Genomic DNA, 115,343 nt, shown 5'->3' with positions numbered 1-115,343 from the left:
ACAACAAAGGCGATTACCGGCACCGCGATATAGCGACTGATCCCAAATATCTCGAAGCTTGTGGCAATACCGGAAAACTCCGACACAGTCGTGCCGATGTTGGCCACCATCAACACCGACATGGCGAAAAAAGTCCATTTTACTCCGTACCGCTCGCGAATGAGGTCGGAAAGGCCGCGACCGGTCACCGCCCCGGTGCGGGCGGAAATCTCCTGGACGACGGTCAGGGCGAGAATGCTGATGAACAGCACGAACAGCAGGCTGTAGCCGTACTTGGCCCCGGCCGCGGAGTAGGTGGCTATGCCGCCGGCGTCGTTGTCGGCAAAGGCGGTGATGATCCCCGGGCCCATTACAGCAAGGAAAAGCACCAGCCGCTCCTTCATTCTCTTCACATCCACGCCAGCCACCTCCTTCCTTAGTAAAAAAGAAAAGACCTTCCCTGCGGAAGGTCTTTCATGTCGCTAAAAGTACGACCTTCCCTACTCGTCGAGTTTTAGCACTGCATAACGTAGAGCACACTCCTCAGCCACATTAGGTAGAACCTTACGCCGGTAATACCTGTTATACCCATTGGCGTCTCTCGACGTTTCCGGGCAGTGGCCTCTGTTTATGCAGGAGCCTCACCTAACAGAGAAATGATCGGTTTTCTTCTTCATTATATGCCTCACCGTACGAAAGGTCAATCATTAGCGCAAAAACATGAGTTAAAGTATCGCAAAACAGCCGTCATTCCCAAAATCGACCTCAGAACGGAATCTTTCGGCTTCCAAAGGCAAAAATGACCAGACGGGGGCTTTCCCCGTCTGGTCATGATCTTTTCAGCCTATTCCGGCTGGTCGGCAGGTTCCATTCCCCGGCGCCCTCTTATCTTCAGCCAGTAGCCCGCGGCTACAACGCCCGCGGTGAGAGCCACCTCGATAGGCAGAGCATATGCAGTCAGCATCACGCCGATAGCGGCGTCGCCGATAACCATCTTGGCAGCCGTCCAGCCCAGGATGGCCGCTCCCGCGTAGATGATGATCGGGAAGCGGTCCATAAGGCTGAGGATTAGCTGGCTGCCGAAGACGACCAGCGGGATGCTCATCGCCAGGCCGAGACCCAGCAGTATCCAATTGCCGTTAGCCACACCGGCGATAGCGAGAACATTATCGAGACTCATAATGACATCGGCGAACAGGATGACCTTGATGGCTTCGCTGAGGCAGGCGGCCTCATGGCATTTGACATCGCCCTTATCATCGGCGATCAGTTTCACGGCGATCCATATGAGCGCCAGACCGCCGGCGAATTGCAGATACGGGATTTGCAGCAGGTATGCTGCCGCCAGGGTCAGCACGATCCTCAGTACGACCGCGCCCATACTACCCCAAAATACGGCCTTCTTGCGCTGCTCGTGAGGCAGGTTTCTACTTGCCAGAGCTATGACCACTGCGTTATCGCCACTCAGTATCAGGTTGATGAGCATGATACTCCCTAACGCGGCTAATAGTTCCATCGAAACGACCTCCATTCTTTTTTTGTTTGTACGACCCCGGCGCTTTTACCCCTACTCCCCTCCCCAACAGGTCTCTTTATTATTCGCGTTGCAAAAATAAAAGAGACCTTTAGTATGACAATCGCCATACTAAAGGTCTCGCCCATTGGCCGGTGATAAACCTCCAACGACAGAGCCAGGTATTGCTACCGTAATGGTGACTCCGCCTTAACGGCTACTCCCCTTCAGTGATATTTATACTATCTTATTGCCTGCCGCGTGTCAACAGGAAATATTCTCGATTACCAGGCGTTCTTAACACAATAAAACCAATCGCTCTTCCGCCGTAACCAATTCGCGCTCGTAATCATATTATGTCAATAGGGATATCCCTAATAATCTCCCGGGAGGTGAAAATTGATGATTGACTATGACGATTATGACGACTACGCTTGCAGTTGCAAGACGATGAAGTGCATGGATAGCTGCCAGTCCATGAAATGCATGGACAGCTGCCAAAAGATGAAGTGCATGGATAGCTGCCAGTCCATGAAATGCATGGACAGTTGCCAAAAGATGAAGTGCATGGATAGCTGCCAGTCCATGAAATGTATGGACAGTTGCCAAAAGATGAAGTGCATGGATAGCTGCCAGTCCATGAAATGCATGTCGTGCACCTACGCCATGAAGTGCGCCAAGTGCATGCAAAGCTGTTATCCGATGTCCAGTTGCCACTATATGAAAAGCTGTCACTATATGAAATAACTGAGCAGTTAATATGCAGTGCCGGCCTCAAGCCGGCCTTCTCTTTGCCCGTTCGTCACGGCCGAAGCCCCCGGAGGCGGCGTTGCCCTGCATCCGGGGGTTTGGTCGCGGTCGCGCGTTCGGGATAAAGCAGGTGCACTACACCAGCGCCGCCAACCGTCGCTGGTCGATAGGGCAGGCTGCCTGGCGGTCTTTGAGCTGCAAATACACCTGCTCGGTTTGCGGGTGGAGGCAGGCGGGCCGCTGGGGACACCGTTGACAGTCAAAGCAGCGCGGGTTATCAGGGCGGCAGACAAGCATCGTCGGGTCGCCAAATTCGCGTGCGACGCCTGCTACCACCTCAGACGGGTAGAAAACACCAAGCGTGTCGACGATATCCGCTTCGCTCCGTCCCGCCACGCGCGCGCCGAGGTAATCGGCCACGCATCTGTAATACGTCACTGTCCCTGCAGCATGGGAGGCGGTACGGCTGAATGCCACAAACCGCTCGAAAACTTCGGCGGCGCCCGCCAAATCGCCGTTTCGAAAAAGCAGGGCGGTCAGAAGCAGATCCAGGCTGCCGAAATACCAGGGAAAAAGCGCCGGATCGCCGACCGGTTGGTTGAGGAATTCAAAAACATTCGCATCCGGGCTGTACGGCAATTGACGCAGAAAGTTTATAATCCGCCCCCTTTCCTCCGGATCGAGCTCGTCGAGTCTCCTGACAAGCCTGCGGACATCGTTGTAGGCGGCGTATTCCTCAATCGCCCCGACGTCGCTGAATGTTTCGATTTCACTGAAATGGGGGATGGTCACATGGAAGGCGGGAAACCCGAGGAAGGATACGTCGCGGGCATAAGCCTGAAACCCGTCGGCTGCCAGCACCGCTAGCAGGTGCCGCAGCAGGTCCCGGTTGCTGTCAGCCTTTATTTCGTCCCACTCCCGGAATGTATAGCTCGCCTGCGGTCCAAAAAACTCGCTCGGGTACACCCCCGAGCCGTTGACCAGGATGCCGATCAGATTATTGCCGTCGTCCGCCCCGGCACGGTAGGAAAACTCCCGCATCCCCATCATGCTGCCGATGTCCTGGCCTTGCAGCAGTTCGGTCAACGTTCTCTCGGCGGCGATCTCGAACAGGGGATGGGAGCCGAATTTAACGAAATAGCTCTGGTCGGCAAGGTTGATATATACTATCCCGACCACCGGGTACCCTTTGCCGAGCGAGCAGTCCTTGACGATTACCCGACAGGCGCCGCGGGCCTCGATAGCGGCGATCATGGCGGCTATGCGGGGGAAACGGGCGATATATTCGCCTGGTATCGTAGGCGGCACTATTTTCTCCCTGATGATCCGCTGGTTTACGTGGCGCTCGAACAACTCGGCGATCCCCTGGACCAGCGCCTCCTGCGGCGTATTCCCGGCGCACATGCCGTTTGACATATACATTTTTGCGGTCATCTTGACCGGCAGGTAGGAAATATTGCCTGTATGCAAGTTGCCGTAAGGAACGGCGGCAAAATCGGCTGGCAGGTCCTCGTACGTCACCCCCTGCCACAGTTTGAGAAGCGCCTCCTTATCCGTTGCCGGGTCCAGTCCCGCCAGTTGGGCGGTCAGCCACTCTCCGCCAGCGGTGAGGAGATCGGCCGTGCTCAGAAGTATTTCGTCCGGCGCGTAATAGAATCCCTGGCGGGCCAACGCCTCGGGGCTGAGATCGAAGCTCAACCGGAAAGTGCAGAGGTTCTGCAGCCTCTCCATCAGTTCGCCGTAGGCGCTTGCCAGCGCGTACTCGTGAGATGTGCCCTTGCCGTTGACGGACAGATCGGTGCCGGCGATATTCACCGATACCGAATAAAACCCCTGCAGGGAGTTGCGCCACGCCTTCTCTATCGGCAACAGGCCCATCCCTGTCAAAATATCCTTGATCTTGCCGATCGTCCTGAGCGGCACCTCATCCTTATACTTCATTCCGGAAAAACTCATTTACGGCACCTCACACCAATTACTCGGGCAGACACGTCAAAACATTATGTCAAGACCCTGTTTTAATATATGCCGTAAGTTCCGGGCGAGTGACCGTTCGCAATTTGCCTGTCCGGCGCCGCTAAAACAAAAATGCCGCCGGCAAGCGGCGGCAGCATTAAGGCCGATGACAGACAAACTCAACGCGAGTGTGTGCGGACGATCAATACTTCGACCCGACGGTTCTGGGCCCGTCCTTCGGGAGTCGTATTGGCGGCCGTCGGGCGATACTCCCCATGACCGATGGCGCTGAACCGCGCGGGCTGGAGGTTTTGTTCCTGGGACATGAGGTATTTCATGAAGTTCAGGGCCCGCTTCGAGCTAAGATCCCAGTTGGTAGGGAACTCGGCGGTGTTGATGGGGATGTTGTCGGTGTGACCCGATATTACCACCTTTTGCGGCAATGATGCCAACATCTTGGCAATAGCGGTTCCGTATTCGCGCGAAGCCGGCACCATATCGGCCCGGCCCGATTCGAACAGCGCGGAATCCTTTATCCTGACGAGCAGGCCGTCGTCGGTGAGCATGGTGCCGAAACCACCGGTCAGGTTGTTATCCTCGATGTACTTGTCGATTTTTCGCTTGGCTTCCAGCAGTTGAGCGGTTTCCTGCTGAAAGTTACTGGCCCGTTCGTTGCCTATGGTGGATAATACCGACGGTACTTTATCAATTGTCTGCGGCTGGCTTTCCGCCTGCTGGGGCACCGTGCGCACGCTCTCGAAGATAGACGGGTTGCCCTGAAAAGCGCTGTTGAAAGCCTGGGCCATCTGCTCGAACTTCTTCTGGTCGACCTGGGAAGAAGCAAACAAAACGATGAACAGGGCCAGCAGCAGGGTTAAAATATCGGAGTATGGAACCAGCCAGGTCTCGTCGACATGCTCCTCGTGTTCCTCGCTGCTATGCCTCTTCCGTCGCATCGCCCTTTTCCTCGCCTTTGTTGAGAAGTTGCCGTTTGTTCTGCGGGACGAACACCCTCAGTTTGGCCTCCAGGGTGGCCGGGTTGTCTCCGGCCTGGAGGGAGAGTATTCCTTCCAGCATCATCTTCTTGAGCTCCGTTTCTTCTTTGGACATGAGTTTCAGCTTGTTGGCGAAGGGGTGCCAGATTACGTAGCCGGTAAATATACCGAACAGTGTGGCGATAAAAGCGGCGGCGATAGAGTGCCCCAACTGCTCGATATCGTCGAGATTACCGAGCGCGGCCACCAGGCCGACGACCGCCCCCAGCACACCCAATGTGGGGGCGTACATGCCCGCTTGCGAAAAGATGAGCGCTCCGACCCGGTGGCGCTCCTCCATTTGCTGGATGTCCAGGCCGAGAACGTCCACAACCAGATCGGGATCCATACCGTCGATGACCATTGTCAGGCCTTCCTTAAGAAAAGGGTCCTTTATCTCATCAAGTCCCGGTTCGAGAGCCAGCAGGCCTTCCCGGCGGGCGAGCTGCGACAGTCCGATGAACAGGCGCAATATCTCGCCGTGAGGCATCAGAACCGGTTTTACAAACAACATTTTTACCAGTTTGGGAAACTTTTTTACCTGCTCCATCGGAAATCCGTTGAGGAGGCATGCCGCCGTACCGGCGAAGATGATCAACATAGCCGCCGGGTTGAGCAGCGCCGATAGGCTGGCCCCCTTGAGGACCATCCCCACACTTATGGCGGAGCAGCCCAGAATCAATCCGATAATAGTCGACTTCTCCAATTGCATTCCCCTCTAACTATCATAATTGCTGCGAAGACCCTTTCCGGCCGCGCCGGCAATCATCCCGGCGAAATACCAACCAGGCGCCAGCTTTATGCCCTACGTGTTCGGTACTAAGATAGATTAGCTAAATTAGCAGGAAATCCTCTGTAAATAATAGGTATTTGCTGTGAAAAGTTATTTTCCACAAAGGGTATGCATCCCAACCCGGCCGGAGGCGCTGGAAGACGTATTCATCTGCGGCTTTGCTAAAATGGCAAAAGAGGAAGCCCTGCCTATGCAGGGCTTCCTCTTTCAGCGGACAGGCGCCGCGAATTTTATCCTTATGTCGACGATCTCCGGGCGGTTGCCCACCCTTATCGGCGGTCCCCATGTCCCGAATCCCGATGATACGATAATCTGGTAAGCCCCCTTGCGGAGATACCCCCAGTCGACTTCAAACATGCGACCGGTAACGAAGTTATTCGGAAACATTTGGCCTACATGGGTGTGTCCCGACACCTGCAGATCGACCCCCTGTCCCGCCGCCTCATCGAGGCTGTAAGGCTGGTGGTCCATGAGCAGAATGGGCAGCCGCCGGTCGACCCCTGCCATGACCGCCGCCAGCTCCTGGCGTGCCCGGCCGCCGAATTGTGCCCGGCGCCGGTCGTCGCGGCCGACGATGTAGAAACTTTCGCCCACCTTGACGTATTCATCCCTCAGCACCATGATGCCCGCTTCGCGCAGCCGGTCCGTGACCTCTTCAGCCTTGCCGCTGATGTACTCGTGGTTGCCGAACACCGCCCAGACCCCAAAACGCGGCTTCAGGTCGCGGAAAGGTTCGGCCATCTTCATTTCGACAAAATAGCTGACATTCTCGTCGATGACATCTCCCGGCAACAGCACCAGGTCGGGGTGCCGGCCGTTGATCGCCGCTACCAGTCCCTCCAGGCGCTCATTGCCGATGATCGGGCCGAGATGAATGTCCGACACCATCACCACCCGCAGCTCGGCGAGGTCGCCGGCCGGTTTGGCGATCGTCACCTCATACGGCGTCACCTGCGGGTTGCGGGCGTTCCACGAACCATAAGCCAACAAAACCACGACCAGCACGACCGCCGCTATCCCTACCGTCAGCGGTCGGTGAGCCGCCACGGTCAGCAGGCCTAGCCGCCGGACCAGGAATATGCCAAGATCGGCCACCAGCCACAACAGCAGGAAATAATAGAGCGCCGCCAGCCAGTAATCGCCGCTAAAGGCAAGGAAATCCTTGATCTGCGTCGGTACAGGCAGCGCCTTGACCCGCGAAGCGAGCGGCGTCACGGCGATTAACCAGAAAAGCGGCCAGAAAACCTTGCCCCACCCGGGCGTCAGGTGGGAAAAAATATACTGCCACAGGCGACTGCCCACATAGAAATTCAGCAATAAGTACGGCACTAAAACAATCAGGATAAATCCCGGCAACCACGTACCCCCGTTCGCCATCAGGCCGATATAGTGTACCTTTCCTAATTCGGTCCGTGCGGCGATAATCCTTCGCCGTGCGGCGTAATCGTCTGGCCTGTCAAATCCTTATGGCCGCCCGGGACATTTTATGCTAATATCAAACCATACGACCACCGAGGAGGCTGTAAATGCGCGTAAAACCCGGCCCGACTGCGCTCCTGCTTATCCTGCTTATTCTCCTTTGCAGCCTTCCCGCCGCCGCGCAGCCGGGGTCGCTTACCGGCAAAACCGTCGTCCTCGACCCCGGCCATGGCGGCAACCAGGCCGGCGCGTTCCATCACGGTGTGCGCGAAGCCGACGTAAACCTCGCCATCGGGCTAGAGCTCAAGGCCAGGCTCACCGCTGCCGGCGCCACCGTCGTCATGACCCGCGCTACCGACGATCTGTCAGCCTCTCCCGGCATTACGCCCGTGGCCGAGCTCCAGGCCCGGGTCGATATCGCGAGGAACGCCGCCGCCGACATCTTCGTCAGCCTTCACGCCAACGCGCACCCCACAAAGCCGGAGACCGCCGGCGCCATAACATTTTACGCCCCGGGGCGGCCTAATGATCTCGCGGCTACCGTCCTCGAAGCGCTTGTCCTGGAAACCGGCGCCGTCAACAAAGGCGTGCGCCCCGCGAACTTCTACGTGCTGCGCACCAGCGATATCCCGGCGGTACTGGTCGAGGTGGGCTTTCTCACCAACCGCGACGAAGCCGCCCGTCTCGCCGACAGTGTCTACCAGCAGGAAATCGCCGCCGGCATCTGCAAAGGTATTATGCGGTATTTCCTCGCCCGCTAATCTAGTAAGGCTCCCGATAACCTCATTCGACGTATTATACCTAAAGCCCCGGCACAGCCGGGGCTTTAGGTATCCCATTCAGCGGTTCAGCCGCTCCTCCAGGATATCAACCGCCTGCTCGGGCGTCATTCCCGCAACATTGAGCATCGGAATCGTCGCGCTGTCCAGTTCGGACGCCATTCCGCTCAGCGCCACGTTGTCCGCCTGGGTCATGCTGTTGAAAGAACTCACAATATCACTATGATAGCTCGTGTACAAGAATGCGTCGACATTCGCCCCCGGCCGGCTAGCCTCCAGCATATCCACCACTTTGTAGCCCCTCTTCGCCAGCAGTCTCGCGACATCGTTCATCCGCGACTGGACCGCGACCACTTTAGCCATGCTGCTTCTTCCTCTCAGGTTTTATGCCTAGTATTCTTCCCGGCGTCCCTCTCTTATGCGGTGCGAGCGAAATAACCGCGGCGACTATTCACGGGAAAAAACAGCCATACTACGTGGAGGGGGTGGTAAGATTGACGTTCAGGATACTGTCGGACTCCGAAACAGGGCGCGCCACCTACAGCAAGGAAATTGACTACTTTCTGGAAAATGGCGTCCCGGTAGCCCGTATTCCCGAAGGCTGGCCCAACCAAATCCCGTCCAGGCAGCCGGAAGGCGAAGGCGACTAATAACCCCGCTCCCGCGACAGAAAGGCCAGGTGGCTAACCACCTGGCCTTTCTCTTAACCTATTACGACTGACCGCTGTGGCTTTGCAACAGCTTGTTCACCCTGTCCTGGATGCCGCCTTCGGGCGCCGCGGCCGGCTTCTTCTCAGAAGCCTTGACTTCGGCGTTAACTGGTTTGGCGGCGCTTTCCGGAACGGCCGGCGCAGGCTTGTCCGCCTGTACGCTGCTCCCTTGCAGCAGCCTGTTCACGCGGTCCTGGATGCCGCCTTCGGTGGCGGTGGCCTTTCCGGGCGCGTTGCTGACATGGATCGTGTTGTCGGTAGGCTCCTTCTTCGTGGATCTGCCGCCGGTCCAGGTGACACCCACCCGGCCGGCTTTCTCCCAGCCGTCGGAGCTCCAGCCAAAGGCCGCGTTCAGCATGACCGATTCCCTGGTGTAGTGGAAGAGCCCCACCGCGATGGCCTGTCTGCCGCTGTAGGTGCCGATGGCCGCCGAATACTGGGTCGGCTCTTTGGGGTTGTAGGCCATCGGCGCCAAGCCGGTCATCGCCATCGCCGTCGCTCCGAGGCGGTTCATCTTGTCGTGGGTATCCCGCAACTGGCTCATATTGACCGCGTCGGTGCCGTAGACGCCGGGAGCGACATTGGTGATACGCCGCTCGTTGCCGGGCGAGCCGACCGATACGGTGTTAGGCTGGTCGGCGACAGACCCTGCGCCGAGAGCGACGCTATTGCCGCCGTACGCCCATGCCTCTGCGCCGATGGCGGTGTCGAAATGACCGTCAGCCCTTGCATATGCGCCGATTGCGGTCGCTCCCACCGTGGGCTCGTAGTACCCGGCGGTCGCGCCCATGCCGTAAGCCGAGTTGCCTAGCCCGACGGCGGTTGCGCCCAGACCGTATGCAGCATTGCCCTGGCCGACAGCCGCGCTGTAGGCGCCTACCGCCGTGTTGCCCTCGCCCAAGGCTACCGCACCGTAGCCTGTCCCGATATTGGGCAAAGTGGCGGAGCTGGCGACTGTCGAGGACGAATCCTCATCGGCGCCGCCATTGACGACTACGCCGGTACCGATGGCGGTGTTGAAATTGCCGATGGCGACGGCACCGATACCGGCAACCTGCACGCCGGAGGCCTCGGATACCAGGGCGCCGACGCCGGCGGCCTGGTTGAAACTGCCGCCGCTGATGAAGGCGCCGATGCCGGTGGCGTAGTTATTCTCGCCGCCGTTCACCTGGCTGCCGACCCCTTGGGCGGTGTTGAAAGCCACCGCGCCTTCCTCGGCCACGAGGACGGTGTATTCCTCCGCCCAGACCGGCGTCACCGCCGTCGCGGCCAGAAAGGCCAAGGTCACCAACAGCGACAACGCTGTTTTACCTTTCATACGTTTTCCCCCTTTGCTAGGGACGCTGTGCTGCCGGCGGCGCTTAGCTCAGGAGGGCGGACTGGCCGCCCTCTTCGCCGCCGGCATTCCAGGCATTATTCCAGTAATCTGTTAGGGTTGATAGACATAAGCGCCAACGTTGCCGTCGGCATAGTTGCCGTTACCGTTCACAATGACGCTGCCGGCGCCGATGGCGGTGTTGTGGCTGCCGCCGTTGACGGAGGCGCCGACGCTGTCGGTTACGATGTTGCCGCTGCCGTTCACGACGAGCGCGCCCACGCCGGCGGCGTTGTTGTCATGGCCGAAGAAGGAGCTATTGACGATCGCGCCGTTGTTGCCGGTTACGTAGTTGAAGCTGCCGTCGACAACGACCGCGCCGACGCCGAGAGCGGCGTTATCATAACCGCCGATTACCTGGGCGCCCCGGTTGTTGTTGACAGTGTTGGCGAAGCCGTCGACGACGACCGCGCCGGCGCCGATAGCCGACAGGGACATGCCGTTCTGGACCACCGCGCCATAGTTGCTATTGACGCTGTTGCCGCCGCCGTTGACGATGACCGCGCCGACGCCGTAGGCTTCGCTGCCCGCCGCGTGGTTCGACCAGGCGCCGACGTTGTTGTTCACCGAGAAGTTGCCGAAGCTGTTGTAGACGACCGCGCCGGCGCCGATGGCCGTGTTGCCGCCGCCCCAATTGTTGTCGATCTGGGCGCCGATGTTGCTGTTCACGCTGTTAAAGCCGCCGCCCCAGATTACTGCCCCGGCCCCGAGCGCAGTATTGCCGAAGCCGCCGGAGATGTAGGCGCCGTTGTTGCCGTTGGCGTTGTTCCAGTTGCTGTTGACGATGCCGGCGCCGAGACCGGCCGCGGTGTTGAAGCTGCCGCCGCTTATGCCTGCGCCGATGTTGCTTGTCGCGATATTGGCGTTGGCGTTATAAGCCACCAGACCCGCGCCGTAAGAGTGGTTGCCAGCCGCGAACACCGGGGTGCAGAACGCCGCCGCGATCAGTAGGGCTGTACACAGGATTGCCAGTTTTTTCATTCTCTTTTCCCTCCAATTTTTTAGTTTCCGCCTGTTAACAACGACTTTTAATCTACTTGAAGACCGCCACCTCCCGAATAATCCCCTTCCTATATGGCTCAGTTCGGTCATCCGTAACCATCTGTACCCGCATGACCGCCTGTTCGACCCCTGGCAATTACTGCCGCGGAAAAACTACCGATAGGATTTCCTCTGCTTCAACAAATATACATATTTGGAAAGTGTTATAATTCCGCATGGATTTATATGGAAATATTTGTAATCTATTACAGTTTATGGCAAAAATTCCCATTTGTAAATAGTTTCCATCAATTTTGTTTCCTAAAAAAACAGACTGACACCCACTACAAAAGGTGCCAGCCCAGATTTAGACTGCTATTTCGTTCAAAAAATAATTTACATTTATTGTATTTTATGGGAGGTTTTTGCTGTTGAACTGCGAATATTAACAAAGAAAAAAGGAGGCGACACTATGAATATACGAAAAATTATCATTTTCACGCTGATGGCCTTGCTTGGCGGCAATCTTCTCCTGTCGGCGCCTGCTTCCGCCGCCCTGCCTGGCATGCTGCCCACCAACCACTACATGGCCAAAAACATCTCCCTCGCTCTCGGCGATTCGTCCGTCGCCGAGGGTACGCTGCCCGGCATCGTGGTCAAACCAAGCATGCCGGTGGCGATAAAAACGTTCGACCAATTCACCTGCTTCGCCGGCAACCATGAGCTTGTCCTCCGCATCGTCAAACACGACAACGGCTATGTCGTCGCCTCGACCGCCCCAATACCCGTCAAAGTCCCGCATGACGGCTTCGTGTTTACTCAGCCGACCGCCTGGAATATACAGTTCCCGGACATCGGCTGGTACCGCCACGAGGTCATCGTCGATGGCACCCCGATCGCTTACTACCATTTCGTCGTTTCCTACGCCCTGTAGGTGCACCGTGCGATAGAAAACCCCGGCCTGCAAACGCAAACCGGGGTTTTGTCGTTTTTCTTACCGCGATGGCGTTATCGCCAGCTGGGCGGTCATATTCCAGCGCAGGCGGTCGTCCCAGCGGTCGGGGGCTACCGTCACCGTATAGGTGATGTCGCCGCGCTTCTTCTCGCCGAACGGGCGGATGAATCTCACCCGGCCGGGTATCTCCAAACCTGGCACGCCGTCGAAGGTCAGGACGACTGGGTCACCCACCCGGACTTTGGCGACCGTCAATTCGGTAAGGTCGTCGCTGCGAACCTCCCAGGCCGACTCGTCGGCTATTCGCACAAGCACCGCGCCTACCGACGAGTGCTCGCCGACCTTCACGTCCAGATAAGCCACAGTGCCCGCCATTGGCGCCCTGAGCTCCGTCTTGTCCAACAGTCCTTCGGCTTCCGTCTGCCTGCTCCGCTGGGTGGCCAGGTCGGCCTCGACCTGGGCCAGCGCCGCCCGGCTCCTGTCGGCCGTTGTCCGCGCTTGGTCAAGCTGCTGCCGCGAAGTCGCTCCGGCCGCCGACAGCCGCTGATGGCGTTCCAGTTCCCGCTCGGCGTCCGCGAGGTTGACTCTGGCCTGCTCCACCGCCGCACCCGCCCGGGCCACGTCGGCGCGGGCGCTGCCCACACGGGCCGTGTAGTCCTGGCGCACCAGCCGGATAAGCGGCTGCCCGCTCTGGACAATGTCGCCTTCTTTGGCCAGCACCTCGCCTACCGTGCCGTCCACCGGCATCACCATCTGGGCGTAGCGCACCGGAAAAACGATGCCTTCGGCCAGTACGCGGCTGTCGGCCTTCACCGGCGGGATATCCTGCTTGTCGCCCTGGCGGCCGAAAAGCCACCAGCCGGACGCCGCGAGCACGGCCGCCAGAACCAGAGTGATCAGCCAATGACGCTTTAGCCAGCCGCCGCCTGCGATCAGTTTTTCCTTAACTGCCATATCCTTTTCTCCCCTATCACTCGTAACTCAAAACATCCCGGACGCTCAGCCGCGCCGCGTTGTAAGCCGGCAGCAGGCTGGCGATCACCGAAAGGCCGGCTGATAGGGCCAGCCAGATGCCGACCCCGAGAAAACTGAACGAGAACGCCAGCGGACTTTGCAAAAACAGCACCCCTACTTGATATGAGAGCAGCGCCGCCACCGGCAGGGCCAGAAGCGCCCCCGCCAGCCAGCTCAGAAGACCTATGCAGAGAGCCTCGACGACGAATACCCGGCCGATTTCCAGGCTGGACGCGCCGATGGCCCGCATAACCCCGATTTCGCGCGTCCTCTCCAGCACGTTTATCCCCATCGTCCCCGTCAGACCCAGAGCGCCGACTACTGCAAGCAGCACCGCCATAATCAACAAAAATGTGGTGATGATGTCGAACTGGGCCCGGATGCGCTGTTTCGCCTCCCAGGTTATGTCGACCTGTTGAACGCGGAGGCTGTTATTCTTCAGATGCTCTTCGAGGGCTCTGCCGAGCGCGGACTGGTCTTCCGGCTTGCTTGATACCGCCACCACCTGGACGGAACGGGACCGCCCGGATTCCTGGATCGCCCCCGACAGCCAGTCGTAAGGCGCGTACGCGAGCGGCCCGGTCATCGTGCTCTGCACGATGCCCACAACCGTAAACTTCAGCCGGCGGTTGCCGGTCTTGATAACCGCCGGGCCGCCCACCACGATGCCGGGGGCGTCCTTGATGACCTCGGTGTTGACCACCAGGGCGCTTTCATCTCCGGCCACCAGCCAGCGTCCCTGGACGACCTTCGGCTGAACCATTTTTGTATCGATCGGCGGGGCGAGAATGAAGACATTCTTGCTGGCCTCGTCCTCCGCCTGCCGGGTATCTTCTTTGAGAATCCGCCCGGAGGTGAAGCCCCACGGCTCCACCGCCTTCACCCCCGGTACCCGCGCCACTTCCTGCTCGATGCGGCTGGAGCGGTAGTTTTGGGTGAAGGTTATCGAAACATCATAGCGAAAGTACTCGAGCGCCCGGTCGAGGGTCGAATAAAGCGACGACCGCACCGCAAAGACGGCCATGAAGACGGTGCCGGCCACCGTCAGCGTCAGCAGCGTCAGCGCCAGGCGGCCCTTGCGGCGGAAGGTGTTTCGCAGTGACAGCACCACCGGCCGCTTTAGCCTGCCTAGTTTCCGCAGGCCGGCGTCCACCCAGCGGTCCACGCGGCCCCTGGCCTCCACGCCGCCGATGCCGTAATCGCTCACCGCCTCGCGCACCGTAACCCCTGTGCCGCGCCAGACGGGGTACAGGGCGGCCGCCAGCGGCACCAGGATTGCTACCGCCGCTTCCAGCAGCAGCACCAGCGGCGGCAGTTCGAGGCCGCCGGAGTCGAAGTTGAAAATCCCGGCCATGAAACGGGTAACGGCGTCCGCCGCCAGCGCACCAAGCGGGGCGGCAACCACAAGCGACAGCACGCCAAACGCCCCCACCAAGGCGAGATACAGGGCAAGAATCTGGTCCCGGCGGGCACCGATCGACTTCATTATACCGATCTGCCGCGTCTGCTGGGTAAGAATGGCCGACACGGTGTTGATAAGCAGGAAGGTGCCCAGGCAAAGAGACAACGCCCCCAATACTGCCAGCAGCAGGAGCATGGCGTTGATCGCCCCCTGCAGCTGATGCTCGCCCGGTTTATTCACCTGCAGCCAGAAGACTGTTGTGTTGCCCTGTTCGAGCTTCGTCCACGCCCGGCGGCCGATCGCCTCGATGGGCGCTGTTTCCTTGCCCTTCAGCACCCACGGCTCAACGACGAAATTCACCTGATCGAGCATGCGCGGCTCGTCTAGTTTCTCGAGGGTGTCCATATTGATATAACCGTAGTAGCGGCCGATGAACATGCTGGGTATCTGGCTGGGGTCGTACACCACCCCGGTCACTTTCAGCGTCCGCGAGCGGCCTGCGGGCGTCTCCACCGTGATGCTGCCGCCCTCTTTCACTCCCAGGGCGTCCAGCGACGAACGCTCGATAAGCACGTCCCCGTCGCCGGGCGGCCAGACGCCGGATTGCGGACGGACGACGTTGACCTTTTGCTTCTGGTAATCGGGGATGGCGGTCAGAAACATCTGCTTCCACTCGCCGCCGGCGCCGCGCACCCGCAGATCGACGTTGCGGCGACCGTCAGCCTCCTTGACCCCCCGCAGGCTGCGGATGCTTGCCACAAGCTCTTCGTCGAAGGGGTCGGCGTAAAGAGTGGCGCTGGCCGGCAGCGCCTTCCGCCAGCTGCGGTCCAGATCCCGTTCGAACATCAGGTACGAACTGTATATCATCCCGACTGCAAACACCCCAACCGAGATCGACAGCACCACCAGCAGGGTACGCAGCTTGTTGTCCGCCAGATCGGCCCAGACCTTGCGCCAGCGGGGTGAAAGTAACGACCGGTTAACCATCGCAGGTCTCCCCGACCGCCGCCGAACAGGCAATCCGGCCTTCGGCCACCGTCAGAATGCGGCTGGCCCGGTTGGCCAGATCGTCGTCATGAGTCACCATCAGAATCGTCTTGCCGCCCGCCGCCAGCTCGGCGAACAGATCGATAACCGCCGACGCCGTACGGTTGTCCAGGTTGCCGGTCGGCTCATCCGCCACCAGTAGCGGCGGGTCGTTTGCCAGCGACCTGGCGATAGCCACCCGCTGTTGTTGGCCGCCGGACAGGTTGGCCGGCAGTTTGTCGGCCTGGTCGGCCACCCCAACCAGTTCCAGCAGGCTCAGAGCCCTTTCCGGGCGCGCGGCCGGGTCGTGGACAGCGCAAAAATCCATCGGCAGCATGACATTTTCCAGCGCCGTCAGCGTCGGCAGCAGTTGGAAGAACTGAAATACCACTCCGACCGTGCGGCCCCGCCAAACGGCGATCTGATTCTCGGTCAAGCCGTGCACCGGCGTCCCGGCGACCCATACCGTGCCGGCGGTGGGCCGGTCGATCCCGGTGATCATATTGATGAGCGTCGACTTTCCGCTGCCCGATTTACCGACAACAGCCACAAACTCGCCGGCTTTCACTGTCAGGTCGACGCCGCGCAGGGCTTCGAATTCTCCCGCACCTGTCACATATACTTTTCCGACCCCGGACAATTCCACGGCCGCCATATCACGCCTGGGCTCGGGCAGATCCGCCGCGCCCAGCCAGGCCAGCCATTTGCCGTTCATCGTTTGGCCCCCCACAAAAAAAGAAAGTGTGCGTGGCTGCGCAGTTGGGTAGCCGCTGCGCAGCAAGCGACGAAATAATATATTAATATTCTCCATATAATTGGCAAATACCTCCAGCTATATCCGCAACGAAAAAATACCCCCTCCGCCTTCAGCTTCCCTGGCGCCATAATTACATTCTTACCAGCCTATCACAATTGATTATTCGCCGTCGCGCGCCGATTGCGCTATACTAAAAATACGATTAACCGGAGGTGCTGACCATGTGCAAAGATTGCGGCTGCCCCGCTCACGGCAGCTCACAGGTTAAATTCTTCGTCAAAGGCGTCAGTGAGAATCCCAGGGAAGCCGAAAAATCGCTCCGCGGCCTGCCGGGCGTTTATTTCATCAGCATCAACAACATCGAAAGCCTGACGACCGTCTACTACGACCCCAGCCGCACAACCTTCAGCGAGATAACCGCCAAGCTTGCCGAACACGGCATTCAAGCTATTGCGTGATCGTATCTAACTTTATGTGCGCAGATACAAAAACCACGGACTTAGGTCCGTGGTTTTTACTTTGGCGCAGTTCTTCCTATGCTGCTATTCGGTGAAATTCCCTGCCGCATCGAAGCGCATCTCAACAGGTTCGCCGACCACCGTAAGCCGCGGGTTGGCCTTCGCCTCCTCCAGCAGGGCCTCGGAAATACGAATCTCCTCAAGGTGCAGCGTATCCTGAATCCTCACCAGGCGGGCTTTCGTCAGGTCGCGGGCGTTGCATGTCTTTACGGCCGCCCGAACCGCGTCGCGGTCGCACTCGAACACCGCCGGGACCTTTGTGGGGATGAGAACCGTCGAAGTCAGGCCGTTGCAGTATGTCATCGGGAAATTTGTCTTGTTGACAAGCCGGCGGGTGGTGATATCGGCCGTTCCCATGCCGTTGGCGTTGCCATGGGTGGCATCAGTCAGGTCGAGCACCGCCAGCTTGGCGATGTCCGGCCCGCCGGAAGCGTAGGGGGTTGGATAGCGGCCGGTTATATTCGGGTCCATGCCATCACCCGAGATATCCTTGCCGATCCTGTCAACAACCAGCACATCGATCTGCGCGAACGGCAGGCTGGCCATGTTGGCTTTGGCTTCGACCAACAGCCTTTTGTCGGTTTCGATCAGTTCTTCCGGCGTCACCGCGACAACCTTGGCCACCTGATCATAGGCGTTCTCGACGCTGCCCACGCCGAACAGCACCGGCATCTTGGCCAGCACGATCCTGGCCATGGCGGGGATATGTTCGGCCATATATTTGAAGCTGAAGGCGTGGCAAGACTCGGCTCCCTTCTGCTTGCCGAGGCCGATGGTAATCATCTTCACCAGCCCGCTCTCGTTGGCGCCGCGGAACGCAGTATGAGGCTTGATGCGGTTGATGACCACGATGCCGTCGGCGCCGTGGGCATATTCGTCGATATAAACCGGCAAGCCGTTGTCCAGGCGGCCGATCTCCACCACCGCCATCGACGACATAATCGGGCATCCGGCGCTCTCCTCGGTCACTCCCAGGTTGGCCAGCACGTCCCGCTGCCCTTCGGCGGTCGCGCCGCCATGGCTGCCCATGGCCGGCACGATAAAAGGCTCCGCTCCCAATCGTTTCAATTCTTCGACCGTAACCCTGGCCAGGGTGGGAATATCGGCCACACCGCGGCTGCCCACGGCCACCGCCACCTTCATCCCCGGACGGACCCGCCGGCTTATCTCTTCCCTGGCAAGCTCCCGGCGCAGCGTACCGGCCACATCCGTCAGACGGGGCGCGGGAAAAGCCTGCCGGACCTTTACCATCCGGGGCAGCGGAATACCTCTGAGCAATTCCTGAATAACATCCACGATTTTAACCTCCCGTATAAGTGCGGTTTTTGCTCCATCCACTAATTCAGATCGCTGTCTTTATAGTATCTCGTGCCCTTGGCAGTAAGCTCAAGCGCCAGCCCTTTGTCGGTCATCTGGTACATCCAGATGCCCGGTCCCACCACCACAGCTCCCTGGAACGAATCGCCGCTAACGCCGTCTGTAGCCGCGGCAGTTGTCTGGCCGCCGAACTTCCAACCGTCGTTGACGAAACTGTTGAAAGCCTTATCGGTCTCGAAGACAAAAATCACGCTGAACTTCTTGATTCCGAGACCAAAGCCGATATCGACCTCCGCCATCTTCATGAAGACCTCTTCGCCGCTGCCGTTGTTCACCGCCATGCCTTTGCCGCCGCCGCCGCCGAAAAGAAAGAGCTTGAACCCGTGGTTGCTGAACACGGCGTACCCGGCCGCGCTCTCGATGGCTCCCTGAGCGCTCGGCTTCTCCTTGTAAAGCCGCCCGAGCGTACTGTCCGCCATCTTGCGCACCTCGCCGCGCCGCTCCTCGACGCTCGCCGCCGCCGCCACCGGGGCGACAAGCACCGTTGCCAGCATCAAAACCGCCAACACCCTAGCCACCAGCGTCATCCTCATGGATACCCCCCCTTAATTCCTCTTACGGCAAAGCGAGCAAACCCGCTTTATTAATACAAACTATATTTTCGGTGCGTGACATTATATTCCTGCCAGGCGCCTCATAAGAAGCCTTTCCTTCCGCCGGCCTCCCGCCGCATCCCACATCCCGGTTTTTTTTCTAAAACGAGAGGATTTTTCTTCCACAGATATAATTAATCAAAATATATTGAATAGTGACTCTGTGGAATTGTTATTTCACATCGTGGAAAAGGAGGGATAACCCTACCATTAATTTTGCCATTTCCGTACTTATTTAAGAGGAGGACTTACCCATGAAAAAAATTTTTGCGTTGCTTTTGGTATGCTTGTTCGTCGTAGTCGTCGCCGGGTGTGGCGGCCAAGCCGAAAAGTTCCCGACTAAAGCGGTCACCCTCATAGTTCCCTGGGCGGCCGGCGGCGGCACTGACGCCATTGCCCGCGGCCTCGCCAAAAACACCGAAAAAGCGCTCGGCCAAACGATCACCGTCAATAACGTCACTGGTGGCGGCGGCGCTGTCGGCCACGGCGCCGGCCTTAACGCCAAGAACGACGGCTACACCGTGACAATGATAACCTTCGAGCTCCTGTCCCTGCCCCCGCAAAAACTTGTTCCCTTCACTTATAAAGATTACGACCTCCTTATGCGGCTCAACACCGACCCCGCCGCTCTGACGGTAAAAGCCGACTCCCCTTTCAAGACAGTTAAAGACTTCGTAGACTACGCCAAAGCTAACCCCGGCAAAGTCAACGTGGGCAACTCCGGTCCCGCCTCCGTGTGGCACATCGCCGCCGGCCTTCTGGAAGAAAAAGCCGGCATCAAGCTCAACCACGTTCCCTTCAATGGCGCGGCTCCGGCCGTAACCGACCTCGTCGGCGGCCACATCCAGGCCGTAACCGTCAGTCCCGCCGAAGTGCAGAGCCAGGTTAAAGCCGGCAAGCTCAAGATGCTGGCCGTCATGAGCGACAAGCGCGACCCCAACTTCCCCGACGTGCCCACATTCAAAGAAGCCGGCTTCGATATCACCTTCGCCACCTGGCGCGGCCTGGCCGTTCCCAAGAATACCCCCGACAACGTGAAAAAGGCATTGGCCGACGCCTTCAAGAAGGGCTTCGACACGCCTGAGTTCCAGGATTTCGCCAAGAAGGCCGGCCTGGGACTCGCGTATGCGCCCGCAGCCGAGTTCAAGACCTTCCTTGACCAGACATCCGCCAACACCGAAGCCGTCATGAAAAAACTCAACCTGACGAAATAACCGCTGGCACGGGGCAAATGCCGGGCAACCGGCATTTGCCCTCCTGTATTGACCGCAGCATTGTTGCCCACCGGCAGAAAGGATGTAGTCTCTTGAAAATTCCCGACATAATTGCCGGCATAATCGGTCTGCTCATTTCCGTATATGTAATTATTACCGCTCACTCCTTCCCCGAAGACAAGGTGCTTCTCCTCGGCCCGAGCTTCTTTCCTACCGTCCTGGCCGCCGGCCTGGGTATCTTCAGCCTGCTGCTCCTTACCGCGGCCCTCAGGGGCAAATCGCGCCCCTCCACCGACCCCTTCAGCATCAAAGACCCCGGCGTTCACCGGGCCGGCATATCGCTGCTGGCCGTAATCGTCTACTGCCTGGTGCTGGGAGTGCTCGGCTTCATCCTCACCAGCACGGTCTATCTCTTTGGCCTCATGTATCTTCTTAAGCGGCGGGACTATCTCAAGATGGCCGCCGTTTCCCTCGGCATCACTCTTCTCATTTACGGCATCTTCAACAGACTGCTGGACATCTCACTGCCCGCAGGGTTTCTGGGCTAAGACACGATAAAGGTGGTTTACCATGGAACTAGAGTTACTGCTCAAGGGCTTTTCGATCGTCCTTCAGCCCAGCTGCTTCGGCCTTATCCTCCTCGGCACGGTGTCCGGCGTACTGATCGGGTCACTGCCAGGGCTTACGGCCACCATGGGCGTGGCGCTGCTCATACCCTTCACCTTCGGCCTGCCCGTCCACCAGGGCGTGGGCATGCTTCTCGGCATCTTCTGCGGCGCCATATACGGCGGCTCGATTTCCGCCATTCTGATAAGGACCCCCGGCACCCCCGCCGCCGCGGCCACCGTTCTTGACGGCTACCCCCTCAACCAGAAAGGCGAGGCCGGACGGGCCCTGTCCATGTCCATCTTCGCCTCTTTCGTCGGCGGTTTTTCCGGCGCACTGATCATGACCTTTGCTTCGCCGCAGATCTCCAAGGTCGCCCTAGAGTTCAGCGCTCCGGAATACTTCGGCCTGGCCATCTTTGGCCTCAGCATCATCATCTCCATCTCCGGCAACTCGATCGTCAAGGGCATCATTTCCGGCTTCTTCGGTATGCTCATTTCCACCATCGGCCTCGATCCGATGGCCGGCTACCCCCGCTTCACCTTCGGCTATATGGATCTCTTCGAAGGCCCGGCCTTCATCCCCACCCTCATCGGCCTGTTTGCCCTCTCGGAAGTCTTCAAGGGCGTAGAGGTGCTCTATAAGCAAGAAGCGGTCAAGATGGTCAAACAACAGCTCTTCCCATCACTGGCCGACATCAGGCGGGTCTGGGTGACCATCCTCAAATCGACTTTAATCGGCACCTTTATCGGCTCAGTGCCGGGAGCAGGCAGCGATATCTCCGCCTTCGTCGCCTACGGCGAAGCCAAGCGTTCCTCCAAGAACCCCGAGAACTTCGGCAAAGGCGAGATCAACGGCGTGGCCGCGGCCGAGGCGGCCAACAACGCCTGCACCGGCGGAGCCATGATCCCCATGCTTTCCCTAGGCGTTCCCGGCGACGCCGTCACCGCCGTCCTCCTGGGCGCACTTGTTATCCAGGGCCTCCAGCCGGGTCCGCTCCTCTTCAAGGATCATATCGACATTGTCTACAGCATCTTCGCCGGTATGATGATGGCCAACTTCTTCATGTTCCTCGTCGGCATCTTCGGCATCCGCTTCTTTGTCAAAATAATCTCGGTCGAGCGCAGCTTCCTCATCCCGATCATCTTCCTGCTCTCGATCGTCGGCGCCTACTCCATGCGCAACAGCCTGTTCGATGTCGGCCTGGCCGTCGTGTTCGGCATCATCGGCTACTTTATGCAGCGCTACGACTTCCCGGCCTCGCCCATCCTCCTCTCCCTCATCCTCGGTCCTTTGGCCGAAAGCAGCCTGCGGCGGGCCCTGATCGTCTCCCAGGGCGACTTTACCATCCTCTTTACCCGCCCGATCAGCATCACGCTCATCATCCTCGCCGTCGCCTCCCTGATCGCCTCGGCGTTAATGCAGATGCGGCTGGAGAAAAAGATGCTGGCGGAGCAAGCCCCACAGCCCAAGTCCGACTGATCTCGGGCCTTTTCCGGAAAACAGACAAAAAAAGCCTGACCCCTTTTCCAAGGGAACAGGCTTTTTTAATTTTTTTGCCATTTCGGGTCTTTCATACACTCCGGGCCAACCTCACCGCCGCGACCATCGCGGCTGCCTTGGTCCGCACCGCTTCCCAATCGCCGCTGATCACCGCCGCCTGGTCCACCAGCTGGCTGCCGGCTCCGAGAGCGGACGCGCCTGCTCTGATGAAGTCGCCGGCGTTGCCGGCGTTAACACCGCCGACGGCCATCGTCCTGATGTGCGGCAACGGTCCTCTAAGTTCGCGGAAGTAATTGGCCCCCAGCGTCCCGGCCGGAAAAACCTTCACCATTTCCGCCCCCAGACTATAAGCGCGCACGGCTTCAGTAGGCGTCATCGTTCCCACCACCGCCGGGACACCCAGAGCGATCGCCGCCGCCAGCGTATCCTCCGCCAGATGCGGCGCCAGAAGAAATTCCGCTCCGGCCGCCACCGCTATGCGGGCGGCCTCGCTGTCCATAACCGTGCCGGCGCCGATAGGAATAACTCCACCCAGTTCGGCGCGCAACGCTTTTATCCCATCCAGCGCGCCGTCGCTGTTCATCGTAACCTCAATCGCTCCCACGCCGGCCGCCAGCAGCGCCTTGCCCAGCGGCACCATCCTCGCCGACTCGACTCCACGCAGAATCGCCACAACTCCATTGGCCGCAATCTGTTCTAAGACATCGTGCATAGCATCACACCTCTTTTGTGCCGGCATAATCGAGTAGCTATTTTACTATACCGCGTTCCCTGGCGACCGTCATCGCCCCGAACCCGGCTATATCCTCGAGCGCTTCGTCGTCGACCGCCTGCAACTGACCCCGGAAAAAATTATCCTGCCGCAGTACGGCATGAAACGCCGTGCGCATTTCCCGTTTGCCGGCTATAAAGACAGGCATCTCTGGCTGGACAGCGAACGTCCTGCTGAAGCGCAGCGCCGTCAGATCGGTCTGAATCATCGCCCCCAGAAGAAAATTCGCTTTTTCTTCGACGACACAAGCGGTGAACTGATCGAGAATCCTTACTGTGAAACAGGCCCGGCTGAGACCCACCTGACGCGCGCATTCGGCGCCTTTCAGCACCATCTGTTCGTCGACGCTGCTTGCGAAAGAGTTCTGCAGCGCGTTCGCAAGGATGGTGTTGTGCGTGATAACGCTGAGCAGTTCGCCCGCCAAAGTCGTCAGGCAGCCGGCTATGCGCTGCCGGTCGTCCATGACGATAAACTTGGTATGCGAACCAGGCAGGATGAAAACCGCCGGTTCGCGCAGGCCAAGCCTGCGGATGAGGCCGAAGGCCTCGACCTCCTCGCCCCGCATGATATCCATTTTCTCGCAGTTGTCGATGTCGACCGTCCCGATACTGTTCTTGACGCCGGGGATAAACCAGATCGGCTTGTCGGCAACGTCGGGAATGACGGCATCCACCATCCCGGCCGCCAGATCATCGATGCCGACCGGCGCAGGCAAATGCGGCACCTCGTGCAGGCCGACGTTGGAAGTAATCATTCCCGAAGCCACGATCGCACCGGCATCGGCGACGGTAATGCCGGCTTCGGCGCACGCGGCGGCCAGCGCTTCCCGCACTCCCTGCTGCAGTCTTGTCCTGCTGCCCGTCACAGCCGTATCCCGTACCCCGACCGCCGCGAATGCCCCGGCCACAACCCGGTCGTCGCGCCAAACCTTTACCCGCGTATTCGTCGTCCCTGTGTCAACGGTAAGATAAAACACCTCATCATCACCCTCGGAAGTAATAGCGCCCGGACAGATTCAACTGACAGAAACGGCGACCACATTTTTTTCATTATAGTTCCCAGCGGGAAAAACTGTCAATCCGCCTGACCTCAGGGTCGGCGGCGCAAAATCTGCGGCCGTATGACGATAGCCGCCTCCTCCACCGGGCAGCCGTTCTCGCATGCCCCGCACCCGACGCACAGTTCCGGGGACACGCTTGGCCGGTGGAGCGCATCGGAGGTGATAGCGTGCCGCGGGCACTGTTCCTTGCACAACAGGCAAAGCTTGCCCTCTGTCCAACCGAGGCAACGGGTGCGGTCGACCTCCGCCAGGCCGATGACCGTCTTCTCGAGCGGTAGATGGCCGATCGCTCCCGTCGGACAGACCTTCTGGCAGTCCTGGGTCAACTCGCAGCGCGCCTCGCGGGGGATGATAACCGGGGTAAGGAATACAGCCGCGCCTTTATTCAGCGGCGCCGCCTTCAGACACTTGCTCGGGCATGCCTTGATACAACGCCCGCAACGGCTGCAGCGGGCCAGGAATTCGGCTTCCGCAAGCGCCCCCGGCGGCCGGAGCGGCGGAGAGCCGTCGGCCGCGGCCAGGCCGGGCGCCGCAGCAGCCGCCACCGTGAGCGCCACCCCGGCGCGGATAATCTCCCGCCTTGTGAACAGGCCGCCCGCGCGGGCCGGCAACGATCCGCCGTCCGCCCGCATCCCCAGTGAGATACCCTCGCTGACAGGACACCGCTCGGCGCACCTGCCGCACAGCAGGCAATCGGCTCCAGCCGAACCCGGGCCGGGAACGAAAGCGCCTGTCGGGCACGCCTGTGCACAAACCCCGCACTTGACGCAACCGGGCGGCTGTTTAACCGCCCATACCCGCCAGCGGGCGCCGAGCGACATGAGCAAGCCGGACGGACACAGGTAAACGCACCAGAAGCGGGGGAAAGTGACCAAACCAAGGACGACCAAGGCGACAGCCACCCAGGGAACCTGCCCCAGCCACAGTCTTGACAATTCGGACGTGAGCAGGTGGAAGGGGCTAAGATATATCGTCCAGCCACTGCCGAGCACTAGCAGCGCCAACAGCATCAACAGCCAGTAATAACGCCAGGGATGCAGGCGGCGCGTCCAGGCCGAAGAGCCGAAACCATGGCCCTTTAAGCTTTGCAGAAGAGCCAGCAAGCCTCCGAGGGGACACAACCAGCCACAAAACACCCTGCCGGCCGCAAAGGTGAACAGCACCGTGATCAGCGGCAGCCACCCCCACGACGGGAACGACCCCTCCCAGCGCAGATGTCCCAAGAGCAGAAGCGGATCAAGCCGCGACAACCACAGCAGCAGCCCGGTATCCGGCGGCAGCGGGTACTCATGCCTGGCGACCAGCGCCACAACCACCGCCAGCATCGCAGCCGGCAGCAAAGTCCGCCAATAACGCAACCCGGTGAGCTTCATCAAATGCACCTTCCACAGCGATATCTTGCCGGGCTCCAGCCGGCACCGTATCTAATTGCGCTTCTTACCCGGCCACGATCGGGATTACGATCGTGAATGTCGTCCCCTGTCCAGGTTCGCTGGTCACACGGATTTCCCCGCCGTGTTTCTTGATAATGTCATAGGTAACGCTTAACCCTAGGCCCGTTCCTTTACCCACCTCCTTGGTGGTGAAAAACGGCTCGAATATCCTGTTAAGCAATTGGGGAGGAATGCCGCAGCCCGTATCAGAAATACTGACGTAAATATTGCCGCCCTCTGCCCATGTTTTGACCTTGATTTCCCCCCACTTGTCGATCGCCTGGGTCGCGTTCACGAATACATTCATAAACACCTGGTTCAATTGGCCGATGTTGCATTTGGTCAGTGGCAGTTCGCCGTAGTCTTTGTCCAGCGACGCTTTGTACTTCATCTCATTCCACACGATATTGATCGCGCTCTCGACGCCCTCGTTGATATTCGCCGGCCTGCTTTCGCTCTCCACTCGCGCGAAGCCCTTCAGGTCCTGAACGATATCCTTGACCCGGCCCGCTCCTTCCAACGTCTCGTGTATAAGGCTCTCAACGTCGTGGATCACATAGTCCACTTTGAGCGCCTGTCTGGCGTGCTCCAGCTTGCCAACGGCAGCCAGGGCGTCTTTCCGATCGCCCTTCCCGGCGTGGAGGTTAGCCACTTCAGCCACCGTCTCCTCCTGAATCGTTATAAAGCGGGTCAGGCGTCCCAGATAATCGTGCAGCGACTCCAGATTGCTGATGATGAAGGACATCGGATTATTTATCTCATGAGCCACCCCGGCGGCAAGTTGGCCGATCGAGGCCATCTTGTCCTGCTGATAGGCCTGCAACTGGATGGTATTCAATTCGGCGTAAGCCTCGGCAAGTTCATCGTTCCTGTGTTTCAGCTCACCTTCGGTCCGGCGGCGCATCGCCACCTCGTCCCACAGCTCACGGTTGGTGCTCTGGAGTTCCTCGTTCATGGCCAAGTGTTCTTCGTTCATAGCCTTTAGTTCCTCGTTCAGGGCTGACAATTCCTGCGTCCGTTCCTCAACCCTCGCCTCAAGTAAGCCACGGGCCACCCGCATATCCTCCTCAAAAGCCTTCTGGCGAGCAACAAACCTTAGCAACATCAGGACACAGACGATTATCACCAAACAGATCAGCCCAGCCACCGGGTAATAGTTGGCGACACTGTCGCTGGCCCGCTGCATGATCTCCTGCTGGTCGACCCCCACCACCACCGCCAGCGGATAGGCCAGCAGCGCGCGGAAACTGTGGATGCGCGTTACCCCTTCATCCTTTCGCGTCGCTACGTACTGCCCGGCATCGCTGACTGTCAGTTTAGCCATCAATTCCGTACCGGTCATGTCCTGGCCGGCCACCGTGGATGCGCCGGCCTGGCGCGCCCGCACGATGCCGTCGCGGCCCACCAAGACGACCGCCGAGTTTTTCCCCAGATCGACCTGCCTATAGAAATCGCTGAAATAGTAAGGATCGACCGCGACCACCGCCACGCCGCCGAAAGAGCCGTCCGGCTTGTTTATGCGGCGTGTCATCTGTATCGCCCACTTGCCTGCCAACCGGCCCAAAACCGGCTTGCCGACATACAGCCGCTCGCTGTCGTAATCGATGTGTACCTGAAAATACTCGCGGTCGCTGAAATTGGCGGACGCGAACGGCACCTGGCTGCTGACAACAAGCTCGCCGTTCTCGTCTATCACGCCCATAATTATGAACGGATCGCCGGGCAGCCTGCCCTCGCGGACATAGGCGGGAATATCTATCGCCCGGCCTTCACGTTCGTAAAGATATTTCAGGGAGAGGGTCGTCTGATCGGCGCTCCTCAGTGTCCGCAGGGTATGTTCCTCGAAAGCGCGGGCCAAGTTGGCCGTCTCCTTCACGGCAGACTGAAATTCTTTCTGTTTCTCGCCTTCAATGGCATGATAAAAAGTCAGCAGAACCGCAAAAATTAGGAAGATGCCAAAAAACACTATCCCGAAGCTGAGATTGCGCAACGACGGCGAATCGCCGCCGAAAGCCTCGCCGATGCTTACTTTTCGCAAATTTTTGCCCCCCCCTCTGACCGCAAACCATGCTTTATCCGCCCGGTAGATCGAGCCGGGAATTGCCTTGATCCTAGGCTTTGTCCGCCTTCCAGGTAACGCTGATCCGGCTCACTCCGCCTTCCTCGCCCTCGGGCACAACGCGGACATCGTAGAGCCGTCCCATTTTATTCAAAAGGGCGCAGGAAATCTTCAGCCGGTTGATTGCCGCCGCGTCGAGCGCGAGCGGCAGCAGATCGACAGCGAAACCGATTACAACCTTTTGTTCATCCCGGCAAGCAACCGTCACTGCACAGTCGATTTTATTATCGCCGGGCAGATTGTGAGCCAGGATACGGAAAATCATCAGCAAGAATTTGTGATTTCCCTGCGCCTTGAATTCTTCGTCCCCGTCGCGGACGACCTCAAAGCGGCCGTTGCAGCTCTTGACAATATCATTGATCAACTGGCCGGAGTCTTTTGACTCTACCTCCGTAGGTAACTGACTGATATACGTCAGATAAACCGCCTCTATCTCATCGACGAACTGGTCCAGGCCTGCCGACCTTGCCCCGGAATCGTTATTGCCCGAAGAGAGATACCGCCGCCAGGTGGAAAATATCCAACCGCTGATTTCCTTGAGGCGTCTGAACTCTTCCCTTTCCTCGGCCAGCCGCTGCTCCATCTGATTGAGGATTTTCTGGTAGGCGAGGTTACGCTTGGCAAGATTGATCTGCAGGGAATCCCGTTCCACCTGGAGATTGAAGTACTCGACCGCCTGCCTCACCGCCGGCAGAAGCGCCTGATCGCTCGCCCATGGCTTGGCGATAAATTTAAAAATTTCTCCCTGGTTTATTGTTACAAGCATCTGCGACAACTGCGTATACCCCGACAGCACCACCCTGACCGTCCGGGGATATTTCTCCTTCGCTGCCTTCAACAGCGTCAGCCCGTCCATTTCCGGCATCCGCATATCGGTCACCAGGACGCTTATCTCCTGCTCTTCCATTATTTTAAGGGCTTCGCGGGCATTGCCGGTGAAAAAGGACTGGTAAGGCTCCTCCATCACCGCCCGCCTGATCGCGCTGATCACGTTTATCTCGTCATCGACGAACAAAACCTTGTTCTTGTGCATGCCAAGCCCCCGCGCTTTCGTTTCACGTTTCCGTTGATAATCCCTTCAGAAGCGGTCTCAAATCTTCTTCGCAGATGCCCAGCACCGCGAAAGCGCCCGGCTCCAACCCCTGGGCAAATTCCGGGCTGACAACCTTCCACGCGTAATAACCGGCGATGTGAACCACTGCCACCAGTTCCTTGTTCATGATCGCGTCCCGCAAAGGTTCGTGGTGATAGAGCGCAGTCTCGACGATCGGATACGGCAGGCCCCACCAGTTGAGCAAATAGCCCCCGAATTCCTGGTGACTGATCCCGATGATCTCCTTTTCGAGCTTGACGAAATTCTTTTCCTGCCCCTGCATATACTCCCGCACAATGCGCTCGTACTGATCGGGGAAGTAATGCAGGCACATCAGCAGGCCAATATCGTTGAGCAGCGCCCCGGTCTGAAAAGCTTCAGGCACCTGCTTACCGAGCAACTTTGAATAAATCAGTGTCATCAGCCTATTTGCCACACTCGCTTTGCGGGTCAGTTTTTTTACGCTTAGTTGCGGTATCTTGACGTTGGCGAACTTGAACAGACTGCACGACAACACGATCGTCTTGATTACCGTAAGCCCCAGGAAGGTGATTGCCCTGGAAATAGAACCCGTCCTCACGTTGTGAAAAGCGCTGTTCGCCACCCGGAGCACTGCGGCGGCCACAGCCGGATCGCTTTCGATCACCGCGGCAATCTGACTTATGTCCGCTCCCTGCTCCGTCAGCCTGCCCACCGCGTCGTAAATGCCTGGAGCAACCGACAGATTCTCCAACCTGTTAGCAAAATCAAGCAACAACTTGTTGTTAAACAATTCTCGGGCCGCGAATATCTGGGCGATCTTTTCCTTCAGATCCTGGCCTTCCCAAGGTTTAAGCATATACATATTGCTCGAACCGTCGACGATACTGTTGAGAATCGCGCTCTCCTCGGCGTACCCGCTGAGAATAAGGCGCGTCGTCCGCGGATAATGGGCCTTTACCTTGCGGAGAAACTGGTGCCCATCCATCCCCGGCATGCGGATATCCGAAACAACTATGTCAACAGGTGTGGCTGCCAGAATGGCCAGCCCGGCCTCGCCGCTTTCGGCGGTCAATACTTCGTAGCCACTATCGAACAATAGCCTGTCTATCGCCCTCAGGATCGCCTTTTCGTCATCGATAAATAGAATCCGGTTGCCCACATCAGGCGCCTCCCATAAAATATTGCCTTCGGCATCATCAGTCAGAGTGCCTGATGGGAAGTTTTATCGTAAACAGCGCTCCCTCACCGGCCTTGCTGGCCACGGATATCTGTCCGCCGTGCTTGTTAACCACGATATCATAAGAGATGCTCAGCCCCAGGCCGGTGCCCTCTCCCACAGGCTTAGTGGTAAAAAACGGGTTGAAAATATCCTGGATAATCTCCTCCGGGATACCTACACCGTTATCTTCAATCGAACAGCAGACATAATCGCCGTCACGGAAACTGCGGATTATCATCACGCCCTCTTCGCCGGTATCCTTGACGGCAATGGCCTGCGTCGCGTTGAGAATCAGATTCAGCAACACCTGGTTTATCAGCCCCCCAAGCGCTTCGATATGAGGAATGTCGCCAAGATTCTGCTCCGCCCGGGCCACATACTTGATCTCGTTGCGGGCAACAGTCAACGTATTTCTTATCCCGGCGTTCAGGTCGTACTCTGCATACTCATCTTTCTGGTCTACCCTGGAAAACATCCGCAGCGCTTTCACGATTTCTCCCACCCGGTTAATGCCGTCACGGGTCTCGTCGAAAAGCGGGTTCAGGTCGCCAACGACATGGTCGAGCCTTATTCGGTCTGCCAGAACGTCGATACGCTCCGCCGCCTCCCGAAGCGGCCTGTCGTCAGTTTCGGCCATCCGCCGGTGCAGTTCGCCATAGGCGCCGATCATCTCCACAAGCCTGGCCAGATATTTCTGCAGTACTTCGAAATTACTCAGCACGAATCCCAGCGGGTTGTTGATCTCGTGCGCTATCCCCGCCGCCAACTGGCCGATACCGGCCAGCTTCTCCTGCTGGACCATCTGCAGTTGGGCGGCCTGCAGCCTGCTCAGCGTCTCCGCCAAGTCGGCATTCTTCGCCGTCAGCTCCGCCTCAAGCGCCCGGCTCGTCTCCAGCTCCGCCTGCAGCCTGCTGTACAGCGACGCGTTGTGGAGCGCCAGCGACGCCAGATTGGCAAAGCCTTCCGTAAGCCGGACTTCGTCGTCGCCGAATTTTATTCCTTTCTCCAAGCCTATGAAGCCTATGATGCCGGTAACCTGCGTCCCGTTCTTAAGCGGCACGCCCAAAATAGTCTCGATTACGCCCAGTCGCGAATCATCGAGGCGCAGCGGCCACTCCCGATAGCAATCGATTACCGCCGATCTGCCGGTGGCGAAAATCTGAGCGCTCATGCCCGCCCCGGCCGGAAACCGCTGCCCGATGTATTTCGCGCATACGCCGGCGCCGGCCGTCACCGTAACCGTCCTGCCGTCGGCATCGAACAGGAGAATAAACGCGTTCTCCGTCCCCGCCAGCTTCGCCGAACGGGTAACTATCTGCGCAAGCAGGTCGTCGGTATCGAGCCGGTTGATAAGCGACAGCGCCGTTTCGTGGAGCATCGACAGATACTCGTTCCGCCGCTTCATCTCCTCGCGGGTCCTAACTGTATCGCTTATGTCCCTCACGATGCTGATAACTATTTCCCTCTCGCCGAGCCTGGTACCCGAAGCGTTGATCTGGACGGGAAAAACGTTGCCGTCCCGACGCCGGTGAAGCGCCTCGAACAGCACCCCACCCTGCCGCGCCGCCGCTATCTGGGCGTCGACAACCCCCTTCTCGCTGGGAGCCCGCAAATCAAAGATGGTCAGCCGCCTGAACTCCTCGCGCGAGTAACCGTAAGCCTGACAAGCCGCAAGATTGACCTCGATGATCCTGCCGTCGGTCGGATCGATCATCCAGATAAAATCGCGGGAATACCTGAGCAGCATCTCATAGCGCTGTAAAATATCGTCGAGCGTGCTGCGCTGAGAGGCGTCGCTCACAATCCCCATCACGCCGGCGCTCTCGCCTTCACGGCTGTAGATCACCGTCTTGAGCACATCCGCCACGACCGTTTTGCCGTCAATACGCTTGAAGGGAACCTGGAAACGGCCGCTTCCTTGCCGCTCGAGCAGTTCCTCGTCCAGTTCGTGATAACCCTGGGCGAACTGGCGCGGATTTAAATCGAAGGTTGTTTTGCCCACGATCGCGTCCCGGGGCAGGTTAACGAACAGCGCGTATGTCTTGTTGCAGTGCAGGAAAACGCCGTTAGCGTCCTTGATATATGCAGCGTTTGGAATTATGTCAATCAACTCAAAGTAATACTGGGGCACAGCGGGGGAATACTCCTCATTCCGCGCTGTTCTGTCATCATTCATCGTCTTCGCCCCTTCACCCGGTAGGCACCGCAGAAATCGCAGACCGCAAACTCTGTCTCGGCCGAGGACGGACACTATTAAGCTGATGATATAGGGAAAAATTTCGACATCTGTCTCCACTGTCCTGTCTGGCCGGTCCCTTTTTCTTGCCCAACAGCCATTATTGCTCCTGCGGTATCTTCATTCCCTGGATATAATATCAGCGTAAGGGGGAAAGCTGCATGACCCGATACGTTCTTTTCTTCGCCGAAGTAAATCGCTCCAGCTTGCCCAGCGTAGGGGGCAAAGGGGCCAACCTCGCCGAACTGTGGCACATACCCGGGATCGCGGTACCGGAGGGGTTCTGCGTAACCACGGACGCATATGCCGCCTTCGTCGACACCAGCACGGAATTCGGCGAACTTATAAAAACCCTGGGCACGATCGATGCCGAATCGCTGGCGGAACTCAGGCCGGCCGGCGAGCGGATCCGCACCCACCTGGAAGCCCTCGCCATCCCCGCCCCGATTGAGCAGGCTATCGTGCATGCCTGGCATAAAACCGGTTCAGGCCATCACTACGCCATCCGCTCCAGCGCTACTGCCGAAGACTTGCCCGGAGCCTCCTTCGCCGGTCAACAGGATACCTTCCTCAACATCGTCGGCGAGACGAACCTTCTCGAATGCGTTCGCAAATGCTGGGCATCCCTGTTCACCGACCGGGCCATCGCTTACCGCCGGCGGAACGGCTTTGACCACGCCAAGGTGCAGTTGGCCGTCGTCGTGCAACGGATGGTTTTCCCCGAAGTATCAGGTATAATGTTCACCGCCGATCCCGTCACCGGAAACCGCGCCGTCGTCTCCATCGACGCGAGCTTCGGCCTGGGGGAAGCGCTGGTATCCGGCATAGTGTCCGCCGATCTGTATAAAGTGAGAGACGACAAAATTATCGCCAAAAAAATCGCCCGCAAGGAAGTCTCCATCCGTGCCGTCCCCGGAGGTGGTACGGAAAAAACGCCCATCGCCGGCGACCGACAGACTGAGCCAGCCCTCTCGAACGAAGACGCAGTCAGATTGGCCCGCATGGGGCGCAATATCGAAGAACACTTCGGCAGGCCGCAGGATATCGAATGGTGTCTCGCCGACGGCGAAATACGCATTGTTCAGAGCAGACCGATTACAACCCTCTTCCCCGTCCCCCCCACCGACGACGGCAACCTGCATCTCTTCCTGTCGATCGGTCATCCCCAGATGATGACCGCTGCCATGAAACCTCTGGGAATCTCCACCCTGCGAACCTTGGTACCGTTCCGCAAACCATTGCCTCATGCCGAAAGCGAACTGCTTCTTGAAGCAGGCAGCCGGCTATACCTAGACATCACTCCTGTGCTCGCTTATCGGGAAGTAAGGAAGAGGCTGCCCGCCCTGCTGCTAAATGTCGATGAAGCGATCGGCCGGGCGGTAGAAGAATTCGTCGGTCGGGAAGATTTCCTCCTAAACGCCCCGCCGGAAAAAAAGCTGCCCGTCAGCCTCGCCCGAACCGCTTTCCCGACCGTTTTCGCCATCCTGGAAAATATCCTGTACCGCGACAACGATCACGTAATAGCCGATCTCAACCGGTTTATCGCCGACCGGATCAACGAAAACAGAACCAAGTTGCAAACCGTGACCGGCCCGGAGCGAATCGCCCTGATCCAGGAAATATTATCTTCCCTCCTGCCGTCGGTCTTCACCCGTCTTGCCCCTTACATGGTGCCGGCCCTCGCCACCTACAAGCTCATCGGGCACCTCTCCCGCAAATGGCTGGGCGACACCGCCGAGCTAGGAAGCATCAGCAAATCTCCTCCCGGCAACGTGACCAGCGAAATGGGGCTGGCGCTCGGCGACGTGGCCGACGCGGCGCGCGACCATCCGGCGGCTGTCGAATACTTGGGGCAGGCGAACGACGAGACCTTTCTCGACGGATTGCGGGCAGTTCCAGGTGGTGAGCATGTCCTGCCCGCTCTCGTTAACTTCTTCGCCCGCTACGGGATGCGCTGCACCGGCGAGATCGACCTCACCCGGCCGCGTTGGCGCGAATCTCCTACCCAACTGGTGCCTGCCCTTCTCAGCCATGTCGACGGCCTATCGCCTGGTCAACATCGCCGGGATTTTATCGCCGGCAAAGAGGAGGCCGAGGCCGCCGCCGCTCGCCTGCTCGGCCGCCTCAGACAGACCCCCGGGGGGCTGTTCAAGGCGAAGCGCATGCAGCGACTCATCCAGGTTCACCGCGCGCTTATCGGGATAAGGGAGCATCCCAAATACTTTCTCGTCCAGCACCTCGACATCGCGAAACAGGCGCTCATGCTGGAAGCCGCCAGTCTGGCCGCCGACGGGGTACTGGAAGCCCCGGAGGACATTTTCTGGCTGTCGCTACCGGAAATCGCCCGCACCGTCGAAACCCGGCGGGTGGATAAGGCGCTCCTCGCCGAACGCCGGGAGCAATACGATCGCGATACAAAACTGACACCGCCCCGCGCCATGACCAGCGAAGGCGAAATTATCGCCGCCAAGCCTCGCGCCGACGCCCCGCCGGGTGCGCTGGCGGGCAGCGCAGTATCCGCAGGTGTCGTAGAAGGTCGGGCCAGAGTTATTCTCAGGCTCGAAGACGCGCAAATGACCAAAGGCGATATCCTGGTAGCCCCATATACCGACCCCGGCTGGACCCCGCTATTCCCGCTCGCAGCCGGTCTTGTCACCGAAGTAGGCGGCCTGATGACCCACGGAGCCGTCGTCGCCCGCGAATACGGCATCCCCGCGGTAGTCGGCATCGACGGGGCTACCGTCAAAATCAAGGACGGACAGCAGATCAGGGTCGACGGCACCCGTGGCTTCGTAGAAATACTGCACTAACGAAGAGGCTGCCGACAGCGGAGAAAAAGAAAAACCGCGCAAACGCGGTTTTTCTTTTTCCATCGGACTTTGCCTGAAGCCACTCGCGACCTCCGGCAAAGCCGACAATTATAGGGACCGGCCAATACAATTTCAGAGGTGATGGAGGCGGCCACCCTGAAGGATAGCCATCCTCATGAGCAAAGCCAGACATGCAATAATTGCTGCAGCCATTGCGCTAATTAGCATACTGAGTGTTATCTGCCTCATCTTCATCTCTTCTCCCGGCTATTAGACCACTACAGCGACTAATGCTTCAGCCCGCCAGCGCCGGTCCCGACATCACCTGCTCGATATCGAGCAGGATGATGGTTCGATCATGGAACTTGTAAGCCTTCCTGATGTTCTGATTATCTGTATCGGACGTCTCCATGCTGGCAAAATTATCCGGCACGGTCTGGATGACTTCCGTAACCGTATCCACCGTCAGGCCGACTTCTTTGTTCCCGGTCTCCACAATAACGATCTGCTTGTTCATATCTTCGACCGCCGACAACCCCATCTTGGCGGCAAAATCAATCACCGGCACGATTTTGCCCCTGACGTTGATAACCCCCTCAAAATAGGCGGGGGTCCCAGGCAGCCTGGTCACCGGCAGATAATTGATAATCTCCCGAACCTTATCGATCAAAATGGCGTACTCTTCACGGCAGAGCCGGAATACCACCAGTTGCATACTCATCGAATCTGCCCCCTTCGCTACTGCACCAGCCGTGAAACCCTTCTGCCGCCGCGGGCGCGTCGCAGCCCCTCATTGAGGAAACAATAATCATTAATCATCTTCTCCAGTTTTTCCAGCTTATCGACGTTTTCGGGCGCGGAAAGATTCGCCATATTCAAAGACCCTTTTACCTTTTCGCGCTCGCGCTCGATGGCTTTCAACATCTTCGTCAGCTTCGACCTTCTTGCCGACAGAACCGTTATCAAACTGCCGAACGGCGTGCTCAAACCCTGCATCAGCTCGGAAAGCTCCTCGCTGCCGATGGTATTGGTAAACAAGCCCTCCCTGATTGCCTCACGAACCCTGACGATATCGCCCATCTCCTGGGTGGTCAGACCCTCGCGAATCATTTTCATCCGGACACCTCCTGTGAAATCCCGTGCCAATAAATACATTCCCTCTTTCTACAGTGTAGAATAGTCGTATGTCAAGGAACTTCAGCAATTAGATGTATATCCGGCATTTATTTCCAAGGCGGGACAAACCGTTATTTCCGACAACAAACAGCCTTTTTAAAAAAATAATGGCAAATCTGTCGAAAGTTGGAGGAAACTTACATAATGTCGTCTAATTACTAGTTAATGTCATTTTGGTTGTCGAGGGTGAACAAATGAACGGTGAAGAAAATGCCCCCCGCATACTGATAGTCGATGACGACGAGAACTACCTATCCTCGGTTCGACGCGTGCTCCACGGCCAATGCGAAATACTGACGACCAAGGATCCCCTTCAGGCGCTGAAAATTGTCGAACACCAAGGGCCTTTCGCCGTGATTATCTCCGATTACCGCATGCCGGTCATGAACGGCATCGAACTTTTTTCGCGTATCCTCACAATCGACAAACGGGTTCAGCGCATCCTGCTGACCGGCTATCCCGAACTCCAGATGGCTATCGACGCCGTCAACCACGGCAAAATAACCGCCTTCCTGACCAAACCCACCCCATCGGTTTCCTTGCGCTCGGTTGTCCTGGAAGCGGCTCAGACCTATCGGGAAAGTCAGTATGCCAACGGGCAGGGACAGGAAAACCCGGAAACGCCGGACAAGGAGCCGGCGGGCGGACAAAGCGACGCCAAACTGTTCGCCCCCCTGACCGTAAAGGAAAAAGAGGTCCTCACATTGGTGGCCAAAGGTTTCTCAAACGCCGAGATCTCCATAAACATGACCATCACCGTCGGCACGGTTAAAACCCACATCAACAACCTGTTCTGGAAAATGGACGTAAACAGCCGCACGAAGATGATCGCCAAAGCGATCGACCTCGGCCTGATAAAGACTTGAACGATAAAGGCACCTGCTTGGCAGGTGCCTTTATCGTTGCATGTATTAAGCCGTCTGTCGACATATCAGGGCGGGCCGCTAGCTTATAATGTCGCGATACCCTACCGTCGCCGGAGCCAGTAGGCTGACGTTGGCGAAAATATCGTCGAGGTGTCGCTCAACCAGCAGCCTGTCCACGCCCGGAGGCACGTATACCACGAACAGCGCCCGGGTGGTGGCGGCCGTTATCCTTGTGCGGTTATCAGGCCCGCACAACACGCTGGAGACGATACCGGCCCTGTCCCTCATCAGCATATCGCCTGCTTTGGTATCCTGCTCCCTGCCGCCGATACCGGTGAAGCGTTCCCCGTCAGCGGCCACATCCAGTATCAGCGGCGCTGCGACCGACTCCCGGTCGTGGCCGGCTGTCAGCAGACCATTCTTGACCTCGGCCATGAACATAGCCTCGACAAGCGCCGCCGTGCGCGGAAATGGTTTGCCCTTCACCGCAACTGACTCCATCTGCAGCAGGACCGGATAAGTCTTGCCAAACCGCTTGTAATACTCCCGGTAAGCGGCCACAGCCTCGCAGGCCAACAGGTCCTCGCGCGTCCGATACTGCGTCCGCAGCTGCTCTTCGAGCTCGCCTTTTCCCGCTTCCAACCGTTCGTCGAATCCGGGGTTGACGACGCCATCCACCGCCAGCAAACCGACACACGCCCCTGGATAGGCCTTCCGCCACTCTGTCGTAACTTGAAGCATATCCTCACACTCCGTTCCCTTCGCTAGATCGCCTTCACGGGTCCGCCGGCCAGTTTACGGCCGAGTTCCGTCGCCGCCTGCAGAGCGTCCTCCCGCTCCATCACCTGGCCCTTACGCGCCATCCCGCCTACGACCACCGTCCCGGCTAATTCCATTTCCAGATAGCGGAGCGAGCGGGCGAAAAAATCCACTACCGGCGCGGCTGTAGCCGGATCGTCCTCCTCATACGGCACGACGACTACCGCTCGCTTGCCGCTCACGCCTCCGCGGTTACGATCGCAGTTATAATAGACGAACCGGTCCACGACCCCTTTCATCAGCGCCGTAGGACCGTACCAGTACACGGGTGTGCCCAGCACAAAGGCATCGGCGGCGTTAATCGCCCGATATAATTCGTTCATATCGTCGCGTTTGGAGCACTCGTATCCCTGCCAGCAGGCATGGCAGCCGTCGCACTCCTTCACCGTCAGGCTGCCGAGATAAACCGTTTCCGCGCTGGCGCCGGCCGACCGGGCTCCGTCCAGAACGCGGGCGACCAGGAGGTCGGTGTTCCCGCCGCGTCGCGGGCTACCCACAATACCCAAAATCCTTTTCATGACAAAGCTTCCCCTTTACCGATTATCGCCTCTTATAATAAAATAACACCAGTAATTGGATATGTGTAGTGCCAATCTTTTCTTAAATTAATAGTGCCAATTTTGCGAGGTGACGGCGATGTACACCCTGGCGCTCGACCGTATGGCCAAACTGCCCCTCATCAGGCAGCTCTACAACGAAATTCGGCAAAGGATCCTCGACGGCCGGCTGCCGGAATACGAAAACCTGCCCGCAACCAGAAAACTCGCCGCCCATTACCGCATCTCCCGTAACGTCGTCATGGAAGCCTACGACCTGCTCCGCACCGAAGGATTCGTCGCCAGCCGGCAGGGCGGCTACACCTTCGTCGCTCCGGGCGCCCGCCTCACCAGCCTGCCACCGTCGCAGTCCCCCGCTCTGCCCAGCCTCCTGCCTACCGTCGGCGTTATCGATTTCCGCCACGGCCTGCCAGCCCTCGACCTCTTCCCCCGCGCCGCCTGGCAAAAAACCGTCGCCCGGACGATGGCGTCCGTTCCCGACCACACGCTGGGCTACGGCGACGCGGCCGGCTGCCCGGAACTGCGCACGGCGCTGGCCGCCTACCTTGCCAAAACCAGAGGCGTCAGCTGCTCGCCAGACCAAGTTGTCGTCACCGCAGGGGCCACCCCTGCCCTCGCCCTGATAGCCCGGCTGCTGCTGACCGCCAACCGGAAAGTGATCATCGGCGACCCTGTCAACCAGGATGTTTTCAGATACCTTGGCACCCTCGGCTGCGAGCTGGCACCCGTCCCCCTCGACGCCCACGGCCTGCAGACTGAGCTTCTCTCCGGCCATGCCGCCAACCCGCCCGCCTTTACCCTCGTCACGCCGTCGCACCAGTTCCCAGTCGGCGGCCTACTGCCTGTCCAGCGCCGCATCCAGCTAATAAACTTCGCCCGATCGACCGGCTCCTATATCGTCGAGGACGACTACGAGAACGAGTACGCCTACGAAGGGAACCCTGTCAGCTCCCTGCAGGGGCTCGCCCCCGAGAAGGTTGCCTATGTCGGCACCTTCAGCAAGACACTCGCCCCCTTCCTGCGGCTGGGCTACATCGTACTGCCCCCTGGGCTGCTCGCCGCCTTCCATGAGGAGGCCTGGTTCGCCACCCATCAACCCTCCGCCGTCTGTCAGCTCGCCCTGGCCGCCTTCATCGGCACCGGCCAGCTCAGACGCCATATCGCCAAGATGGTTAAAGCCTACCAGGCTAGACGAGCAGTCGTCGTCCGCGAACTCGGCCGCCGCTTCGGCGACACCTGCCGGATACTGAGCGGACCCGCAGGGCTGCACCTCACCGTCGCCTTCGACGGCGTAAACTTCTCACCCGCCGTTCTCGACCACCTCGAGCGCCACGGTGTACGCGTTTACGCCGTCCGTCAGCATGTCGTCGCCCGAGACGGCGACGCCTTCGCCGATCAGCTCATCCTCGGATACGGCAGCCTGAGCGCCGAGGAAATCGCCGTAGGTATCGACAGGCTCAGCCAAGCCATCGCCGCTCTCCCCTGAGTCCTGGAGCCTCAAAAACGGCAGACCGCCGAAGCGGTCTGCCGTCATATATTATGTCATTGTCTCCTGTGGCAGCCTATCCGCTCGCGCTCTTCGTCTTAACCCGGCGCGCCAGCGAAAAAAGCGGCGGCAGAACGATCAGCAGCGCGACAAGCCCGAGGAGGGTGGCCGAAATCGGCCGGGTGAGAAAGACGGAAAACTTGCCGTTGGAAATCAGCAACGCCTGGCTGAGCGATTTTTCCAGGATGCCGCCGAGCACAAACGCCAGCAGCAGCGGGCCAAGCTCGAAATCGAGCTTGCGCAGGATATAGCCCATAATGCCGAATACCAGCATCATCACGACGTCGGTGACGTTATTCTTGATACTGTAGACCCCCACGGAGCAGATCAGCACAACCGTCGGCGCCAGAATTGCATACGGTATCTTCAGCATCTGAACCCACAGGCCGACCATCGGCAGATTGAGCACCAGCAGAATTACATTGCCGATATACATCGAGGCAATAACGCCCCAGAAAACGTCGGGATGATCCTGAATCAGGAACGGCCCCGGCTGGACGCCCTGGATGAGCAGGGCGGCATAAATCATCGCAATCGCCGGGTTGCCCGGTATGCCGAGGGTCAGCATCGGTATAAAGGAGGCGCTGGCCGCCGCGTTGTTCGCCGACTCCGGCCCCGCCACCCCTTCTATAGCTCCCTGGCCAAACTTCTCCGGTTCGCTCGAAGCCTTCTTCTCCACCGCGTACGCCACCAGTGACGCGATAACCGCACCGCCGCCCGGCAGCAACCCTACGAAAAATCCCACCAGCGAACCGCGCAGCACGGACCATTTCGAACGGGCCCAATCGGCTAACGTCGGCCAGATGTTGGTGATCTTCGTCGTCACCAGCTCGTTCTTGATCTTTTCCTCGAGGTTGATGAGAATCTCGCCGATGCCGAACACGCCCATCGCCAGTGTGAGGAAATCCAGCCCGTCCATCAGGATCATCGTGCCAAAGGTGTAGCGCTCCTTACCGCTGATTGGGTCGAGACCCACGGTCGCAAGCAGCAGGCCAAAGACGACCATCAGCACCCCTTTGATGATTGAACGGCCGGATAAATAAGCCGCCAGCATCAGCCCGAGGACGGTGAGGGAAAAATACTCGGCAGGTCCGAAGTTCAAAGCGAACCGCGCCAATGGCGGGGCGATAAACGACAGACCGAGAATACCGACCGTACCGGCGACGAACGAGCCGACGGCCGCCATGCCGAGAGCCGCACCGGCCCGCCCCTTCTTTGCCATCTGGTAGCCATCGATGCACGTGACCACCGACGCCGCCTCACCGGGCATGTTCAAGAGGATCGAGGTCGTCGAGCCTCCATACATCGCACCGTAGTAAATACCCGCCATCATGATGATCGAAGTGAGCGGCGATCCCAGTGCATAACTGAGCGGCAGCAGCAGCGAAATCGTGGCTGCCGGCCCCAGGCCGGGCAGCACGCCCACGGCTGTGCCCAGCACCGCACCCAGGAAACCGAACATCAGATTCGCCGGCGTCACCGCGAGAGCGAAGCCTTGCATTAGAGACTGTATCTCGTTCATCGTCCGCCCTCCTCAGATCAGCAGTCCGTGCGGCAGCGACAGATGCAGCAGGACGGCGAAAACAACGTAAACCGCTACCGTGCCGATTGCCGCCACCAGCCCCACCTTTTTCCACCGCTCCTGGTCGACGCCTCTGAGCCAGGCGGTGAACAGGAAGAAGGTGGCGGTTGCGAAGCCCAGGAAATCGAGCGCCTGCGTATAAAGCAGAATGATAACCACCGCGACGGCGGGACGCCGGAAACGGCCGGCCGCCATCGACGGCTGGGGCCCAGCGTCCGCCTCGCGGTTGGCTGCGTAATAAACGACGGCTACAATGGCCAGCAGCACCGCCAGCCAAAAAGGAAAGAAACCCGCCCCCGGAGCGTCGAAACTGCCGAAGCCGATATCGACCGCCTTAGCGGCTGCGCCCGCAGCAATAACAAAGAAGGCCAGGGCCGCTCTTCGCTGCCACTTTTTCATATTGCCTCCCGATGATCCTTATGTCAGCGTTATTTTCCGCCCCTCGCGGGACGACTCGTATATACCCAGCACGATCTGCAGCGACTTGATGCCCTCTTCGCCCGTCACCAGCGGGTCGCGGCCCTGTCCGACGGCTGTGACGATATCCTCCATCTGGGCGCGGTGATTGACGTCGGATATGGCCGGCGAATTAGTCGCCCCGTAGGACACCTTTTCGGCGTCCAGGTAGTCCTCCGCCCGGCAGTCCTCGACCTGCCACTCGGTAACGAGGCCGCCTGTCATCGTTAAAGAACCTTTCGTGCCGTGAATCTCGATCCGCTCCTTGTAGCCGGGGGTGACGGCTGTCGTCCCTTCGATCACCCCGAGAGCGCCGCCGAGGAATTCCACCGCCGCGACCCCCAGGTCCTCGGTCTCGATCTTGTGAATGGACGTCCGGGTCATCCCGCTGACGCTTTTTACTCCGCCCATGAACCACTGCAACAGATCGATAGTATGGATGGCCTGGTTTATCAGCGCCCCGCCGCCCTCCACGCTCCACGTACCGCGCCAGGCGTTGCTGGCGTAGTACTGGGGCGAACGGTACCACTTCACATACGCGTCGCCGAGGATTAGGTCGCCCAGCAGCCCGGCGTCGAGCGCCGCTTTCACCCGCTGGGCCGCCGGCGTGAAACGGTTCTGGAAAATCACCGCCAGCGTGAGCTTCGCCGCCCGGTATGTCTCGATAAGCTTGCGGGCCTTGGCCACGCTGATATCCATCGGTTTTTCGAGTATCAGGTGTTTGCCGGCGGCGGCGGCCTGGAGGCCAAAATCCACATGCATGCCCGGCGGCAGGCAGATGCTGACGATGTCCGTCTCCTTATCGGCCAGCGCCTCCTCATACGAGTTGAACACCCGCAGGCCGTACTTGGCGGCGAACTCGGCCGTCGCCGCGGGGTTACGGCCGTATACGCCGGAAATGCGGGCCGCCGGTATCGCCTGCAGAGCGGTGACATGCGTGTTGGCCACCATGCCGGGGCCGACTATTGCCACACCTAAACGCGCCATCGTCTCTCCTCCTAATCAATGACAAGCATGCCTGGCCGGACAAAATCCACCCCGTCCACGGTCGACTTTATGCGCGGATAGATCACCGGCCTGGTGATCATCAGCGGGCCGCCGTTTGTCGCGATGAACCCGTCCTCGGTCTTCGTGCCGGTGATCGACGGGTTCCAGCAGAACGCCTGGTTCTCGGCTACGGTCTCCGTCGTCTGGGCGGTCACCTTGTAGTCGCGGCCGTAGTAGCCCATCGAACCGCCCTGGTGATGCAAACGCCACTCGTCCGCGACGCCGAACTCCCGGTAGCCGGCCAGGGCGGCGTTAAACGCGTCAACCGCTGGGGCGCCCGGTTTCGTCGCCGCAATCATACGGCACTCCACCTCGTTGTTGTCGAGGAACTGCTGCACCAGCTTGGCGTCCGGCCTGCCGAAATGGAGCATGCGGGTGACCGTCGTTATCAGCCCTTTGTAGCGGGCGTTGATGCACACCATCACATAGCGTTTGACCATTTTGTCCGTCGCGAGCGGGTGGCGATACTGGAAAATACGCTCATCCGAGGCCACCATTATCGCCGTCGGGTCAATAAGTTCCTTCCAAAGATCTGCTCCCACCCGGCCGGCAACCTCGCACTCCTTGTCGCCCGGACGGATGCCGAGCATAACCTTCTCGATCACCGTCGACAGCTTCTCGCCCAGGAACATGTAACGTTCGATCTCGTTTTCCGTCAACGAATAACGGAGTTTCTTGATCTCGCCGTCGGCGTTTTTGCAGGACGCAAAACCCGTATCGGCAGCCACGGAGCCCAGATCGCCCACGACCTTGCCGACGAGTTCGGCTTCCTTGTCCTCGTCCCACCCGTGTTCAAGCAGTTTGAAGCCCAGGTCTGCCAGTCCCTCCTCGTCCATCATCCGGGCCGCTTCGATCTTGTTGGCGATGCAGTAACGGTCCTCCCTGGTAACAAGCAGGGAGGTAACCCCCATCTCGGTGGCTATCCCGACCATGTTGCGGCCGCCGCCCGTGAACCAGGAAAAATTCGGTTGTTTCTTCAGCAGGACGGCGCTATAGCCTTTCGCCGCCATCAGGGCGGCCAACCGCTGATGTTTGATGTTTACTTCGTCGATTCTGTTCATTTTCGCCCGTCCCTTCAAAAAATTAGGGACCCGAAGGCCCCTCAATCGCAACCCACAAACGGAACGACTATTTGTAACGGTCGCCCAGTTTTGCCTTCTTGATGAGATTCATATATTGCTGATCCTCTGCCTTGAGGAACTTGCCGAAATCCTCGACCCCCAGATACTTCAGATCGACGCTCAGTTCTTCGGCCTTGGCCTTGAATGTGGCGTCTTCCATAGTCTTCTTGAAGATATCGTGCATTTGTTTCACGATTTCCGGGGGGGTATCCTTGGGCGCCAGCACGCCGCGCCACATGGTGAACTTGAAGTCTACGCCCTGCTCCTTGGCGGTGGCCACATTCGGGAATTTTGGCAGGCGTTTTTCGCCGAAGACACCGAGAATGCGTAACTGACCGGCATGGGCCTGGGGAACGCCTTCAGGCGCCGACACCATAACCGCGTCGACATGTTTGCCAAGCACGGCGGTTATCTGCGGCCCGCCGCCCTGGAAGGGCACATGCTTGAACTTGACATCGCCGACAAAGTTTTCAAAGGCCAGGGCCGCCAGGTGGGTCCCGCCGCCCGAGCCGCCGTTGCCCACCGTAACTTCGCCGGGACGCTTCTTGGCATCAGCCAGGAAATCCTTCAGATCCTTATAGGGAGAATCTTTGGGAACCATGATCATGCAGGCATTGTCGGCGATCAGGATCACCGGGGCGAATGTATTGATGTCGAACTTGACCGAGCTCATGTGCATCTTGGAGACCATCGGCGAAGCGGCCGCCACGATACCGTAGCCGTCTCCCTTGTACTTCATCGCCTCGGTGTAGCCGATGGCCGCACCGCCGCCGGGGACGTTCTTCACGATCAGTTGCTGGTTGCCGGCATACTTCGGGAAGACGTTGCCGAGGGCGCGAAACAGCACATCGGTCGCGCCGCCCGCATCCCAGGGGATTATGATTTCCACCGCTTTCGTCGGATACTTGGGCGCCTCGGCCTTCTGCGCGGTCGGGCCGCCGCAGCCGGCAAGCACCAAGGCCGTGACCAACAGGACAGTCAGAATCAAAATCAGTTTGCGCACTACAGTCCCCCTCCTTAGATTAATGGGTTAAGGCGAAACTATATTATTTGATAATTCTGTCAGCATCTTTGAATTTCCTTCCAGCGGAGAAAATATTTGCCTGTCTGCCGTCCCGCTTACAGCGGCGCTTTGCCGATGAACCGCCAGAAGTTGCCGCCCAGCAGACCTTCGGCGTCGCGCTTGAGCTCCGCCTCGTCGAGCTTCCAGCCGGTCGCCAGCAGATCGCTGTACTTATCCACCATTACCTTGCCGATTATCTTCCGCGAATGGTCCCACTTGTAAATCAACTGGTCGAGAACACGCGCATCCGAATGCTGGGGCACGAAACTCAGGCCGAGCAGCTCCATGCGCATGCGGGTGATCTCCTCGATTAGCGACGGATTGTTCAGGAACCACCAGCAGCCAAACACCAGCAGGTTGCGGAATTTGCGCGCCGTCACCGCCAGCTCGTGCTGGTTCTCGCGCGCCAGCATCGTGACGAGGAACTTGTTGTCGGGATACTTCTCGCACAGGTACTCCAGCGACCGGACAGAGCTTTTACCCACCGAATCGCCGGCGACGCCGAGTTTAAGATTGACAAGCTTGTTTACGCCGATCATCATCGCGAACGGTACATCGAGTTCTCGCGACACAGGTATTACGCACTCCTCGATCAGCCGCGAACGTAGCGAATCTTCCGGCACCATGAAGGACGGCGGCAGGGACACCGCCATGTAAAGCGCCTTCATCCGCTGGATCCAGTCGCGCAGGAAGCGTTTGACCTCCTCGACGGTCGTCGCGTCAAGGCGTTTATCAACGTTATAACCCCATTCGCGCAGCAGCAGGTAGGACTGATCATAAGCATTGAGTAACGGGTCGATCCTGAGCGCCGCAAGGAAGCGGGGATCGTCGTAGCCGCCGTTCAGCCATACGGTGCGCTCTTTGGCGTCGAAGGGGTCGTTCGTCATTACGGCCGCTTTGACCCCGGAAATCGCAAAAACCTTGTCAATAAACTGGCCAGGAGTGAACGAGGAGCAAAACTCCCGGAACGAGCCCAGATTGCGCGAACCGACGTCTAGTCCGAGCTTCGCCAGCACCGTGAGAACGCCCCGCTGTCCCTCGCTGACCGGCGAATTCTCGATGAAAAGGTTCCGCCAGATCATTTCGGCCTGCTCCTGCTTGCTCAGCGCAAAATACTGCTCGTACGGCATACCGGTGTAGCGGAAGTTCTCCGCTATCAGGTAATGGTACGTTACGAGCTCGTCCACGCCCCACAGCAGCAGATCGCCAAACCCCTCCGCAAAGATATGGGTATGGAGGTCGGTGATCGGCGCCGCCGCCATCGTCCTCTCGACCGCCTGCGATAAATTTTCCTTCGTAATCATCGCCATAAAAACATCCCTTCTGTTTGAAATCGATAAGCTGCCATTTGCACGGAGGATTCCCCGGCATATTATTCCATATTTATAAATACTACATGTGCCGTCGATTGCCTGCCGGCAATCCCGGGGAGGGAAGAAATTTCATAATATGAAAGCTATTTTCGCAAACTTCGCCCGGTAGCGACTCACGATCTTTCCTATTAAACCAAGAAAGGCCCCCGCCGTCTAGCGGGGGCCTTTTCAGTTCGGAACGGACAGGCGCTGCTACTGGAAAAAGTTCTGGGCAACACGGCTGGCGAGTGCGGCGAGCGGCGTGGGGTATACGCCGCACACCACCGTGAGGACCAGGCTTACCAGCGCCGCCCAGCGGAGCGCTGAGCAGCCGTCCGCCGGGGCCTCGCCGGCCGGTTCGCCGAGGTACATGGCTTTGACGACCAGCAGGTAGTAGTAGACCGACACCATCGACATGACGAAGCCTAGGAGAGCCAGCCAGAACCACCCCTTCTCCAGGACGGCGAGGAAGAGGTAGAGCTTGCCTACGAAGCCGGCCAGCGGTGGTATGCCGGCCATGGAAAGCAGCGCGACCGTCATTGCCGCGGCGAGCAGGGGCGAGCTGCGCGCCAATCCGCGGTAGGCGGCGATATCGTCCGAGCCGGTCTCGTCCCTCACCGCCGCCACGACGGCGAACGCGCCGGCGGAAGCGAAAACGTACAGGGCGGTGTAGAAGATGATCCCCTTTACGCCGTTCGGCCCGGCAGCCACCAGGCCGGTAAGCAGATAACCGGCCTGGGCGATCGACGAGTAGGCCAGCAGCCGTTTGACATTGGTCTGGAGGATGGCGGCCAGGTTGCCGGCCACCATGCTGGCCGCCGCGAGCCAGGCGATTATCAGCGGCCAGTTGTAAGGCGCATCAGCGAAGGCGGTCAGGAATACGCGGGTGATGACCGCGAACGACGCCGCCTTCGACGCCATCGCCAACAAAGCGGTTATCGGCACCGGAGCGCCCTCGTAGACATCGGGCACCCACATCCCGAAAGGCACGGCGGCGATCTTGAAGGCGAAGCCGGCCAGGATGAAGACGATGCCGACGAGAGCGGCCGGCGAGGCCGACAGTCGGGCGGCGATCTCCGGCAGGACAACCGAACCGGTATAGCCGTAAATCAGGCTCATGCCGTAGAGCAGGACGGCGGTCGACGCCGCACCGAGGACAAGGTACTTCACCCCGGCCTCGCTCGATTTGCCGTCGCCGAGGTTGAAGCCGACGAGGATAAAGAAAGTGATCGTCATCAGCTCCATGCCGACGAACAGGGTCACGAGGTCGTTGGCTGACGCCATAACCATCATGCCGGCGAGCGAAAAGAGCATCAACCCGTAGAATTCGCCCGTATAAGGCGCAAACCCGTCGGCGGTGCGCAATGAGAAAAGTATTGTCAGCATATAGGCGGCCAGGAAAATCTGCTTGAAGAAAACGGCGTAATCGTCGACGCGGAACATGCCTCCGTAGAGGCTGGCGTTAAGACCATACTGGGTGAAGGTGTGGGCGAAGATGCCAGCAAGTCCCAACAGGGTCAGGTAGCCGAGCGCGCGGCGCGGCTCACCGGCCGGCATGAGCAGATCGAGCGCGACGACGAAGCAGGCGAGCGCGACGGTCACAATCTCGGTTGTCAGCAAACTGAGGTCCATTACAGCCCACCTCCCATCCGCGCCGCCAGGCCGACGCCGTCGAGGATGGCGGTAAGCGGCTCGACTCCACTGCCGGCCATCTTCATCAGCAGCGCGGGGAAAACACCGAAGACGATGAGGACGATGCCGAGGACGATGATGGGGACGAGGGCCGGTCCGCCGGCGTCGGGCAGGTGATCGAACCTGGTCTGGCGAGGGCCGAAGAGCACGTTGGCCAGCACGCGCAGCGTATAAAGCGCCGTCAGGACGATACCGGCGATGGCCAGCACGCTGAGGACGGGGAAGCGGCCGAAAGCGCCGACGAAGATGGTGAATTCGGGAACGAAGCTGATCAGCCCGGGTAGCCCAAGGGAGGCCATACCCGCCAGCATCAGCCCGGTGGCGGCATACGGCATCTGGTGGGCGAGACCGCCCATCTCATCCATTTTGCGGGTGTGGGTCTGCCCGTACAGGTAGCCGATCAGGGCGAAGAACAGGGCACTCATCACGCCGTGGGCGAACATGTTGGCGACCGCGCCGCTGATGCCGATGACGTTCAGCGCGGCGATGCCGATAAGCACGAAGCCCATGTGGGAAACAGACGAATAACCGACGACATACTTCAGGTCGCGCTGCGAGATGGCGATAAAGGCGGCGTAGAGGACGTTCACCACCCCAAGGGCGGCGATGGCCGGCGCCCAGTACTTGGCGCCCAGCGGCAGGACAACGACGCCGAGGCGGATGAGGCCGTAGCCGCCGATCTTCTTGAGCACACCGGCGTGGATCATCGACACCGCGGTCGGCGCACCGGCGTAGCCGTCCGGCGACCAGCTGTGGAACGGCCACATGGAGATGAGCGAGCCGAACCCCAGCAGAAGGAGAAAGAACACCGGTACCTGGAAGCTCTCGGGCAGATGGCCGAGAGCGGCAGCCGCGGCCAGCCTCTCCATAAGGAAAGTGCGCTCGCCCGGCGGGTAAGCCTGAATGTAGAGAGCCAGCACGCCGACGAGCAGGAAGGCCGAGCCGACGAGCAGGTAAATGGTCAGCTTCATGCCGGCGTACTCCTTGGTCACCCGCTTACTCGAACCCCACAGGATGACGAGGATGTATATCGGTATTACCACAAGCTCGTAGAAGAGCAGGAAGATAAACAGGTCGCGGGTCAGGAAGGTGCCAGCGACGCCGGCGATCAGGATGAGGAGGAGGACGAAGAACTCCTTGTTCCGCTCCTCCGTTCCCCAGGAGGCGAACACGGCTGAGAACCCGATGAGGACGGTGAGGAGAACCATCGGCAGCGACAGGCCGTCGACCCCCATGGCATAGGTCACGCCCAACTCCGGTATCCACGGCACGCTTTCGGTGAACTGCATGCCGCCGCGGGCGAAATCGTAGGCGAAGTAGCAATACAGGGCGAGCGCCAGTGCGGTGCCCATGGCGAAGGCTGCCACATACTTGACCGTCTGGCGGGCTTCGCGAGGCAGGAGGACGATGGCCAGCGCCCCGAGGACGGGAGCTACGAGGATTGTCGTGAGAATGGGAAAACCGGTGCTCACCGTACCTCACCTCCCGACAAAACCGCGGCCTTGACCGGCGCCGGCCCGGCAGCTGCCATCCAGATGGCCAGCAGGAAAATGGCGGCAAAGAATATTAGCGCATAGTGCTGGACTTGGCCGGTCTGCATGCGGCGCAGGCGGTCGCCTCCCGCCTCGGCCAGCCAGCCGCAGCCATTGACTATGCCGTCTATCACCCGGACGTCGAACCAGGCCAGGAAACGGCCCAGGCTGTCGACGACGGTGCGGTCGAACCACAGGTACAGTTCGTCGACATAGAACTTACGGAAACTGAGGGTGTAGAGCGGCCCCAGCCTGGCGGCCACCGCGTCCGGCGACCAGCGGCCGGCGCCGTAGAGCAGCCAGGCCGCACCGATGGCCAGCACGGACAGCGCCGTCGAGGTGCCGGCGATCGCCCAGTCGATGCCCGCGTGATGGGGCGGCCCGAAACGGACCCAGTCCCCGAAGTGGAAAAAATAGCCGGCGGCCCCGCTCGTAACGGCGAGAGTGGCCAGCACGCCGAGCGCTATGCGCATCGACCACGGGCCCTCGTGGGGGTGCTCATGCGCCTCATCCCAGCGCGGCCGGCCGTAGAACACCGCAAAAAACATCCGCGCCATGTAAAACGCGGTCATAGCGGCCGTGACCGTCGCCAGTGCGAACAGCGGCAGGCTCACGCCCGCGGCTGCGGCAAGAATCTCGTCCTTGGAGAAAAAGCCGGCGAACGGCGGGATGCCTGCGATAGCCAGCACGCCGATGCCCATCGCCGCCCAAGTCAGCGGCATGTGCTTTTTGAGGCCGCCGAGCGCGAAGATGTCAGCCCGGTCGTGCAGGGCGTGCAGTACCGAGCCGGCTGCGAGGAACATCAGCGCCTTGAAGAATGCATGGGTCATGAGATGGAACATCGAGGCGGTCAGGCTGCCTACGCCGAGGGCCAGCATCATATAGCCGAGCTGACTGACAGTCGAATAAGCGAGGATGCGCTTGATCTCGCGCTGTGTAAGGGCGATGGCGGCGGCAAAGAAGGCGGTGAAGCCGCCCACCCAGGCCACGACTGCCAACGCGGCGGGCAGGGTGTGGAAAAGAAGATAGGCGCGGGCCACCAGGTACACCCCGGCCACGACCATCGTCGCCGCATGGATAAGCGCCGAAACGGGCGTGGGGCCTTCCATGGCGTCGGGCAGCCATACGTGGAGAGGGAACTGTCCCGATTTGCCCACCGGACCGAGAAATATCAGCAGGGCGACGACCGTCAGGGCTGCATCGCCATACTCTTTCACGTACTTGGGGATTAGCGTGTCGAGGCTGGTGAAATCGAGGGTGCCGAGTATTATTTGCAGCGCCACGATGCCGAGCAGGAGGCCGAAATCGCCTACCCTGGTGGTGATGAACGCTTTCTTGGCCGCCTCACGGGCCGATATCTTATAGAAATAGTAACCGATCAGCAGGTAGGAACTCAGCCCCACCAGCTCCCAGAAAACGAACATCTGCAGGAAGTTCACGGCTACGACCAGTCCGAGCATCGACGCCCCGAACAGCGACAGGAAGGCGAAGAACCGCGGAAAGCCGCCGTCGCCGTGCATATAGCCGAGAGAGTATATCTCGACGAGCAGGGCCACCAGCGTCACGACGACGATCATCAGCGACGACAGGGGATCGACGAGCACGCCCATGTCGATGTGGAGACCGGGCAATTCGAACCAGGTAGCCTTGAGAACGAAAGGATTCTCGCGGGTGAAGCCGGCCATAATGGCTTTGGCCGCCACCCCCAGCGACAGCAGGAATGACGCGGTCATGGCGGCGATGGCGATAGCGGCGCTGAAGAAGTTGCTGGCCCTGAAAACGGCCATGATGACGAGGAAAGCGGCCGCCGGCAGAACGGGGATAAGCCACGACAGCTGGAGCGCGGTATCGAATATGTTCATCATTGCCTCCCCTCCCTTACCACTTCATCCAGTCCATCTCTTCGGTGCTGGTGGTGGCGCGGTCACGGTAAATGCTGAAAATCAGGGCCAGGCCGACGGCGACCTCGGCGGCGGCGACCGTTATCGTGAAAACGGCGAACAACTGGCCGACGAACGCTTCGGGGGTTATGAACCGCGAGAAGGCCACCATATTAAGGTTAACGGCGTTGAGCATCAGCTCAATCGACATGAGGATGGCCACAAGATTACGTTTGGTGAGCAGACCGTAAACGCCGAGGCAGAACAACAGGGCGGCGACGGCCAGGTAGTGCTCAAGTCCGATGGCTGCCACGGTTCTCCCCTCCTCTCGCCAGGATGATGGCGCCTATCATCGCCGCCAGCAGCAGGACAGCCGCCGCCTCGAAGGCGATGGCGAAATCGCCGAGCAGCAGGCCGGCGATAGCGGCTGCCGTTTCCCCCGGCGCCGGTTGCGCCACGACCGGCCATTTTGTCGTCAGCACGGCGGTCAGCATACCGGCGGCAAGAAGAACGACGACGACCAGAATGCCGCGGCCCATGCGGTTGGGCGGGTTGCTGTTCTTCATGTCTCCCTTTTGAGTAAGCATAACGCCGATGACGACGATGACGGCGACTGCGCCGTTATAGACAAGCAGCTGGACGGCGGCCAGGAAGTCGGCGGCCAGCAGGATATAAAGCCCGGCCACACCGATAAATGTGACGGCGAGCAGAAGGGCGCTATGGACAAGGTTGCGTTTGAACACCACCCCGGCGGCAGCGGCCAGAACGACGGCCGCCAGCAGGTAGAACGCGGCGACGGTTACCCAGCTAGCCAACCGTATCCCCCCTTTGGCCCGCGGCCAGGCAGTCTATGCTCAGGCCCTCGCGCCGGTAGCAGGCCGCCTCGTAATCCTGCGACCAGGACAGAGCCTGCACCGGGCAGGCTTCGAGGCACAGGTTGCAGAACAGGCACAGGCCGGCGTGGAAATGGTAGGCGGTGAGGCGCTTCTTCTTGTCCTCGCCCGTTTCCGTGGCCAGGTCAATGACTGCGTTCGGGCAGGCCATGGCGCACAGGCCGCAGGCGATGCAGCGGCCGCTGTCAAGGACGAGGCTGCCGCCGCGGAAGCGAGGCGTCATCGGGATCTTATGCTCGGGATATTCAACCGTATTGGGGCGATCGAAGAACCGCCTGAGCGTTATCGACATCCCCTTGACGAGTCCTTTGCCGATCATTCTTTACCCCCTCCACTGCTGCGCGATAAAGATTCCGATCCCTGTGACGACGACGTTGACCAGGGCGAGGGGCAGCAGACCCTTCCAGCCGAAGGACATCAGCTGGTCCACCCGGATGCGCGGGAAGGTCCAGCGGAACCACATGAAAATATAGATCATCATTACCACCTTGGCGGTGAACCACAGCCAGCCGGGCAGCCAGGGGCCCTGCCAGCCGCCGAGGAACACCGTCGCCGCGATAGCCGACACGGCTACGAGGTTGGCGTACTCGGCGAGAAAGAACAGCGACCAGCGCATCCCGCTGTACTCGGTAAACGGACCGGCAATTATTTCCGACTCGGCCTCTACGAGGTCGAACGGTGTGCGGTTGGTCTCGGCGGTCGCGGCGATTACATACACCAGGAATGCTGCCGGCTGGATGAGAATAAACCAAAAATCCCGCTGCGCGCCGACAATATCGCTCATCTTCATCGAACCTGTCAGCATCACCACGCCGAGCAGGGAAAAAACGAGCGGGATCTCATAGCTTATCATCTGGGCGACGGTACGCATCCCGCCCAGCAGGGCGTATTTGTTGTTCGAAGCCCAGCCCGCCATCAGAAAGGGCAGCGTGGCCTGCGAAGAGATGGCGACAAAGTAGAAGATGCCGATGTTGAGGTCGGCGAAAACCAGCCCGGCGTCAAGCGGCAGCACGGCGTAGGCGGCAACGGCCGGCACGAACAGCAGCACGGGGGCCAGCGCCCACACGCGGCGCTCGGCGGCCCGGGGCATTATATCCTCTTTGGAAAGGAGCTTGAGCATGTCGGCGGTCGTCTGCAGGATGCCCCACGGCCCGACGCGGTTGGGACCGATCCTCATCTGCATAAAGGCGCTGACCTTGCGCTCCGCGTAAACAAGCACAATCGCCGACGTCATTATCACCGCGAAGATCGCGCCGATCTGCGCGGCGATCATGGCGAGATCGGCCAGCCAGGCCGGTCCGCCGATCAGTTGCTCCAATAAAGGCCGCATCCCCAACACCTCCTCTGCAGTGACGCCCTGTATAGTCCGGCGGACACCGGCGGCGAAAATGCATCCTCCACTAGCAATCCACCTCCCCCATCACCGGGTCGAGCGTCGCCAGGGCGGCGACGACATCGGCGATTTTGCCGCCGCGGCACAGTTCATCGACAGCCAGGAGGTTCTGGAACGAAGGGCGCCGCACGTGGAACCGGTACGGCTTAGTCGACCCGTCGCTGACAATGTAAAACCCCAGCTCGCCACGGGGATTCTCCACACGGTGGTAGACCTCGCCGGGCGGCGGCTTGAGAATCTTCGGCACCTTGGCCATAACCGGACCGTCGGGCAAAGCGCCCAGAGCCTGGGCGACGATCGACGCGCTCTCCTCCATCTCCTCCATGCGGACGATGTAGCGGTCCCAGTTGTCGCCCTTTTCGCCCACCGGCACCTTGAAGCTGAATCGGTCGTAAATGCCGTACGGCTCGTCGCGGCGCAGATCGACGTCAACGCCGGCGGCCCGCAGGCACGGTCCGGTGAGGCCGAGGGCCAGCGCCCGTTCGCGCCCGACGACCGAACTGTCCTTGAGTCGGTAGTAGAATATCTCGTTGCCGGAAATCAGTCCGTGGTACTCGTCCATGATTGCCGGGAAATCGGCCAGGAAAGTGCGGGCGCCGCCCAGAAACGCTTCATCCACATCGGCCATCACGCCGCCGATGCGGATGTAATTGAAGGTCATGCGGGCACCGCAGGCTGCATCGAAAAGGTCGAGGATGCGCTCCCGGTCGCGGAAGGCGTACATCATCCCGGTAGTGCCGCCAAGGTCGATGGCGATCGAGGCTAGGAAGATCAGATGACTGGCGATGCGGCCTAATTCGGCCATGATGACGCGCAGGTATTCGGCCCTTTCCGGCACCTCGATCGTGGCCAGCTTCTCCACCGCCTGGCAGTAACCGAGGTTGGTATTCATGGCGGCCAGGTAGTCCAGGCGATCGGTATAGGGGATGATCTGGGCATAGGTGCGGCTCTCGGCCAACTTTTCGATGCCGCGGTGGAGATAGCCCAGCTCCGGGGTGGCGCTCACCACCGTCTCGCCGTCTAGCTCGAGGATGACGCGGAGGACGCCGTGGGTGCCGGGATGCTGGGGCCCCATATTGAGGGTATAGACTTCAGTGCGGGTGGTCATGGCGTCACCTCGTCGCCGGCCGCGGCGGCAGGCTGTAGTCTTTGCGAAGGGGATGCCCCTCGAAGCCTTCAGGCAGGAGGATGCGGGTCAGATTTGGATGGCCGGTGAACGTCACCCCAAGAAGATCATAGGTTTCGCGTTCGGCAAACTCGGCCGCCGGCCATAAGCCGGTAACCGTGGGCAGAGCGGCGGCGCCCTTCGCCACGCTGGTCTTGACCGCCAGCTTATGCCCGCAGGCGGCGGAATAGAGATGATAGACAACCTCCAGCCGGTCGGGATAGTCCACGGCGGTGAGATCGCCGAGGGTGTCCATTGAAAAGGGCTCTTCGTGGCGCAGAGTCTTGAGGACAGCGTAAATCTCCTCCGGCGGCGCAGTCACGACCGTCAATCCGTCCCCGGCCCGGTCGGCAGCCGCGAGGCTCGGAAACAGACCCACCAGGTAGCGGACAAGGACCGGCTCGATATTAACGGCCATAACGGACCACCCCCCGTGTAAGCTGCGGTTTGGCGATCTTCGCCTTGAGCTGGAGGATGCCGTCGATGAGGGCCTCGGGGCGCGGGGGACAACCGGGCACGTACACATCAACGGGGATGACGTAATCCACCCCAGGAACGACGGAGTAGGAATCGGCGAACGGTCCGCCTGTGCTGGCGCAGCTGCCCATGGCGATCACCCATTTAGGTTCCGGCATCTGCTCGTAGAGGCGCTTGAGGACCGGCGCCATCTTCCAGGTCAGCGTGCCGGCGGTTATGAGCAGGTCGGCCTGGCGGGGCGACGGTCTGAATACCTCGTAGCCGAACCGGGCCAGGTCGAAACGCCCCGCGGCGGCGCTCATCATCTCGATGGCGCAACACGCGAGGCCGCTGGTCAGCGGCCATAAAGAATTGGAACGTGCCCAACCCAGAACGGTCTCGAGCGATGTGAGGATGAAATTCTCGCGGAGGAGTTCCCGGGCGGCGGTCTCCTCAGCGGTTCGCAGCGTCATTGCCATTCGAGCGCTCCTTTCCGCCAGGCGTACCAAAGACCGAGCACGAGAATGGCCACGAAAATCAGCATCTCCACAAATGCGAACGTCCCCATCACCTGGAACTTGACCGCCCACGGATAAAGGAAGACGGTTTCGATGTCGAACACGACGAACACGAGGGCGTAGAGGAAATAGCTGCTCTTGAACTGCACCCACGTCTTGCCGATGGTATCGACGCCGCATTCGTAGGTCGAGAGCTTCTCGGCGGTCGGCTTTTTTGTCTGGATGTAAGCGGAAACGAACAGCGGGATGAAGGGGAAAATCAGCGCGACCGCCATCAGCAAGGCGATGGCGCCGTAATCCTGCAGCATAAATACCCTCCTTCTTCACCTGTGGTTTTTTTATATTGTACAGCGCCGGACGGCCGGGGGTGTAATTCTAATTCTCGGGGGTGGAATAAGGAAACGTTATAGGTTTTGTGAATATTCGCACACATTACACAAAAATAAACGGCCGCCAGTTTTCCGGGGGCCGTCTGTAACCCATATTCAGTAGTTCTTTTCGATTGTTTTCACAAGCTCGATCAGCGTCTCGTTGGTCGGTGTCGGGATGCCGAACCGCTGGCCGAGCTTAATGACCTCGCCGTTGAGGGCGGCGATCTCGGTCGGCCGCTTGTGGAGGATGTCCTGCAGCATCGAAGTACGGTTGTCGCGGGTGGAACGCATTAGGCCAAGCAGGTGTTCCAGCGGATTGTCGTACGGCAGCCGGATGTCCTGGACTTTCGCCACCGCCTCCACCTCGGCCAGCACCTTCTTCAGCACCGCCACCGAATCTTCGCATTCCGCCAGTTGTCCGTTGGTGAGGCCGGTGATCGCCGATACCGGGTTGAGAGCTGCGTTGAGGGCCAGTTTGCCCCACAGCAGTTGAGGAAGATTACTCGCAACGGTCGTATACAGACCCGACCGGGAAAACGTGGCGGCGATTTCGTACACGTCGCGGCTGGCATGACCGTCGAGCTTGCCGATATGGGTCGCGCCCTTGCCGCCGTCGCGCACCCTGCCGGGGCCGAGCATCATCGCTCCCATCGCCGTCGTGCCCACGATCACCCGCTGCGCCCCCAGCACCTCGGCCAGCTTTTCCGCGTTGCCGAGCCCGTTCTGCAGCGTCAGCACCATCGTATCCGGCCCCACGAGGCCTGCTGCGGCGTTGGCCGCCTGGCGGGTGGCATTAGCCTTGACCATGATAATGACAAGGTCGACTACGCCAATATCCTCGGGCCTGGTAGTCGCCGGCAGCCGCAGCACAATGGTGCCCTCCGGCGAGACGATCATCAGCCCGTCATCGTTAACCGCCCTGACATGTTCCTCCCATGAATCCAGCAGCCAAACCTGCTCGCCGCCCTGGGCCAGCCGCCCCCCGTACAGGCTTCCCATAGCCCCGGCGCCGACAATGGCGATTTTCACGGCCTTCCCCTCCCCTTCCTCGTTTGGCCACCAAGTTCGGCCATTTTTCAGAAAAATCCTCCCGTCCTTCCATACAGCTTTCTTATGAGGCTGAAGCAAGCGGCGATAAAATAACAGGCGGCAGCACCTCATTAGGTGCTGCCGCCTGTTGTAAGCACGCAATAAATATCCCTACCCTTGCAGGATCTTGTACGCGCGATCGTCTAGGGCATCGGTGATAAACGGAATCTTAGTCTCCCGCTGAGTCTCCCTGTTGCCGGAAACGATATCGCCGCGGTCGATCTCAACGGTCGAAAACTTGCGCGCACCGGCCATGAGCTGCTGAAGACCGGCGTTAAGTTTATCGGCGCAGGTCCACATCGCGATTGCCCCATAGGGGATATCCTTCATCGCGTCTTTGCCGACTTTCCGCTGCACATCCTGATAGCCGGCGAAAATCTCCTGCGGAGAAGACCCGCAATCACCTAAGCTTGCCGGCAAGGACTCCCAGTTGCCATTCAGGGCAACGCGGCGTTCCGGGTTCAACGCCCCCTCGATATTGGCCCCCAGGAATCCGGGGATCATTAGCGTCCTGCCCATGCAGATAAGCTTGACAAACGGCGCGCCCAGCGCCAGCGCCTTGAACATATGGTCTTCGCGAGCCAGCCCGCCGCCGAAGGCCATATCCACCACCTTGTGCCCGGCCTTGGCGAGCACGGTCGCGTACTCGTAAGCTTTGGAGTGCAGCAGGATCGACGGCACACCCCAGGTTTCCATCATATTCCACGGGCTCATTCCCGTCCCGCCGCCGGAACCGTCGATTGTCAGCAAGTCCAGTTTTGCGTCGGACGCGAACTTGATCGCCATCGCCAGGGCTTCCATGCCGTACGAGCCGGTCTTGAGCGAAATCCTCTTGTAGCCGATATCGCGCAGATACTGGACGTTTGCCATAAAATCTTCCCTGACCTGGTCGGCTGACGACAAATTGGTGTAGCCGAGCCGGCTGTGGCGTGCGAACGACTTGATGGCCCCGAACTTATACGCCTCCCGGACCTCAGGCAGCGTCGGATCGGGATCGACGATATAACCCCTGTTTTTCAGGAAGGTCGCATACTCAAGATCCTTCACCTGGATTTCGCCGCCGATATCCTTGGCGCCCTGGCCCCACTTAAGCTCGATCACCACTTTGTCGCCGTACTTGTCAATAACGTACTTGGCGACGCCGTTGCGGGCGTCCTCCACGTTCATTTGGACGATGATCGCCCCGTAGCCGTCGAAGTAACGCAGATAGCAGTCGATGCGGCGGTCGAGCTCCGGCGCCTTCGTTATCTTACCGTTCTCCATGACCGATTTCTTGTCGACGCCGACAACGTTCTCGCCGATGACAATCGGGATGCCGACGAGGGCCGCGCCGATCGCGAACGACTCCCAGTACTTCGCGGCGATAAATGTCGACCCCAGTGCCCCAGTCATCAGCGGCATCCGGCACTTGGTTTTGACCTCATGCCCAAATTCGCACTCGGTGCTGACGTTGGGGAAAATGCAGTCGTCCTGGGAATTAGACAGCCCCGGGGGCAACCCCTGGGCACCGAAGTTATAACCCTGAATCCTGAGTGTGCCGTACGACACTCCAAGGTGAGTGGTGTTGCCGCTGCCGGCGGTCACCGCGCCGAAATCCCGCGGATAAAGCATCTTCCGCCCGCGGATGCTCGACAGCCAGGTTTCGCACTTTCCCTGGCAATCGGCCCGGCACAGCGAGCACAGCCCCGATTCTAAGCGATTACCCCTGTTGACTGTCCCCAGAACATCGTTAATCTTATCCATAAGTCCACCTCTCAAAGCAAAAAAATGTAACTATTGTATAATATACAGATATTTTATTCCCTTGTCTACGAACACAGAAAATGTTTTTTGTATACATTTTCCTAATAAGGGATCATTTCACATAACGAAACAAAAATAAGACGGCCGCCACTTTGCCGTGGCGGCCATCGGGCCTTCATGCCATTACTTGTCGGTATTGCGCAGATAATCGTATGCGGTCAGCGTATGGATTGTCGCCAACTTAATCAGATCCTCGACCTCAATGTATTCGTCGGGGCCGCCGAGATTATAGCCGTTCAGCCCGCAGTTCACGGCAGGCACATTCTTCAGCAGCCGGTAAAGCCGGGCATCCGAAGCCCCTACCCGCATATTCGTCGCGACCTCCTGCCCCCACACTGCGCGGCAGTTTTGCGCCGCAAGCGTGAAAATCTCGTGCCCGGGATCAGACCAGTTTGGCGCCCAGGAGCGAACCGTCCGGAACGTCAGCCCGTCCAGCAACCCAACCGCGGCCTGCACCTGCGCCTCCACCTCGGCCAGAGTTACCCCGGCCGGAATCCTTATATCGCCCCGTGTTAGCGCGGCCGCCGGTATCAGATTGGGCGACGACCCGCCCTCGATCATCCCGAAGTTTACCGTTACCCGTTGGAGAACACCCGTCTCCCCCGCTCCCGACAACGACTCCGACAGCTGCCCCGCGGCAGCGATCGCAGCGGCAACCTCGGGAGGCGCGGCGACCGGCATGCCCTCCAGCGCCGCTTTCAGCTTCGCCATACCGGCCACCAGGCGGTCGATGGCGTTGATTCCCCGGTGGACGTGCGCGCCGTGTCCGGCCTTGCCCTCAGCCGCCAACTCGAACCACAGCAGCCCCTTCTCGCCGAAGCGCAGCACCTTCGATGTGCCGATATCCCCTGAAATCATCGCGTCACCGGCGGCGTGAGGCACAGTATCCAGCAAATATTTCGTACCAAGCACCCCCATGCTCTCCTCGTCGCCGGCCAGCGTTATCACCAGTTCCCCAGACCAGTCTTCGCGGCATCCGGCAAGCAGCATGAAGGCCAGGATGTGGCACGCTATTCCGCCCTTCATATCAGCGACCCCGCGCCCGTACAGGCGGTCGCCGACAAGCTCCCCGCCGAAGGGATCGACCGTCCATGTCTGCCTGTCCCCGGCCGGGAAGGTGTCGAGGTGGCCGTTGAAAACCAGCCGCCTGCCCGTGCGCCCGCCCCTGATCCTGGCAACAAGGTTGACCACCGGCTTCTCCAGCATCGGGTAAGAAAGCTCAATCCCCGGCACCCGGTCCAGTATCTCGCCGACGGCCTCAGCGACCGCACGCGTGTCGGACGGCGGGTTCTCGCTCGGAACGCGCACCAGCCGCGAACAGATCGCCACAAGCTCGTCGCCCCGCTCCCGCACCGCCGCCGCCAGCGCTTGCCTAACACCATCCGCCATCATGCAGCCTCCTCCGGCCTAAAAGGCACATTATACCGTATCTGGCAATAATCATACCAGACAGGCCGGCGGGGCGCAACCAGCTTGCGGCCTATCGCGGGCGGGGACCATAGCCGCCTCTCCCCCCGACGTCCGGGCGCCGTTCCTCTCCGAGCAGCGTCCGTACCGGCCCCTCCCTGGCGACCCTGTGGACTTGCCTGACGACCATTTCGGGCGCCACGCCGCTCATGCACGCGGCCGCCCCCCGGGGACATATCCGCCTGAAGCAGAAAGAGCAAGCCTGCCTGCTGGCGACGACGGCGTTTTTCTCCCCCGGCGGCGCGAGCCGCGCCGGGTCGGTCGGCCCAAAGATGCCCACCGTCGGCGTCCCCACCGCCGCCGCCATATACAGCGGCCCGGTATCCCCCGCCACCACCACCGCCGCCTTTGCCAGCACCGCCGCCAGCTCCAGCAGGCTCGTCAGCCCCGCCGCATTTGCCACCGGCACGCCCGCCGCGGCGGCAATCTCCCGCGCCAGCGGCGCCTCCGCCCGGCCACCGCACAGCATCACGGCAAAATCCCCGGCCAACAGCCTGGCTGTCCGCGCATACAAAACGGCCGGCCAATTCTTCGCCGGCCACGTCGTCCCCGGCGCCAGCACCGCCAGTCTGCGCCCGCGAAGCAACATCAGTTCGTCCAACAGCCCGTCCGCCGCCCTTGCGGCCTCCACCGGCAAAGCCAGCGTCATCCGCCGCTCAGTCGGCACAATGCCCAGCGGCCGCAGCACTCCCAGGTACCTGTCCGTGATATGGCTGCCGAGCGGCGCTGCCGTTTCGTCCATGAACAGCGCGTTGAGTTCCTTCGTACCGCTCATGCCGATGCGCCGGCCGGTTTCCGCCAGTCTGGCGATCATCCCGCTCAGGAACAGGCCATGCACATCGAGGACGGCGTAAAAGCGCCTTCCCGCCAAGGTCCGGCGCAGCTCCCGCCACATCGCCGCCGCCCTGCGCAGTTCGAAATCCCGCAGGTGCCGCTCAAACCGCTCCCGCGACCAGACAATCGTCTCATCGACGTGCGGGTTGTATCTCACAAGATCGGCGGCGACCTCGCCCACCAGCCAGGTGATCCGGCAGTCCGGCCACGCCGCCTTAAGCGACGCGGCCACAGGCGTGCAGTGGATGACGTCGCCGATCGCACTCAGCCTGATAATCAATATCTCCCTCATATCACGCCAGGCCACCTCCGCCTACGATCGGTTACTTTCATTATTATTCTGGGGATTTTCCCGCCAAATATCGCCCGCCCCCGTCAGCCAAATTCTGTCTCCCCGCCACCCGTCCGCATGAATTAACGGCGGTACAGCAATACTAATCCATAGATTAATTTGCCAGGGAACCTCACGGCAATTCACCCAACCCGTGTTTCACAAATATGGAAATTATCCGCCTTGTAAACAAGACCAAGCTGGTTTATAATTAACAAACCAGTTAACAGACTTTGGATTCCAACATCTGCGCGGCCGGGAAGCGGCAGCGCCGCCTAACCGGGGGGCCTTCTGAGGCTCCTGTTTTTGAAATTCCGGCTACAGCGGCAAATATGGGAGGGGTCGACTTGCACAAGCAGGACAAGCTTATGATCATCCCCCTTGGCGGTCTTGGCGAGATCGGCAAGAATCTCACGGTATTCAGATATGGCGACGATATTGTCGTCCTGGACTGCGGGCTGGCGTTCCCCGACGAGGACATGCTTGGCATCGATCTCGTAATACCGGATATGACTTACCTCCTCGATAACAAAGACAAAATCCGCGCCGTCGTCCTGACCCACGGCCACGAGGATCACATCGGCTCGCTTTTCTATCTCCTGCGCAACGCCGACGTGCCTGTCTACGGATCCCGGCTCACCCTCGGTCTGGTGGAGGGGCGCCTCAAAGAAAACAACGTCTCCGACCGCAAACTTATCCCGGTCGCCGCCGGGGACACGATCAAGGCCGGGCGGTTCGAAATCGGCTTCATCCGCGTCAATCACTCGATCGCCGACGCCCTGGGCATCTACTTCCGCACCCCGGTCGGAGTGGTTGTCCACACCGGCGACTTCAAAATCGACCAGACCCCCGTCGACGGCAAAATCATCGACATCCACAAATTCGCCGAACTCGGCGATCAGGGCGTGCTCGTCCTGCTGTCCGACAGCACGAACGCCGAGCGTCCGGGGTATACAAAATCGGAGCTCACCGTAAGCGAAGCGCTGGACGATCAGTTCGCCGCCGCCAGCGGACGGATAATCCTCACCACCTTCGCCTCCAACGTCTCCCGCCTGCAGCAGGCCATCAACGCCGGCTGCAAATACGGCCGCAAGGTCGCCGTACTGGGCAGGAGCATGATAAACGTCGTCACCAAGGCCACCGAGCTTGGCTATATGATAATTCCCGAAGGCGTTCTGATCGATATCGACGAGATCAACCGCTACCCCGCCAACCGCATCCTCATCCTGACAACCGGCAGCCAGGGCGAGCCGATGGCGGCCCTCAGCCGCCTGGCGAACGGCAGCCATCGAAACGTGGAACTCAACCCCGGAGATACGGTGGTAATCTCGGCCACACCCATCCCCGGCAACGAGCGTTCGGTCGGCAGGATCATCGACGGCCTGCTGCGCCTCGGTGTCGAAGTCATTTACGAAAAGTCGTCCGGCATTCACGTTTCCGGCCACGCCAGCCAGGAAGAGCTCAAACTCATCCTCAACCTCGTCCGCCCCAAATATCTCATCCCCGTCCACGGCGAATTCCGCATGCTGAAGAACCACGGCAAGCTCGCCGAAGGCGTCGGCATCCCCAAGGAAAACATCTTTTTCGGCGAAAATGGGCACGTATTCGAATTCACCGCCGAAAGCGGCCGGTTCGCCGGCAAAGTGCCCGCCGGCCAGGTCTTCGTCGACGGCTCAGGCATCGGCGACGTCGGCAACATCGTCATCAGGGACCGCCGCCAGTTGTCGCAGGAGGGCGTCATGATCGTCGTCCTCGCCCTCGACAAACAGCGGGGCTGCGTGGTATCCGGACCGGACATCATCTCGCGCGGCTTCATCTACATGCGCGACTCCGAAGAACTGATAAGGGACGCCCGCAAAGTTGTCAAAGACGTGCTGGAACGCGGCGAAAACAAACCGATAACCGAATGGGCCCCCTTGAAAAGCGGCATCCGCGATGCCCTCGGCAAATACCTGTTCAACAAAACCGGCCGCAGACCGGTGATCCTGACAATCATCATCGAATTATAACCATCGGCCCCGACCGCGGCGCGGAACGTCAACGTTCCGCGCCTTTTTACGCCCGCAGGGCATAGCATCCCCTGCTGCCTCCGGGCGCCGGCCACGCCGCAGGCGAAAAAAAGGCAAAAAAATTTTGCGCGACTTTGAGAAATTTTTCACAAAACTCTGTTGCCAACCATCCTCCGACCGTGTACACTGAAAGTAAGTTAAATTTTTCACAATATCAATGGAGGTCACGCCATGAAAGCTGCGATCGACTTCGGGGAAATGGATGCCATACTGACAAAATACGGACACAAAGCGAACAATATAATCCCCATCCTCCAGGACACCCAGGCGAAATACCGCTACCTGCCCCGCGAAGCCTTCTCCTACCTTTCCGAAAGGCTCGGAATCAGCACTGCCAGGATTTACAGCGTGGCAACCTTTTACGAGAACTTCTCCCTCGAACCCAAAGGCAAATACGTGATAAAAATCTGTGACGGCACCGCCTGCCATGTCAGGAAATCCATCCCCATCCTCGAGCGCCTGCGGAAAGAACTCGCGCTGTCGGAAAGCAAAGTAACAACCGACGACCTCCTCTTCACCGTAGAGACCGTTTCCTGCCTTGGCGCGTGCGGCCTCGCCCCCGTACTTACCGTCAACGACAAGGTCTACCCCGCCATGACGCCGGACAAGGCCAGCGAACTGCTCGCGAAACTCAAGGAGGCGAACTGATATGCTCCATAACCGGGAAGACCTGCGAAGCGCCCGGGCTAAATACAAAATTGCCCTCGCCGCCCAGCGGACGAGAATTCTCGTATGCGCCGGCACCGGCTGCGTGGCCGGCGGGTCGCTCGATATCCACGCCGAACTTGTCCGACTGATAAACGAACAGGGCCTCCCTTGCGCCGTCAGTCTCGAACACGAGCCCCACGGCGAAGAGGTGGGCGTCAAAAAAAGCGGCTGCCACGGCTTCTGCGAGATGGGGCCGCTCGTCAGGATCGAGCCGCAGGGCTGGCTGTACATCAAGGTAAAGCCCGAGGACTGCGCCGAGATAGTTGCCGAAACAATCGTCGGCGGCCGGTTCATCGAACGGCTGGCCTACAGGAAAAACGGCCAGACATACCAGACCCAGGAAGGCATCCCCTTTTACAAGAAGCAGACCCGGCTGGTGCTTGAACACTGTGGCCACATCGACGCCACCTCGATAAATGAGTATCTGGCCATCAGCGGCTACGCCGCGTTTGAGAAAGCGCTCTTCGCCATGACGCCCGACGAAATCGTCAGGGAAATCGACGAATCGAATCTGCGGGGCCGCGGCGGCGGCGGTTATCCGGCCGGCCGCAAATGGTCCCAGGTCAAACGGCAAAAAGAGGCGCAGAAGTACGTCGTCTGCAACGGCGACGAAGGCGACCCGGGCGCTTTCATGGACAGGAGCGTCATGGAAGGCGACCCCCACCGCATGCTTGAAGGCATGATGATCGCCGGCTACGCCTGCGGTGCTTCCCAAGGCTATATCTACGTGCGGGCCGAGTATCCCCTGGCGATCGACCGCCTGGAGACGGCGATCGCCGAAGCCAGGGAATGCGGCCTGCTCGGCAAGAACATCCTCGGCTCCGGGTTCGACTTCGACATCACGATCAGCAAAGGCGCCGGCGCCTTCGTCTGCGGCGAAGGCAGCGCCCTCACCGCCTCCATCGAAGGCAACCGCGGCATGCCGCGGGTCAAGCCGCCCCGCACCGTCGAACAGGGACTGTTCGGCAAACCCACCGTCCTCAACAACGTCGAAACCTTCGCCAACGTGCCGCTCATCATCCTCAAAGGCGCCGCCTGGTACAAGACTATCGGCCCGGAAAAAAGCCCCGGCACCAAAGCCTTTGCCCTCACCGGCAACATCGAGAACACCGGCCTGATCGAAGTCCCCATGGGCACCACCCTCAAAGAAGTCATCTTCGACATCGGCGGCGGCATCCGCGGCGGCGCCGGGTTCAAAGCCGTGCAAATCGGCGGCCCCTCAGGCGGCTGCCTAACCAGCCAGCACCTCGACCTGCCGCTCGACTTCGACTCGCTCAAAAAAGCCGGCGCCATGATCGGCTCCGGCGGGCTGGTCGTCATGGACGAGCACACCTGCATGGTCGAAGTGGCCCGCTTCTTCATGAACTTCACCCAGAACGAATCGTGCGGCAAATGCCTGCCCTGCCGCGAAGGCACCAAGCGCATGCTCGAAATCCTGGAAAGGATCGTCGCCGGCCAGGGCGAAGCGGCCGACATCGACATGCTGCTCGAGCTGGCGGACACCATCTCCTCCACCGCCCTGTGCGGCCTCGGCAAAACCGCCGCCTTCCCGGTCGTCAGCACGATCAAATACTTCCGCGACGAATACGAGGCCCACGTCAACGAAAAACGCTGTCCAGCCAAGACCTGCCAGAAGCTCAAGCGGATATTCATCGACGCCGCTCTCTGCAAAGGCTGTTCGAAATGCGCGCGCCTCTGCCCGGTGGGGGCCATCGCCGGCACCGTCAAGGAACCGTTCGTCATCGACGCCGGCAAATGCGTAAAATGCGGCGCGTGTCTCGAATCATGCGCCTTCAAGGCGATAAAGGAGGACTGACGCCGTGAGCACCGAGTTCATGCTTATCGACAACATCCCGGTGGAAATAGCCGGGGAAAAGAATATCCTCGCCGTCATCCGCAAAATCGGCATCGACCTGCCCACCTTCTGCTACTACTCCGAGCTGTCGGTCTACGGCGCCTGTCGCATGTGCGTCGTCGAAGACAAATGGGGCGACATCCACGCCGCCTGCTCCACCCCGCCCAAGGCCGGCATGGAGATTCGCACAAATACCCCCCGGCTCCGCAGGTACCGCAAGATGATCCTCGAACTCTTCCTCTCCAACCACTGCCGCGACTGCACCACCTGCGAGAAGAACGGCAAATGCAAGCTGCAGGAACTGGCCCAGCGGTTCGGCATCAAACAGGTCCGCTTCAACAACACCTCCGGCGAGCCCGACCTCGACGCCTCCTCGCTCTGCATCGTCCGCGACAAAAGCAAATGCATCCTCTGCGGCGACTGCGTCAGGATGTGCGACGAAGTCCAGAAAGTCGGCGCCATCGATTTCGCCTACCGCGGCTCGAAGATGCGCGTCAGCCCGGCGTTCGACGAACCGATCGCTAAAACGAATTGCGTCGGCTGCGGGCAATGCGCGGCCGTCTGTCCGACCGGCGCCATCGTCGTCCGCGACGACACCGCCAAGCTGTGGCAGGACATCAGCGACAGGGACGCCAAGGTCGTCGTCCAGATCGCCCCGGCAGTCAGGGTCGGCATCGGCAAGGAATTCGGCCTCGCCGAAGGCGAGAACGTCATGGGTCGCATCGTTGCCGCGCTGAGACGCATGGGCTTCGATGAAGTGTTCGACACCTCCACCGGCGCAGACCTCACCGTTCTCGAAGAAGCGGGCGAATTCCTCGCAAGGCTGCAAAAGGGCGAAAAACTGCCGCTGCTCACCTCCTGCTGTCCGGCATGGATCCAGTACGCCGAAAATAACTACCCGGAGCTTATGGCCAACATCTCCACCTGCCGTTCGCCGATGCAGATGTTCGCCTCGGTACTCAAGGAGCACTACCGTCATTCCAACCGGCGAGTCGTCGTCGTGGCCGTCATGCCCTGCACCGCCAAGAAATACGAGGCCGCCCGCGACGAGTTCCAGGAGGACGGCGCCCGCAACGTCGATTACGTCATAACCACCCAGGAACTTGTCAAGATGATCAGGGAGGCCGGCATCGTCTTCGCCGAGATCGAGCCGGAGTCGGTCGACATGCCGTTCGGGGCCACCAGCGGCGCCGGCGTCATCTTCGGTGTGACGGGCGGCGTCACGGAAGCGGTGATAAGGCGTCTGGCGGACGACAAATCCGTCTCCGCGCTCAGGGCGCTTGCCTTCACCGGCGTCCGCGGCCTGCAGGGCGTCAAGGAAGCGAGCATCGATTACGCCGGCCGCGAAGTAAAGATCGCCATCGTCAGCGGCCTCAAGAACGCCGACAACCTCATCAGGCAGATAAAAAGCGGCGAGAAGCACTACGACTTTATCGAAATAATGGCCTGCCCCAGCGGGTGCATCGCCGGCGCCGGCCAGCCGGTCACGAACGAGGAGGGCAGGAAGCGCCGCAGCGCCGGCCTGTACGACTCCGACCGCATGAGCAGCATCAAACGCTCCGAGGAAAACCCGGTGATAATGGCCCTCTACGGCGGTCTGCTCAAGGGCAAAGTGCACAAACTACTCCACGTGGAGTATCGCAGAAAGGCGTGAGTGCATTATGAAAATCAGGGTCTGCATCGGCAGCGCCTGCCATCTTAAAGGTTCCTACAACGTCATCAACTCCCTCCAGCAGCTCGTCGAAGAATACCAGGTCGCCGACGAAGTCGAAATCCACGCCTCCTTTTGCCTCGGCCTCTGCTCCCAGGCCGTATCGGTAAAGATCGACGAAGGCGACGTGCAGAGCGTGTCCGGGCCGACGGTGCGGGATTTCTTCGCAAAAAACGTCCTGCCCGCGCTGCAGCGGCCGTCCTGCGCACACACAGGGAAATAGGTTCAAAGAGATCGCAAAGCTTCCGAGGATAATCCTCGGAAGCTTTTTCTTTCCCGGCAATATATTCTGACTCCAGAACCTCAGGCGCCCTTGCCGTAGCCTACCCTCTCCGCTCCCCGTCCCGCCACCGGTTCGATGTCCTTCTCCACCCATACGGGGTTGTGGTCCTCGGCTTCGGCCAGCGGTTGGGTGCCGTCGCCGAACATCGCCTTGAACTCGCCCCAGTTGTAGACCCCGAGGAACATATGAACAACAAGGAAGAGTCCCATATAAAGACCGAGGACAAGATGGACGGTGTTGGTGATGCCGATAAGCTCCTTGGGGGCGACCGGGATGAACGCGTACAGTATCCAGCCGCTGACGATGAGGACGGGGCCGAAGAACAGCAGGCACAGGCCGAAGATTTTCTGGCCGGAGTTGACCTTGCCCATCGGCGGCACGGGGATCTTTTTGCCGAGCAGCATCTTCTGCGGATAGCCGCCGCCCACCAGCAGCCAGCCTACGTCGCGGTCGTCCCACGAAAAGTTGCGGCGCATAAAGCCGGCGACGCGATCGAGGCAGAACAACGCGTACAATACGCAGGCAACGGTGAGGAGGGTGGCGCCGGCGATGTGGATCTTCATCGCCAGGTTGACGAACTCCTCGCTCCCCGGTTTGTACCAGATAACGAAGCCGGTAAAAGCGGCAGGCAGGAAGCCGAAAATCAGGCCCCAGTGGAAGAGGCGGGAACACAGCGGATGCTTGAGAACGCGCGGTCCATCGTCGTGGTTGTTCATCAGCTTTTCCCTCCCAGCTTGGCACGGTTAACGTAGCTGGTGTGGAACAGTTCTTCCGCCAGCGGGCTGAGGGGCTTGCCGGCAAACTTGCCGTACATCTCGGCGACCGCCGGATTGTTGTGGCTCTGGCGGATTTTGGCCTTGGCGTCGTCCTTATACATGCCGGCGGCGCGCATCTTTATGTATTTTGTACGGTCGACGAAGACATCGGTGGCGACGTAGGCGCCTGCCCACAGCAGGGCGGCTCCTGCGCCGGCCAGGCCGAGGAACTCGCGGCGGGACACCTTGATCGTTTTTTCGACATAATCGTAATTTGCCACGTCAATACCTCCCTATGACCACGGCAGAATGGCTTTATACTTGTCTATCCACGACGTCCCCATCGGGTTGACCGGCTGTCCGCCGCCGTTGACGCAGCCGCCGGGGCAGTTCATCACTTCGATGAAATGGTAGGGCGACTTGCCGGCGGCGACTTCAGCCACCACCGGGGCGAGGTTCTCCTTGATGCCATGAACAACGGCTACTTTGAGGGTGATCTCTTTGCCGGTTTTGGCGTCTTTCATGGTGACGCTGGCCGCCTTGACGCCCTTGAGGCCGCGCACCGGGGCAAATTCGAGGGTAGCAAGTTCCTGTCCGGTTATCACGAAGTAAGCGGTCCTAAGCGCCGCCTCCATAACGCCGCCGGTATTGCCGAAGATGGTGCCGGCGCCGCTGTAGCTGGCGAGCGGGTTGTCGGCGTCTGTCGCGCTCGGGGCGGCGGTCAGGGAGATGTTCATCTTTTTGAACAGCCGGGCAAGGTCGCGGGTAGTGAGCACAGTGTCGACGTCCTGGTAGCTGCCCGTCTTGCCCTGCTTGCGCCAGTATGCGGCGGCGCCGGCGAATTCCGGCCTGGACGCCTCGAATTTCTTGGCGGTGCAGGGCATGATGCCGACGACATACATATTTTCGGGGTTGACTTTAAATACATCTCTGGCGCCGTAGGTTTTGGCGAGGGCGCCAGCCATTTGCTGCGGCGATTTGGCCGAAGATAGGTGGGGCAATATTTCCGGGTGGTTAAGCTCGGCGTGGCGCACCCAGGCCGGGCAGCACGAAGTGAACTGGGGCAGCGGCCCGAGGTGGTGGCCGTGGGCCGGCTCGCCCATAGCATAGTGCCGGATCTTGGCGATCAACTCGCTGCCTTCCTCCATAATGCACTGGTCGGCGGCGAAGTTGTTGTCGAAGATTTTAAATCCCGCTTGCTTCATGGCGCCGTAAAGTTTTTCGGTGGTGAGGGTGCCGGGCTCCAGGCCGAATTCCTCGCCGATGGCGACGCGGACGGCGGGGGCAATAACGCCAACGACGGTGACACGGCCGTCTTTGAGTTTGGCAATGACGGCGTCGATGCTGTCGGCAGTGTCCCGTGGCGCGCCAAAAGGGCAATTCACCAGGCACTGGCCGCAGAAAAGGCACTTTTCGTTATCCACGCCATGCACGGCGCCGTACTTGCCGGTGATGGCGCCGGTGGGACAGAATGCCTTGCAAGAGTCACAACCTTTGCATTTCCTGCGGTCGATCTCGATGACTGAGGACAGCTCCTTTTGCCGAAAACCTATCATAGAACCCCCTCCCAGGCTTTTTGGTATGGTGGTCTGACCACTCATATAAATATTAGGTTATATGGTTATAAACTGTCAACCTGTTTTTTCAATATTGCGAAAGTGAAAAAAGGTACAAAGTGCCAGCCTGGCTGCTTCCGGCCGTCACCAACAGGTCGTCAGCCGCTCTTCCTGATGATATTCCTTCCCGAAACCGCGCTTTCTTCGCTTTTTGATGAAGGAATAATCTTCATACTATAGAAAAAGGTGTAATTAGTATTACTTGAAACGCTATTAACCGACAAGATGTCTGACAAAGCGAAGTCCTCGGGTATTTTTTATTTAGCCAGCGTTAACCTGGCAAAGCAGGCAGGAGATGTTGTGATGAAAATTGTTTCATATCAGGAAATGGGATTCTTGGTCATAAAGGTTGAGGGGCGGATGGATATCGCCACTTCCCCGGAATTCGAGAAAAACTGCGCAGCCTTGATGGAACAAGGCCACCAGAAAGTCGTCATCGATTTTGCCGGCCTCGAGTACATCAGCAGCGCCGGTCTTCGCAGCATCCTGGCCATCGCCAAAAAGCTCAAAAGCGGCGGCGGCAGCCTGTCCCTGTGCTCATTGACCGGTCTCGTGAAAGAAGTGTTCGACCTCTCGGGCTTCGACAACTTCCTGCCGATCTTCGCTGACGTCGAGCAGGCACTGGCGGGTGGCGGCAAATGACGCCGGCAGTTGAAAGCACCTTCACCGCCAGCATCGAAAACATCCCCCAGATGGTGGCCTTCGTGGCCGAAAACGCCGCCGCGGTCGGTGTACACCCCCGGCGGGTTATGCATCTGGAACTGGCCACCGAGGAAGCGGTAACCAATATCTGCTGCTATGCTTACGAAGTCCCTCCCGGTCAGGTGTCCATTCGGGTCTCCCGTGCCGATGATGTCGTGCGGGTCGAATTCATCGACAACGGTGTGCCCTTCGACCCGCTGGACGCTGACGCGCCCGATCTTCAAGCCGACCTGGACAACCGGGAAGTCGGCGGCCTGGGGATATTTCTTATCAGGCGTCTGCTTGACGAAGTCCACTACCACCGCCACGACAACCAAAACATCCTGTCGCTGGGCATCAAACATGCACCTGAGTAAAACCGTTATCGTTTTTGCCGCCGCCCTGGCGGCTCTGCTCATCCCTGCGCCGCCGGCCGCCGCCGCGGGGAAACCGGTGGAGCTTATGCTTCAGTGGACCCACCAGGCCCAGTTCGCCGGCTATTACGTCGCCGCGTCCAAGGGCATTTACCAGGCTCACGGCCTCGACGTAAGGCTAATTCAGGGCGGCCCTGGCCTCGATCCTATGAACGAGCTTGCCAGCGGCGATGTCGACTTCGTCACCGCCTGGCTGTCGACCGCCCTCATCCGGCGTCAGGACGGGCTGCCGATCGTCAACGTCGCCCAGGTCGTCAACAGGTCCAACCTGCTGCTGATAAGCTGGAAAGACTTGTCTGGAGAATCCTCCAAGAACTTGAGCGGCCGCCGGATAAGCATCTGGGAGGGCGATTTCCGGGCGCCCTATCTGGCTTGGCTGCAAGCCGAAGGAGTGGAGCCCGCGGCGATCCATCCCCAGTACTACTCGGTAAACCTATTCCTCCGCAAAGGCGTCGACGCCTGTTCCGCCATGTACTACAACGAGTATCACATGCTCTACCAGGCCGGCGTGGATGAGGACGAACGGAGCGTCTTTTTTCTGAAAGACTACGGCTTCGGCTTCCCCGAGGATGGCCTCTACTGCACCGAAAGCACCATCCGACTGGACCGCGAAATGGTTGCAGCGTTCCGTGAGGCCTCGTTGGAAGGCTGGCTCTACGCTGCCCGGCATCCGGAGGAAGCCCTGGACATCGTAATGGAATACGTGACCGCCGCCAACATCGAGACCAACCGTTCCCACATGAAATGGATGCTGGAAAAAATCTTAGCAAGCATCGTGCCCGTCGCCAAGGATTCCTGGACGCTTGGCGAACTGACCCGGGAAGATTACGAAAAAACGGTCCTGATGATGAAGGGGCAAAACATGCTCCGCAATCCCCCCTCGTACGAGGCGTTTACAGGGAGGTGACGGCCCGTGTTCCTTAACATGAGTATCCGTTGGCGCCTGTTCGCTTTCGTACTGGCCGCCGCCGGCACAATTCTGGCCGTGGTCATCGGCTACGGTTACCTCGAGGCGCGCGCGCTGCTGGAGGAGGAGCTGGAAGCCAAAGCCTGGCAGCTTTCGAACGCTACCGCCAATAAAATAGTCACGGTAGAAAAAACCGTCGCGAAGGTAGCCGGCGGTCTGGCAGCGACGACGGCCCTGCATTCGGGCCCGCAGACCGACTATTACCCGCTACTGGAGCGTTTGCTTGCCGAAAATGAAGAGGTATCGGGGATTGCCGTCGCCTGGGCGCCTGTTTACCGGGTCGAGAGCGGAAACGACGTTTCCCCGTCCGTACACCGGGTTGGCAGCAGGGTGGAACGGGGCGACCTGGCGGCGGGCGGAGCCAACTATACTGTCGCCGACTGGTACGCCCTGCCGCGCAATCTCTTCCTCCCCTGTTGGAGCGAGCCCTATTCGGCCGGCAGCGGTAGCGACGCACTGATGGTTACCTACTCCATCCCCCTTTACGCCAAGACCGGCCATAGCAACTTCATCGGCGTCGTGAAATGCGACGTATCGCTTGAGTGGCTGCGCGAGCTCCTGCTGGTGTTGCCGCTGGAAAAAAACGGCTACGCCTTTCTGCTGTCCCGGAACGGCACCTATGTCGCCCATCCGCAAAACAACTTCATCCTCAAGGAAAACATCTTCAGCCGGGCCGAGGAACAGGATAACGCCCTTCTCCGCAAACTCGGCCGCGAAATGGTTAAAGGTCGCAGCGGCTTCATCCGCTACGACAGCATCGTCAGCGACGAAAAAGGGTGGCTGCTTTATCAGCCGATCCCTTCCACCGGGTGGGTACTGGGGGTGTTCTTCCCCCAGGAGGCGATGACCGCCAAAGTAATCGAGCTCAGCCGCAAGGAAGCGGCTATAGGACTGGTCGGCTTCCTGCTGCTCCTGCCGGTGATGCTGCTCATCGCCCGCTCCATCACCCGCCCGCTGCTTCAACTGGACAAGGCCGCCAGAATACTCGCCACCGGCGATCTTGACGCCCCCCTTCCCGAGCTGCGCGGCAAAGACGAAGTCGCCCGCCTGGCCGACTCGTTCACAACCATGCGCAACGAACTCAAAGTCCATCTGGCAATGCTGGAACAGAACGCGGCGACCCGCGAGCGGATCGAGAGCGAGCTCAGAATCGCCCGCGATATCCAGATGGACCTCGTCCCTAAAACCTTCCCGCCTTTTCCCGCGCGGCCGGACTTCGAGCTTTACGCGGTTATGAACCCGGCCCGTCAGGTCGGCGGCGACTTCTACGACTTTTTCATGCCCGACGACGAGCACCTGTGCATCGCCATCGGCGACGTCTCCGGCAAAGGCGTCCCTGCGGCGCTCTTCATGGCCGTCACCCGCACCCTGCTGCGGGCCTTCCTCCAGAACGGCGACTCACCGGGCGATGCGCTGCGCCACCTCAACGACGACCTCGCTCAGAACAACGACTACTGCATGTTCGTCACCGTCTTCTGCCTGGTTGTCCATCTGCCCAGCGGCCGCTGCCGGTTCGCGAACGGCGGCCACAACCTGCCCTGCGTCATCCGCGCCGACGGCAGAATCGACTACCTTCCCAAGACACAGGGAGCCGCCCTGGGGGTCATGGAAGGGCTGCCGGTAGCGGAAAGCGAAACCTCCCTTACCCCGGGAGACATGCTATTCTTATATACCGATGGCGTCACCGAAGCCATGAACCGCCAGGAAGAACTATTCGGCGACAACAGGATGACGGCGGAATTGTCCCTGCGGCGAGCTCTGAACTGCACCGACCTGCTCCGCGGCATGGCGGAGGCTGTGGCAGTTCACGCCGATGGGGCCGAGCAGTCGGACGACATCACCATGGTGGCCCTCCGTTACTTCGGCCAACGCTAATAACGTCATACCGAACGGCGACACCCACAACGCGACGCATTTTGCGCCGCGTTGTTTTTATCTTCCGGTCGCGCGGCCCACCGTCTTGTTGCCCGTCTCTGCCAGGGGCATCGGCGCTCAGCCGCCGCCCCCTCCCCTTAAACTCCTATTGCCGAAAAACTATTTTCCTATATATGCAAAAAACGATTTTAGGATTATAATTATTTTAAGATATTTATTTTTAATGACGAATAGTCCAAAATAACAGCTAAACCACAGGGCGTTATCGCCATTTGGGAGGATTACGATGAAAAGGATGCTTGTGTTTGCCGGAACAGTTCTGGTTCTGGCCGCCGTCGCGGCGTTCGCCTTCGGCCCTTTCGGGCAGGAAAAGCTGCAGCTTATTCACCGCGACGGCCCCCGCTCGCTCTATCTGGACACCAGCTCGGTGCAGGTTATCAGTGAACCCGACACCGGGCTCCGCTACCTCGACGTGACCGTGCGGCAGACATACGAATTCACCGACAATTACGATCTCACCAGGTACTTTGTCCAGGTTGACGCCAGAAAGCTCCAACCGGTTACCGCCATCGGCTGCGACAAGGACGGAAAAGTGCTCGAGCTCTGAAACCTCATGGATAATGCGGTCTCGTGGAGACCGCCCGACCCCGCCGCCAACGAGGAGAAGATCTATGACGCCGCCTGGAACTACGCCCGCAAAAAGGGCCTGCTCTGACCAGGCCCTAGTTTGCTCTGGCTGACAAACATAGGCACCGGTACCACCCGGGTACCGGTGCCTGCTATCGTCTAGCTGTCGCTGCGACGTCTATCGCGGGGAAGTGCCGGACGTCTTACCGGCGATTCCGTTTTCCCGAATGTATTCCATCAGCATTTCGGCTGTCCGGCCGGTGATCTTCAGGCAGCCGCGCAGATGCTCCTTGGTTTCGAAAGGATGCGGGTTGAGCGCCCGGCAGCACGTACCCCCGAAGTTGCCGCTGAACCGGTCGTGGAAGCCCGAGCTGACGCGGTACGCTTCGTCGCGGCTCTCCTCATTGCTCCTCCGTCCCTCAAGCGCCCCCAGCACCATTATCGAAGCCGCCAGCGCCCCGCACACGCAGCCCGAGTGTCCGATGCCCCCGCCGAAGCCTGCGGCGAGTCTCAGGGCGTCGTCACCCAGTCCCAGACCGAGCGTCGTGTTGAACGACCGCAAAATCGCCTCCGCGCAGTTGTAACCTTCCCGGAAATGCTGCCCCGCTATCTGCTTGACATCCGGTTGCCCGCTATCCATGCATTCTCCTCCTCTGTTTCGAAAATATCCCGATAATACCAGACCTTTGTCCATTGGCCCCATAATCCTGAAACAATGGTCTATACCCTATATTAAAGCACCGTAAAGCTTTTTTCAAAGGAAGCACTGACTTTCCCTGCTTTGAGCGACCAAGGACAACATATTTATCAACCTTCCGGGCTCATACTAAAAATACTGCCGCAATAAGGCTGACTGGAGGAAAGATGATAAAGGAAAAAACAGAAATGGATCCGGGATGGAAGCTTGACAACAGTTACGCCTGTCTCCCGAAAACGTTTTTCAGCATCCAAACCCCAACCCCCGTGAAATCGCCGCAACTGATTATCCTCAACTTCCCCCTGGCAGCATCCCTGGGGCTGAATATCCCCGCGCTGCAAAGCGAAGACGGCGTAGCGGCGCTGGCCGGCAATGTCGTTCCCGCAGGCGCTTTGCCGCTTGCCCAGGCTTATGCGGGGCATCAGTTCGGGCATTTTACCATGTTGGGAGACGGACGGGCCCTTTTACTCGGCGAACAGATTACCCCGCAGGGCGAACGGTTCGACATCCAGCTCAAGGGGGCGGGGAGAACGCCCTACTCCCGCGGCGGCGACGGACGCGCGGCCCTCGGGCCGATGCTGCGCGAATACATCATCAGCGAAGCTATGCAGGCTCTCGGCATTGCCACTACCCGCAGCCTCGCCGTGGTATCCACCGGCGAACCGGTAATCCGCGAAACCATACTGCCTGGTGCTATTCTGACCCGCGTCGCGGCCAGCCACCTGCGCGTGGGCACTTTCCAGTACGCAGCGGCGCGGGGAACCCCTGATGATCTCCGCGATCTGGCCGACTATACGCTGCAGCGCCATTTCCCGGACGTTGACCTTGGCGGTAATCGCTATCGGGCGCTGCTGCAATCCGTAATCGCGCGCCAGGCCAGATTGATCGCCGCCTGGCAACTTGTCGGCTTTGTCCACGGGGTGATGAACACCGACAACATGGCCCTCAGCGGCGAAACCATCGACTATGGCCCCTGCGCCTTCATGGATACCTATGACCCGGCAACGGTGTTCAGTTCCATTGACCTCAACAGACGGTACGCTTACGGCAATCAGCCGCACATCGCCGGCTGGAATCTCGCGCGCTTTGCCGAAACCCTTCTGCCGCTGCTGCATGCCGACGAGAAACAGGCAGTCACCCTCGCCCAGGACGCGCTTTCCGCCTATGCGGAGTTGTATCACGCCAACTGGCTCGCCGGTATGAGAGCCAAACTGGGCATCTTCAACGCGGAAACCGGGGACACCGCCCTTATTGAAGACCTTCTCGGCATCATGAAGGAGCAACAGGCGGACTATACCAACACCTTTCGCGGGCTTACCATAGGCGCGCAGGAAGAAGCGGCCGTGTTTCGCTCCGGCGAGTTTGCCCGCTGGCGCGAACAATGGCAGGCCCGGCTAACAAGGCAGCCGCAATCCGCCGCCGCAGCAAATCAACTGATGCGCAGCAGCAACCCTGCCGTAATCCCCCGCAACCACCGGGTCGAAGCTGCTCTCGAAAGCGCGGTGAAACACGGCGATTACACCGTTATGGAGAAGCTCCTCGCGGTTCTGTCACACCCCTATGCCTACTCCGCCGAACAGGACGGGTATTCATCGCCGCCCGCGCCATCCGCCTGCCCCTACCGGACCTTCTGTGGCACTTGAATAGCGGAGCCTGCGCCGATAACACCAAGGGCCAAGATGCCCATCTTAGGCTAAAACCGCCGCTGTCAGCATAAACATTAGCATGCACACTGAATCGCGGAGGGAGAACAATGGTCTTTCTCTACGCCTTCATCGCTGTGCTGTGCCTCGGCCTTGCCCCCTTCTTCGGCAAATCGGTCATCAACTGCATCAATCCCCTCACCGCTTTCGCCATCAGAACCGTAATCGCCGCTGTCCTTGTCCTGGCCTGGGTGCTGCTCAGCCACACCTATTTCGATATCAAAAACCTTCCCTGGACATTCTGGATAATCGTCACCCTGGAAGCTGCGATCGCGGCCGTATTCGCCGACCTCGCCTACTTCTATGCCCTGGAGAAAGGCTCCATCAACCAGGTTGCCCTCGTCATCTCCTGCGCGCCGCTAATCACAATGCTAACTGGTTATGTGGCCTTCGACGAAATGGTCTCCGGCAAGCAGATCGTCGGCGCGCTGCTCATTACCTGCGGCCTGGTCATCATCAACATTGATTTCTGAACCGTTTATCCCTATATAAGCCGCTCCCCGCACAGCTTACAGAAGACCGCGTCGCGGTCATGATCCTGACAGCCGCAGCCGGCGCATGCCGCTTCCCGCTCCCGTTTTCGGGACTGTTGCGCCAGTTCTACCGTAACAATCCCGGTCGGCACGGCAATGATCCCATACCCCAGAATCATCACCAGAGCGGCCAGCGCCCGCCCGGCCAACGTCGTCGGCGTGATATCGCCAAAGCCCACCGTCGTAAGCGTCACGATCGCCCAGTACATTCCCACCGGGATGCTGGTAAAGCCGTTCTCCGCCCCCTCGATCATATACATCAGCGTGCCGATGACAACGACCAGTGTCAACACAGTGCTCAGAAAAACGGTTATCTTGAACCGGCTTGCCTTAAGCGCCCGTGTGAGGAGCTGGGCCTCGCCCACGTAACGGCCGAGCTTCATAATCCGAAAGACCCGCAACAGCCGCAGCACCCTGATTACCAGGAAATACTGCATCCCGAAACTAAACAGGCTGAGATAGGAAGGCAGAACCGCCATCAGATCGATCAGCCCCAGCGGGCTGCGCATATACCGCCACTTATCCCGCACACAGACGACCCGCAGCAGGTACTCGACTGTGAAAACGCCCGTGAACCCCCACTCGGCGAAATACAGCATCCGGTCGAACCTCACCTCGATATCGGGCACGCTCTCGAGGATGACCGCCAGCACGCTCAGCACGATCAGCCACAGCAGAGCCACGTCGAACGCCTTCCCCTGCGGGGTATCCGACTCGAAAATAATGACGAACAACCGCTCCCGCCAGTCTTGGGACAGCGGCTTCTGATCGCGTTCCATAAAAATCCCCTTTTGTCGCCCGATTCGCCCGCTCCACAGGCCGTTAACTGTTTTATTCTGCCCCTGATGCAATAATATCCTGCAAAGCCCCTCTCCCTTGACAACCGTCGCTGCCGCGTCTAGCATAAAAGTAACGACGGCCCGACCTTCACCACGCGTGGGTGAAGGTACGGCGCAAAACCGAACATGAACGGGGGGGCCGCTACATATGGCGAACACTAATCCTATTACCAGTCACCGGGTAACCGGCGGCGGCGGGGTCAGCCTCTATGTCGAGGAAACGGGCCGCGCCGACGGCCGGCCGATACTTTTCATCCACGGGTTTAACCAATGCCGGCTTGTCTGGACAAAACAGACCAATTCCGCCCTGGCGGACGAATTCCGTCTCATAACGCTCGACAACCGCGGCCACGGCCTGTCGGACAAGCCGCAGGACGCCTATGGGCAATCACGGCTGTGGGCCGACGATATCGCCGCCGTGATCGATTCTCTGCGGCTCGACAAACCTGTCCTCGTCGGCTGGTCCTACGCCGGCCTGATAATCCTCGACTACCTCCGCCATTACGGCGAGAAAAGCATCGCCGGCATCAACCTCGTCGGCGCCAGGACCTGTGTTGGCACACCCGCGGCCGTAGCCGCCACCGGCAGAGACTACCTGCCCCTCAGGCCGCTGATGTTCTCCAGCGATATCGCCGAAGCCGTCGACGGCCTCGCCAGCTTCCTCAGGCTCTGCACCTTCCGCCCCCTCCCTCCCGAGGAATACTACCTCTTCCTCGGCTTCAACGCCATCGTCCCGCCCTATGTCCGCCAAGGGCTGATGAGCCGCTCTTTGGGCAACGACGACCTGCTGCCGACCCTGAAAAAACCCTTCCTCGTCACCCACGGCAAAGAAGATGCAATCATCCTCCCCAGCCACGGCGAACACAACGCCGCCCTGCTGGCCAACGCCAAGACCTCCTTCTACCCCGAAGCCGGCCACAACACATTCTGGGAGGACGCGCCCCGCTTCAACCGGGAACTGCGCGCCTTCGCCGCTTCACTATAAAGACAGCGATAAAACCCCAGGCCGGGATTAATCCCGGCCTGGGGTTTTATCGCTCGCCATCAGAACCAGGCGCCGTACATCATTCCCGTCACCGTCTCCATCAATACCACCAGAGCCACATAAATCGCCGTCTTTTCCGTCCCCATGATCTGCCGCAGTACGATCATACTCGGCATAGCCCAGCTCCGCAACCGCCTGCTTGGTGTTCCCGTACAGAGTGGCGCATTTCTGGCACCCCATCCCCAAAACCTCGATTTTCATTATATTTTTTGCAAAGATTTTCTGCCTAATCGCCACGCATCTCTGGCAAAATATGGCTTAAATCATGGCAGGAATTTCTATCTTACGGTTTAATATAGAGTATTATAAGACCTTGCCCGTTGGCGACGGCCGGATTGGCCGTCGCCGACGCCGCATGATTTCCATAGCGCAGCGGGGGACGAGCCATGAACACGCGAGAAGCTATCAGGACAACATTGGCCGAAAATATCGCCAACAACCAACCGATAATCGGCGTGGCCGTCGGCTCCGGCCTGTCCGCCAAACAGGCTATCGCGGGCGGGGCCGATTTTTTGCTGGCCCTGAACGCCGGGAGGTTCCGCATGGCGGGGATAAGCTCATTGGCCGCTCTGCTGCCGTACGCCAACAGCAATGAAATGGTGCTCGACTTCGGCGCCCGCGAAATCATCCCCCGTGCCGGAAACAGTCCGGTCATCTTCGGCGCTTGCGCCACCGACGTCACCATCGACCATGATGCGTTGATAGCGAAAATCCGCGCCCGGGGCTTCCACGGCGCAAACAATTTCCCCACCGTCGGCCTTATCGACGGAGTTGTGCGTCAAACCCTGGAAGCGGAAGGCCTCGGGTTTCAGCGTGAAGTCGAGTTCGTCGCCAAAGCCGCCAGAGCCGGCCTGTTCACCGTCGCGTTCGTATTCGACGAAAACCAGGGGCTTGCGATGGCGGCTGCCGGCGCCGATATAATCTGCGCCCATCTGGGCCTGACCGCCGGCGGAAAAACAGGGGCCAAACACGCCATGTCGCTGGAAAACGGCGTACAGCTCGCCGGCCGCATTTTCGCGGCGGTCGACCGCCAGTACCCCGGCAAAATAAAAATGATCTACGGCGGGCCGGTATCCACCCCGGAGCAAACCGCGCGTTTCTACGGCAGCACCGGGGCGATGGGCTACATCGGCGGCTCGAGCTTCGAACGGATTCCGGCCGAAACGACGATCGAAGAAGTGACCGGGCAGTTCAAAAACTTCATGCGGCTCAAACGGGAAAACGAATCTCTTCGCCGCGAGCTTTTCAAGAAAAAGGTCTTCGACGAGATCGTCGGCCAGAGCAGGCTGATGCAGGAGTTGTTCGAGATCGTCAGCAAAGTCGCCGACAAAAACGTCAACATCCTGGTCTGCGGTGAGAGCGGCACAGGCAAAGAACTCGTCGTCAGGGCAATCCACTACAACAGCCCGCGCAGCAGCCAGCCGTTCATCAAAGTCAACTGCGCCTCGATTCCCGACACCTTGCTGGAGAGCGAGCTGTTCGGCCACGAAAAAGGCTCTTTCACCGGCGCCACCAGCAAGCGGGTCGGTTTATTCGAGCTGGCCAACCACGGGACGCTTTTCCTCGACGAAGTCAGCGAAATGAGTCCCGGTACCCAGGCGAAACTACTCAGGGCGATCCAGCAGCAGGAATTCCTCCGCATCGGCGGCAACAAGCCGATCAAGGTCGATACCCGGATAATCTGCGCCACCAATGCCGATCTCCACGCCGCCGTCGCCCAGGGGAAATTCCGCGAAGACCTGTTCTACCGGATTAACGTCGTCACGATCCGAACGCCGCCCCTGCGGCAGCACAAAGAGGATATCCCCCTGCTGGTAAATTACTTCCTGGAAAAGATCCGCGTCAAGTTCAACCGCGACATCCGGCGCCTGTCCCCGGACACCCTCGATGCCCTCATGCAGCACAACTGGCCAGGCAACGTCCGCGAGCTGGAACACGTGCTGGAAAGCGCCGCCATCCTCAGCGACGGCGATGTAATTTATTGCTCTGACCTGCCGATCAATCCCGGTCAGATCGCCCGCCGCGGCGAAAGCGCCGTCAATATGCCCAGGGCCGCCACCGCTTCGGTGGAAAGGCAGATCATCCTCGGCTCGCTCGACCAGCATGCCTGGCACCGGCAGAAAACCGCGCAGTTCCTCGGCATAACCCGGCGCACCCTGCTCAATAAGATGAAAAAATACGGCATCAGAGAGCGGGAAACGCGCGACGGATGACCCGAGGGAAATACTCTTCACACAACCGCGGCTATGGGAAAATACTTTCCCATAGCCGCAAGCGTTTACCGGCCCGGCGCTTATCGCCTAACTGCCTGCTCGCTCCGGCCGCGATGGGAACAAGCCTTCCCACTTACGCGCCGCCAAAGCCCGGAAATCGGCTTGGCACATTATTTGCATGATTTAGCGGCAGTCGAAACTTTAGCGAGGGAGTGGTAACGTGGCCGGCAAAGTGATTCTTTTGGGCACTCTGGACACCAAGGGTCAAGAGTTCAAGTACATCAAGGATTTGATCGAAAGCACCGGTGTCGGGACGGTGGTGATCGACGCCGGCGTCAAGGGCAGACCGTACTTCCTGCCCGACATCGCCAACGACCGGGTCGCCGCCGCCGGCGGGACGCCTCTGGCCGAACTGCTCAGCAAGGACGACCGGGGGCTGGCGATGGAGGTCATGACCAAAGGCGCGGCCCGCATACTGGGCGAGCTTTACGACCAGGGCGAAGTCGCCGGCGTCATCAGTCTCGGCGGCTCGGCCGGCACGACCATCGGCACGGCGGCGATGCAAGCCCTGCCTGTGGGGGTGCCGAAAGTGATGGTATCCACCATGGCCTCTGGCGACACCCGCCCCTACGTCGGCGTCAAGGACATCGCGATGATGTACTCGGTCGTCGACATCTCGGGAATCAACAGCCTGTCGCGCCGGATACTGGCCAACGCCGCCTTCGCCGTCGCCGGTATGGCTCAGGGCGAAGCGCCGGCCGGCGCCGAGGACAAACCGCTTATCGCCGCCACGATGTTCGGCGTTACCACCCCCTGCGTCACCAAAGCGAAAGAATACCTGGAGGCGCAAGGCTACGAACTGCTCGTCTTCCACGCCACCGGAACGGGCGGCCTGGCGATGGAAGGCCTGATTGAGGGGGGCTTCATCAAAGGCGTCCTCGACATCACCACCACCGAATGGGCGGACGAACTGGCGGGAGGAGTCCTGGCCGCCGGCCCGCATCGCCTGGAGGCGGCCGGGAAAGTCGGCATACCTCAGGTCGTGTCCGTGGGCGCCCTCGATATGGTCAACTTCGGCCCGCCGGACACCATCCCCGCCAAATACAAAGACCGCCTTTTCTACCAGCATAACCTCACCGTCACCCTTATGCGGACCACTGCCGAGGAATGCCGCCAGCTCGGCGAAATCATCGCCGCCAAACTCAACGCCGCCACCGGGCCTGTCGCTCTGTTCCTGCCGCTGAAAGGCGTTTCGCTCATCGACACGGCCGGCAAGCCGTTTTTCGGCCCCGAAGAAGACGCGGCCCTGTTCGCCGCCCTGCGGGCGAATATCGACCGCGCCAAGATCGAACTCATCGAGATGGACACCGACATCAACGACGAAAAATTCGCGCTGGCAATGGCCGCCAAAATGCAGTCGTTACTGGGAAAATACTAAAGGGGATGATCAGATGGCACTTACGAGAAGTTCCGTACTGGCGAAGATAAGGGAACAAGTCAAGAAAGGAATCCCCGTCATCGGCGCCGGCGCCGGCACCGGCATATCGGCGAAAAGCGCCGAAGCCGGCGGCGTGGACCTAATCGTTATCTACAATTCCGGCCGTTACAGGATGGCCGGCAGAGGTTCGCTCGCCGGTCTGATGCCTTACGGAGACGCCAACGCCATCGTCGTCGAGATGGCCAGCGAAGTGCTGCCGGTCGTGCGGCAGACACCCGTACTCGCAGGCGTCTGCGGCACCGATCCCTTCCGTCTCATGGATGTCTTCCTCAAAGAACTTAAAGCGATCGGCTTTGTCGGCGTGCAAAACTTCCCCACTGTCGGCCTGTGCGACGGCGTTTTCCGGCAAAACCTCGAAGAAACCGGGATGGGGTACGATCTCGAAGTCGAGATGATCGCCAAAGCTCGCGAGCTCGACCTGCTCACCACCCCATACGTTTTTTCCGACGACGAAGCCGTGAAGATGACAAAGGCCGGGGCGGATATCCTCGTCGCCCACATGGGCCTCACCACCAAGGGGACGATCGGCGCGAAGACCGCCCTCACCCTCGACGACTGTGTCCGCAGGATCCAGTCGATGCACGACGCGGCCAAGAAGGTCAACCCCGACATTCTTGTCATCTGCCACGGCGGGCCGATCGCCGAACCGGAAGACGCCTCCTATGTGCTGGCGCGTACGAAAGGGGTCATCGGCTTCTACGGCGCTTCGAGCATGGAAAGGTTACCGACCGAGAAAGCCATCGCCGCCCAGGTCAGGGCGTTCAAGGACATCAAATTTTAGGCGACCGAAAAACCGGATAAAGGTAAGGAGGAATAACTCGTGGCCGACGGCAAACGCTTCGTCAGCCCAGCCGAAGTGGAAACCCAGGTTTTCGACTGGGGGAGCCTGAAATGGCTCAGTGAACCCAAAACTACCGGCGCTGTCAGGTTCAGCACCGGCGTAGTCCTCCTCGAACCCGGCAAGGGGCATGCCAACCACAACCATCCCGGCGTCGAGGAAATACTCTACTGCGTTTCCGGCGAAGGAGAGCAGGTCGTCGCCGGCGTCAAGCGCCCCCTCGTCCCCGGCATGCTTATCCACATCCCGCCGGATGTATTTCACGAAACCTACAATACCGGCTGGGAACAACTCAAGCTTCTGGCCGTCTACAGTCCGCCCGGACCGGAAACCGCGTTTACCACCCTGCCGGACTGCAAAGTACTCCCGGCGGGCCAGATACCCGTTCGCTAACCCTTTTGCCGCGGACACCCGCAAAGAAAAACCGCACTTTACGGTGCGGTTTTTCTTTGCCAATGCGGCATATCCGGCCTCACTTTAATCGGCCGCGCTATAATTTGCCTGGGCAATCTTTTTTTACCAGGCATCAGGGCCGCAGCGGCACGAAACACTAACAACAAAAACCGAGGAGGAGAAGCCATTGGAAAGGACGCCAGCCCAGCGCAAACACCGTCGCCAGCAGCTACGCCGCAAGTATAAACGTTACGCCGCCGCCGTCGCCGGCGCCGCCATCCTCACCGGCGCCGTCCTGCCGGGAATCCCGGCCGCAAAAGCCCTGGCGGCGGACAGGCCGACAAATCTGTCTCCCCTGAAAACCGTCCAAACGACCGCGCTCGAAAAAGACTCCCGCACAACCGTTACTCAGGCCGTTGCCGAAAAAGTCCAGCTCGTGAAGCGGCACCGCCTCAAGCGCGGCTGGCACGAACACAATAACAGCTGGCCAGGCCCGGACGAAAACCAGATAAGGTATGAAGACGGGCGCGTCTACTATCGCAGCGATAACAACCGCGACCGCGACTACGTCAATTATCTAAGCAGCCCGGTCGACTTCGTAAAAGACCGCGCCGCCATGTACGGCTTCGACCGTTACCGTGATGCCTTCACCCTCCTCTCCCTCTCCGGCAACCAAGCCGTCGTCCAGGTTACAAAGCACGACAACGGCAGCCTGTTCAACATCCTGCTGGAAAGGGACCACGACAGCAACTGGAAGATCGCCGATATCCGGGCCCGTTAACCTTCTCTTCTTCCTCTCCCCGACAGCGAAAAGCCCACGTTTCCGTGGGCTTTTCGCTGCGCAGCGAGGGACCCGAAATGTTACTGCCCGCACGGCTACGAACCGTCGTACACGGCGGTGCGGTTTCGTCCCTCGGCCTTCCCTCTATAAAGGGCTCTGTCCGCGTTCGAAATCAATTCGTCGAGAAACCCGATGCCCGTGAACTCACAGATGCCGAGCGTAATCGTCACTCTTATCTCTGCCTCGCCATGAAAGACGGTGTGGTGCTCGATTGCCCGCCTGATCTTTTCCGCCAGCCTCATCGCCCCGCCAGCATCCGTTTCCGGCAGCAGCAGCATGAATTCCTCGCCGCCCCAGCGCGCCACGCTGTCCGCCTTCCGCGTGCAACCTTTCGTAACCATGGCAATTGCGATCAGGACATCGTCCCCGGCCTCATGCCCGTATGTGTCGTTCACCTTTTTGAAATAATCGATATCGGCAAGCACGATCGAAAAAGGCCGCTTGTTCCGCGAGTATTTCACTCGCTCGTACTCCAGACGCCTCATCATTTCCCGGCGGTTCAAGAGCTGGGTGAGCACATCAGTAGCCGCAGTTATCTCCAGATTGTCGTAAGCCTCCTGCAAGCTTTTGTTTTTCAGTTCCAATTCCTCGCGCATCTTTTTCAGCTCCACGTGGGTTCTCACCCGCGCCTTAAGCTCCGCTTCGTTGAAAGGCTTCCTGATATAATCGACCGCCCCCAGCTCAAAGCCACGGACGATACTCTCAATATCCACCTTCGCCGAAAGGAATATCACCGGCACTTTCTTGGCTTTCTCAAACTTACGCATCATTTTATAAGTCTCGAAGCCATCCAGTCCTGGCATCATGATATCGAGCAATATCAGGTCGAAAGCAGTCGCCTCGATAAGTTCGAGGGCGGTAACGCCGCTGTCGGCTATGTAGAGGTCATAGCCCTCCTTTTCCAGAATGCTGCCGGCAATTTCGAGGTTGGCCGGCGTGTCGTCCACGAGCAAGACCCTGATATTCTCGTTCTTGACCCTTGTCATATCAACACCGCCCCTATCTTTCCAAGCGGTCGATCAACCGTGGGAACCGTTCAAGCAGCATCTTGATATTCTTCAGATCGAAAGCCCTCGCATACGCCTGCAAAGTCTCGGCGTAACCGATCGTCTCCTCGTGCCGGTAGCTGTCGCCAATTTCGCGGATCGCTTTCGCCAGCTTTTTTATATCATTAACCCTGTTAGTTCTTACGCAGTCCAGCCACAGCCCCTCTTTAAGCTGCTCCAGCCGCTCCAGCATCTCACCCGGAACCGGCCGGTCCGCCTGCCCCGCTTCCGCCGCCGTTTCCTGTCGTTCCGGTCGGCGGAGTGCGTCTTTCGTCCGCGCCGAATGCGCCGCTCCGTCCGCTTTCCCAGCGATAACAAGCGGGAAAGTGACGGTAAAGGTCGCTCCCAAACCGGACTTGCTCTTCACCTCGATCGACCCGCCCATCACCTCGGTAAGCCGCTTCGAGATCGCAAGTCCCAGGCCCGTGCCGCCGTACATTTTGTTGCTCTGCCCGTCCTTTTGTTTGAAAGGTTCGAAGACAGCCTGCTGCTGGTCCTCGGGGATGCCGATTCCCGTATCGGCCACAGCCAGCACCAAATCCAGCGTGCCCGCCCGCAGGTCGCGGTTGACCGCCCGCGCCGACACGGTAATCGTCCCGGCCTTGGTAAACTTCACGGCGTTGCCCACCAGGTTGAAAAGTATCTGCCTGGCCCGCACCTCGTCCAGCAGGACAGTGCGCGGAAGATCGTCATCCACCTCGATATTCAGCGCAAGATTCTTCTCCTCGATCCGCCAGGCGAAAATCTCGCTGATATCGTCGAATAAGCGCCGAACAGACACTTCCCCCGGCTGGAGCTCGATCTTCCCAGCCTCGATCTTAGAGAGGTCGAGAATGTCCGAAATTAGGCTCATCAAAGTATTGCCGGCCTTCTCGATAGCACTCAGGTAGTTGGCGCTTTGCTCATTTTCGATTTTATCTTTCAGCAGCGCCGAATAGCCAAGGATGGCCTGAATGGGCGTTCGTATTTCGTGCGAAATGCTGGCCACGAACTGGCTTTTCAGTTCATTAGCCGCTTCGGCGCCCAGTTTGGCAGCCTCCAGCTCGTCCGCGATCATGCTCCGCTCGATCGTCTTTTCGAGCGAATTGGCGAACGCGCTGAGAGTCGAGTATTCCGCCTCAGTCCAGCGCCGCTCGTATTTGCACTCGTCGAAGCCGACAGCGCCCCACAGCCGGCCCCGCACGTTAATCGGCAGCAAAATAATGGCCTGAACATTATGTTCGGCGAAAATCTCCCGCACCGTCGCGTCCTTCAGTTCCCTGACCGTACCATAATAGGCCTCGCCCCTCAGCAGCGGCGCGATGATGCTTTCTCTGCCCCGCAGCGGAATGTTCTGTATCTCCGGATTGACCGCCTGAGGACCGTTTTCCCCGGCCTCCCACCTGACAACCTGGCTGACGGCCGCGTTGCCCTGCTCGTCCTCGTAGCTGGCAAACAGATACACCCGATCGACCTTGGTCGCCTCGCCGATCAGTTCGAAGCACCTGGCGACCGCCTTGAGATAGTCCGGGGTTTCGATCAGCTCCTTGATCGACATCGCCACGGCGGCGATCAGCCGTTCCTTGCCCCGCAGTTCTTCCTCGGTATTCTTCCTTTCCGTTATATCGATATGGGTGCCCACCATCCGCAGCGGCTTGCCGTTTTCGTCCCATTCGATCACCTTGCCGCGCACGAGCACCCATACCCACTGGCCGCTCTTGTGCTTCAGCCGCATCTCGCATTCGTAAGCGTCGGTTAGACCTGCGAAGTGGTCGTTCATCCGCGCCCCCGATACCGCGATATCGTCGGGGTGGCCGATCTTTATCCATGTGTTGGTATTGATCGGCTCCAGCTCCGCCAGCGTATACCCGATTATGGCCGCCCACTGTTCGTTGAACACCGTCTTCCCGGTCTTCAGTTGCCAGTCCCATAGCCCGATGTTTGTACTGCTCGTCGTCAGGTTCAGCCGCATTTCGCTTTCTTTGAGCCGCTCCTCGACAAGCATCTTGTCCGTCACATCGTTGAAGCACTCGATCCGGCCGATAATCTCTCCCCGGTCGTCGCGCAGCACATCGACGTTTTTCAGGATATACCTGACGTCGCCGTTCTTATGCCTGATCTTGCAGTGCAGATTGTCCTCCGGGGCAACGATCTCACCACAGAACAGCCGGCAATTCTCGCGGCAGGGGTGGAAGGAGAATTTCTCGGCGTTCTGGCCGATAACCTCGCTCGCCTCATAACCGGTTATTCTTGCCGCCATCTTGTTCCAACTCGTAACTTTTCTGTCGTTGTCGAGCGTAAAAACCGCACTGGGAATGGTATGCAGCAGCTGCTTGGAATAATCGCTCTGCTCCTTCAGCTCTTGGTCCTTCATTGAACCTAAACCCTCCGATCGTCCGCGACATAGCCGAACGCAAGGTCTCGAAGCCACCCGTCAAAATCGGTCTTGTCGATTATCTCCTCGCGGGGTGTGCCGGTCGCGTCCGCGAACGGCTACTGCGCAGGCGCCGGCGGATCACCGTCTGACGAGTTCGAAAGCTTCCCGCGCCGCTTCCTCCAGGCTACCGACTATTTTTGCGTCTAAGCTGCCGTCAGCCGCCATCTCCCGCATGACGGAAACAGCCTTATCCAGACTGAACCTGTCCCGGTAAGGCCGGTTTTCCGCCAGCGCCGAGAACACGTCGGCCACCGCCATTATGCGGCTCCCCAGGCAGATATTCCTGCCGGCGATTTTGACGGGTAACCGGCGCCGTTAAGCTTTTCATGGTGTCGCGATGCCCATATAGCCAGCATATCGAAACCCTCGATCTGCTCTAGCACCCTCAGGGTATAGTAAGGATGCTGCACAACAATGCTCGCTTCGGCAAAATTGAGATTGCCCGGTTTGTCGAGAATCTCGTTGGGAATGGAAAGCTTGCCGATATCGTGCAGCAGGCCGGCCATCCGGAACAACTGCTGTTCCTCCTCGCTGAAGCCGTACATATGCGCCAGCAACTCCGCTATGCGGGCGACATTCTTCGAATGGGTCGCGGTATACGACGAAGTCGCGTCGACGACGTTGGCGAAAATATGGGCAATCTGCTCGATGTCGTGCGCCGAGAATTTCAGTTTCCCGAAATAATCCAACCCCCGCAGAAAACGGCTCTGGTACGAGGGATTGACAATATCCAGCCAAAAATAGTCTTTGAGCGCAAACCCGCTCACCACATCCACGATCTCCGGGTCAAAAAAACTGTTGTCCCTGATAGCGACAATGATCTTTTCCCGCTGGGGGAAAATGTGGCAGTCTGACATTATGGAAACTTCTATTCGGTCCGCCACATGGATTATCCGGCTCACCAGCGGGATATCGTAACCGGAAAGCCCGCTCGGATTGCCGCCGTTGAACCGGTCGTGGTGGTGCCGGATGGCGCTGGACAACGGCGACAACTGGGCTGAATCCTTCAGCAGGTTGTAGCCTGCTTCCGCATGGTTGAAGATGCTCTCGTCCTTGTCGACATGGACGATGTTGTGTTTCTCGTCCCAGTTCGCCGCCGCCCCTATATCGTGCAGCAGCGAGGCGTAGATCAGGACCTGCATATCGTTCTGCGTCAGGTTGAGCTCTTCGCCGATATGTTTGACAATGATTGCCGTGCGGCAATGATGGGATGATATCCCCTTGCTAGACATCTCAAGGGCGGTCGACATGGCCTGGATGAAATTGACCGGGTGAATCGCTCCTGTGCTGAACATTTCCGTCTCCTTTAGTCACAGCAATGCCATTTTCTAGCTTATATAGATAAATCGAGGAAAATCTTCCATAAAACGCATTCTTTCTATGTAAACTTTATTTAGGCGCTATTTTCCCTGTCATCTATTAACAACGTTCTACATTTTCTGCTATAAACCTCCATAATTTAGTCCTCCGCAGGTTACGCGCCTTCTTTTCCTGCCCGCGCACTATTCAGGCGCCAAACAGGCGGATCCTCCTCGGAGAATCCGCCTGTTTGGCTCATATAGCTCATATCTTACATCACCGTCTCGCCTGCACCCACAGGTAGCCGACCATCAGCAGCATCGCCGCGCCGGTGGCGGACAGAGAGACGCTCGTAGCGACGCCGGCTTTGGCCGCCAGCGTGTACGCGCCCACCCCCCCGAACATGAAAATATTCTCCAGGAAATTCTGCACCGCGATCGTTTTCCCCGCCCCGATGCTGTGGTGCCCCACTTGCTGCAGGCAGGCGTTCATCGGCACGATATATATGCCGCCCAGCGCCCCAACCGCCAGCAGCAGGGCGACGGCAACCGGCAGAGTGGTCACCTTCAGAAACGCCAGAATGCCGAGCCCCATGCCCAAACCGAACCATACCGTGCGGCGGTATGTCCCGATGCTGATCAGCCACGGGGTCGCGATCGCGCCGACGGCGATGCCGATACCGGTCACGGCGATGATCATACTGATCTCCGTGCCGCCGGTTATCCCCAGAGTAAGGGGCACCCAGGCGAAAATGATCATCCGCAGCACCGCCGAGGCCATCCAGAACGACCCGGTGCCGATCAGCGAGTAGTGGCTCCGGGGATTCCGCAGCAGCGTCGCCGTGTCGGCGAAAAACTCGCCCACCGCATTTCCATAGGTGATTGTTCGGTTGCCGGCGTCTTTGGGGATGAGTGTATTGATGGCGACCGACGCCCCGTACAGGACGATGCTGGCCACCAACGCCATCGTGATCGACAGGTCGGCCAGGAATCCGCCCGCCACCGAGCCGGCGAGAATAGCAAGGATGGTGTAGCTTTCCAGGCCGGAGTTGGCCCGCAGCAGCTCGTCCTCGCCGCGGGTCAGGAACGGCAGTATCCCGTATTTGGCCGGACTGTAAATCACCGCGCCCACGCCGACCACGGCGTACCCCAGCGCCGGGTCGACGTCAGCCAGCAGCAGCGCCACCCCCGCCGTCTTCACCACGTTACCCGCGATCAGCACCGTCGCTTTCGCGTTCTTGTCGGCGAACCGCCCCACCCACGGCGACAGCAGGATATACGACGCCAGGAATGTGCTCTGCACAAACGGCAGGTAATAAGCGGGGTACGCATCGCGGACGATGATCGCCTGAGCGATGAACAGGATCATATTATCGACGAACGCCGACAGGAACTGGGCAAAAAACAGCGCCCCCAGCGGCGACGGTCTAAGACCCATGCGCCGCCTCCTCCTGCGTCCTTGCCTTCAGCGTCACATAATCGGTCTTGCCGCTGCCCAACAGGGGCAGCTTATCGACGATCACGATCTCCGCCGGCATGGTCAGCATGTTTTGGCGCGTTCCGCTCATGAACTCCCTCAGGGCCTGCTTGCTCGCCTTACTGTTCATCGTGTACAGGATTATTTTTTCGCCCCTCCTGGCGTCAGGCACGTTCACGGCGGCGTTGCGGTCGGTGCCGAAGCACTTCTCGGCCGCCTTCTCCACGGCGTCGAGGCTGACCATCTCACCTGAAATCTTCGCGAACCGCTTCAACCGCGCCTTGATGCTCACGAAGCCTTCACCGTCCACATTCACCACATCGCCGCAGTCGTACCACTCGGGCGACGGCACGAACCCCTTGCCGTGCAGCAGGTAGCCGTCCATGACGTTGGGCCCCTTCACCTGCAGGTTGCCGCCGTCTTCGATCCCCGGCACCGTCGCCAGCCGCCACTCGATGCCGGGCAGGAATCTGCCCACCGTCCCGCCCCTGTTCATCAGCGGCGTGTTAAGGCTGAGCACCGGAGCAGTCTCGGTCGTACCATAGCCTTCGAGGATGCGGATGCCGAACTTATCCAGCCACACCTGCCGCACCTCCTCCTTGAGCTTCTCGCCGCCGGCCATAACGAGGCGCATGCTGTAAAAATCGTAGGGGTGGGCGTACTTGGCATAGCCGGCCAGAAAAGTCGGCGTCCCCAGCATCAGGGTAAGGTTGCGGTCGTAAGCAATCTCGGGGATAATCTTGTAATGCAGCGGCGTAGGATAGAGGAAAACCTCCACACCGTTCAAAACCGGCAGCAGCGTCCCCGCCGTCAGGCCGAAGGAATGGAACATCGGCAGCGCGCTGAGCATCCTGTCCCGCGGTGTGTAATCAATGACCGCCGACGCCTGGTTGATATTGGCGATGATGTTGGCGTGGCTGAGCACAACCCCCTTCGGCTTGCTCTCGCTGCCGCTGGTAAACAGGATGACCTTCCCTTGCCCTTTGGCCTGCTTCTTGGCCAGGAAATTCACCAGCCCCCTGACCTTATCGGCCAGGGTCACCTCCGCCTTGACATCCTCCAGGTAAACGAGCCGGAACCTGGCCGCCAGCCGGGCTGCCAGCTCCTCAAGCCGTCCCTTCTCAATGAACGTCCGCGACGTCACAATCGTACGGATGCCGGCGGTCTCGCCGCAATCGAGGTTGTTTTCTGCCCCGGCGCTGAAGTTTAGGATTGCCGGCGTCTTCCCGAGGTAAAACAGCGCAAACAGCGTCACCAGGTGGCCGATCGAATTGGGCAGCATCACCCCTGCCTTCTCCTCGCCCGCCAGCGCCCCCTCCAGTTGGCCACCCAGCACGTAGCTGCCGATGATTGCCCGCTTATACGTGACCGTTCCGGCGATATCCGCGGCCGCCGTTTTGCCGTAACCGTGAACCCGTCCGGCGTCAAGCAGCTTGTCGAACAGATTGGCGCCCTCGTCCTCCTGCTGGCGGGCCGCGAACAGGTTCGCCTGCAGCAGCGCCAGGATCCGGTCACTGATCTCTTTTTTCTGCAGGCGAAAGCTCCCGGCTCGGGACACCGCCAAGTGCGTCTTCGCCCCCACATGGACAGTCACTCGCGGCAGCCAGCGCGACCTCACCTTATCCTGGATCCGCGACAGTTTCGAATACTCCGGGCCGCGGAAAATGACCGGATAGAGAGCCGCCCCCGTCTTTAGCGCGACGAAGCCGATGCCGCTGTAAACCTTCATCAGACCGCCGGTCACCGTTATCCGCCCCTCTGGGAACAGCACCACCGATCTGCCGCTTTTTATCTCGCCGACAATCTTCTTCAGCGAATAGGGGTTGAGCGGATCGATGGCGATATGGGTAACCCACCGCAGAACAAAGCCGATCTTCTGCGCGATCGCCGTATTGACGACGAAACACACTTCATTAGGCAGATAAGCGTAAAGAAAAATTGCGTCGAGAAACGAAACATGATTAGGAAGCACAATCGACGGGCCGTCGAAACGAAACTCCTTCTCCCCCGTCAGCCTCGCCCTGAACAGCACGCGGAGCAGGACGCGCAACAAACCTCTCACATCCGACCCTCCCTTTTCCGGCCTTTACCCGGTTCCGGCGGCAAACCCGCCGTATTCTATCCTTATTCCGCGGCAAACAGTTTCCGAACCAGCGCCTTGATTTCCGCCTTCAGTTCCTCTGGCCCCGGCAGCGCATCGGCAAAATAGCGGTGCTGGGCAAGCGGCTGCAGCATTACCCCCGAAAAAATCGCGATCCACAGATAAACTCCGCGCCGCGGTATCTCGCCCTTATCCATCCCGTCGGCGATAATCCGGCGGAGGACAAAGTGCGGCTTGATCTCCTCGGCCACCTTATCCCAAAACAGATACTGCGACAACAGGGCGAAACGGATCGCGGCGGGATACTCCCGGTAAAGATCGCAGGTCACATCCACTATGCTTCCCAGTTTCGCCACCGCCCCGCCAGGCCCGTCCGCTATGGCGGTCAGCCGTGCGGTATACTCGCTGATGATGCCGCCGAAGATGAACAGCGCCATATCCTCTTTCCCGGTGAAATGCTTATACAGCGCCGCCTCCGAAATGCCGGCAGCCTTGGCGATATCGCGGACCGAGACGGCGTCGTAGCCCCGCGTCGCGAACAGCTCCAGACTTGTTTTCAGCAGATCGCCCTTTTTCCCGTTTTGATTAGGCAAACCAAGCATGGCAGTCACCCTTTGTTAACATTCGTTAACGCAATTGTAAATAATAAGCCTCTCCCTGTCAATTAGAAGCTTTTGTACAAAATAAACACCGCCATCACTCTCATAATGGCGGCTGTCCGGACATCTCCGAAAAATCGTGCCTCGCGCTCTACAGCGCCAGATGCTGGGCGGCGTCGGCGAAGGCGATCGCCTCTTTCAGCCTGCCGGTAAACAGGCGCACCGTTTTGTTGCGATCCCCCCGCCTCACGGACACGGAAAAAGCGCTGCCGCCGCGCAGAAGCTGGGACACCTCCAGGACCACGTTGCCCTTCTCGGCGACCAGGTTATCCGCCGCCTCAAATCTTTGCGGATACTGCCTGCGGTTCACCTTGAAACCGGATTCTTCGAGAACGGCGCGATATTCGCCCTGTTCCCTGGTAAGCGTTTTACCGATTCTGGCCAGCTTTTTTTCATACAGGGAAGCCAGGATATTTTTTGCCATGTCGCTTTCTCTCCTATCTTTCACAGCCGGGCAATCAGCCTGGCCTGCTTACAATCATATTATAGGTTAATATTAACTATATGTAAAACATATGAGAACTATATTTACTATACACGAAAAAGATAATACAATTATTCTATAAGACAAAGAAAAGAGGCCACATCTATGGAAATCGTCCACCTTCAGTATTTTCTCGCCGTCGCCCGCCACAAAAGCTTCAGCAAAGCCGCCGCGGCATCCCACGTTTCCCAGTCCGTCGTCAGCAAGCTGGTCAAAGATCTCGAACAGGAAATCGGCTTAATACTTTTCGACCGCAGCTCCAAAAAAATTGCCCTTACAGACGCCGGCGCGCTCTTCCTGGCCGAAGCCGACAAGCTGGTCACCATGTTCACCAACCTGACGTCCGACCTTGGCAGCAAATATAACCAGCCCCGCGGGAAAATAAGCATCGGCCTGCCACTCATGGCCGACGCCGTATCCTTCGCTCAACTCCTCGGCGAATTCCGCCGCCGCTATCCGGAAATCGAAACCGAGCTATACGAATACGGCTCCAAAAGAATCGAGCTCGCAATCCAGGAGGGAACGCTCGATGTCGGTATCATCTGCCGTCAGCCGGGCAATCCTGAAATCTTCAACTCGTTCGCCTTTTCCCACGAACCCCTCCAGGTAGTGGTCCATCCGCAGCACCGCCTCGCCCGCCGGAAAGAAACCAGACTCGCAGACCTGGCCCGTGAGCCCTTCATCCTCTCCAGCAGCGATTTCAGTCTCCACGACGATATTGTCAGGCACTGCCGCCAGGCCGGCTTTCAGCCGAAAGTCGCCCTTGAAACATCCCAGCGGGAGCTGATGATCCAGACGGTTGCCGTAAACCTCGGCATCGCCCTCATTCCCAGGAATGTCTGTGACCACCTCAACCCCGCCCTCATACGAGCAATTCCCCTCGTCGACCCCGAAATCGTCCACAGCATGTCCCTCATCTGGAAGAACGGCCGGCCCCTTTCCTACCCGGCAAAACTATATCTCGACTTCGCCCGGGAATACCTGTCCGACTGGCCCGACAAACGCAGCCTGCTCATAAAAACCATCCGTCTCGACCATTAACGCCTGCCCCGCACCCTCAAACAACGAAAAACCCGCATTCCGCGGGTTTTTCGTTGCTCATGACTTATAGGTCGGCCCAGCGTTTACTCCTGGTTTTCGGCCGGAGTATGCCACATGCAGGCCGCTTTTTCCCCTTCGCCGGGAGGCTTCTTGTGACGCAGGCAGGGATTGGCGCACAGCTTGCCGATATAAAGACACATAACCGTGGGCGGAGGCTCCCGTTCGGGCAGAACTGTGCCGCACCGCTTGCAGTTTTTCTCCTCGCCGAAATTATACGCCTTACAGGCCGTACATTTGAGCGGCTTCGGTTTCGGCGGCTTGCAGCCGCCGCAATATGGATTGCATGACCAGCACACGGTTATCCCTCCACGCTTCCCTGCCCTCGCCGCCGTCTTTGGCCGCAACGGAGAAAACAGCCTGCCGTCGATGGCGACAGGCTGTTTTCGTATCCTGCGGTCCCCTTCCAAGGACAGCTTTAGGATTACTTCTTCTCGTCCCCAAGGATATCCTTATAGGGCTTTTCCGGAGCGAAATCGACCTTACCGTACATCTGACCAGGTTTCATAGCCAGCGGGTTGAGGGGCTTCTGAACCTTGCGCGGTCCCGGGGCCACAGGCTTTTTCTCTTCCGTCATTTTTGTCCCTCCTTTCCCTTTTGCTAAAATACGCATACTGCCGCGAGCCCCCCTCGTAGAGGGGACTCGCGGTCAATACGCCTGTCTTCCAGCAGTCGGAACAGGTTGTCGCTATTAGGTCGCTCAGGGAGCGAACAGCGCTACCTTCTTGCCCTTTTCGGTCATCTTCTTGGCGAGCTCTTCGACCGGGCCGTACTCCATGCACTGGCCGAGGCAGTGATGGACGCAGGTCGGTTTTTCGCCGTTCTTGACCCTGTCTTCGCACAGATCGCAGAGCGCCGTGGGAACGGGAACGTAGTTCCACTCCCACTTGTCGCCCTCTATCTGCCAGGGGCCAACTTCGGTGAGTTTTATGCCCCACTTGCCGTGGGGGATTTTGTGCTCGTTCTTGCAGGCCACTTCGCAGCTATGGCAGCCTGTGCAATATTGGTAGTCGATCAACAAGCCATTACGTGACATTTGTTCACCCTCCTATCGCTATTCTTCGTCGACCAGCCGGACCCGGAGGAAGCGGCTGTTCTACAGTTCAGTTTTGGTGTCCGCTTCTACCCGGTAAACTTTGCAGATCATCTGTTTGGCCGGGCAGCCGAAACCGAGTTTGCCGATGTGCTTGTGCGGAATCAGGGTGTTGATGTTCGATTCCCAGACGCCGAACAGGTTCGGTTCTTCGCCCGGTTGCTCGGGGTACCACCAGCCGTGGGTGGAATGGACGACCTTCGGGTGGATGATCGGCGTCAGTTTGGCTTTCGCCTTACACTTGCCGAACATGTTCTCCATCATGACATAGTCGCCGTCGATGATGCCGAGCTGGGCGGCGGTATCGGGATGAATTTCCATTTCGTTGTAAGGATCGATCTCGCGCAGGGTCGAAATCTGCCTGTGCTCGGAATGGAAGGAGGTGAACTTCCGCGCGCCGGTCGTGAGGACGAGCGGATACTCTTTGAAGAGTTCCGGCGTGCTGTTCGGGCTGTACGGAGGCTCCTGGAAGTACGGCAGCGCGTCCTCGCCCCACGCTTCGAACAGCGTCGAGGTCAGTTCGACCTGGCCGGTAACCGTATTGAAGCCGGGTTCGCCGTCGGCGCGCAGTTTGCCGGATTCGAACTTGCGGTATTCGTACTTGGGCTGATAGATGAACTGCTCGCGCAGGTCGTTGAAGTCGATACCCAGCTCGGGCTTGAGCTGATGGGTGAAGAAGTCTTCGACGCTGTCGAACGGCCACATATCCGGGTGGAGACGTTTGCCCAGCTCAATGCAGACCTCGATGTCCGACTTGGTGTCGCCAACGCGGAAGGCCTGGTTGATGGCGCCAAGGAACACGGCGTTGCGGCCGAAGTGGGTAACGACGACGCCGTCGGCTTCCGCGAAGGTGGGCAGCGGCAGGAACACGTCGGCAAACGCCATCGCGGTCGGGGTCATGAACAGGTCCTGAACAACGTTGAACTCGAGGCTCTTGAGGGCCCGGTACCAGCGGTCAGGCTGAGCGGAGCAGGTCGGGGTAAGGAAGTTGCTGCTGTTGAACCAGCCCATGCGCAGTTTGTAGGGTTTGCCGGTCTCGAGAGTATCGAGGGTTTCGTCCGGATGGGTGGTAGCCATGGCGGTGCTGAGCGCCGGCCATTCTTTCGCGCCGATACGTTTGTCCCACAGTTCGGGGGACAGGTTGCGGCGGGTTTCCATACGCCATTTGCCGAGCAGAGCAGCCGGTGGGCCAATTGTGATGCCGCCGGGAACGTCGAGGTTTCCGGTGATGGCGCACAGGGACAGGATGGCGTGACCGAGCTGGACGCCGTTCGGGTTTTCGTCGACGGCCAGACCCCACTGAATGGCGCCCGGCTTTTGGGTAGCCATGAAGCGGGCGACTTCGCGGATTTTCTGCGCAGGCACCCAGGTGATGTCGGCGACTTTCTCAGGCGGGTATTCCTGAACGCGTTCTTTGAGCTCGTCGAAGCCGTAGCACCAGTTTTCGACGAAGTCCTTGTCGTACAGCTCCTCGTTGATGATGACGTTGAGGAACGCAAGCGCAAGGGCGGTGTCGGTGCCGGGACGCAGCTGGCAGACATACTTGGAGCGGGTGCCGAGCCAGGTCATCCGCGGGTCGATCTGGATGAGCTCCGTGCCGCGCTTCATCAGGTCGATGAGCGAGTGGCCGAAGAAGCCGTCCGGGTTGGACATGAGCGGGTTTTTGCCCCACTGCATGATCCACTTCGGCGTGACATAGTTCGGGTTGTCGTAACGGTCGGGATAGGTACCGGCGAAGTCGATCTCGGGATAGCCGGCGCCGAGGATGTAGTCGGTGATCGAGCAGCGCGGGCCGTAGCAGGACCAGCCGCTCCAGGGGTAGCAAACGTTCGGGGTGCCGATCGAGGCAAAACCGAGCGGATAGTAGTACAGGCAAGCCTGACGGCCGGTGCCGCCGAAAACGACGATCGACTCGGCGCCATATTTGGCCTTGAATTCTTTGATCTTCGGCACGATGATATCCCAGGCTTCGTCCCAGGAAATCTTCTGCCAGATATCTTTGCCGCGGTTTTCGGGAGCGCGCTTCATCGGCGTGGTGATACGCTGGGGATGGTGCACGTACTCCGGCAGCGTCAGACAGCGGATGCAAAGCCGGCCCTGGCTGATGGGATGATCGGGGTCGCCCTCGACCTTTACAAGCTTGCCGCCTTTTACGTGCAGCTTCATACCGCATCCTACGGGATGATCACCGGGGGGCGACCAACCGCAGGTTCTGACGGTATATGAACCGTCTTCGTTTACATGCTTCCATTCTCGGGTAATTTTGTTCACGATTTCACCAACCCTTTCTAAAAAGATGTTTTGTTTTGCTCGCAAGCGGTAGGATTATTGCTGTACCCAAACACCTCCCACAGGCGGTAGCCGAGCCCTCATTAAGCTCCCACAAACTGTCTGCTCTATAAAATGAGGCATAGCCCAGCCTAGAATCAACCTCTTAATAATGATTCGTTATATATCAACATGCAATATGCGTGCCAGTCTGACATAATCGCCGAAAATCGCCTTATTCCAGTATTGCCGGCGCTTTCGCGAAGAGGCCCCGGACGGCGTCTTATCTCTTTTTGGGATACGCAGCCGCATGTTAATACCTTCACATAACAAGCTGAGCGCTTCTGCAGCGGATAATCCGTTTTTGCGATAACAGTGTCATTTTGGAACTACTTCACCTTCGCCACGCGGCAGGGCATACCGTTATATGTCGCGGTCCCGATCAGGGGATCGGAAGCCTCGTAATCAGCATTAGTCAGGATATTGGCGTTAGCCGTCCAGAGGCCGCCAAGGCCAGGGTCGGTCGCCGCCTCCTCCGGGTACCACCACCCGTACTCGACACTCACGACGTCGTCGCCCATATTGGCGATCTTGAGCGTAAAGCGAGCCCGCCCGCGTTCCGTCTCCACCCATACCAGACAGCCCTCCTCAAGGCCTAGCTTGCGGGCCGTTGCGACGCTCACCTCCGCCCAGGGCTCGGGATGGGCGGACCGCAAAGTCGCGAATTGGCGGAAACTGGAGGCAAAATACGGCTGAAACCGCGCCCCGGTGATCAGCGACAGCGGAAATTCCGCGCTCGTCTCCGGTTGGGGCTTGGGAACCGGCAGCGGATCGCCGCCGATCTCCGCGATAAGTTCACAGTACAGCTCCACCTTGCCGCTGGCCGTCGCAAACCCGGCCGGCATACCCGTCTCGGGATCGGACCGTTCATGCTTGCGGTACTCGGGCGGCAGCGAATAAAGGCCTGCGCGGCAGAAATCCTCCCACGTCCAGCCTGTCGGCTCCATGCTGGCGGCCAGCGCCGCCTCGAAAGTCCGCCAGGGCCAGTTGTTCTCCTGTCCCAGCCTTAGGCCAAGCCCCCGCCAAAAATCGTAGTCGGGACGTCGCTCGTAATACGGCTCTACCGCCTTCGCGCCCCCGTACGCCAGATTGGCCGTACCGGCCTTTGTCTCGTGCAGCGGCCTCTCCAAAGCGCCGGCGCTCGGCAGCACATAATCGGCCAGCATTGTCGTCGGCGTCGGAAATAGCTCCAGCGCCACCAGCAAGTCAAGGCTCTTCAGCGCCTCATACACCAAGCGGGAATCCGCCTGGGTCAGTAGCGGATTGGTCGCCATCACTATCAGCGAACGGACCGGATAAGGCTCGCCGGTCAGCATCGCCCGCCACACCAGGTTTGGCTGGGCGGACGTCAAATAGCGCATCGGCAGACGCCGTCCGTGCCGCATCGTCAGCCGCCGGACGCGTTCATACGCCGGATACGACTGCAACGCCAGACTTCCCAGGCGCTTTGCGCGCGCCTCGGCCGGAAATTGCTCGCTCAGCTCCAAGTCGATCTCCGGGATAAAATCGGGCATCTCGGAAATGTGCGAAGCTCCGGGCACATCCAAGTTGCCGGTTATCGCCCGCATAATCGCCAGTCCCCGCTGGGTCTGAAAACTATTGGCCCCGATCTGGTCGATGCCCCTGCCCGAGAACAGCGTCGCCGGCGCGTTTCCGGCGTACAGGCGGGCGGCCGCCACGACCGTTTCCGCCTTTACCCCGGTAACGCCCTCCACATACGACGGCGTAAAACGGGCCACATGTTTGGCAAGCTGCGCGAACCCGTTGCACCAGCCATCGACAAACGCCTCGTCATACAGCCGCTCGGCAACGATTACATTGATTAGGCCCAGAGCCAGTACCGCATCGGTGCCGGGACGCACCGGCAGCCACAGCGTCGCCAGCTCCGCCGTCCTCGTCCGCCGCGGGTCGACGACGATCAGCGGCTTGCCTGTCTGGTTGTAGCGCACCAGCGTTCGCCACAGCAGGGAATTATCCGACTCGGCCGGATTCGTTCCCCAAAAAAGCGCGCACCCCGTCTGCTCGGGATCAAGCTCATTGTCGATCGTCCAGCCGTACGTAAGCGTGTTGACCCACGTGGCCGGATTCCAGCATATCTGGCCGATCCCCACGTTGTTGGGGCTGCCGAAAAGAGTCAAAAAGCGGTGGAGCGGCCAAAACACCGCGTGCGGGCCGCCAATACAGGTTGCCAGCATCTCCGGGCCATAGCGCTCTTTGAGCTGCGCCAGCTTGGCCGCGATCCCGTCCAGCGCCTCGTCCCAGGTTATCCGCTGCCACTGCCCGCTGCCGCGCTCGCCCACCCGCTTGAGCGGATAATTGACCCGCTGGGGGTGATCGAGAAACTCCGGCGCCAGGCGCCAACGCCGGCAGCCGCGCTGGATGCTCGCATCGCCCGGATACTGGGTGGGGTCGGGTTCGACCGCAGTCACCCGCCCGGCGGCGACCGTCGCCTTAAGGCCGCACTGATACCCGCAAAAGCGGCAGTTCGTCTGCACGGATTTTTCCTGCGTCATTTTCTGCACCCTTGAGTTACAGTCTTATTTCCGGACACATCGGTAAGCTGGTAGGCGCAAAACGGGATCAGCCGGCCTTCCGGCCCGGCCACCAGCATGCTGCACTCCCGGAGGCGCTTAAGATCCATGCTCCTGGCATCCATAAAATTCATCACGATGATCGACAACCCCGGACCGCGGCCGGGAAACCGCTCGGCGGCGATATCCCAGAAGACCGACCCCTGCGGGCTGTCGGGATTGTAATACTCGGTATACTCCTCCCGGGAAATCAGGCGGGTCAGCGGCGTAAACTTCCCCTGCTCTTCGACGAGATAAGTCGCCGAATCGCACAAGGGCGCGCACGCCAGCGGCCACAAATCGTACGGCTCAAGCAGACCGCCGCTCTGCGCGGCCAGCATAAACGCCACATCCCCCATCGTCAGCCGGCGTTCGGGCGCCACCTCGAACCGCCCCGAGCCGAAGGCAGGCTGATAGGCTATGCCCACGACCACGTCGCGATTTTCGAGGGCAAACTCGAGCACCGCGCCCATCTGATCCGCGTTAATGCCGCCGATGACCGTCATCGCCAGCACCACCTGGACGCCGGCCGCCCGACAATTCTCAATCGCCCGGCGTTTCACGGCCAGCAAATCCTCACCGCGGATTTTCCTGTAAACATCCGGGCTCAGCCCGTCAAACTGCAGATAAATGCCGCTAATTCCGGCTTCGGCCAGCCGCGCGGCGTAGCCCGGATCCTTGGCAATCACCACGCCGTTCGTATTCACCTCGATAGAGTTGAAACCAATCTTTCGGCCCAGCCTGACGATATCCGCCAGATCGTCGCGCACTGTCGGCTCGCCGCCGGTGAGCTGGATGCTCGTCTGCGGCCCGGTTTTCGCCATCGCGGCCCGGAACAGCCCCTCGACAGCCTTCAGATCAGGCTCAGGCGGCGCAGCCTTCTGCGCCGACCCGGCCGCCATAAAACACACCGGGCAGCGTAGATTGCAGCGATGCGTAAGTTCCAGTTCCACAAGCGTCGCGTGGCGGAGATGACCCGTACACGGCCCGCAATCGCGCGGGCAGCCCTGCGCGACAGGTAGTGGCTGTTTCGGCCGCACACAGGGGAACTGGAAAGACCCCATCCACCGATAGTGATCGACATCCGGCCACAAGTAAGTCTTGAACGCCCCGTGCTCGGGACATGACTTTTCCATATAGACAACCCGGCCCTCGACTACGACCTGAGCGGCGACGACCCTCAGACAAACGGGGCAGACGCTCTCCGTGTGGTTCAAAACGTTATTTACTGCAGTGATTTCAGCCGGTTGCATAGCAAGTCTCCTGCTCTTAGCTTATTTGCGGTCCATAAATTACTTGCTGTTCCAAGCCTTCATAAAGGCCTCGTCGCCGTGCGGCAACCGCGAACGGTACTTCACTTCGCCCGGCAGCCAGGTCCGGTCCGCGCCGCCGGCATAAATGACCAGCATGCGCAGTATGAACCCGCCCACCAGCACCAAAACCGCGCCGGTTGCCTGATAAAGCGGCGAAGACACCAGCACGAGCACCAGCGGCAGTACCGTACCCACCAGCATGAGACCGTACTTGAACGACGAAGAATACTCGCCGCAGAGCAACCGGCGGGCGGCGACAGCCTCGGCCTCGGTCGCGCCACTGATCTTAACCCACATATAGCTGACCCACAACAGCAGTTGCACCGCCAACAGCACCGCAGTTATCGCCGGGAATCTGCTTAGCACGTCGCCGATCGTCGCCGGCGCCACAATCATGCCGCTAAGAATATGCGCGGCAAATGCGGTCACCAACGACGAGGTCAGAAAAAGACTCGTCATCCCCGGGCCGACCCACAGCGGACGGCCTTTGAGCCTGCCCAGCAGGATACCGGGGTAAGTGGCCACAATCAGGCCGGAAACCACCATCACCAAGGCCAACAGTTTGCGGACTAACACCCAGCCGCTCCAGGGGAAGATAGCGAACGAAAACGTCGTGTAAACCAAGCCGGCGCAGATCGCCAGCGACATAACCCAGGCGCCTACCGTCAGGATCGCCTTGGGATTCATAAACACACGCCACGACTGGAAGGGCCGGCCGAGTTCGAAGATCAGCAGACCCGACCCCAATCCCATAAAAGCCGCCCCAAGGAAACTCGCGAGCGCCGAAGTGCGCCCCTCGCCAACGAACAGGTCGGCGATCCCGGCGATCACCAGCATCGCGCCGCCCATGCCGGCAAAGAAGAAATCCACGGCCAGCATCCAACCCCAGCCCTCATGCTTTTGACTCATCAGCTCCGCCTCCTATCCGTAAATGTAAAAGGCGTAAGGTTCGGTGCCCAGCTCTGCCAGCAGGCGTACCGTACGTTCACCGTTTACAAGTTTATAAACTTCGCTCGTCTCGTCGTCGAGATCGCCGAAAACGCGCGCCTTCTGGTGGCAAGTAAGCACGCAGTGCGGCAGCTTGCCCTCATCAACCCTGTCCTTGCAGAAATCGCACTTCTGCACCGCCCCTGTCTCATGGTTTTTCACGCGCGCCCCGTAAGGACAGGCCATCACGCACGCCAGGCAACCGACACACTTCTTATCCTCCACGAACACGATCCCGTCGTCCCGCCGCTGCGAAGCGCAGGTCGGGCAGGCGTCGACGCACGGCGGATTCTCGCAGTGCATACAAATCAGCGGCATATGCACCATACTCAGGTTGGGGTACACGCCGGCTGGGCCGACGGTTGTTACCGGGTTGTAGATCATATCCAGAGGCAGTTCGTTCTTCGTCCTGCAGGCTACCGTGCACGAGTGGCAGCCGATGCAACGCCGGGTATCAAAAACCATTGCATAGCGTGCCATCTTATTTACCCTCCTTCGCGTCCGCGCCGTTCACCTTATAAACCTTGCACAGCAGGCCCCGGTTGGCCCAGGTGCCGCTCATCGGGTCGCAATGCTCATCGGCGACGCTTGTCAGCACATTGGTGTTCGACTCCAGGCAGCCGCCCAGTTCCGGCTCGGTCATGCTCCGTTCCGGGAACCACCAGCCGCGCTCGGTAACGATGACCCGGGGGGCAACCCCCTGCGTCAGTGAAGCCTTCTGCTTGATCCGACCGCGGCGGGTCTCGATCCATACCCAATCGTCCTCCGCGATCCCCAGCTCGGCCGCCGTCGCCGGGTTGATCTCCACCCGCGGCTCATGGCGCAGGAACCGCAGCTCCTTGATCTGGAAATGCTCGGAATGGTGGAAAGGCATAAAGCCGTTACCGGTCGTCAGCACCAGCGGGAACTCCTTCGCCAGTTCAGGGTCGTCCGCTTCGTTCTCGGCCGGGCCGACATACTCGGGCAGCGGCGGGTAGCCGAGATCCTTGAGAGTTGAGGAATACAGCTCGATCTTCCCTGACGGGGTACCGAAACCGATCCGCTTATACTTATAAAACTCCCGCTCGGGGAAGTGGAAACGATACAGCTCGACAAACTCGTCGTAGCTCTCGGTGCCATAGCCAAGCGGCTCGATGCGGTAATGGTAGGCATCCTCCACCGTCTCCCACGGCCACATCTCTTCCTGACCCATCCGCATTCCCAGGTCGCGCCAGAAATTATAATCGTTGCGCCGCTCGTACATCGGCTGGATAGCCCGCTGCGAACACAGCAGGAAATCCGCGCAGCCGTAAGAATTGGTGATCGTCGGCCGCTCGAGCGCGCCGGCGATCGGCAGCACGTAATCCGACAGCGCAGCCGTCGGCGTCATCCAGTACTCGCACGTCACCATGAAGTCGATTTTCCGCAGCGCCTCCAGCGTCATCTTGCTTTGGCCGTAAGAGTTCACCGGATTGGTGGCGGATACCAGCAAAGCCTTGACAGGATAGGGTTCACCCGTCAGAATGGCGTTGAAAACAGACGGTGGATGGGCCTCACACATCCACTCGGCGGTCGGCGCCTTGCCCCAGTGCTTCTTGGCAAGCTCGGCGATCTTCCCGTAGCCTGGCCAAGTCACCAGTTTGAATTTGTCGGCGCCGATCTGCTTCGCCTTCTGCTCCTCCGGCAGCCTATCGTTAGCTTCCATCTCCTCGTCGGTGATCGAATCCTGGCTCGGGCCGGTCAGAAGATCGGAACCCGGGCAATCGAGGTTGCCGGTCAGCGCCCGCAGAAGAGCGCGGGCGTGCATCGCCGCGCCGGCGGATTTGCCGAGCTGGTCGATGGCCACACCCCACTGGATGTTGCCCGGCTTGCTGGTCGCATACATATAAGCGCTCTCGCGGATCTGCTCCGGTGTAAGCCAGGTCAGCGGCGCCGCCCACTCCGGGGTAAACTGCTCGACATGGTCGGCCAGTTCGCCGAAGCCCTCGCAGTATTCGGTCACAAACTCCGCGTCGTACAGGCCCTCGTTGATTATGACATTAACCCACGCCAGCGCCAGCGCCAGGTCGGAACCGGGCCGCAGCGGCAGCCACATATCCGCCTTCGCCGCCGTCTCGGTAAAGCGCGGGTCAATAACGATCACCTTCAGCCCTTTAGCCTGCAAACCGCGGATGTGGTGCATCTCCGGCATACTCGACGCGCCGGGGTTTTGGCCCCACAGCACCAGACAACGGCTCGCTCCCAGATCGAGATCGAACGGACACCAGCCGTAAATAGCCGTCTCCACCATAAAAGTGGGTATCCAGCACAAATGGGAATTATGGAAACAGTTAGGGCTGCCGAACAGATTCATGAACCGCCGACGAGCCCAGTCGTCCGTGCGCGAAGTGCCCCCGGCCGTGGCCACCGCCTCCGCACCGAATTCATCGCGGATCGCGGCCAACTTGGCAGCGATCTCGTCCAGCGCCTGATCCCAGGAAATCTGCTCCCACTGGCCCTCGCCGCGCTTGCCCACCCGTTTGAGCGGATAATTGACGCGCGCGGGATGATCAAGATGCTTCAAAGCGATATTACCCCGGCAGCAAAGCCCCCCCTCATTGGTGGGATAGCTGGGGTCGCCCTCGATTGCCAACACATTGCCGTCCTTAACATAGGCCAGCACACCGCAGTTCTGGTGGCAGAAGTAACAGCATGACTTCTTTACTTCGATGCCCTCTTGACTTAAATCTACGCTCTTGCTCATGTTGCCTCCCTTCTGATGTTGACCGGGCCGCCACCCTGCCCGTTACGCGACTTGCCGCCCGCTAGGCGGCTCTCCGCAAAAAAGCATTGCTTATCACCCGGATATTACTTCGGTTTGCGCAAAGCACCCCTCATTTGCAATATTGCAATAAGCGTGCCAGCTTATCAAAATCCGCGCCAATCTGCTCAAAACCTAGGGCTGCGCTTTTTGACCCCAGCAAATTCAAGCCCTGCATCTTCCCCGCACCGCTGCTTCCCAGCAGCGTCACCACCGGCCGGCGCACCGTTACAACAACTGGCAATCCCTTTTTGCGATTACTGTGTCATTTTAAAACATTCCGGCTAACGCGCGCCGCAATCTGCGCCCGAAAAATATCCGCCTCAAAACACAAAACCCCCAAAAGAGCCGATAATGGCTGAAATTCCGCCATTATCGGCTCTTATTAAAAAAAGAATATTGAGAATTATTCAAAGGGTTCCTTGTGTTAATGACGCTATAACTATATAATATATCTTAGGTACGTGTATTTTTGAACAATATCCCCGTTTTCACCACCAATGCTGCCCTGTATCGACAACAATTGCTGCAGATTGTTTGTACACCCGATTGTTGACTAATCAGTCACGCGTTATATTAAAATAACCCTCGCATATAAATATTCCATATAATATTACGTACAAAGCCCTCCGACCCCCCGGACAAACTAATTTGCGAATAAGATGGAGGAAGCGCAGGTGGGCACAATGAGCCGCATTCAGAAGATCCATAACACACAAGCAAAATACTCTGCTGAAAACGAAACACTTGCAACCGACGAATTGGTATCGTATGAACGGTGGCAAGCTTTATTGCGTTACAAACAGGCTTTCCTGCAGAATGAAGCCGAAGACCCGCGCAGTTACCCCTTCATGAACCAGGAAGTAGCCGCTTCCTGGATCAGATCGCGCAACCTGGGGGTCAATCCTTACAGCGTCGTAACAAGCCCCAACGTCAACCCCGAGCAGTTGTCGAAACTTCTTAACCAGCACCGCCTGCTCATCGACATCACCAACTCGTTGGCCAGCTCATTCAAAAACCTCCTATTTTCCTGCGGCTACCTTCTTTACCTGTTCGACAAAACCGGGGTGGTACTGCTCAATGAGGGAGATTGGAGCAAGTTTCCTCCCCTGTTCGCCGATCAGAACTCCCGGCGGGGCATCGTCGCCGCAGAGCAGACCGAAGGCACCACAGCCCACGAACTGTGCATCCGGCTGAAGCGGCCCGTGCAGCTCCTGGGTCCCGAACACTACTGCGTGGCTTTTCAGAACAGCATCGCCTCCGCTGCGCCGATATCGGACGAAACCGGCACGGTGCAGGCCGCCCTTGTTCTGCTGAGCCAACCCCTGCAGAACCCGCCTGACGAAGAACAACTCAAAAACCTTTGCATGCACAGTTTCGCGCTTACAACCTCGATGGCCGTCGCCATCGAAACCGGACTGAAACTTACGAAGACGGTCGACGAACTGTGCAATGCCAAAGAAAAAGTAAACATCCTCGACAACCACCTAAAAGCGACAACCGACAAACTGATAGCCGTTCACCACACCCTCAATGCCACCATGGCGTTCGTCGAAGAAGGAATCGTCGCGATCGACCGGACCGGCACGATAATTTTCACCAACCGGGACGGCATGAGAATCCTCAAGCTCCGGCACGAAGACGTCGGCAAACGCAATATCAGGGAATTCCTCAACCGCGATTCTTCGCTCCTCGACTTGGCGAGAAAAGGCGAGATCGTCCGGGTCGAAGAACAAATCTGCGTGGGCAACGACAGGCAGCTGCCATTCCAGGTGGTAATAAGGCCGATCCTCAACCAGCAGACCGATGAACTCAACGTAGCCGTCCTCAAACTCATCGCCGCCGAAAAAGTCGCCGCCCAGATGAGCAGCAAAGGAAACGGCATGGCCGTTCACAACTTTGCCGATATAATCACCGCCAATACCGATTTCAAAAAAACCCTCGCCCTCGCCGAGCGCTTCGCCGCCTCGTCTGAAAACATCATGCTTACCGGCGAAAGCGGCACCGGCAAAGAACTCTTCGCCCAATCCATCCACAACGTCCACCGCCCCCAGGGCCCGTTCATGGCGGTCAACTGCGCGGCCATGCCCCGCGAACTGATCGGCAGCGAACTGTTCGGCTATGAAGGCGGCAGCTTTACAGGCGCGGAGCGCAGCGGCAAAGCCGGAAAGATCGAACTTGCTCATGGCGGGACGCTCTTCCTCGACGAAATCGGCGACATGCCGCTTGACCTCCAGGCCGTACTGCTGAGAACCCTCGAAGACAAACAAGTCATGCGGGTCGGCGGCAGCCGCTACAAAAAAGTCGACTTCAGAATCATCGTCGCTACCAATAAAGACCTCGCTAAAATGGTCAAAGAAAACCAGTTCCGCGAAGACCTGTACTTCCGTATTTCCGTTCTGACAATCAACATCGCCCCCCTGCGCGAACGAACCGGCGATATCGAGCTTCTTACCAACCATTTCATCGAACAGTACTGTCGCCGCAATGGCTGGAACACGCCGCAAATCAGTCCGGCGGCCCAGAAAAAAATCAACGAATACCAATGGCCCGGCAACGTCCGGCAGCTCCAAAACGCCATCATCCACGCGGTCAACACCGCCCAGGGCGACATCATCAAACCGGAAAACCTGCCCAACTATATCCTTATCGATTCCTGTCCCGTAAAAATCAACGAAGGCGACGCCAGCAAAAAGATCGGCGAAATCCTCTGCCTGGAGAAACTCGAAAAAGCGGCCATCGAAGCCGCCCTCCTCCACGCTAACAACTGCCCGCGTACGGCGGCCGAAGTTCTTGGGATAAGCCGCTCGACCCTCTACAGAAAACTCAAGGACTTCAAAATCGATTACTAGTCCCCCTGCCAACACCGAAAACGGCCCTCCGCGAGGGCCGTTTTTTTTTGCCCTTGCCCGTCTGGTATCCTGCAAACAAGCTATTAAAATATCCTAAAATGACACTGTATTCTTAAAACAGGATTGTCGAAAAATGCTGTAAATCATCTACTGTGTGAACAAACTAACATAACTTCCGCCATACCAAAAAGGGATAAACCGCGGTAACTAAATGATTCGTAAAGCCTGCAAATCCGCGCTTTCGAACATTGCAGGCTCCTAAAAAAAACTGGCACGCTTATTGCATATTATTTCTATGTATGTCTTAATAACTACTTCTTATCTGGGCTAAAAGACAAAGCCGAATAGCCATCAAGGAGGTGGTCGGAAAAAAAGTGCCGCCCATAACATTTCCTAGAATACCCGGTATTCCACAACCCAAGCGGCTCTGCGCAACAAGCAGCATCAGAAGCCGCACAGGCGAGGCAACAGGCGATTAAGCGCTCCTTGCCGCCATGGCGGCAGCTGTACGGAAAGCCCCGCCCACATCTTGCAACGTTATTAGTCATGGGGGCGCAACTTACCCCCCGCAACAAAAATTACAGGAGGTAATTTGACATGTGTTTTCGTCCTGGTGGAGCAGCTAAACCTGTAGAATGCCCCAACTGCAAAAAGAAACTTGCTGCTATAGGAGGGGTAAGACAAAAAATTTGCCCCTTCTGCAAAACGGAACTGCCTGCCGAAGAAAAAGCCGAAGAAAAGAAATAAGTCAGTCCGTCTCATTGCCGCAATAGCAGAACCGAATATCCTAATCACAAAGGGGAAACACACTTTCCCCTCTCATCAATTTAACGAATTTTCATATTTTTGCCGATGACCCGTATGAACACACAAACCACTTCCGGTATCTGCTATGAGGCAATGAGACAACCCTTCGCAACAAAGATTTTACCGCACATCAGCACCGGATCAATCGGAGATTACACTATCCAAAATACTTAGAGAAAGAGGTCGAAGAATGGCCGAACAAAAATACAATCGTTGGTTAATTCTCATCGCCGCGATAGTAACTAACCTCTGTATAGGCACCCTATACGCTTGGAGCGTATTCGCCCTGCCACTTGGCAAATTGTTTGGCTGGTCTGCGGCCGCAATCGGCTTGGCCTTTACCATCAACCACGGTCTTAGCCCTGTCGCCATGATCGGCGGCGGCGCCATTCAAGACCGTCTCGGAGCAAGAGGCAACATCCTGGTCGGCGGTCTCATGTTCACCATCGGCTTCTTCCTTACCGGCTTTGTCGATAAAGTCGGCATGCTCTACATCACCTACAGCACCCTCGCCGGCATCGGCGGCGGCGTCGTCTATTCCGGAACGCTCGGCAACACCGTCAAGTTCTTCCCCGACAAAAGAGGCCTGGCCTCAGGTCTTGTCGCTGCCGGCTACGGTTGCGGCGCCATGCTTTTCGCCCCCATCGCCAGCGCCCTCATCATCAAATACGGCGTCATGGCCACCTTCAAGATCCTCGGCACAGCATTCTTTGTCGTCCTCGCCATCACGATCAACATAATCAAAAAAGCCCCTGCGGGCTACAAACCGGAAGGCTGGGTGCCGTCCCTCGAGGTAGGCGCTCCCAAAGCGAACATCCCGGATGTCCTCTGGTACAAGATGCTTCAGGACAAGACCTGGTGGGTCATCCTCATCATGCTTCTCTGCGGCGCTCTGTCGGGCCTCATGATCACCGCCTTCGCGTCGCCGATCGGACAGCTGATGTTCAAACTCACCCCCATGGATGCCGCCTTCTTCGTCAGCCTGGTCGCCATCTCCAACGCGCTTGGCCGCGTCGGCTTCGGCGCCCTGTCCGACAAATTTGGCCGCTCCAACACCATCATGCTCATGTACGTAATCTCCGCCATTTCCATGTTCAATCTCAGCACGACGACCTCGGTCGCCGGCTTCGCCGCTTCCGGTATCGGCATCGGCGCCGTCTTCGGCGGCTTCATGGGCTGCATGCCGCCGATCATCAGCGAGCGTTACGGCCTCAAGAACTTTGGCGTCAACTACGGCATAACCTTCGTCGGCTTCAGCCTCGCGGCCATCTTCGGCCCGATGACGGCCGCAAACGTAAGAATGTCCACCGGCAGCTACGAGAATGCCTTCTACATCGCCCTGGCCATCAACATAGTCGGCCTGATCTGCGCCTTCATCTACAGGGCGCTTGACAAGAGCGAAAGGGCGGCAAAAGCCCAGGCAAGCCTGCCCCAGTAGGCAAATCGGCTAAGAAAAAACGGTGCCCCAAAAGCACGCATAATATGACGGGGGAGTGAACTGCCGCTTCGTCTTTGCACAACCACTCCCCCCGAAATTATGCGGTACCCGTGAAACCGCCACCGTACCGGGAGGAGGCTCTTCCATGAAGGAAAGAATCTTAGCCACCGCCCTACACCTGATGAACGTACACGGCGTCAAATTCACGACCGCCGATCTGGCCCGTGAGCTTGGCGTCAGCAAACGTGCGGTATACGAGCATTTTCCATCCAAAGAATACCTTATGGCCGCCATATTCGACTCTATCATCACCGACTTTCGGCAACAAATCTCCGTCATCGCCCGCACCGAGGGCCTTGACATCGTCACCAAACTCAAATCGCTGATGGTCTACTCCCCCAAAGCCTTGGGCCCTCTCAACGAAAAGATCATCCCCGATATCCAGCGGTTCCTGCCGAAAGAATGGATGAAATTCGAAGAATATTTCCAGGAAAGATGGCGAATGATCGAACAGGTGATTAATCAGGGAATAGAGAATGAGCTACTATCGCCTGTCGACCTTGCGGTCCTCCACAAAATGTACTTGGGAACTATCGATTCTTTGCTCGATTATCAGTTTCTTGCCAAAAACAATACTACGTTCAAAAGCGCGATGACAAAAGCTGCCGATATAATCATCCGGGGACTGACTGCGCCGGGTTGTCACAAAAGATCACCTGCTGATGTGGGGAGTCTTTCAGTCCCTCCGGATAAAACTCCTTTGGTTTTTCCAAGGGACTGAAACGACGTCGAAGACGTAGAAAAAACACCCTTACCTCGCCTCCGCATGGGAAAATCTTCACAAATACTTGCCTTGTGCAAGCAGGTTACGGAAGGAGAATGAAAGTGAAAAACTTTAGCATCTCTGAAGTAGTCGATTCTTTAGGAGTCAACAAGTTTACCTGGCGAATCTTTTTCTTCCTCGGTTTTGCAATGGTATTCGACGGCTATGATTATATGGTGGTATCTTATACCATGCCGCAAATTGCCGCTGAATGGCGTTTGGACAAAGTCGCGATGGGCAGCCTGTCGTCGTGGAGCCTCTTCGGCCTGATCATCGGCGGCGCGATCGCCGGCATCGTCTCCGACAAGATCGGCCGCAGGAACACCCTCGTCTACTCGATTGCCGTATACTCGCTCCTCACCATTCCCATCTACTTCGCCACCAGCTTCGAACAATTCGCTCTCTTCCGCGTATTGGCCGGCGTCGGTCTGGGCGCCTGTATCCCCGTCGTCACCACCATCTTCTCCGAATCCACGCCCACGCCGCGCCGCGCCCTCTTCATCACCTTCGGCATGGCCTGGATGATCGTCGGCTGGGTTTTGGGCGGCCTCATCCCCACCCTGCTCGTCCCGCACTTCGGCTGGAGGATATGCTACCTGATCGGCGGCGCTCCCTTCCTGTATGCCGTATTCCTGTACTTCCAAATGCACGAATCGGCTTACTGGCTGGCCGGCAAAGGCCGCAAAGCCGAAGCGAACGAAATCCTCAACTACATCGAAAACCTCGCCACCGGCAAAGTCACGCCGCGCGACCCCGAAGCCATGATCGTCCCGGCGAAGCCCAAAGTCTCAGGCCCCGCGGCCCTGTTCTCCAAAAACTACTGGATGATTACCGCCGGCGTCTGGATCACCTACTTCTGCGGCTGTTTCACCGTATACGGGCTCAACGCCTGGCTGCCTTCCCTCATGCTTGAGAAAGGCTTCAAACTCACCTCCGCCTACGCCCTGGCGATCGCCAACAACGCCGCGGCCGTCATCGCCAACTGCTCCACCGGTTTCGTCGCCGAAATCATCGGCCGCCGGCCCAACCTCATCTTTGCCTACCTGCTCGGCGGCGTATCGATAGTCATCATGGCCTTCGTCAGCGGCGGCTTCGGCGCCATCCTGGCCGCCAACATCTTCATGGGCTTCGCCATCAACTACGCCATCACCGCCGTACAGCCCCTCATGGCTGAAGCCTACCCCACCGAATTCCGCAACACCGGCGTGGCCTGGTGCCAGGCGTTCGGCCGTCTCGGCGGCGCCCTCGCCCCGATCGTCGCCGGTGCCATCATGAGCATGAAACTCGGTCCGCAGATGTCCTTCCTCTTCTACGTCATCCCCGCGATCATCGGCGCCCTGGCCGCCATCCTGTTCATCAAGAAGGAAACCAAAGGCAAATCGCTCGACCAGCTCGCCCACGAGCAGCAAAGCACCACCATCTCTCACTAAACGATGCAATTACATTATCACCGGTCGAACCGGGGAGGTAAAAACTATTGGAAGCGAAAGTATACTTGGCCCGGCTGGCGGACGGTGCATCTGCGGCCGAACAGGCTAACGCCATCGGCAAACTATACGACATCGCCGGAACGACCGTCGTCGGCAGCAAAGACTTTGTAGCCATC

At 59.1% G+C, this 115,343-nt stretch carries 105 protein-coding genes and 1 riboswitch (2 of these 106 running past the window's edge); of the genes, 36 read left to right on the top strand and 69 right to left on the bottom strand.

Annotated features, from left to right (window positions below):
- A protein-coding gene (locus tag RIN56_07815; protein ID MDR7866716.1) for an Nramp family divalent metal transporter crosses the window boundary here: on the bottom strand, nucleotides 1-398 show its 5' portion. Its footprint begins 877 nt before the window's first position; 398 of the gene's 1,275 nt are visible here — the first part of the coding sequence; the start codon lies at nucleotides 396-398; its stop codon lies beyond the left edge, outside the window.
- Between the two features lie 73 nt (nucleotides 399-471).
- A riboswitch (M-box (ykoK) riboswitch) is annotated at nucleotides 472-639 on the bottom strand.
- A gap of 184 nt (nucleotides 640-823) precedes the next feature.
- Nucleotides 824-1,495, bottom strand: coding sequence for a TerC family protein (locus tag RIN56_07810; protein MDR7866715.1), 672 nt, complete (start codon nucleotides 1,493-1,495; stop codon nucleotides 824-826).
- Nucleotides 1,496-1,894: 399 nt separating this feature from the next.
- On the opposite strand from RIN56_07810, the gene RIN56_07805 reads away from it, so the two are divergent.
- Nucleotides 1,895-2,239, top strand: a complete 345-nt coding sequence (locus RIN56_07805; GenBank protein ID MDR7866714.1) for a hypothetical protein — start codon at nucleotides 1,895-1,897, stop codon at nucleotides 2,237-2,239.
- 138 nt (nucleotides 2,240-2,377) lie between these two features.
- Here RIN56_07805 and RIN56_07800 read toward each other — a convergent pair whose 3' ends face one another.
- From RIN56_07800 to RIN56_07785, 4 genes are all read right to left on the bottom strand, one after another.
- Nucleotides 2,378-4,183, bottom strand: a complete 1,806-nt coding sequence (locus RIN56_07800; protein ID MDR7866713.1) for a YcaO-like family protein — start codon at nucleotides 4,181-4,183, stop codon at nucleotides 2,378-2,380.
- A 194-nt stretch (nucleotides 4,184-4,377) separates the two neighbouring features.
- Nucleotides 4,378-5,154, bottom strand: a complete 777-nt coding sequence (locus tag RIN56_07795) for a flagellar motor protein MotB (GenBank protein ID MDR7866712.1) — start codon at nucleotides 5,152-5,154, stop codon at nucleotides 4,378-4,380.
- Nucleotides 5,135-5,938, bottom strand: coding sequence for a flagellar motor stator protein MotA (motA, locus tag RIN56_07790; protein MDR7866711.1), 804 nt, complete (start codon nucleotides 5,936-5,938; stop codon nucleotides 5,135-5,137). The genes RIN56_07795 and motA overlap by 20 nt, the downstream gene beginning before the upstream one ends.
- A gap of 294 nt (nucleotides 5,939-6,232) precedes the next feature.
- Nucleotides 6,233-7,354, bottom strand: coding sequence for a metallophosphoesterase (locus tag RIN56_07785; GenBank protein MDR7866710.1), 1,122 nt, complete (start codon nucleotides 7,352-7,354; stop codon nucleotides 6,233-6,235).
- Between the two features lie 197 nt (nucleotides 7,355-7,551).
- Between RIN56_07785 and RIN56_07780 the strand changes: the two genes are divergently transcribed.
- Nucleotides 7,552-8,205 (top strand): N-acetylmuramoyl-L-alanine amidase, encoded by a 654-nt coding sequence (locus RIN56_07780; protein MDR7866709.1) that lies wholly within the window; start codon nucleotides 7,552-7,554, stop codon nucleotides 8,203-8,205.
- 78 nt (nucleotides 8,206-8,283) lie between these two features.
- On the opposite strand, the gene RIN56_07775 is transcribed toward RIN56_07780, so the two are convergent.
- Nucleotides 8,284-8,586: a YkuS family protein gene (locus tag RIN56_07775; GenBank protein MDR7866708.1), complete on the bottom strand. Its 303-nt coding sequence runs from the start codon at nucleotides 8,584-8,586 to the stop codon at nucleotides 8,284-8,286.
- A 131-nt stretch (nucleotides 8,587-8,717) separates the two neighbouring features.
- Between RIN56_07775 and RIN56_07770 the strand changes: the two genes are divergently transcribed.
- Nucleotides 8,718-8,873 carry a hypothetical protein gene (locus RIN56_07770; protein MDR7866707.1) on the top strand — a complete coding sequence of 52 codons (156 nt, stop codon included), beginning with the start codon at nucleotides 8,718-8,720 and terminating at the stop codon, nucleotides 8,871-8,873.
- 61 nt (nucleotides 8,874-8,934) lie between these two features.
- On the opposite strand, the gene RIN56_07765 is transcribed toward RIN56_07770, so the two are convergent.
- Together RIN56_07765 and RIN56_07760 are read right to left on the bottom strand one after the other, a co-directional pair.
- Entirely contained in the window at nucleotides 8,935-10,251 is a 1,317-nt protein-coding gene (locus tag RIN56_07765) for a YadA-like family protein (GenBank protein ID MDR7866706.1), read from the bottom strand.
- A gap of 111 nt (nucleotides 10,252-10,362) precedes the next feature.
- Complete coding sequence (locus RIN56_07760) at nucleotides 10,363-11,289, bottom strand: hypothetical protein (protein ID MDR7866705.1); 927 nt, start codon at nucleotides 11,287-11,289, stop codon at nucleotides 10,363-10,365.
- Nucleotides 11,290-11,761: 472 nt separating this feature from the next.
- Here RIN56_07760 and RIN56_07755 point away from each other — a divergent pair, with 472 nt between their 5' ends.
- Nucleotides 11,762-12,223, top strand: coding sequence for a hypothetical protein (locus tag RIN56_07755; protein MDR7866704.1), 462 nt, complete (start codon nucleotides 11,762-11,764; stop codon nucleotides 12,221-12,223).
- Between the two features lie 60 nt (nucleotides 12,224-12,283).
- On the opposite strand, the gene RIN56_07750 is transcribed toward RIN56_07755, so the two are convergent.
- From RIN56_07750 to RIN56_07740, 3 genes are read right to left on the bottom strand one after another with little or no spacing between them, the layout of a single operon-like run.
- Nucleotides 12,284-13,198 carry an efflux RND transporter periplasmic adaptor subunit gene (locus tag RIN56_07750; protein MDR7866703.1) on the bottom strand — a complete coding sequence of 305 codons (915 nt, stop codon included), beginning with the start codon at nucleotides 13,196-13,198 and terminating at the stop codon, nucleotides 12,284-12,286.
- A 16-nt stretch (nucleotides 13,199-13,214) separates the two neighbouring features.
- Entirely contained in the window at nucleotides 13,215-15,647 is a 2,433-nt protein-coding gene (locus RIN56_07745) for an FtsX-like permease family protein (protein ID MDR7866702.1), read from the bottom strand.
- The gene (locus RIN56_07740) at nucleotides 15,640-16,401 is read right to left on the bottom strand and encodes an ABC transporter ATP-binding protein (protein ID MDR7866701.1); all 762 of its coding nucleotides are present in this window, start codon (nucleotides 16,399-16,401) and stop codon (nucleotides 15,640-15,642) included. The genes RIN56_07745 and RIN56_07740 overlap by 8 nt, the downstream gene beginning before the upstream one ends.
- A 263-nt stretch (nucleotides 16,402-16,664) precedes the next feature.
- Here RIN56_07740 and RIN56_07735 point away from each other — a divergent pair, with 263 nt between their 5' ends.
- Nucleotides 16,665-16,901: a heavy-metal-associated domain-containing protein gene (locus RIN56_07735; GenBank protein ID MDR7866700.1), complete on the top strand. Its 237-nt coding sequence runs from the start codon at nucleotides 16,665-16,667 to the stop codon at nucleotides 16,899-16,901.
- 84 nt (nucleotides 16,902-16,985) lie between these two features.
- Here the strand turns inward: RIN56_07735 and RIN56_07730 are convergent, their stop codons facing one another.
- Nucleotides 16,986-18,257, bottom strand: coding sequence for a lactate racemase domain-containing protein (locus tag RIN56_07730; GenBank protein ID MDR7866699.1), 1,272 nt, complete (start codon nucleotides 18,255-18,257; stop codon nucleotides 16,986-16,988).
- A gap of 41 nt (nucleotides 18,258-18,298) precedes the next feature.
- Complete coding sequence (locus RIN56_07725) at nucleotides 18,299-18,871, bottom strand: YSC84-related protein (GenBank protein MDR7866698.1); 573 nt, start codon at nucleotides 18,869-18,871, stop codon at nucleotides 18,299-18,301.
- Nucleotides 18,872-19,185: 314 nt separating this feature from the next.
- Between RIN56_07725 and RIN56_07720 the strand changes: the two genes are divergently transcribed.
- From RIN56_07720 to RIN56_07710, 3 genes are all read left to right on the top strand, one after another.
- A complete protein-coding gene (locus tag RIN56_07720; protein MDR7866697.1) occupies nucleotides 19,186-20,145 on the top strand; it encodes a tripartite tricarboxylate transporter substrate binding protein in 960 nt (319 codons plus the stop codon).
- 92 nt (nucleotides 20,146-20,237) lie between these two features.
- Nucleotides 20,238-20,693, top strand: coding sequence for a tripartite tricarboxylate transporter TctB family protein (locus RIN56_07715; protein ID MDR7866696.1), 456 nt, complete (start codon nucleotides 20,238-20,240; stop codon nucleotides 20,691-20,693).
- 22 nt (nucleotides 20,694-20,715) lie between these two features.
- Nucleotides 20,716-22,233, top strand: coding sequence for a tripartite tricarboxylate transporter permease (locus RIN56_07710; protein MDR7866695.1), 1,518 nt, complete (start codon nucleotides 20,716-20,718; stop codon nucleotides 22,231-22,233).
- 91 nt (nucleotides 22,234-22,324) lie between these two features.
- Here the strand turns inward: RIN56_07710 and RIN56_07705 are convergent, their stop codons facing one another.
- The 7 genes from RIN56_07705 to RIN56_07675 form a co-directional block, all read right to left on the bottom strand.
- Nucleotides 22,325-22,966, bottom strand: coding sequence for a bifunctional 4-hydroxy-2-oxoglutarate aldolase/2-dehydro-3-deoxy-phosphogluconate aldolase (locus RIN56_07705; protein ID MDR7866694.1), 642 nt, complete (start codon nucleotides 22,964-22,966; stop codon nucleotides 22,325-22,327).
- 37 nt (nucleotides 22,967-23,003) lie between these two features.
- On the bottom strand, nucleotides 23,004-24,002 hold the full coding sequence (locus tag RIN56_07700; GenBank protein MDR7866693.1) for a 2-dehydro-3-deoxygalactonokinase: 999 nt from the start codon (nucleotides 24,000-24,002) through the stop codon (nucleotides 23,004-23,006).
- A gap of 113 nt (nucleotides 24,003-24,115) precedes the next feature.
- Nucleotides 24,116-25,459, bottom strand: a complete 1,344-nt coding sequence (locus RIN56_07695) for a 4Fe-4S binding protein (GenBank protein MDR7866692.1) — start codon at nucleotides 25,457-25,459, stop codon at nucleotides 24,116-24,118.
- A 64-nt stretch (nucleotides 25,460-25,523) separates the two neighbouring features.
- Nucleotides 25,524-27,557: an ATP-binding protein gene (locus RIN56_07690; protein ID MDR7866691.1), complete on the bottom strand. Its 2,034-nt coding sequence runs from the start codon at nucleotides 27,555-27,557 to the stop codon at nucleotides 25,524-25,526.
- A 73-nt stretch (nucleotides 27,558-27,630) separates the two neighbouring features.
- The gene (locus tag RIN56_07685; GenBank protein MDR7866690.1) at nucleotides 27,631-28,671 is read right to left on the bottom strand and encodes a response regulator; all 1,041 of its coding nucleotides are present in this window, start codon (nucleotides 28,669-28,671) and stop codon (nucleotides 27,631-27,633) included.
- Nucleotides 28,672-28,693: 22 nt separating this feature from the next.
- The gene (locus tag RIN56_07680; GenBank protein ID MDR7866689.1) at nucleotides 28,694-29,872 is read right to left on the bottom strand and encodes an HDOD domain-containing protein; all 1,179 of its coding nucleotides are present in this window, start codon (nucleotides 29,870-29,872) and stop codon (nucleotides 28,694-28,696) included.
- Between the two features lie 37 nt (nucleotides 29,873-29,909).
- Entirely contained in the window at nucleotides 29,910-32,108 is a 2,199-nt protein-coding gene (locus RIN56_07675) for a PAS domain S-box protein (GenBank protein MDR7866688.1), read from the bottom strand.
- Nucleotides 32,109-32,329: 221 nt separating this feature from the next.
- On the opposite strand from RIN56_07675, the gene rph reads away from it, so the two are divergent.
- The gene (gene rph, locus RIN56_07670) at nucleotides 32,330-34,978 is read left to right on the top strand and encodes a rifamycin-inactivating phosphotransferase (GenBank protein ID MDR7866687.1); all 2,649 of its coding nucleotides are present in this window, start codon (nucleotides 32,330-32,332) and stop codon (nucleotides 34,976-34,978) included.
- Between the two features lie 295 nt (nucleotides 34,979-35,273).
- On the opposite strand, the gene RIN56_07665 is transcribed toward rph, so the two are convergent.
- Nucleotides 35,274-35,699, bottom strand: a complete 426-nt coding sequence (locus tag RIN56_07665; protein ID MDR7866686.1) for a chemotaxis protein CheW — start codon at nucleotides 35,697-35,699, stop codon at nucleotides 35,274-35,276.
- Between the two features lie 17 nt (nucleotides 35,700-35,716).
- Nucleotides 35,717-36,094, bottom strand: coding sequence for a hypothetical protein (locus RIN56_07660; GenBank protein MDR7866685.1), 378 nt, complete (start codon nucleotides 36,092-36,094; stop codon nucleotides 35,717-35,719).
- Between the two features lie 254 nt (nucleotides 36,095-36,348).
- Here RIN56_07660 and RIN56_07655 point away from each other — a divergent pair, with 254 nt between their 5' ends.
- Nucleotides 36,349-37,020, top strand: coding sequence for a DNA-binding response regulator (locus tag RIN56_07655; protein MDR7866684.1), 672 nt, complete (start codon nucleotides 36,349-36,351; stop codon nucleotides 37,018-37,020).
- Between the two features lie 78 nt (nucleotides 37,021-37,098).
- On the opposite strand, the gene RIN56_07650 is transcribed toward RIN56_07655, so the two are convergent.
- Together RIN56_07650 and RIN56_07645 are read right to left on the bottom strand one after the other, a co-directional pair.
- Entirely contained in the window at nucleotides 37,099-37,761 is a 663-nt protein-coding gene (locus RIN56_07650; protein MDR7866683.1) for a hypothetical protein, read from the bottom strand.
- A 23-nt stretch (nucleotides 37,762-37,784) separates the two neighbouring features.
- On the bottom strand, nucleotides 37,785-38,357 hold the full coding sequence (locus tag RIN56_07645) for a flavodoxin family protein (protein ID MDR7866682.1): 573 nt from the start codon (nucleotides 38,355-38,357) through the stop codon (nucleotides 37,785-37,787).
- A gap of 118 nt (nucleotides 38,358-38,475) precedes the next feature.
- On the opposite strand from RIN56_07645, the gene RIN56_07640 reads away from it, so the two are divergent.
- Nucleotides 38,476-39,882: a PLP-dependent aminotransferase family protein gene (locus RIN56_07640; GenBank protein MDR7866681.1), complete on the top strand. Its 1,407-nt coding sequence runs from the start codon at nucleotides 38,476-38,478 to the stop codon at nucleotides 39,880-39,882.
- 76 nt (nucleotides 39,883-39,958) lie between these two features.
- Here RIN56_07640 and RIN56_07635 read toward each other — a convergent pair whose 3' ends face one another.
- The 21 genes from RIN56_07635 to RIN56_07535 all read right to left on the bottom strand — a co-directional run bounded on the left by RIN56_07635 (nucleotide 39,959) and on the right by RIN56_07535 (nucleotide 61,948).
- Nucleotides 39,959-41,464 carry a tripartite tricarboxylate transporter permease gene (locus tag RIN56_07635; GenBank protein MDR7866680.1) on the bottom strand — a complete coding sequence of 502 codons (1,506 nt, stop codon included), beginning with the start codon at nucleotides 41,462-41,464 and terminating at the stop codon, nucleotides 39,959-39,961.
- A 12-nt stretch (nucleotides 41,465-41,476) separates the two neighbouring features.
- On the bottom strand, nucleotides 41,477-41,923 hold the full coding sequence (locus tag RIN56_07630) for a tripartite tricarboxylate transporter TctB family protein (GenBank protein MDR7866679.1): 447 nt from the start codon (nucleotides 41,921-41,923) through the stop codon (nucleotides 41,477-41,479).
- An 18-nt stretch (nucleotides 41,924-41,941) separates the two neighbouring features.
- Nucleotides 41,942-42,967: a Gfo/Idh/MocA family oxidoreductase gene (locus RIN56_07625; protein ID MDR7866678.1), complete on the bottom strand. Its 1,026-nt coding sequence runs from the start codon at nucleotides 42,965-42,967 to the stop codon at nucleotides 41,942-41,944.
- Between the two features lie 11 nt (nucleotides 42,968-42,978).
- The gene (locus RIN56_07620) at nucleotides 42,979-44,088 is read right to left on the bottom strand and encodes a M24 family metallopeptidase (protein MDR7866677.1); all 1,110 of its coding nucleotides are present in this window, start codon (nucleotides 44,086-44,088) and stop codon (nucleotides 42,979-42,981) included.
- A 67-nt stretch (nucleotides 44,089-44,155) separates the two neighbouring features.
- Complete coding sequence (locus RIN56_07615) at nucleotides 44,156-45,151, bottom strand: tripartite tricarboxylate transporter substrate binding protein (GenBank protein MDR7866676.1); 996 nt, start codon at nucleotides 45,149-45,151, stop codon at nucleotides 44,156-44,158.
- 116 nt (nucleotides 45,152-45,267) lie between these two features.
- The gene (locus RIN56_07610; protein ID MDR7866675.1) at nucleotides 45,268-46,521 is read right to left on the bottom strand and encodes a hypothetical protein; all 1,254 of its coding nucleotides are present in this window, start codon (nucleotides 46,519-46,521) and stop codon (nucleotides 45,268-45,270) included.
- 255 nt (nucleotides 46,522-46,776) lie between these two features.
- Complete coding sequence (locus RIN56_07605) at nucleotides 46,777-48,195, bottom strand: NADH-quinone oxidoreductase subunit N (protein MDR7866674.1); 1,419 nt, start codon at nucleotides 48,193-48,195, stop codon at nucleotides 46,777-46,779.
- Complete coding sequence (locus tag RIN56_07600) at nucleotides 48,195-49,727, bottom strand: NADH-quinone oxidoreductase subunit M (GenBank protein MDR7866673.1); 1,533 nt, start codon at nucleotides 49,725-49,727, stop codon at nucleotides 48,195-48,197. The genes RIN56_07605 and RIN56_07600 overlap by 1 nt, the downstream gene beginning before the upstream one ends.
- Nucleotides 49,724-51,652 carry an NADH-quinone oxidoreductase subunit L gene (gene nuoL / locus RIN56_07595; protein MDR7866672.1) on the bottom strand — a complete coding sequence of 643 codons (1,929 nt, stop codon included), beginning with the start codon at nucleotides 51,650-51,652 and terminating at the stop codon, nucleotides 49,724-49,726. The genes RIN56_07600 and nuoL overlap by 4 nt, the downstream gene beginning before the upstream one ends.
- Nucleotides 51,653-51,665: 13 nt before the next feature.
- Nucleotides 51,666-51,980 carry an NADH-quinone oxidoreductase subunit NuoK gene (gene nuoK / locus RIN56_07590; GenBank protein ID MDR7866671.1) on the bottom strand — a complete coding sequence of 105 codons (315 nt, stop codon included), beginning with the start codon at nucleotides 51,978-51,980 and terminating at the stop codon, nucleotides 51,666-51,668.
- Nucleotides 51,961-52,482: an NADH-quinone oxidoreductase subunit J gene (locus RIN56_07585; GenBank protein MDR7866670.1), complete on the bottom strand. Its 522-nt coding sequence runs from the start codon at nucleotides 52,480-52,482 to the stop codon at nucleotides 51,961-51,963. The genes nuoK and RIN56_07585 overlap by 20 nt, the downstream gene beginning before the upstream one ends.
- A complete protein-coding gene (locus tag RIN56_07580; GenBank protein MDR7866669.1) occupies nucleotides 52,475-52,879 on the bottom strand; it encodes an NADH-quinone oxidoreductase subunit I in 405 nt (134 codons plus the stop codon). Before RIN56_07580 ends, RIN56_07585 begins: the two co-directional genes overlap by 8 nt.
- 3 nt (nucleotides 52,880-52,882) lie before the next feature.
- Nucleotides 52,883-53,833, bottom strand: coding sequence for an NADH-quinone oxidoreductase subunit NuoH (nuoH, locus tag RIN56_07575; protein ID MDR7866668.1), 951 nt, complete (start codon nucleotides 53,831-53,833; stop codon nucleotides 52,883-52,885).
- 127 nt (nucleotides 53,834-53,960) lie between these two features.
- Complete coding sequence (locus RIN56_07570) at nucleotides 53,961-55,061, bottom strand: NADH-quinone oxidoreductase subunit D (GenBank protein MDR7866667.1); 1,101 nt, start codon at nucleotides 55,059-55,061, stop codon at nucleotides 53,961-53,963.
- 4 nt (nucleotides 55,062-55,065) lie between these two features.
- The gene (locus tag RIN56_07565) at nucleotides 55,066-55,536 is read right to left on the bottom strand and encodes an NADH-quinone oxidoreductase subunit C (protein ID MDR7866666.1); all 471 of its coding nucleotides are present in this window, start codon (nucleotides 55,534-55,536) and stop codon (nucleotides 55,066-55,068) included.
- The gene (locus RIN56_07560; GenBank protein MDR7866665.1) at nucleotides 55,526-56,047 is read right to left on the bottom strand and encodes an NADH-quinone oxidoreductase subunit B family protein; all 522 of its coding nucleotides are present in this window, start codon (nucleotides 56,045-56,047) and stop codon (nucleotides 55,526-55,528) included. The genes RIN56_07565 and RIN56_07560 overlap by 11 nt, the downstream gene beginning before the upstream one ends.
- A complete protein-coding gene (locus tag RIN56_07555) occupies nucleotides 56,044-56,400 on the bottom strand; it encodes an NADH-quinone oxidoreductase subunit A (GenBank protein MDR7866664.1) in 357 nt (118 codons plus the stop codon). The genes RIN56_07560 and RIN56_07555 overlap by 4 nt, the downstream gene beginning before the upstream one ends.
- Nucleotides 56,401-56,577: 177 nt before the next feature.
- On the bottom strand, nucleotides 56,578-57,492 hold the full coding sequence (locus RIN56_07550) for a 2-dehydropantoate 2-reductase (protein MDR7866663.1): 915 nt from the start codon (nucleotides 57,490-57,492) through the stop codon (nucleotides 56,578-56,580).
- 171 nt (nucleotides 57,493-57,663) lie between these two features.
- Nucleotides 57,664-59,295 carry a glutamate synthase-related protein gene (locus RIN56_07545; protein MDR7866662.1) on the bottom strand — a complete coding sequence of 544 codons (1,632 nt, stop codon included), beginning with the start codon at nucleotides 59,293-59,295 and terminating at the stop codon, nucleotides 57,664-57,666.
- Nucleotides 59,296-59,478: 183 nt separating this feature from the next.
- Nucleotides 59,479-60,744 (bottom strand): M20/M25/M40 family metallo-hydrolase, encoded by a 1,266-nt coding sequence (locus tag RIN56_07540; GenBank protein ID MDR7866661.1) that lies wholly within the window; start codon nucleotides 60,742-60,744, stop codon nucleotides 59,479-59,481.
- A gap of 91 nt (nucleotides 60,745-60,835) precedes the next feature.
- A complete protein-coding gene (locus RIN56_07535; protein MDR7866660.1) occupies nucleotides 60,836-61,948 on the bottom strand; it encodes a glycosyltransferase family 9 protein in 1,113 nt (370 codons plus the stop codon).
- Nucleotides 61,949-62,334: 386 nt separating this feature from the next.
- Between RIN56_07535 and RIN56_07530 the strand changes: the two genes are divergently transcribed.
- The 5 genes from RIN56_07530 (at nucleotide 62,335) to RIN56_07510 (ending at nucleotide 68,553) form a co-directional block, all read left to right on the top strand.
- Nucleotides 62,335-63,996, top strand: a complete 1,662-nt coding sequence (locus RIN56_07530; GenBank protein ID MDR7866659.1) for a ribonuclease J — start codon at nucleotides 62,335-62,337, stop codon at nucleotides 63,994-63,996.
- Between the two features lie 231 nt (nucleotides 63,997-64,227).
- Nucleotides 64,228-64,704: an NAD(P)H-dependent oxidoreductase subunit E gene (locus RIN56_07525; GenBank protein MDR7866658.1), complete on the top strand. Its 477-nt coding sequence runs from the start codon at nucleotides 64,228-64,230 to the stop codon at nucleotides 64,702-64,704.
- Nucleotide 64,705: 1 nt separating this feature from the next.
- Complete coding sequence (gene nuoF, locus RIN56_07520; GenBank protein MDR7866657.1) at nucleotides 64,706-66,580, top strand: NADH-quinone oxidoreductase subunit NuoF; 1,875 nt, start codon at nucleotides 64,706-64,708, stop codon at nucleotides 66,578-66,580.
- Between the two features lie 4 nt (nucleotides 66,581-66,584).
- Entirely contained in the window at nucleotides 66,585-68,273 is a 1,689-nt protein-coding gene (locus tag RIN56_07515; GenBank protein MDR7866656.1) for a [FeFe] hydrogenase, group A, read from the top strand.
- Between the two features lie 7 nt (nucleotides 68,274-68,280).
- Nucleotides 68,281-68,553, top strand: coding sequence for a (2Fe-2S) ferredoxin domain-containing protein (locus RIN56_07510; protein MDR7866655.1), 273 nt, complete (start codon nucleotides 68,281-68,283; stop codon nucleotides 68,551-68,553).
- A gap of 80 nt (nucleotides 68,554-68,633) precedes the next feature.
- On the opposite strand, the gene RIN56_07505 is transcribed toward RIN56_07510, so the two are convergent.
- From RIN56_07505 to RIN56_07495, 3 genes are read right to left on the bottom strand one after another with little or no spacing between them, the layout of a single operon-like run.
- A complete protein-coding gene (locus RIN56_07505; protein ID MDR7866654.1) occupies nucleotides 68,634-69,329 on the bottom strand; it encodes a cytochrome b/b6 domain-containing protein in 696 nt (231 codons plus the stop codon).
- Entirely contained in the window at nucleotides 69,329-69,649 is a 321-nt protein-coding gene (locus tag RIN56_07500; GenBank protein MDR7866653.1) for an iron hydrogenase small subunit, read from the bottom strand. Before RIN56_07500 ends, RIN56_07505 begins: the two co-directional genes overlap by 1 nt.
- A gap of 12 nt (nucleotides 69,650-69,661) precedes the next feature.
- A complete protein-coding gene (locus tag RIN56_07495; GenBank protein ID MDR7866652.1) occupies nucleotides 69,662-70,924 on the bottom strand; it encodes a [FeFe] hydrogenase, group A in 1,263 nt (420 codons plus the stop codon).
- Between the two features lie 363 nt (nucleotides 70,925-71,287).
- Between RIN56_07495 and RIN56_07490 the strand changes: the two genes are divergently transcribed.
- The 5 genes from RIN56_07490 (at nucleotide 71,288) to RIN56_07470 (ending at nucleotide 75,548) form a co-directional block, all read left to right on the top strand.
- The gene (locus tag RIN56_07490; GenBank protein MDR7866651.1) at nucleotides 71,288-71,626 is read left to right on the top strand and encodes an STAS domain-containing protein; all 339 of its coding nucleotides are present in this window, start codon (nucleotides 71,288-71,290) and stop codon (nucleotides 71,624-71,626) included.
- Nucleotides 71,623-72,042 (top strand): ATP-binding protein, encoded by a 420-nt coding sequence (locus RIN56_07485; GenBank protein MDR7866650.1) that lies wholly within the window; start codon nucleotides 71,623-71,625, stop codon nucleotides 72,040-72,042. Before RIN56_07490 ends, RIN56_07485 begins: the two co-directional genes overlap by 4 nt.
- The gene (locus RIN56_07480) at nucleotides 72,029-73,006 is read left to right on the top strand and encodes an ABC transporter substrate-binding protein (GenBank protein ID MDR7866649.1); all 978 of its coding nucleotides are present in this window, start codon (nucleotides 72,029-72,031) and stop codon (nucleotides 73,004-73,006) included. Before RIN56_07485 ends, RIN56_07480 begins: the two co-directional genes overlap by 14 nt.
- A gap of 6 nt (nucleotides 73,007-73,012) precedes the next feature.
- Nucleotides 73,013-74,941 carry a SpoIIE family protein phosphatase gene (locus RIN56_07475; GenBank protein MDR7866648.1) on the top strand — a complete coding sequence of 643 codons (1,929 nt, stop codon included), beginning with the start codon at nucleotides 73,013-73,015 and terminating at the stop codon, nucleotides 74,939-74,941.
- Between the two features lie 286 nt (nucleotides 74,942-75,227).
- Complete coding sequence (locus RIN56_07470; protein ID MDR7866647.1) at nucleotides 75,228-75,548, top strand: hypothetical protein; 321 nt, start codon at nucleotides 75,228-75,230, stop codon at nucleotides 75,546-75,548.
- Between the two features lie 198 nt (nucleotides 75,549-75,746).
- Here the strand turns inward: RIN56_07470 and RIN56_07465 are convergent, their stop codons facing one another.
- Complete coding sequence (locus RIN56_07465; GenBank protein MDR7866646.1) at nucleotides 75,747-76,208, bottom strand: C-GCAxxG-C-C family (seleno)protein; 462 nt, start codon at nucleotides 76,206-76,208, stop codon at nucleotides 75,747-75,749.
- A gap of 224 nt (nucleotides 76,209-76,432) precedes the next feature.
- Here RIN56_07465 and RIN56_07460 point away from each other — a divergent pair, with 224 nt between their 5' ends.
- Nucleotides 76,433-77,908: a YdiU family protein gene (locus tag RIN56_07460; protein ID MDR7866645.1), complete on the top strand. Its 1,476-nt coding sequence runs from the start codon at nucleotides 76,433-76,435 to the stop codon at nucleotides 77,906-77,908.
- A 110-nt stretch (nucleotides 77,909-78,018) separates the two neighbouring features.
- Nucleotides 78,019-78,441, top strand: a complete 423-nt coding sequence (locus tag RIN56_07455; GenBank protein ID MDR7866644.1) for an EamA family transporter — start codon at nucleotides 78,019-78,021, stop codon at nucleotides 78,439-78,441.
- An 11-nt stretch (nucleotides 78,442-78,452) separates the two neighbouring features.
- Here the strand turns inward: RIN56_07455 and RIN56_07450 are convergent, their stop codons facing one another.
- On the bottom strand, nucleotides 78,453-79,280 hold the full coding sequence (locus RIN56_07450) for an ion transporter (GenBank protein ID MDR7866643.1): 828 nt from the start codon (nucleotides 79,278-79,280) through the stop codon (nucleotides 78,453-78,455).
- Nucleotides 79,281-79,488: 208 nt separating this feature from the next.
- Between RIN56_07450 and RIN56_07445 the strand changes: the two genes are divergently transcribed.
- The 6 genes from RIN56_07445 (at nucleotide 79,489) to RIN56_07420 (ending at nucleotide 86,108) form a co-directional block, all read left to right on the top strand.
- Nucleotides 79,489-80,325 carry an alpha/beta hydrolase gene (locus RIN56_07445; protein ID MDR7866642.1) on the top strand — a complete coding sequence of 279 codons (837 nt, stop codon included), beginning with the start codon at nucleotides 79,489-79,491 and terminating at the stop codon, nucleotides 80,323-80,325.
- A gap of 446 nt (nucleotides 80,326-80,771) precedes the next feature.
- Nucleotides 80,772-82,598: a phosphoenolpyruvate hydrolase family protein gene (locus RIN56_07440; protein ID MDR7866641.1), complete on the top strand. Its 1,827-nt coding sequence runs from the start codon at nucleotides 80,772-80,774 to the stop codon at nucleotides 82,596-82,598.
- Between the two features lie 220 nt (nucleotides 82,599-82,818).
- Nucleotides 82,819-84,036 carry a Tm-1-like ATP-binding domain-containing protein gene (locus tag RIN56_07435; GenBank protein MDR7866640.1) on the top strand — a complete coding sequence of 406 codons (1,218 nt, stop codon included), beginning with the start codon at nucleotides 82,819-82,821 and terminating at the stop codon, nucleotides 84,034-84,036.
- A gap of 13 nt (nucleotides 84,037-84,049) precedes the next feature.
- On the top strand, nucleotides 84,050-84,877 hold the full coding sequence (locus tag RIN56_07430) for a phosphoenolpyruvate hydrolase family protein (GenBank protein MDR7866639.1): 828 nt from the start codon (nucleotides 84,050-84,052) through the stop codon (nucleotides 84,875-84,877).
- A 39-nt stretch (nucleotides 84,878-84,916) separates the two neighbouring features.
- Nucleotides 84,917-85,327, top strand: coding sequence for a cupin domain-containing protein (locus RIN56_07425; GenBank protein MDR7866638.1), 411 nt, complete (start codon nucleotides 84,917-84,919; stop codon nucleotides 85,325-85,327).
- A gap of 187 nt (nucleotides 85,328-85,514) precedes the next feature.
- Nucleotides 85,515-86,108: a hypothetical protein gene (locus tag RIN56_07420; GenBank protein MDR7866637.1), complete on the top strand. Its 594-nt coding sequence runs from the start codon at nucleotides 85,515-85,517 to the stop codon at nucleotides 86,106-86,108.
- A 95-nt stretch (nucleotides 86,109-86,203) separates the two neighbouring features.
- Here RIN56_07420 and RIN56_07415 read toward each other — a convergent pair whose 3' ends face one another.
- From RIN56_07415 to RIN56_07380, 8 genes are all read right to left on the bottom strand, one after another.
- Nucleotides 86,204-87,154: a diguanylate cyclase gene (locus RIN56_07415; protein ID MDR7866636.1), complete on the bottom strand. Its 951-nt coding sequence runs from the start codon at nucleotides 87,152-87,154 to the stop codon at nucleotides 86,204-86,206.
- A 13-nt stretch (nucleotides 87,155-87,167) separates the two neighbouring features.
- Entirely contained in the window at nucleotides 87,168-89,567 is a 2,400-nt protein-coding gene (locus RIN56_07410; GenBank protein MDR7866635.1) for a PAS domain S-box protein, read from the bottom strand.
- 141 nt (nucleotides 89,568-89,708) lie between these two features.
- A complete protein-coding gene (locus RIN56_07405; protein ID MDR7866634.1) occupies nucleotides 89,709-89,882 on the bottom strand; it encodes a hypothetical protein in 174 nt (57 codons plus the stop codon).
- Between the two features lie 5 nt (nucleotides 89,883-89,887).
- Nucleotides 89,888-90,925, bottom strand: a complete 1,038-nt coding sequence (locus RIN56_07400) for an HD domain-containing protein (protein MDR7866633.1) — start codon at nucleotides 90,923-90,925, stop codon at nucleotides 89,888-89,890.
- 280 nt (nucleotides 90,926-91,205) lie between these two features.
- A complete protein-coding gene (gene lplT, locus RIN56_07395; protein MDR7866632.1) occupies nucleotides 91,206-92,366 on the bottom strand; it encodes a lysophospholipid transporter LplT in 1,161 nt (386 codons plus the stop codon).
- Nucleotides 92,356-94,467, bottom strand: a complete 2,112-nt coding sequence (locus RIN56_07390) for an AMP-binding protein (protein MDR7866631.1) — start codon at nucleotides 94,465-94,467, stop codon at nucleotides 92,356-92,358. Before RIN56_07390 ends, lplT begins: the two co-directional genes overlap by 11 nt.
- Nucleotides 94,468-94,529: 62 nt before the next feature.
- Complete coding sequence (locus RIN56_07385; protein ID MDR7866630.1) at nucleotides 94,530-95,108, bottom strand: helix-turn-helix domain-containing protein; 579 nt, start codon at nucleotides 95,106-95,108, stop codon at nucleotides 94,530-94,532.
- A gap of 148 nt (nucleotides 95,109-95,256) precedes the next feature.
- Entirely contained in the window at nucleotides 95,257-95,589 is a 333-nt protein-coding gene (locus RIN56_07380; GenBank protein MDR7866629.1) for a hypothetical protein, read from the bottom strand.
- 165 nt (nucleotides 95,590-95,754) lie between these two features.
- Between RIN56_07380 and RIN56_07375 the strand changes: the two genes are divergently transcribed.
- Complete coding sequence (locus tag RIN56_07375) at nucleotides 95,755-96,690, top strand: LysR family transcriptional regulator (protein ID MDR7866628.1); 936 nt, start codon at nucleotides 95,755-95,757, stop codon at nucleotides 96,688-96,690.
- 83 nt (nucleotides 96,691-96,773) lie between these two features.
- On the opposite strand, the gene RIN56_07370 is transcribed toward RIN56_07375, so the two are convergent.
- From RIN56_07370 to RIN56_07325, 10 genes are all read right to left on the bottom strand, one after another.
- Nucleotides 96,774-97,046: a hypothetical protein gene (locus RIN56_07370; GenBank protein MDR7866627.1), complete on the bottom strand. Its 273-nt coding sequence runs from the start codon at nucleotides 97,044-97,046 to the stop codon at nucleotides 96,774-96,776.
- Nucleotides 97,047-97,171: 125 nt separating this feature from the next.
- Nucleotides 97,172-97,324, bottom strand: coding sequence for a hypothetical protein (locus tag RIN56_07365; protein ID MDR7866626.1), 153 nt, complete (start codon nucleotides 97,322-97,324; stop codon nucleotides 97,172-97,174).
- Nucleotides 97,325-97,447: 123 nt separating this feature from the next.
- Complete coding sequence (locus tag RIN56_07360) at nucleotides 97,448-97,783, bottom strand: hypothetical protein (GenBank protein MDR7866625.1); 336 nt, start codon at nucleotides 97,781-97,783, stop codon at nucleotides 97,448-97,450.
- Nucleotides 97,784-97,843: 60 nt separating this feature from the next.
- Nucleotides 97,844-100,006, bottom strand: coding sequence for a molybdopterin-dependent oxidoreductase (locus tag RIN56_07355; protein ID MDR7866624.1), 2,163 nt, complete (start codon nucleotides 100,004-100,006; stop codon nucleotides 97,844-97,846).
- Between the two features lie 491 nt (nucleotides 100,007-100,497).
- Nucleotides 100,498-102,681 carry a molybdopterin-dependent oxidoreductase gene (locus RIN56_07350; GenBank protein MDR7866623.1) on the bottom strand — a complete coding sequence of 728 codons (2,184 nt, stop codon included), beginning with the start codon at nucleotides 102,679-102,681 and terminating at the stop codon, nucleotides 100,498-100,500.
- Nucleotides 102,678-103,955 (bottom strand): radical SAM protein, encoded by a 1,278-nt coding sequence (locus RIN56_07345; GenBank protein MDR7866622.1) that lies wholly within the window; start codon nucleotides 103,953-103,955, stop codon nucleotides 102,678-102,680. The genes RIN56_07350 and RIN56_07345 overlap by 4 nt, the downstream gene beginning before the upstream one ends.
- A gap of 75 nt (nucleotides 103,956-104,030) precedes the next feature.
- Entirely contained in the window at nucleotides 104,031-104,960 is a 930-nt protein-coding gene (gene nrfD, locus RIN56_07340) for an NrfD/PsrC family molybdoenzyme membrane anchor subunit (GenBank protein ID MDR7866621.1), read from the bottom strand.
- Nucleotides 104,961-104,972: 12 nt separating this feature from the next.
- Entirely contained in the window at nucleotides 104,973-105,518 is a 546-nt protein-coding gene (locus RIN56_07335; GenBank protein ID MDR7866620.1) for a 4Fe-4S dicluster domain-containing protein, read from the bottom strand.
- Between the two features lies 1 nt (nucleotide 105,519).
- Nucleotides 105,520-107,760: a molybdopterin-dependent oxidoreductase gene (locus RIN56_07330; protein MDR7866619.1), complete on the bottom strand. Its 2,241-nt coding sequence runs from the start codon at nucleotides 107,758-107,760 to the stop codon at nucleotides 105,520-105,522.
- Between the two features lie 130 nt (nucleotides 107,761-107,890).
- On the bottom strand, nucleotides 107,891-108,031 hold the full coding sequence (locus RIN56_07325; GenBank protein MDR7866618.1) for a hypothetical protein: 141 nt from the start codon (nucleotides 108,029-108,031) through the stop codon (nucleotides 107,891-107,893).
- A gap of 577 nt (nucleotides 108,032-108,608) precedes the next feature.
- On the opposite strand from RIN56_07325, the gene RIN56_07320 reads away from it, so the two are divergent.
- From RIN56_07320 to RIN56_07295, 6 genes are all read left to right on the top strand, one after another.
- Nucleotides 108,609-110,669: a sigma 54-interacting transcriptional regulator gene (locus RIN56_07320; protein ID MDR7866617.1), complete on the top strand. Its 2,061-nt coding sequence runs from the start codon at nucleotides 108,609-108,611 to the stop codon at nucleotides 110,667-110,669.
- A gap of 597 nt (nucleotides 110,670-111,266) precedes the next feature.
- Nucleotides 111,267-111,416, top strand: a complete 150-nt coding sequence (locus tag RIN56_07315) for a hypothetical protein (protein MDR7866616.1) — start codon at nucleotides 111,267-111,269, stop codon at nucleotides 111,414-111,416.
- A 250-nt stretch (nucleotides 111,417-111,666) separates the two neighbouring features.
- Complete coding sequence (locus RIN56_07310; GenBank protein MDR7866615.1) at nucleotides 111,667-112,914, top strand: OFA family MFS transporter; 1,248 nt, start codon at nucleotides 111,667-111,669, stop codon at nucleotides 112,912-112,914.
- 145 nt (nucleotides 112,915-113,059) lie between these two features.
- Nucleotides 113,060-113,695, top strand: coding sequence for a TetR/AcrR family transcriptional regulator (locus tag RIN56_07305; GenBank protein ID MDR7866614.1), 636 nt, complete (start codon nucleotides 113,060-113,062; stop codon nucleotides 113,693-113,695).
- Nucleotides 113,696-113,799: 104 nt separating this feature from the next.
- Nucleotides 113,800-115,167 carry an MFS transporter gene (locus RIN56_07300; GenBank protein ID MDR7866613.1) on the top strand — a complete coding sequence of 456 codons (1,368 nt, stop codon included), beginning with the start codon at nucleotides 113,800-113,802 and terminating at the stop codon, nucleotides 115,165-115,167.
- Nucleotides 115,168-115,214: 47 nt separating this feature from the next.
- Nucleotides 115,215-115,343, top strand: the 5' portion of a protein-coding gene (locus RIN56_07295; protein MDR7866612.1) for a DUF362 domain-containing protein. The gene runs 948 nt beyond the window's last position; the window shows 129 of its 1,077 coding nt (coding positions 1-129); it begins with the start codon at nucleotides 115,215-115,217; the stop codon falls past the right edge of the window.

The sequence above is a fragment of the Sporomusaceae bacterium genome, from assembly GCA_031460455.1.
Taxonomy (GTDB): Bacteria; Bacillota; Negativicutes; order Sporomusales; family UBA7701; genus Anaeroselena.
The sequence above is the reverse complement of the archived record's forward strand: the minus strand, read 5'-3'. Positions and strand labels throughout refer to the sequence as shown.

What these genes read in the sequence shown, in the direction of transcription:
- RIN56_07810 (MDR7866715.1), bottom strand. Translation starts at nt 1,495, where the DNA reads ATGGAACTATTAGCCGCGTTAGGGAGTATCATGCTCATCAACCTGATA.
- RIN56_07805 (MDR7866714.1), top strand. Translation starts at nt 1,895, where the DNA reads ATGATTGACTATGACGATTATGACGACTACGCTTGCAGTTGCAAGACG.
- RIN56_07800 (MDR7866713.1), bottom strand. Translation starts at nt 4,183, where the DNA reads ATGAAGTATAAGGATGAGGTGCCGCTCAGGACGATCGGCAAGATCAAG.
- RIN56_07795 (MDR7866712.1), bottom strand. Translation starts at nt 5,154, where the DNA reads ATGCGACGGAAGAGGCATAGCAGCGAGGAACACGAGGAGCATGTCGAC.
- RIN56_07780 (MDR7866709.1), top strand. Translation starts at nt 7,552, where the DNA reads ATGCGCGTAAAACCCGGCCCGACTGCGCTCCTGCTTATCCTGCTTATT.
- RIN56_07775 (MDR7866708.1), bottom strand. Translation starts at nt 8,586, where the DNA reads ATGGCTAAAGTGGTCGCGGTCCAGTCGCGGATGAACGATGTCGCGAGA.
- RIN56_07765 (MDR7866706.1), bottom strand. Translation starts at nt 10,251, where the DNA reads ATGAAAGGTAAAACAGCGTTGTCGCTGTTGGTGACCTTGGCCTTTCTG.
- RIN56_07760 (MDR7866705.1), bottom strand. Translation starts at nt 11,289, where the DNA reads ATGAAAAAACTGGCAATCCTGTGTACAGCCCTACTGATCGCGGCGGCG.
- RIN56_07755 (MDR7866704.1), top strand. Translation starts at nt 11,762, where the DNA reads ATGAATATACGAAAAATTATCATTTTCACGCTGATGGCCTTGCTTGGC.
- RIN56_07750 (MDR7866703.1), bottom strand. Translation starts at nt 13,198, where the DNA reads ATGGCAGTTAAGGAAAAACTGATCGCAGGCGGCGGCTGGCTAAAGCGT.
- RIN56_07745 (MDR7866702.1), bottom strand. Translation starts at nt 15,647, where the DNA reads ATGGTTAACCGGTCGTTACTTTCACCCCGCTGGCGCAAGGTCTGGGCC.
- RIN56_07740 (MDR7866701.1), bottom strand. Translation starts at nt 16,401, where the DNA reads ATGAACGGCAAATGGCTGGCCTGGCTGGGCGCGGCGGATCTGCCCGAG.
- RIN56_07735 (MDR7866700.1), top strand. Translation starts at nt 16,665, where the DNA reads ATGTGCAAAGATTGCGGCTGCCCCGCTCACGGCAGCTCACAGGTTAAA.
- RIN56_07725 (MDR7866698.1), bottom strand. Translation starts at nt 18,871, where the DNA reads ATGAGGATGACGCTGGTGGCTAGGGTGTTGGCGGTTTTGATGCTGGCA.
- RIN56_07720 (MDR7866697.1), top strand. Translation starts at nt 19,186, where the DNA reads ATGAAAAAAATTTTTGCGTTGCTTTTGGTATGCTTGTTCGTCGTAGTC.
- RIN56_07710 (MDR7866695.1), top strand. Translation starts at nt 20,716, where the DNA reads ATGGAACTAGAGTTACTGCTCAAGGGCTTTTCGATCGTCCTTCAGCCC.
- RIN56_07705 (MDR7866694.1), bottom strand. Translation starts at nt 22,966, where the DNA reads ATGCACGATGTCTTAGAACAGATTGCGGCCAATGGAGTTGTGGCGATT.
- RIN56_07695 (MDR7866692.1), bottom strand. Translation starts at nt 25,459, where the DNA reads ATGAAGCTCACCGGGTTGCGTTATTGGCGGACTTTGCTGCCGGCTGCG.
- RIN56_07685 (MDR7866690.1), bottom strand. Translation starts at nt 28,671, where the DNA reads ATGCACAAGAACAAGGTTTTGTTCGTCGATGACGAGATAAACGTGATC.
- RIN56_07675 (MDR7866688.1), bottom strand. Translation starts at nt 32,108, where the DNA reads ATGAATGATGACAGAACAGCGCGGAATGAGGAGTATTCCCCCGCTGTG.
- rph (MDR7866687.1), top strand. Translation starts at nt 32,330, where the DNA reads ATGACCCGATACGTTCTTTTCTTCGCCGAAGTAAATCGCTCCAGCTTG.
- RIN56_07665 (MDR7866686.1), bottom strand. Translation starts at nt 35,699, where the DNA reads ATGAGTATGCAACTGGTGGTATTCCGGCTCTGCCGTGAAGAGTACGCC.
- RIN56_07660 (MDR7866685.1), bottom strand. Translation starts at nt 36,094, where the DNA reads ATGAAAATGATTCGCGAGGGTCTGACCACCCAGGAGATGGGCGATATC.
- RIN56_07655 (MDR7866684.1), top strand. Translation starts at nt 36,349, where the DNA reads ATGAACGGTGAAGAAAATGCCCCCCGCATACTGATAGTCGATGACGAC.
- RIN56_07650 (MDR7866683.1), bottom strand. Translation starts at nt 37,761, where the DNA reads ATGCTTCAAGTTACGACAGAGTGGCGGAAGGCCTATCCAGGGGCGTGT.
- RIN56_07645 (MDR7866682.1), bottom strand. Translation starts at nt 38,357, where the DNA reads ATGAAAAGGATTTTGGGTATTGTGGGTAGCCCGCGACGCGGCGGGAAC.
- RIN56_07640 (MDR7866681.1), top strand. Translation starts at nt 38,476, where the DNA reads ATGTACACCCTGGCGCTCGACCGTATGGCCAAACTGCCCCTCATCAGG.
- RIN56_07635 (MDR7866680.1), bottom strand. Translation starts at nt 41,464, where the DNA reads ATGAACGAGATACAGTCTCTAATGCAAGGCTTCGCTCTCGCGGTGACG.
- RIN56_07630 (MDR7866679.1), bottom strand. Translation starts at nt 41,923, where the DNA reads ATGAAAAAGTGGCAGCGAAGAGCGGCCCTGGCCTTCTTTGTTATTGCT.
- RIN56_07625 (MDR7866678.1), bottom strand. Translation starts at nt 42,967, where the DNA reads ATGGCGCGTTTAGGTGTGGCAATAGTCGGCCCCGGCATGGTGGCCAAC.
- RIN56_07620 (MDR7866677.1), bottom strand. Translation starts at nt 44,088, where the DNA reads ATGAACAGAATCGACGAAGTAAACATCAAACATCAGCGGTTGGCCGCC.
- RIN56_07610 (MDR7866675.1), bottom strand. Translation starts at nt 46,521, where the DNA reads ATGGCGATGATTACGAAGGAAAATTTATCGCAGGCGGTCGAGAGGACG.
- RIN56_07605 (MDR7866674.1), bottom strand. Translation starts at nt 48,195, where the DNA reads ATGGACCTCAGTTTGCTGACAACCGAGATTGTGACCGTCGCGCTCGCC.
- nuoL (MDR7866672.1), bottom strand. Translation starts at nt 51,652, where the DNA reads ATGATGAACATATTCGATACCGCGCTCCAGCTGTCGTGGCTTATCCCC.
- RIN56_07580 (MDR7866669.1), bottom strand. Translation starts at nt 52,879, where the DNA reads ATGATCGGCAAAGGACTCGTCAAGGGGATGTCGATAACGCTCAGGCGG.
- nuoH (MDR7866668.1), bottom strand. Translation starts at nt 53,833, where the DNA reads ATGATCGCCGCGCAGATCGGCGCGATCTTCGCGGTGATAATGACGTCG.
- RIN56_07570 (MDR7866667.1), bottom strand. Translation starts at nt 55,061, where the DNA reads ATGACCACCCGCACTGAAGTCTATACCCTCAATATGGGGCCCCAGCAT.
- RIN56_07565 (MDR7866666.1), bottom strand. Translation starts at nt 55,536, where the DNA reads ATGGCCGTTAATATCGAGCCGGTCCTTGTCCGCTACCTGGTGGGTCTG.
- RIN56_07560 (MDR7866665.1), bottom strand. Translation starts at nt 56,047, where the DNA reads ATGACGCTGCGAACCGCTGAGGAGACCGCCGCCCGGGAACTCCTCCGC.
- RIN56_07555 (MDR7866664.1), bottom strand. Translation starts at nt 56,400, where the DNA reads ATGCTGCAGGATTACGGCGCCATCGCCTTGCTGATGGCGGTCGCGCTG.
- RIN56_07545 (MDR7866662.1), bottom strand. Translation starts at nt 59,295, where the DNA reads ATGGATAAGATTAACGATGTTCTGGGGACAGTCAACAGGGGTAATCGC.
- RIN56_07540 (MDR7866661.1), bottom strand. Translation starts at nt 60,744, where the DNA reads ATGGCGGATGGTGTTAGGCAAGCGCTGGCGGCGGCGGTGCGGGAGCGG.
- RIN56_07535 (MDR7866660.1), bottom strand. Translation starts at nt 61,948, where the DNA reads ATGAGGGAGATATTGATTATCAGGCTGAGTGCGATCGGCGACGTCATC.
- RIN56_07525 (MDR7866658.1), top strand. Translation starts at nt 64,228, where the DNA reads ATGAAAGCTGCGATCGACTTCGGGGAAATGGATGCCATACTGACAAAA.
- nuoF (MDR7866657.1), top strand. Translation starts at nt 64,706, where the DNA reads ATGCTCCATAACCGGGAAGACCTGCGAAGCGCCCGGGCTAAATACAAA.
- RIN56_07510 (MDR7866655.1), top strand. Translation starts at nt 68,281, where the DNA reads ATGAAAATCAGGGTCTGCATCGGCAGCGCCTGCCATCTTAAAGGTTCC.
- RIN56_07505 (MDR7866654.1), bottom strand. Translation starts at nt 69,329, where the DNA reads ATGAACAACCACGACGATGGACCGCGCGTTCTCAAGCATCCGCTGTGT.
- RIN56_07495 (MDR7866652.1), bottom strand. Translation starts at nt 70,924, where the DNA reads ATGATAGGTTTTCGGCAAAAGGAGCTGTCCTCAGTCATCGAGATCGAC.
- RIN56_07490 (MDR7866651.1), top strand. Translation starts at nt 71,288, where the DNA reads ATGAAAATTGTTTCATATCAGGAAATGGGATTCTTGGTCATAAAGGTT.
- RIN56_07485 (MDR7866650.1), top strand. Translation starts at nt 71,623, where the DNA reads ATGACGCCGGCAGTTGAAAGCACCTTCACCGCCAGCATCGAAAACATC.
- RIN56_07480 (MDR7866649.1), top strand. Translation starts at nt 72,029, where the DNA reads ATGCACCTGAGTAAAACCGTTATCGTTTTTGCCGCCGCCCTGGCGGCT.
- RIN56_07470 (MDR7866647.1), top strand. Translation starts at nt 75,228, where the DNA reads ATGAAAAGGATGCTTGTGTTTGCCGGAACAGTTCTGGTTCTGGCCGCC.
- RIN56_07465 (MDR7866646.1), bottom strand. Translation starts at nt 76,208, where the DNA reads ATGGATAGCGGGCAACCGGATGTCAAGCAGATAGCGGGGCAGCATTTC.
- RIN56_07460 (MDR7866645.1), top strand. Translation starts at nt 76,433, where the DNA reads ATGATAAAGGAAAAAACAGAAATGGATCCGGGATGGAAGCTTGACAAC.
- RIN56_07455 (MDR7866644.1), top strand. Translation starts at nt 78,019, where the DNA reads ATGGTCTTTCTCTACGCCTTCATCGCTGTGCTGTGCCTCGGCCTTGCC.
- RIN56_07450 (MDR7866643.1), bottom strand. Translation starts at nt 79,280, where the DNA reads ATGGAACGCGATCAGAAGCCGCTGTCCCAAGACTGGCGGGAGCGGTTG.
- RIN56_07445 (MDR7866642.1), top strand. Translation starts at nt 79,489, where the DNA reads ATGGCGAACACTAATCCTATTACCAGTCACCGGGTAACCGGCGGCGGC.
- RIN56_07440 (MDR7866641.1), top strand. Translation starts at nt 80,772, where the DNA reads ATGAACACGCGAGAAGCTATCAGGACAACATTGGCCGAAAATATCGCC.
- RIN56_07430 (MDR7866639.1), top strand. Translation starts at nt 84,050, where the DNA reads ATGGCACTTACGAGAAGTTCCGTACTGGCGAAGATAAGGGAACAAGTC.
- RIN56_07415 (MDR7866636.1), bottom strand. Translation starts at nt 87,154, where the DNA reads ATGACAAGGGTCAAGAACGAGAATATCAGGGTCTTGCTCGTGGACGAC.
- RIN56_07410 (MDR7866635.1), bottom strand. Translation starts at nt 89,567, where the DNA reads ATGAAGGACCAAGAGCTGAAGGAGCAGAGCGATTATTCCAAGCAGCTG.
- RIN56_07400 (MDR7866633.1), bottom strand. Translation starts at nt 90,925, where the DNA reads ATGTTCAGCACAGGAGCGATTCACCCGGTCAATTTCATCCAGGCCATG.
- lplT (MDR7866632.1), bottom strand. Translation starts at nt 92,366, where the DNA reads ATGGGTCTTAGACCGTCGCCGCTGGGGGCGCTGTTTTTTGCCCAGTTC.
- RIN56_07385 (MDR7866630.1), bottom strand. Translation starts at nt 95,108, where the DNA reads ATGCTTGGTTTGCCTAATCAAAACGGGAAAAAGGGCGATCTGCTGAAA.
- RIN56_07380 (MDR7866629.1), bottom strand. Translation starts at nt 95,589, where the DNA reads ATGGCAAAAAATATCCTGGCTTCCCTGTATGAAAAAAAGCTGGCCAGA.
- RIN56_07375 (MDR7866628.1), top strand. Translation starts at nt 95,755, where the DNA reads ATGGAAATCGTCCACCTTCAGTATTTTCTCGCCGTCGCCCGCCACAAA.
- RIN56_07365 (MDR7866626.1), bottom strand. Translation starts at nt 97,324, where the DNA reads ATGACGGAAGAGAAAAAGCCTGTGGCCCCGGGACCGCGCAAGGTTCAG.
- RIN56_07360 (MDR7866625.1), bottom strand. Translation starts at nt 97,783, where the DNA reads ATGTCACGTAATGGCTTGTTGATCGACTACCAATATTGCACAGGCTGC.
- RIN56_07355 (MDR7866624.1), bottom strand. Translation starts at nt 100,006, where the DNA reads ATGAAGCTGCACGTAAAAGGCGGCAAGCTTGTAAAGGTCGAGGGCGAC.
- RIN56_07350 (MDR7866623.1), bottom strand. Translation starts at nt 102,681, where the DNA reads ATGACGCAGGAAAAATCCGTGCAGACGAACTGCCGCTTTTGCGGGTAT.
- nrfD (MDR7866621.1), bottom strand. Translation starts at nt 104,960, where the DNA reads ATGAGTCAAAAGCATGAGGGCTGGGGTTGGATGCTGGCCGTGGATTTC.
- RIN56_07335 (MDR7866620.1), bottom strand. Translation starts at nt 105,518, where the DNA reads ATGGCACGCTATGCAATGGTTTTTGATACCCGGCGTTGCATCGGCTGC.
- RIN56_07330 (MDR7866619.1), bottom strand. Translation starts at nt 107,760, where the DNA reads ATGAGCAAGAGCGTAGATTTAAGTCAAGAGGGCATCGAAGTAAAGAAG.
- RIN56_07315 (MDR7866616.1), top strand. Translation starts at nt 111,267, where the DNA reads ATGTGTTTTCGTCCTGGTGGAGCAGCTAAACCTGTAGAATGCCCCAAC.
- RIN56_07310 (MDR7866615.1), top strand. Translation starts at nt 111,667, where the DNA reads ATGGCCGAACAAAAATACAATCGTTGGTTAATTCTCATCGCCGCGATA.
- RIN56_07305 (MDR7866614.1), top strand. Translation starts at nt 113,060, where the DNA reads ATGAAGGAAAGAATCTTAGCCACCGCCCTACACCTGATGAACGTACAC.